The sequence below is a fragment of the Desulfoconvexum algidum genome (assembly GCF_055382125.1).
This window is the reverse complement of the sequence record NZ_AP042394.1, coordinates 3,496,787-3,611,806: the sequence shown is the minus strand read 5'-3', so window position 1 is coordinate 3,611,806 and position 115,020 is coordinate 3,496,787. Positions and strand designations below refer to the sequence as shown.

The 115,020-nt window shown below is 43.3% G+C and carries 115 protein-coding genes and 4 tRNA genes (2 of these 119 only partly in view); 75 read left to right on the top strand and 44 right to left on the bottom strand.

Annotation, left to right across the window (positions count from 1 at the left end; all coding sequences use genetic code 11):
* The 5 genes in view from murJ to ACZ45G_RS16570 are tightly spaced (at most 19 nt apart) and all read left to right on the top strand, a layout consistent with a single transcriptional unit that may run on beyond the window.
* On the top strand, nt 1–130 hold the 3' portion of the coding sequence (murJ, locus tag ACZ45G_RS16590) for a murein biosynthesis integral membrane protein MurJ (RefSeq protein WP_464171599.1). It extends 1,412 nt beyond the left edge of the window; the window shows 130 of its 1,542 coding nt (coding positions 1,413–1,542); the start codon falls outside the window, past its left edge; its stop codon occupies nt 128–130.
* Complete coding sequence (locus ACZ45G_RS16585) at nt 127–429, top strand: FtsB family cell division protein (RefSeq protein ID WP_464171598.1); 303 nt, start codon at nt 127–129, stop codon at nt 427–429. The genes murJ and ACZ45G_RS16585 overlap by 4 nt, the downstream gene beginning before the upstream one ends.
* On the top strand, nt 426–731 hold the full coding sequence (locus tag ACZ45G_RS16580; RefSeq protein ID WP_464171597.1) for a hypothetical protein: 306 nt from the start codon (nt 426–428) through the stop codon (nt 729–731). The genes ACZ45G_RS16585 and ACZ45G_RS16580 overlap by 4 nt, the downstream gene beginning before the upstream one ends.
* A 19-nt stretch (nt 732–750) precedes the next feature.
* Nucleotides 751–1,254, top strand: coding sequence for a rhodanese-like domain-containing protein (locus tag ACZ45G_RS16575; RefSeq protein WP_464171596.1), 504 nt, complete (start codon nt 751–753; stop codon nt 1,252–1,254).
* Nucleotides 1,229–1,705 carry a MauE/DoxX family redox-associated membrane protein gene (locus ACZ45G_RS16570; protein ID WP_464171595.1) on the top strand — a complete coding sequence of 159 codons (477 nt, stop codon included), beginning with the start codon at nt 1,229–1,231 and terminating at the stop codon, nt 1,703–1,705. Before ACZ45G_RS16575 ends, ACZ45G_RS16570 begins: the two co-directional genes overlap by 26 nt.
* A gap of 53 nt (nt 1,706–1,758) precedes the next feature.
* Here the strand turns inward: ACZ45G_RS16570 and ACZ45G_RS16565 are convergent, their stop codons facing one another.
* Nucleotides 1,759–2,622 carry a formylglycine-generating enzyme family protein gene (locus tag ACZ45G_RS16565; protein WP_464171594.1) on the bottom strand — a complete coding sequence of 288 codons (864 nt, stop codon included), beginning with the start codon at nt 2,620–2,622 and terminating at the stop codon, nt 1,759–1,761.
* A gap of 187 nt (nt 2,623–2,809) precedes the next feature.
* Between ACZ45G_RS16565 and ACZ45G_RS16560 the strand changes: the two genes are divergently transcribed.
* A complete protein-coding gene (locus ACZ45G_RS16560; RefSeq protein WP_464171593.1) occupies nt 2,810–3,544 on the top strand; it encodes a LysM peptidoglycan-binding domain-containing protein in 735 nt (244 codons plus the stop codon).
* Between the two features lie 102 nt (nt 3,545–3,646).
* Here the strand turns inward: ACZ45G_RS16560 and ACZ45G_RS16555 are convergent, their stop codons facing one another.
* Nucleotides 3,647–4,216 carry a hypothetical protein gene (locus ACZ45G_RS16555; RefSeq protein WP_464171592.1) on the bottom strand — a complete coding sequence of 190 codons (570 nt, stop codon included), beginning with the start codon at nt 4,214–4,216 and terminating at the stop codon, nt 3,647–3,649.
* Nucleotides 4,217–4,528: 312 nt separating this feature from the next.
* Here ACZ45G_RS16555 and ACZ45G_RS16550 point away from each other — a divergent pair, with 312 nt between their 5' ends.
* Both ACZ45G_RS16550 and ACZ45G_RS16545 read left to right on the top strand, forming a co-directional pair.
* The gene (locus ACZ45G_RS16550; protein ID WP_464171591.1) at nt 4,529–4,672 is read left to right on the top strand and encodes a hypothetical protein; all 144 of its coding nucleotides are present in this window, start codon (nt 4,529–4,531) and stop codon (nt 4,670–4,672) included.
* 82 nt (nt 4,673–4,754) lie between these two features.
* Nucleotides 4,755–4,961 (top strand): hypothetical protein, encoded by a 207-nt coding sequence (locus ACZ45G_RS16545; protein WP_464171590.1) that lies wholly within the window; start codon nt 4,755–4,757, stop codon nt 4,959–4,961.
* Between the two features lie 189 nt (nt 4,962–5,150).
* Here the strand turns inward: ACZ45G_RS16545 and ACZ45G_RS16540 are convergent, their stop codons facing one another.
* Nucleotides 5,151–5,939: an MBL fold metallo-hydrolase gene (locus ACZ45G_RS16540; protein WP_464171589.1), complete on the bottom strand. Its 789-nt coding sequence runs from the start codon at nt 5,937–5,939 to the stop codon at nt 5,151–5,153.
* A gap of 643 nt (nt 5,940–6,582) precedes the next feature.
* On the opposite strand from ACZ45G_RS16540, the gene ACZ45G_RS16535 reads away from it, so the two are divergent.
* The gene (locus tag ACZ45G_RS16535; RefSeq protein WP_464171588.1) at nt 6,583–7,227 is read left to right on the top strand and encodes a DUF2799 domain-containing protein; all 645 of its coding nucleotides are present in this window, start codon (nt 6,583–6,585) and stop codon (nt 7,225–7,227) included.
* A 38-nt stretch (nt 7,228–7,265) separates the two neighbouring features.
* On the opposite strand, the gene ACZ45G_RS16530 is transcribed toward ACZ45G_RS16535, so the two are convergent.
* From ACZ45G_RS16530 to ACZ45G_RS16510, 5 genes are read right to left on the bottom strand one after another with little or no spacing between them, the layout of a single operon-like run.
* Nucleotides 7,266–7,922, bottom strand: coding sequence for a phosphoribosylanthranilate isomerase (locus ACZ45G_RS16530; protein WP_464171587.1), 657 nt, complete (start codon nt 7,920–7,922; stop codon nt 7,266–7,268).
* Between the two features lie 17 nt (nt 7,923–7,939).
* Nucleotides 7,940–8,746 (bottom strand): indole-3-glycerol phosphate synthase TrpC, encoded by an 807-nt coding sequence (locus ACZ45G_RS16525; protein WP_464171586.1) that lies wholly within the window; start codon nt 8,744–8,746, stop codon nt 7,940–7,942.
* A complete protein-coding gene (trpD, locus tag ACZ45G_RS16520) occupies nt 8,747–9,766 on the bottom strand; it encodes an anthranilate phosphoribosyltransferase (protein WP_464171585.1) in 1,020 nt (339 codons plus the stop codon).
* A gap of 1 nt (nt 9,767) precedes the next feature.
* The gene (locus ACZ45G_RS16515; RefSeq protein ID WP_464171584.1) at nt 9,768–10,337 is read right to left on the bottom strand and encodes an anthranilate synthase component II; all 570 of its coding nucleotides are present in this window, start codon (nt 10,335–10,337) and stop codon (nt 9,768–9,770) included.
* Complete coding sequence (locus ACZ45G_RS16510; protein ID WP_464171583.1) at nt 10,338–11,861, bottom strand: anthranilate synthase component I family protein; 1,524 nt, start codon at nt 11,859–11,861, stop codon at nt 10,338–10,340. It abuts the gene before it with no gap.
* 458 nt (nt 11,862–12,319) lie between these two features.
* Here ACZ45G_RS16510 and ACZ45G_RS16505 point away from each other — a divergent pair, with 458 nt between their 5' ends.
* Together ACZ45G_RS16505 and ACZ45G_RS16500 are read left to right on the top strand one after the other, a co-directional pair.
* On the top strand, nt 12,320–13,882 hold the full coding sequence (locus ACZ45G_RS16505) for a B12-binding domain-containing radical SAM protein (RefSeq protein ID WP_464171582.1): 1,563 nt from the start codon (nt 12,320–12,322) through the stop codon (nt 13,880–13,882).
* A complete protein-coding gene (locus ACZ45G_RS16500) occupies nt 13,854–15,110 on the top strand; it encodes a competence/damage-inducible protein A (RefSeq protein ID WP_464171581.1) in 1,257 nt (418 codons plus the stop codon). The genes ACZ45G_RS16505 and ACZ45G_RS16500 overlap by 29 nt, the downstream gene beginning before the upstream one ends.
* Nucleotides 15,111–15,174: 64 nt before the next feature.
* Here the strand turns inward: ACZ45G_RS16500 and ACZ45G_RS16495 are convergent, their stop codons facing one another.
* Nucleotides 15,175–15,960 (bottom strand): alpha/beta hydrolase, encoded by a 786-nt coding sequence (locus ACZ45G_RS16495; RefSeq protein WP_464171580.1) that lies wholly within the window; start codon nt 15,958–15,960, stop codon nt 15,175–15,177.
* An 86-nt stretch (nt 15,961–16,046) separates the two neighbouring features.
* On the opposite strand from ACZ45G_RS16495, the gene rlmD reads away from it, so the two are divergent.
* Complete coding sequence (rlmD, locus tag ACZ45G_RS16490) at nt 16,047–17,438, top strand: 23S rRNA (uracil(1939)-C(5))-methyltransferase RlmD (RefSeq protein WP_464171579.1); 1,392 nt, start codon at nt 16,047–16,049, stop codon at nt 17,436–17,438.
* Nucleotides 17,439–17,451: 13 nt separating this feature from the next.
* Here the strand turns inward: rlmD and ACZ45G_RS16485 are convergent, their stop codons facing one another.
* The gene (locus ACZ45G_RS16485; protein WP_464171578.1) at nt 17,452–19,365 is read right to left on the bottom strand and encodes a GNAT family N-acetyltransferase; all 1,914 of its coding nucleotides are present in this window, start codon (nt 19,363–19,365) and stop codon (nt 17,452–17,454) included.
* Between the two features lie 258 nt (nt 19,366–19,623).
* Here ACZ45G_RS16485 and ACZ45G_RS16480 point away from each other — a divergent pair, with 258 nt between their 5' ends.
* A complete protein-coding gene (locus tag ACZ45G_RS16480; RefSeq protein ID WP_464171577.1) occupies nt 19,624–20,253 on the top strand; it encodes a TetR/AcrR family transcriptional regulator in 630 nt (209 codons plus the stop codon).
* 2 nt (nt 20,254–20,255) lie between these two features.
* On the opposite strand, the gene ACZ45G_RS16475 is transcribed toward ACZ45G_RS16480, so the two are convergent.
* Nucleotides 20,256–20,801, bottom strand: coding sequence for a hypothetical protein (locus ACZ45G_RS16475; protein ID WP_464171576.1), 546 nt, complete (start codon nt 20,799–20,801; stop codon nt 20,256–20,258).
* A gap of 419 nt (nt 20,802–21,220) precedes the next feature.
* Between ACZ45G_RS16475 and ACZ45G_RS16470 the strand changes: the two genes are divergently transcribed.
* From ACZ45G_RS16470 to ACZ45G_RS16390, 17 genes are all read left to right on the top strand, one after another.
* The gene (locus ACZ45G_RS16470; protein ID WP_464171575.1) at nt 21,221–21,730 is read left to right on the top strand and encodes a hypothetical protein; all 510 of its coding nucleotides are present in this window, start codon (nt 21,221–21,223) and stop codon (nt 21,728–21,730) included.
* Nucleotides 21,730–22,929, top strand: coding sequence for a bifunctional phosphopantothenoylcysteine decarboxylase/phosphopantothenate--cysteine ligase CoaBC (gene coaBC / locus ACZ45G_RS16465; RefSeq protein ID WP_464171574.1), 1,200 nt, complete (start codon nt 21,730–21,732; stop codon nt 22,927–22,929). The genes ACZ45G_RS16470 and coaBC overlap by 1 nt, the downstream gene beginning before the upstream one ends.
* Before the next feature lie 4 nt (nt 22,930–22,933).
* Entirely contained in the window at nt 22,934–23,509 is a 576-nt protein-coding gene (locus ACZ45G_RS16460; RefSeq protein WP_464171573.1) for a uracil-DNA glycosylase, read from the top strand.
* Entirely contained in the window at nt 23,506–24,447 is a 942-nt protein-coding gene (gene xerA, locus ACZ45G_RS16455; RefSeq protein WP_464171572.1) for a site-specific tyrosine recombinase/integron integrase, read from the top strand. The genes ACZ45G_RS16460 and xerA overlap by 4 nt, the downstream gene beginning before the upstream one ends.
* A gap of 6 nt (nt 24,448–24,453) precedes the next feature.
* Nucleotides 24,454–25,011, top strand: coding sequence for an ATP-dependent protease subunit HslV (hslV, locus tag ACZ45G_RS16450; protein ID WP_464171571.1), 558 nt, complete (start codon nt 24,454–24,456; stop codon nt 25,009–25,011).
* The gene (gene hslU / locus ACZ45G_RS16445) at nt 25,008–26,420 is read left to right on the top strand and encodes an ATP-dependent protease ATPase subunit HslU (RefSeq protein WP_464171570.1); all 1,413 of its coding nucleotides are present in this window, start codon (nt 25,008–25,010) and stop codon (nt 26,418–26,420) included. Before hslV ends, hslU begins: the two co-directional genes overlap by 4 nt.
* Nucleotides 26,417–27,295, top strand: a complete 879-nt coding sequence (gene argB / locus ACZ45G_RS16440; RefSeq protein WP_464171569.1) for an acetylglutamate kinase — start codon at nt 26,417–26,419, stop codon at nt 27,293–27,295. Before hslU ends, argB begins: the two co-directional genes overlap by 4 nt.
* Nucleotides 27,296–27,342: 47 nt before the next feature.
* Nucleotides 27,343–28,575, top strand: coding sequence for an acetylornithine/succinylornithine family transaminase (locus ACZ45G_RS16435; RefSeq protein ID WP_464171568.1), 1,233 nt, complete (start codon nt 27,343–27,345; stop codon nt 28,573–28,575).
* Nucleotides 28,576–28,595: 20 nt separating this feature from the next.
* Nucleotides 28,596–29,510, top strand: coding sequence for an ornithine carbamoyltransferase (gene argF / locus ACZ45G_RS16430; protein ID WP_464171567.1), 915 nt, complete (start codon nt 28,596–28,598; stop codon nt 29,508–29,510).
* A gap of 52 nt (nt 29,511–29,562) precedes the next feature.
* The gene (gene argH, locus ACZ45G_RS16425) at nt 29,563–30,945 is read left to right on the top strand and encodes an argininosuccinate lyase (RefSeq protein WP_464171566.1); all 1,383 of its coding nucleotides are present in this window, start codon (nt 29,563–29,565) and stop codon (nt 30,943–30,945) included.
* Nucleotides 30,942–31,418, top strand: a complete 477-nt coding sequence (locus tag ACZ45G_RS16420; RefSeq protein WP_464171565.1) for a fibronectin type III domain-containing protein — start codon at nt 30,942–30,944, stop codon at nt 31,416–31,418. The genes argH and ACZ45G_RS16420 overlap by 4 nt, the downstream gene beginning before the upstream one ends.
* On the top strand, nt 31,415–31,921 hold the full coding sequence (folK, locus tag ACZ45G_RS16415; protein ID WP_464171564.1) for a 2-amino-4-hydroxy-6-hydroxymethyldihydropteridine diphosphokinase: 507 nt from the start codon (nt 31,415–31,417) through the stop codon (nt 31,919–31,921). Before ACZ45G_RS16420 ends, folK begins: the two co-directional genes overlap by 4 nt.
* 10 nt (nt 31,922–31,931) lie before the next feature.
* Nucleotides 31,932–32,576, top strand: a complete 645-nt coding sequence (gene fsa, locus ACZ45G_RS16410; protein ID WP_464171563.1) for a fructose-6-phosphate aldolase — start codon at nt 31,932–31,934, stop codon at nt 32,574–32,576.
* Nucleotides 32,577–32,583: 7 nt separating this feature from the next.
* Nucleotides 32,584–33,144, top strand: a complete 561-nt coding sequence (pgsA, locus tag ACZ45G_RS16405) for a CDP-diacylglycerol--glycerol-3-phosphate 3-phosphatidyltransferase (RefSeq protein ID WP_464171562.1) — start codon at nt 32,584–32,586, stop codon at nt 33,142–33,144.
* Between the two features lie 57 nt (nt 33,145–33,201).
* Nucleotides 33,202–33,276: transfer RNA gene (locus ACZ45G_RS16400), tRNA-Gly, on the top strand.
* A gap of 6 nt (nt 33,277–33,282) precedes the next feature.
* Nucleotides 33,283–33,357, top strand: a tRNA-Cys gene (locus ACZ45G_RS16395).
* Between the two features lie 803 nt (nt 33,358–34,160).
* Entirely contained in the window at nt 34,161–35,342 is a 1,182-nt protein-coding gene (locus tag ACZ45G_RS16390; RefSeq protein ID WP_464171561.1) for a pyridoxal phosphate-dependent aminotransferase, read from the top strand.
* 188 nt (nt 35,343–35,530) lie between these two features.
* Here ACZ45G_RS16390 and ACZ45G_RS16385 read toward each other — a convergent pair whose 3' ends face one another.
* From ACZ45G_RS16385 to ftsY, 4 genes are all read right to left on the bottom strand, one after another.
* The gene (locus tag ACZ45G_RS16385) at nt 35,531–35,947 is read right to left on the bottom strand and encodes a nuclear transport factor 2 family protein (protein ID WP_464171560.1); all 417 of its coding nucleotides are present in this window, start codon (nt 35,945–35,947) and stop codon (nt 35,531–35,533) included.
* Between the two features lie 261 nt (nt 35,948–36,208).
* Nucleotides 36,209–37,681 (bottom strand): sensor domain-containing diguanylate cyclase, encoded by a 1,473-nt coding sequence (locus ACZ45G_RS16380; protein ID WP_464171559.1) that lies wholly within the window; start codon nt 37,679–37,681, stop codon nt 36,209–36,211.
* A gap of 126 nt (nt 37,682–37,807) precedes the next feature.
* Entirely contained in the window at nt 37,808–38,440 is a 633-nt protein-coding gene (locus ACZ45G_RS16375) for a LysE family translocator (protein WP_464171558.1), read from the bottom strand.
* A 75-nt stretch (nt 38,441–38,515) separates the two neighbouring features.
* The gene (gene ftsY, locus ACZ45G_RS16370) at nt 38,516–39,475 is read right to left on the bottom strand and encodes a signal recognition particle-docking protein FtsY (RefSeq protein WP_464171557.1); all 960 of its coding nucleotides are present in this window, start codon (nt 39,473–39,475) and stop codon (nt 38,516–38,518) included.
* Between the two features lie 240 nt (nt 39,476–39,715).
* Here ftsY and ACZ45G_RS16365 point away from each other — a divergent pair, with 240 nt between their 5' ends.
* The gene (locus ACZ45G_RS16365; protein ID WP_464171556.1) at nt 39,716–41,128 is read left to right on the top strand and encodes a GGDEF domain-containing protein; all 1,413 of its coding nucleotides are present in this window, start codon (nt 39,716–39,718) and stop codon (nt 41,126–41,128) included.
* Nucleotides 41,129–41,179: 51 nt separating this feature from the next.
* Complete coding sequence (locus tag ACZ45G_RS16360; protein WP_464171555.1) at nt 41,180–43,261, top strand: 6-phosphofructokinase; 2,082 nt, start codon at nt 41,180–41,182, stop codon at nt 43,259–43,261.
* Between the two features lie 106 nt (nt 43,262–43,367).
* On the opposite strand, the gene ahbD is transcribed toward ACZ45G_RS16360, so the two are convergent.
* The 18 genes from ahbD to kdsA all read right to left on the bottom strand — a co-directional run bounded on the left by ahbD (nt 43,368) and on the right by kdsA (nt 58,198).
* Entirely contained in the window at nt 43,368–44,498 is a 1,131-nt protein-coding gene (gene ahbD, locus ACZ45G_RS16355; protein ID WP_464171554.1) for a heme b synthase, read from the bottom strand.
* Complete coding sequence (gene hemB, locus ACZ45G_RS16350; protein WP_464171553.1) at nt 44,498–45,472, bottom strand: porphobilinogen synthase; 975 nt, start codon at nt 45,470–45,472, stop codon at nt 44,498–44,500. Before hemB ends, ahbD begins: the two co-directional genes overlap by 1 nt.
* On the bottom strand, nt 45,472–46,707 hold the full coding sequence (ahbC, locus tag ACZ45G_RS16345) for a 12,18-didecarboxysiroheme deacetylase (protein ID WP_464171552.1): 1,236 nt from the start codon (nt 46,705–46,707) through the stop codon (nt 45,472–45,474). Before ahbC ends, hemB begins: the two co-directional genes overlap by 1 nt.
* Nucleotides 46,704–48,464 carry an AAA family ATPase gene (locus ACZ45G_RS16340; RefSeq protein WP_464171551.1) on the bottom strand — a complete coding sequence of 587 codons (1,761 nt, stop codon included), beginning with the start codon at nt 48,462–48,464 and terminating at the stop codon, nt 46,704–46,706. Before ACZ45G_RS16340 ends, ahbC begins: the two co-directional genes overlap by 4 nt.
* 300 nt (nt 48,465–48,764) lie before the next feature.
* Nucleotides 48,765–48,849 (bottom strand) — tRNA-Leu (locus ACZ45G_RS16335).
* Nucleotides 48,850–48,872: 23 nt separating this feature from the next.
* Nucleotides 48,873–49,160, bottom strand: coding sequence for a preprotein translocase subunit SecG (secG, locus tag ACZ45G_RS16330; RefSeq protein WP_464171550.1), 288 nt, complete (start codon nt 49,158–49,160; stop codon nt 48,873–48,875).
* 16 nt (nt 49,161–49,176) lie between these two features.
* Entirely contained in the window at nt 49,177–49,935 is a 759-nt protein-coding gene (gene tpiA, locus ACZ45G_RS16325) for a triose-phosphate isomerase (protein ID WP_464171549.1), read from the bottom strand.
* A 49-nt stretch (nt 49,936–49,984) separates the two neighbouring features.
* Nucleotides 49,985–50,992: a type I glyceraldehyde-3-phosphate dehydrogenase gene (gene gap, locus ACZ45G_RS16320; RefSeq protein ID WP_464171548.1), complete on the bottom strand. Its 1,008-nt coding sequence runs from the start codon at nt 50,990–50,992 to the stop codon at nt 49,985–49,987.
* 58 nt (nt 50,993–51,050) lie between these two features.
* Nucleotides 51,051–51,464, bottom strand: coding sequence for a PTS sugar transporter subunit IIA (locus tag ACZ45G_RS16315; protein ID WP_464171547.1), 414 nt, complete (start codon nt 51,462–51,464; stop codon nt 51,051–51,053).
* Complete coding sequence (gene rapZ / locus ACZ45G_RS16310) at nt 51,461–52,342, bottom strand: RNase adapter RapZ (protein WP_464171546.1); 882 nt, start codon at nt 52,340–52,342, stop codon at nt 51,461–51,463. Before rapZ ends, ACZ45G_RS16315 begins: the two co-directional genes overlap by 4 nt.
* A complete protein-coding gene (locus ACZ45G_RS16305) occupies nt 52,343–52,801 on the bottom strand; it encodes a PTS sugar transporter subunit IIA (RefSeq protein ID WP_464171545.1) in 459 nt (152 codons plus the stop codon).
* Nucleotides 52,802–52,809: 8 nt separating this feature from the next.
* A complete protein-coding gene (gene hpf / locus ACZ45G_RS16300; protein WP_464171544.1) occupies nt 52,810–53,355 on the bottom strand; it encodes a ribosome hibernation-promoting factor, HPF/YfiA family in 546 nt (181 codons plus the stop codon).
* An 11-nt stretch (nt 53,356–53,366) separates the two neighbouring features.
* Nucleotides 53,367–54,809 (bottom strand): RNA polymerase factor sigma-54, encoded by a 1,443-nt coding sequence (rpoN, locus tag ACZ45G_RS16295; protein ID WP_464171543.1) that lies wholly within the window; start codon nt 54,807–54,809, stop codon nt 53,367–53,369.
* 1 nt (nt 54,810) lies between these two features.
* Nucleotides 54,811–55,533, bottom strand: coding sequence for an LPS export ABC transporter ATP-binding protein (gene lptB, locus ACZ45G_RS16290; protein WP_464171542.1), 723 nt, complete (start codon nt 55,531–55,533; stop codon nt 54,811–54,813).
* Complete coding sequence (gene lptA / locus ACZ45G_RS16285) at nt 55,534–56,211, bottom strand: lipopolysaccharide transport periplasmic protein LptA (RefSeq protein ID WP_464171541.1); 678 nt, start codon at nt 56,209–56,211, stop codon at nt 55,534–55,536.
* A complete protein-coding gene (lptC, locus tag ACZ45G_RS16280) occupies nt 56,189–56,797 on the bottom strand; it encodes an LPS export ABC transporter periplasmic protein LptC (protein WP_464171540.1) in 609 nt (202 codons plus the stop codon). The genes lptA and lptC overlap by 23 nt, the downstream gene beginning before the upstream one ends.
* Nucleotides 56,764–57,336 (bottom strand): KdsC family phosphatase, encoded by a 573-nt coding sequence (locus tag ACZ45G_RS16275; RefSeq protein ID WP_464171539.1) that lies wholly within the window; start codon nt 57,334–57,336, stop codon nt 56,764–56,766. Before ACZ45G_RS16275 ends, lptC begins: the two co-directional genes overlap by 34 nt.
* A gap of 4 nt (nt 57,337–57,340) precedes the next feature.
* A complete protein-coding gene (kdsA, locus tag ACZ45G_RS16270) occupies nt 57,341–58,198 on the bottom strand; it encodes a 3-deoxy-8-phosphooctulonate synthase (protein ID WP_464171538.1) in 858 nt (285 codons plus the stop codon).
* Nucleotides 58,199–58,459: 261 nt separating this feature from the next.
* On the opposite strand from kdsA, the gene ACZ45G_RS16265 reads away from it, so the two are divergent.
* Genes ACZ45G_RS16265 through ACZ45G_RS16240 form a run of 6 tightly spaced genes read left to right on the top strand, consistent with a single transcriptional unit; the run spans nt 58,460 to nt 65,313 of the window.
* Nucleotides 58,460–59,734: a M23 family metallopeptidase gene (locus tag ACZ45G_RS16265; protein ID WP_464171537.1), complete on the top strand. Its 1,275-nt coding sequence runs from the start codon at nt 58,460–58,462 to the stop codon at nt 59,732–59,734.
* A 43-nt stretch (nt 59,735–59,777) separates the two neighbouring features.
* Complete coding sequence (locus tag ACZ45G_RS16260; RefSeq protein WP_464171536.1) at nt 59,778–60,941, top strand: homocysteine biosynthesis protein; 1,164 nt, start codon at nt 59,778–59,780, stop codon at nt 60,939–60,941.
* A 23-nt stretch (nt 60,942–60,964) separates the two neighbouring features.
* Nucleotides 60,965–61,630: a signal peptidase I gene (lepB, locus tag ACZ45G_RS16255; RefSeq protein WP_464171535.1), complete on the top strand. Its 666-nt coding sequence runs from the start codon at nt 60,965–60,967 to the stop codon at nt 61,628–61,630.
* Between the two features lie 25 nt (nt 61,631–61,655).
* A complete protein-coding gene (locus tag ACZ45G_RS16250; RefSeq protein ID WP_464171534.1) occupies nt 61,656–62,594 on the top strand; it encodes an aspartate carbamoyltransferase catalytic subunit in 939 nt (312 codons plus the stop codon).
* Nucleotides 62,578–63,900, top strand: a complete 1,323-nt coding sequence (locus ACZ45G_RS16245) for a dihydroorotase (RefSeq protein ID WP_464171533.1) — start codon at nt 62,578–62,580, stop codon at nt 63,898–63,900. Before ACZ45G_RS16250 ends, ACZ45G_RS16245 begins: the two co-directional genes overlap by 17 nt.
* Before the next feature lie 24 nt (nt 63,901–63,924).
* Nucleotides 63,925–65,313 carry a sigma-54-dependent transcriptional regulator gene (locus ACZ45G_RS16240; RefSeq protein ID WP_464171532.1) on the top strand — a complete coding sequence of 463 codons (1,389 nt, stop codon included), beginning with the start codon at nt 63,925–63,927 and terminating at the stop codon, nt 65,311–65,313.
* 3 nt (nt 65,314–65,316) lie between these two features.
* Here ACZ45G_RS16240 and ACZ45G_RS16235 read toward each other — a convergent pair whose 3' ends face one another.
* Nucleotides 65,317–67,023 carry an ArnT family glycosyltransferase gene (locus tag ACZ45G_RS16235; RefSeq protein ID WP_464171531.1) on the bottom strand — a complete coding sequence of 569 codons (1,707 nt, stop codon included), beginning with the start codon at nt 67,021–67,023 and terminating at the stop codon, nt 65,317–65,319.
* A gap of 188 nt (nt 67,024–67,211) precedes the next feature.
* On the opposite strand from ACZ45G_RS16235, the gene ACZ45G_RS16230 reads away from it, so the two are divergent.
* The 12 genes from ACZ45G_RS16230 (at nt 67,212) to ACZ45G_RS16175 (ending at nt 80,027) form a co-directional block, all read left to right on the top strand.
* A complete protein-coding gene (locus ACZ45G_RS16230; protein WP_464171530.1) occupies nt 67,212–67,511 on the top strand; it encodes a type IV pilin protein in 300 nt (99 codons plus the stop codon).
* A gap of 224 nt (nt 67,512–67,735) precedes the next feature.
* The gene (locus tag ACZ45G_RS16225) at nt 67,736–68,086 is read left to right on the top strand and encodes a prepilin-type N-terminal cleavage/methylation domain-containing protein (protein WP_464171529.1); all 351 of its coding nucleotides are present in this window, start codon (nt 67,736–67,738) and stop codon (nt 68,084–68,086) included.
* Nucleotides 68,087–68,174: 88 nt separating this feature from the next.
* Nucleotides 68,175–70,106 (top strand): tetratricopeptide repeat protein, encoded by a 1,932-nt coding sequence (locus tag ACZ45G_RS16220; RefSeq protein WP_464171527.1) that lies wholly within the window; start codon nt 68,175–68,177, stop codon nt 70,104–70,106.
* Between the two features lie 12 nt (nt 70,107–70,118).
* Nucleotides 70,119–71,297, top strand: a complete 1,179-nt coding sequence (locus tag ACZ45G_RS16215) for a vitamin K epoxide reductase/DsbA family protein (protein ID WP_464171525.1) — start codon at nt 70,119–70,121, stop codon at nt 71,295–71,297.
* 11 nt (nt 71,298–71,308) lie between these two features.
* Nucleotides 71,309–71,857 carry a hypothetical protein gene (locus ACZ45G_RS16210; RefSeq protein WP_464171523.1) on the top strand — a complete coding sequence of 183 codons (549 nt, stop codon included), beginning with the start codon at nt 71,309–71,311 and terminating at the stop codon, nt 71,855–71,857.
* 402 nt (nt 71,858–72,259) lie between these two features.
* Nucleotides 72,260–73,108: a glycosyltransferase gene (locus ACZ45G_RS16205; RefSeq protein ID WP_464171521.1), complete on the top strand. Its 849-nt coding sequence runs from the start codon at nt 72,260–72,262 to the stop codon at nt 73,106–73,108.
* A gap of 14 nt (nt 73,109–73,122) precedes the next feature.
* Nucleotides 73,123–74,559, top strand: coding sequence for an oligosaccharide flippase family protein (locus ACZ45G_RS16200; RefSeq protein ID WP_464171519.1), 1,437 nt, complete (start codon nt 73,123–73,125; stop codon nt 74,557–74,559).
* Between the two features lie 28 nt (nt 74,560–74,587).
* Nucleotides 74,588–75,868 carry a glycosyltransferase family protein gene (locus tag ACZ45G_RS16195; RefSeq protein WP_464171517.1) on the top strand — a complete coding sequence of 427 codons (1,281 nt, stop codon included), beginning with the start codon at nt 74,588–74,590 and terminating at the stop codon, nt 75,866–75,868.
* Between the two features lie 70 nt (nt 75,869–75,938).
* A complete protein-coding gene (locus tag ACZ45G_RS16190) occupies nt 75,939–76,874 on the top strand; it encodes a glycosyltransferase family 2 protein (protein ID WP_464171514.1) in 936 nt (311 codons plus the stop codon).
* A 111-nt stretch (nt 76,875–76,985) separates the two neighbouring features.
* Nucleotides 76,986–78,062: a glycosyltransferase gene (locus ACZ45G_RS16185; RefSeq protein WP_464171512.1), complete on the top strand. Its 1,077-nt coding sequence runs from the start codon at nt 76,986–76,988 to the stop codon at nt 78,060–78,062.
* The gene (locus tag ACZ45G_RS16180; protein WP_464171510.1) at nt 78,062–79,003 is read left to right on the top strand and encodes an NAD-dependent epimerase/dehydratase family protein; all 942 of its coding nucleotides are present in this window, start codon (nt 78,062–78,064) and stop codon (nt 79,001–79,003) included. Before ACZ45G_RS16185 ends, ACZ45G_RS16180 begins: the two co-directional genes overlap by 1 nt.
* Nucleotides 78,984–80,027, top strand: a complete 1,044-nt coding sequence (locus ACZ45G_RS16175) for a glycosyltransferase family 2 protein (protein ID WP_464171508.1) — start codon at nt 78,984–78,986, stop codon at nt 80,025–80,027. The genes ACZ45G_RS16180 and ACZ45G_RS16175 overlap by 20 nt, the downstream gene beginning before the upstream one ends.
* An 8-nt stretch (nt 80,028–80,035) precedes the next feature.
* Here the strand turns inward: ACZ45G_RS16175 and ACZ45G_RS16170 are convergent, their stop codons facing one another.
* Nucleotides 80,036–80,995, bottom strand: coding sequence for a glycosyltransferase family 2 protein (locus ACZ45G_RS16170; protein ID WP_464171506.1), 960 nt, complete (start codon nt 80,993–80,995; stop codon nt 80,036–80,038).
* Between the two features lie 455 nt (nt 80,996–81,450).
* Here ACZ45G_RS16170 and ACZ45G_RS16165 point away from each other — a divergent pair, with 455 nt between their 5' ends.
* The 5 genes from ACZ45G_RS16165 to ACZ45G_RS16145 all read left to right on the top strand — a co-directional run bounded on the left by ACZ45G_RS16165 (nt 81,451) and on the right by ACZ45G_RS16145 (nt 83,830).
* Entirely contained in the window at nt 81,451–81,666 is a 216-nt protein-coding gene (locus ACZ45G_RS16165) for a hypothetical protein (protein WP_464171504.1), read from the top strand.
* 137 nt (nt 81,667–81,803) lie between these two features.
* The gene (locus tag ACZ45G_RS16160) at nt 81,804–81,971 is read left to right on the top strand and encodes a HipA N-terminal domain-containing protein (protein ID WP_464171502.1); all 168 of its coding nucleotides are present in this window, start codon (nt 81,804–81,806) and stop codon (nt 81,969–81,971) included.
* Nucleotides 81,913–82,074 (top strand): HipA domain-containing protein, encoded by a 162-nt coding sequence (locus ACZ45G_RS16155; RefSeq protein ID WP_464179964.1) that lies wholly within the window; start codon nt 81,913–81,915, stop codon nt 82,072–82,074. The genes ACZ45G_RS16160 and ACZ45G_RS16155 overlap by 59 nt, the downstream gene beginning before the upstream one ends.
* A 177-nt stretch (nt 82,075–82,251) precedes the next feature.
* A complete protein-coding gene (locus tag ACZ45G_RS16150) occupies nt 82,252–83,535 on the top strand; it encodes an IS4 family transposase (protein WP_464171500.1) in 1,284 nt (427 codons plus the stop codon).
* A 4-nt stretch (nt 83,536–83,539) separates the two neighbouring features.
* Nucleotides 83,540–83,830 carry a HipA domain-containing protein gene (locus ACZ45G_RS16145; protein ID WP_464171498.1) on the top strand — a complete coding sequence of 97 codons (291 nt, stop codon included), beginning with the start codon at nt 83,540–83,542 and terminating at the stop codon, nt 83,828–83,830.
* Between the two features lie 381 nt (nt 83,831–84,211).
* Here the strand turns inward: ACZ45G_RS16145 and ACZ45G_RS16140 are convergent.
* The 3 genes from ACZ45G_RS16140 to ACZ45G_RS16130 form a co-directional block, all read right to left on the bottom strand.
* A tRNA-Phe gene (locus ACZ45G_RS16140) sits at nt 84,212–84,287 on the bottom strand.
* Between the two features lie 73 nt (nt 84,288–84,360).
* A complete protein-coding gene (locus tag ACZ45G_RS16135; RefSeq protein WP_464171496.1) occupies nt 84,361–85,092 on the bottom strand; it encodes an RsmE family RNA methyltransferase in 732 nt (243 codons plus the stop codon).
* 53 nt (nt 85,093–85,145) lie between these two features.
* Nucleotides 85,146–85,616 carry a DegT/DnrJ/EryC1/StrS family aminotransferase gene (locus ACZ45G_RS16130; RefSeq protein ID WP_464171494.1) on the bottom strand — a complete coding sequence of 157 codons (471 nt, stop codon included), beginning with the start codon at nt 85,614–85,616 and terminating at the stop codon, nt 85,146–85,148.
* A gap of 290 nt (nt 85,617–85,906) precedes the next feature.
* Between ACZ45G_RS16130 and ACZ45G_RS16125 the strand changes: the two genes are divergently transcribed.
* The 3 genes from ACZ45G_RS16125 to nadC all read left to right on the top strand — a co-directional run bounded on the left by ACZ45G_RS16125 (nt 85,907) and on the right by nadC (nt 90,021).
* Complete coding sequence (locus tag ACZ45G_RS16125; protein ID WP_464171492.1) at nt 85,907–86,437, top strand: hypothetical protein; 531 nt, start codon at nt 85,907–85,909, stop codon at nt 86,435–86,437.
* 87 nt (nt 86,438–86,524) lie between these two features.
* On the top strand, nt 86,525–89,185 hold the full coding sequence (locus ACZ45G_RS16120; protein WP_464171490.1) for a valine--tRNA ligase: 2,661 nt from the start codon (nt 86,525–86,527) through the stop codon (nt 89,183–89,185).
* Nucleotides 89,186–89,190: 5 nt separating this feature from the next.
* Entirely contained in the window at nt 89,191–90,021 is an 831-nt protein-coding gene (nadC, locus tag ACZ45G_RS16115) for a carboxylating nicotinate-nucleotide diphosphorylase (protein ID WP_464171488.1), read from the top strand.
* A 7-nt stretch (nt 90,022–90,028) separates the two neighbouring features.
* On the opposite strand, the gene ACZ45G_RS16110 is transcribed toward nadC, so the two are convergent.
* A complete protein-coding gene (locus ACZ45G_RS16110; RefSeq protein WP_464171485.1) occupies nt 90,029–90,925 on the bottom strand; it encodes a GGDEF domain-containing protein in 897 nt (298 codons plus the stop codon).
* 132 nt (nt 90,926–91,057) lie between these two features.
* Here ACZ45G_RS16110 and lepA point away from each other — a divergent pair, with 132 nt between their 5' ends.
* On the top strand, nt 91,058–92,860 hold the full coding sequence (gene lepA / locus ACZ45G_RS16105) for a translation elongation factor 4 (protein WP_464171484.1): 1,803 nt from the start codon (nt 91,058–91,060) through the stop codon (nt 92,858–92,860).
* Nucleotides 92,861–92,911: 51 nt separating this feature from the next.
* Here lepA and ACZ45G_RS16100 read toward each other — a convergent pair whose 3' ends face one another.
* The 4 genes from ACZ45G_RS16100 to ugpB form a co-directional block, all read right to left on the bottom strand.
* Nucleotides 92,912–93,700, bottom strand: a complete 789-nt coding sequence (locus ACZ45G_RS16100) for an HAD-IIB family hydrolase (protein ID WP_464171482.1) — start codon at nt 93,698–93,700, stop codon at nt 92,912–92,914.
* Between the two features lies 1 nt (nt 93,701).
* Entirely contained in the window at nt 93,702–94,622 is a 921-nt protein-coding gene (locus tag ACZ45G_RS16095; protein ID WP_464171480.1) for an ABC transporter permease subunit, read from the bottom strand.
* Between the two features lie 5 nt (nt 94,623–94,627).
* The gene (locus tag ACZ45G_RS16090) at nt 94,628–95,518 is read right to left on the bottom strand and encodes an ABC transporter permease subunit (RefSeq protein ID WP_464171479.1); all 891 of its coding nucleotides are present in this window, start codon (nt 95,516–95,518) and stop codon (nt 94,628–94,630) included.
* Between the two features lie 100 nt (nt 95,519–95,618).
* The gene (ugpB, locus tag ACZ45G_RS16085; protein ID WP_464171478.1) at nt 95,619–96,947 is read right to left on the bottom strand and encodes a sn-glycerol-3-phosphate ABC transporter substrate-binding protein UgpB; all 1,329 of its coding nucleotides are present in this window, start codon (nt 96,945–96,947) and stop codon (nt 95,619–95,621) included.
* Nucleotides 96,948–97,189: 242 nt separating this feature from the next.
* Between ugpB and ACZ45G_RS16080 the strand changes: the two genes are divergently transcribed.
* Nucleotides 97,190–98,287: an ABC transporter ATP-binding protein gene (locus tag ACZ45G_RS16080; RefSeq protein ID WP_464171476.1), complete on the top strand. Its 1,098-nt coding sequence runs from the start codon at nt 97,190–97,192 to the stop codon at nt 98,285–98,287.
* Nucleotides 98,288–98,325: 38 nt separating this feature from the next.
* On the opposite strand, the gene ACZ45G_RS16075 is transcribed toward ACZ45G_RS16080, so the two are convergent.
* Complete coding sequence (locus ACZ45G_RS16075) at nt 98,326–99,543, bottom strand: M20 family metallopeptidase (protein ID WP_464171474.1); 1,218 nt, start codon at nt 99,541–99,543, stop codon at nt 98,326–98,328.
* Between the two features lie 583 nt (nt 99,544–100,126).
* Between ACZ45G_RS16075 and ACZ45G_RS16070 the strand changes: the two genes are divergently transcribed.
* From ACZ45G_RS16070 to ACZ45G_RS16000, 15 genes are all read left to right on the top strand, one after another.
* The gene (locus ACZ45G_RS16070) at nt 100,127–101,104 is read left to right on the top strand and encodes a TAXI family TRAP transporter solute-binding subunit (protein WP_464171472.1); all 978 of its coding nucleotides are present in this window, start codon (nt 100,127–100,129) and stop codon (nt 101,102–101,104) included.
* A 128-nt stretch (nt 101,105–101,232) separates the two neighbouring features.
* On the top strand, nt 101,233–103,809 hold the full coding sequence (locus ACZ45G_RS16065; protein WP_464171470.1) for a TRAP transporter permease: 2,577 nt from the start codon (nt 101,233–101,235) through the stop codon (nt 103,807–103,809).
* Between the two features lie 23 nt (nt 103,810–103,832).
* Nucleotides 103,833–104,273, top strand: a complete 441-nt coding sequence (locus ACZ45G_RS16060; protein WP_464171468.1) for a universal stress protein — start codon at nt 103,833–103,835, stop codon at nt 104,271–104,273.
* Nucleotides 104,274–104,427: 154 nt separating this feature from the next.
* Complete coding sequence (locus ACZ45G_RS16055; protein ID WP_464171466.1) at nt 104,428–106,119, top strand: bifunctional sulfate adenylyltransferase/adenylylsulfate kinase; 1,692 nt, start codon at nt 104,428–104,430, stop codon at nt 106,117–106,119.
* 84 nt (nt 106,120–106,203) lie between these two features.
* Nucleotides 106,204–106,473 (top strand): type II toxin-antitoxin system Phd/YefM family antitoxin, encoded by a 270-nt coding sequence (locus tag ACZ45G_RS16050; protein WP_464171464.1) that lies wholly within the window; start codon nt 106,204–106,206, stop codon nt 106,471–106,473.
* Nucleotides 106,470–106,754 carry a type II toxin-antitoxin system RelE family toxin gene (locus tag ACZ45G_RS16045; RefSeq protein ID WP_464171462.1) on the top strand — a complete coding sequence of 95 codons (285 nt, stop codon included), beginning with the start codon at nt 106,470–106,472 and terminating at the stop codon, nt 106,752–106,754. The genes ACZ45G_RS16050 and ACZ45G_RS16045 overlap by 4 nt, the downstream gene beginning before the upstream one ends.
* Nucleotides 106,755–106,774: 20 nt before the next feature.
* Entirely contained in the window at nt 106,775–107,839 is a 1,065-nt protein-coding gene (gene rfbB / locus ACZ45G_RS16040; protein ID WP_464171460.1) for a dTDP-glucose 4,6-dehydratase, read from the top strand.
* Between the two features lie 32 nt (nt 107,840–107,871).
* Entirely contained in the window at nt 107,872–108,054 is a 183-nt protein-coding gene (locus tag ACZ45G_RS16035) for a transposase (protein WP_464171458.1), read from the top strand.
* 445 nt (nt 108,055–108,499) lie between these two features.
* Nucleotides 108,500–109,369, top strand: a complete 870-nt coding sequence (rfbA, locus tag ACZ45G_RS16030; RefSeq protein ID WP_464171457.1) for a glucose-1-phosphate thymidylyltransferase RfbA — start codon at nt 108,500–108,502, stop codon at nt 109,367–109,369.
* 8 nt (nt 109,370–109,377) lie between these two features.
* Entirely contained in the window at nt 109,378–109,926 is a 549-nt protein-coding gene (gene rfbC, locus ACZ45G_RS16025) for a dTDP-4-dehydrorhamnose 3,5-epimerase (protein WP_464171456.1), read from the top strand.
* Nucleotides 109,923–110,816, top strand: coding sequence for a dTDP-4-dehydrorhamnose reductase (rfbD, locus tag ACZ45G_RS16020; RefSeq protein ID WP_464171454.1), 894 nt, complete (start codon nt 109,923–109,925; stop codon nt 110,814–110,816). The genes rfbC and rfbD overlap by 4 nt, the downstream gene beginning before the upstream one ends.
* Nucleotides 110,817–110,953: 137 nt before the next feature.
* Nucleotides 110,954–112,252 (top strand): hypothetical protein, encoded by a 1,299-nt coding sequence (locus ACZ45G_RS16015; RefSeq protein ID WP_464171452.1) that lies wholly within the window; start codon nt 110,954–110,956, stop codon nt 112,250–112,252.
* Nucleotides 112,233–113,582 (top strand): O-antigen polymerase, encoded by a 1,350-nt coding sequence (locus ACZ45G_RS16010; protein WP_464171450.1) that lies wholly within the window; start codon nt 112,233–112,235, stop codon nt 113,580–113,582. The genes ACZ45G_RS16015 and ACZ45G_RS16010 overlap by 20 nt, the downstream gene beginning before the upstream one ends.
* A complete protein-coding gene (locus tag ACZ45G_RS16005) occupies nt 113,582–114,793 on the top strand; it encodes a glycosyltransferase family 4 protein (RefSeq protein WP_464171448.1) in 1,212 nt (403 codons plus the stop codon). The genes ACZ45G_RS16010 and ACZ45G_RS16005 overlap by 1 nt, the downstream gene beginning before the upstream one ends.
* Nucleotides 114,790–115,020: the 5' portion of an NAD-dependent epimerase/dehydratase family protein gene (locus ACZ45G_RS16000; RefSeq protein ID WP_464171446.1), read on the top strand. 687 nt of this gene lie beyond the right edge of the window; the window shows 231 of its 918 coding nt (coding positions 1–231); it begins with the start codon at nt 114,790–114,792; its stop codon lies off the right edge, out of view. Before ACZ45G_RS16005 ends, ACZ45G_RS16000 begins: the two co-directional genes overlap by 4 nt.

Here is a 115,020-nt window from a genome sequence, read left to right as displayed (position 1 = left end):
AATGGGACTTGGCGCGGGGATATTTGCCTGCATCCTTTTGGGTGTGTTCTTTTTTTTAGTGGTCGGTATTTTCTTGGCATGCCCTGAAATTAAAATGATAAAACAGATGTTAAAAAAGAACCCCCAATGACGGTATTCGAAAAAACGGCTTTTTATATTGGTATCTTGCTGACCCTGGTGCTCTTGTCCCTGATTTTTTTTTCAAAGAATGGGGTGATGGAGTATGGCAAACTTAAACAACAAGAAGCTGACATTGCAGCCCAAACCGTTCAGGCGAAAAAGGAAAACCAGAAAATTGAACGAGAAATTAAAAGTTTGAAACATGATATTAATTATTTAAAGCACCTGGCCAAACACGAACATGAGATGGCAGAACCGGGTGAGCTTATTTTTAAGAATATGGCAGATAAAAAGGAAAAAACACCATGAGTCAGGAGTTTAATACCCTGGAACTTGCCAGGATTTATGAAAGCCAGGGGTATTTTCAGGATGCCTTTGACATGTACCAGGCACTTTTAACTGAAAGGGGTCAAATCGATGATCCGGCCAGGGGGCAGAAAATAAATGCCGGCCTTAAGCGGATGGAATCTGCCCTGGAAAATCAGCCAAGGCAGTCCTTGGCCCAAAACACCCTGGAAAAAAGGATTGATCTTCTTTGGGAACAATGGCTCACACTCCTTGTGTTACAAAAAAGAGTTGATTTGATGAAACCGCTAACACACCTATCCTAACGTTTTTGGAAAATATCCTATGATTAAAACAGAAAAATTTGGTGTCGTGTATCTTGTGATCCTTGCCGGTCTTCTTTCCTTTGGGGTGAATTTTTTTTCACCCGCAGGCATTGTGCTCAAGGGGCAGTGGGACAGATCCAAGGGAGTGGTAATGGCAGGTTCCAACCACGATATTGTTCATGTCGATATTGAGATCAACAACCCTTTGCGGGTTCGCCAGATGATTAAAGACACAAAAGTTGTCCTTATGGATGTCCGTCCAAAAGAGCTCTATGACATGGGGCATCTTCCCGGTGCCTTTTCCTTTCCTTTGGCGGCGTTTGATGAGGTTCTTGACAGGCTTTTGACCCTTGTAAAAAAGGATTCCACCATCCTGGTGTATTGCTCCGGGGTTGAATGCACGGACAGTCATACAGTTGCGGCACAGCTGATCTCTTTGAATTTCAAACAGGTTCAAGTTTATGCAGGCGGTTTCAGGGAATGGCAGGAAATGGGATATGAGACAGAAAAAAATGAAAGCTGATCAACTTAAATCGGGATGGCCTCTTTTGCTTCTCTGGATACTCAGACTTATTCTCGGACTGACCTTTATTTGGGCAAGCTGGCCTAAGATGGCGGCTCCCGGAGAATTTGCCAAAATTATTTACGGGTATGGGGTGTTTCCGGGGGTTTTGATTAATCCCATTGCTATTTTTCTTCCCTATCTTGAAGCGTTGGCGGGTGTCTGCCTGGTCATAGGAATTTTGCCAAAATCCTCCCTGTTGATTATTAATGGGCTGCTGACAGCATTTATTGTGTTGATTGGATTTAATTTATTCCGGGGTCATGTCTTTGACTGCGGTTGCTTTTCTGTCTCAGGAACCCATCCCGCGGCATCTGCATGGTTTCTGTTAATCAGGGATTTTTTCCTGCTTGCCGCCGGTATCTTTCTATGGGCTCTGTTTACACGCCGGACCTTGATTTACAGGGATTGATCGGGGAAATTTTTTTCACTCCAGTTGATTTCAAGCACAGGGTTGGCGTTTAACTATTTCATGCGGACAATGCGCAAGCCCAGGCTGTTTCTCTTGGCAATGGGTTTATAATAACTGCGATAGGCACTTCTCTGGTACTTGGCTGTCTGGTACCAGCCCCCACCCCGGATGATCCGGTGAGCGCCTTTTTTTTCCAGGGGATCAACAATATTGTCCGTATAGGTATCTGTAATTACCCCAACCTTGGCCTTCCAAATATTGCGCCAGCGGCAGGCATCCAAAACCCATTCCTGAACATTTCCGTGCATGTCGTAAAGCCCCCAGCGGTTGGGTTTTCTGGTTTTGACAGGGTGGGGTTTGAAATCCCGGGCCGGACCTTGAAGGCCTGAGGTATAACAATACCATGCCGTGTCCACCAGGGCGGGCTCCGGTTCATTGCAGGAGAAGGTGGTGACAGGACCTTTTGCAAATGCGGTGGTACTGCCGGCCCTGCAGGCATACTCCCATTCTGCTTCCGTGGGAAGCCGGTACCGGTTGGTTCCTTCCAATTTGTTTAGAAAAGAGATGAACTGCATGGCCTCATTCCATGAAATGGAATCCACGGGATAGGTGTCCCCTAATTTAAAGGAAGAAGGGTTGGGGGAGGCAAGCTTTTTCCATTGTCCCTGGGTGACTTCTGTTTCCCCAAGATAAAAATCTTTTGAGATGATAACCTTGTGCTGTGTTTCATTCCAGGCCCTGCCTTGTTCCGTTTCAGGACTGCCCATGATAAAACTGCCAGCGGGTACCAGGACAAACCGCATGCCCAGTTTGTTGGTGTAGATATCCTGGGCAGACCCTATTCCTGGTTGGGAAAAAAAAAGTGTGAGTCCCATAATAAGAAGATAAGAACATCTGAATTTTGAAAAATATTTCATAAAATTATCCTGACTTTAGATATCAGCGGTTTGCGTCTTGGGAACTTTAACACACTCATTGGTTTGTGTTCAATATTAGATTTATATAATATTTCCCCCTTACCAGTTGAAAAATTGTGTCCAGATGATATGAAGGGGTAGAGATTAATTATTTAGGCAGCATAAACTGCAAAACAGGAGTTATCGGATGAAACCAAAGGATAAACCAGGGTCAAAGATATCCACCCCCCCATCAAATACAAATCGGGCAAATACCAATCAAAAAAATTACAGCACGGATCCTGAATCAATGAATTTGGGTAGCTCCCTGTTGAAAAAAAATGAATTCACGCTGATTATTGCGGGTGCCCTGGTTGTCACGGTGATTGTTTTTTTTGTTTTTTTCAAGTCTTCGGGTCCCAAAACCAAAGGTTTGTCCGATGTGTCTTCGGCCGACACTGCCGGCGGATCTTTTATTGAGCTGGAAAAACGGATCGGCGACATTGAATCGGTTTTGGAAACCATCCGGGCTCAAGGAGCAGGAACTTTAGGTGAAACCACACCGGCTGAAATGGCTCCGCTTCAGCAAAAAGTCCAGCGCCTTGAAACCTCGGCTTCTTTGAAATTTGATTCCCTCATTGAGCGAATGGGAAATGTGGAAAAACAGATCCGTTCACTGAATCAAAAATTGAGTATTCAGCCAGCGCCGGTTAAAGCCCCTGCAATTGTGAAATCTCCCCAAAAAACGCCCAGTAAAAAAATAGTGAAAAAATCAACCAAAACGCCTGTGAAAAAAGCCGCCATCTTCCATACCATCCAAAAGGGTGAAACCCTCTGGAGCATTGCCAAAAAGTATAAAACCAGTGTGGCAAATCTGAGAAAACTGAACAATATGTCATCGAATGCCATAATTTATCCCGGGATCAATATCCTGGTTCGATAATTTTTTTTCTATAAAGGGTTACCCACAGTGATGTTGACCGCAAAAATACTTCGATGTGATAAAAGAGTGGCTTAACTGCGTGTCCAAAATATCGAGGGAGTATCACTTACTCGCAACGATAAATCCATATACAACAAAACAAAAGGACATACCTTGCTGAAACGCTAAAATTGGTTTGTTCTGAATTAGCATTAATGTTCCCATGCTTCCATTCATGAGCATAAAAAATAACCAACCATTCATATTGTTTTTTGCTAAAAGGTAAGTCCCAAGTAGAAATCCAAGCATCACACCAAACTCTAATAATTGAGATACTGAAACGATTCCACAATAATCATATAAACTGTACCCAGTTCCAAGTAGTATAGCGCCATAGGTGAAAAATGAGGTTATACGATTAAATGACTTATTTGGTTTTTTATGTTCCGTGTAGACATTATACAATCCCAAAAGCATCGCAGGGAAACCTCCCGCCTCAATTGATGCAGCAATCCAATCATGTTTAATAATAAGGATTGTAACCCAAGCAGGAATTCCTAAAATATAAATTAACCAGCCAAAAAGTTTTAAATTCTTGTTCCTATGATGGTTTTGTTTACCTTCAGATAGAGCAAAGCAAATTTTATTTATTAGATAAAAAGAACCTCCCCAAATTTGTAATATCAAATCCATATAGCGCATTGCCTGACATTTAATAGTGAACTTTTTGAATGCTACCTTTGATTATCAGACTTTATGCCTGGATAACAGAGAAAATTATTAGAAAGCCTTTGATAGGGATTTTCTTGATGCCTATGGCAGCTATGGTAACGCTATCAGAGAGTCCAGGTGTTTTGTGCTGATCTGGGTTCTCTCATATAAGTTAATCATAGTTATTGCCTATCATTAACTTATTATTATCACCCTATTGAAATTTTATTTGGCATGACTAACTTATATATGAATGCCAGACAAGGCTAACCCCAAATCCGAAAAGGTGACAAAATGACAAATAATAAAGTTGAAAATTATATCGAAAGCGACAAAGACAGAACCCAGGGACATGTAGACACCCGGCAGAAAAATTTTGAATGTGAGAATCCCGACACACACTTGGGATGTGATCTTGGAATTGATGTGGCTGGATAACATACAATTTGTATGAAAATGAAAAGCAGAGCATCTTTGAGGCTCTGCCATCTTTTATAAATGTTAAAAAAAGGAGACCGTCATGAAAGCAACAGAATGTGTCCCTCAAAAAATATCCAAATTTATCCTGGGTTCATTCCTGCTGGCTGCAGCCTCAGGCCTAATTATTATAGGGATCACCCTGCTTCCTGTTTTGGGGTTTATACTGGCCGTACCTGTCATCGCACTGGCAATTTATATTTTCCGGCTTCATTTAAGTGACCAGTGTGAGATTGATTTTCCTGAATAATAACGTTTTCGCTGCAAGATAGAAATAACGGGGTTTTTGAAAAAATGTTTCAGAAACCCTGTTGTTTATAACTCAATTGTTTGATGATAACGCATAAATGACCGGGTTGGATCGCACCGGATTCAAGCCGGTTTATATCAGTTGACAATTGATTTGATATCTTTGAGTATCCAATGATTTAAAAATCTCTTATGAAACCCTGAAGAATAGATGGTTTCCCATGAGTCTTGTCATCATTCCCTTTTTGCCAGTGCAGGGCCGGCGTTTTTTTAATGGAATCTCATCGGATTTCAGGAACATGTGCACTGGAAACAGATACCTGAAATCCATCTCTGCAAGGCGTTTTCCGGAACGGATTTGTTCTTTTCTGTCATGGAAGATGGGAACTATTCCCACAAGATTGGGCTCCAGCAATGATAGGGCGCATCCGGAAAAAAGGGACCCCGTTTCTCGGTGTAGATAGGCCATGTGGCCTGGTGTATGGCCTGGTGTGGGAATCGCCTTTATACCATACTTGCGGTCAAGTTTTGCATACCCGGCATTGTCAAGGGGGATTAGTAGGCCGTTGGAAGAGGAAGGCATCCGCCCGGGACGGTGGCATACGGGCAGATTTAGGAAGGGATGAAATCGCAATATCCGGGGCCGTTGGGCTGTTAATAGGGGCAGATCTGCCTGGCCAATGAAAATTTCTACCTTTGAGGCGGGTTCTATAAGCTCGGTGATTTCCGCAAGACTGCCTGCATGATCCCTGTGCCAATGGCTCAGGCAGATTGCCCTGATCGATCCTGGATCAAACTTTGCCTCTCTTAATGATTCCACGATCATTTTTCCGTTTCCCGGGCTTCCGGTATCAAAGAGGACAAGCCCGTTCTTTGTTTCCAGAATAAAAACATGGGTGGGGAGCAGTTGTGTTCTAAAAAGAAAAGTGGTTTTTATAGCTGAAACCGTTTCCGTGAGTCGTGTGAGATTGTTTTTCATTACAAAATCCTCTGAAAGATCAACCTATCTCTATCATTATAAAAATATGGATACCTCTGATTAGTCATTAAAATCCGGTTAACACCGTTACGGTTAACACAGGAATTTATATAAAACAAGGACCAAGCCTTGATGGGATATTTCATGGAAATTTTCTTATGCCGGGTAAGCCGCATACCCTTTTGAACGGATAGTTTCATGTCTCCTGCAAAGGATATTAATTCGTTGGAATTTGGACAATTTAGAGGTTAACGAAAAAATAAAAGACAGGTCTATCACAATCAAGGTCTATATCCGATCCGCATAGGTTAAGACCGCATTCATAAACAGGGGGAATAGGGAGCCCTGGTTGGGTTGCATTTTAAATACCCCTGAGGAAAATTCAATTCTGGCGAAATAGGCGCACAATCTTAAAAAAATTCTCCCAATTCGTTTTTGGATGGGCCTATAAAAAAATAGGCGGTGGATTTGGGTTTTTATTGTTTTGTTGACAAGAAGCCAAGTCCTATCTTATACACTTTTATTTTTATGCCCAATGTGGATTTGGATTGTGACCTTGTCCTGAAAAATTATTTTGTTCAATTTTTAGGTGAGGGTCAGGACATTATTATATAATGATCGTTTTGTATGGAATTGAAGAGATATGATTTCCAAATATAAATTTAAACAGGGCTGCAGGATTCTTCTTTTTTGGGTGATTATCCCCTTGCTTTTGAATTCATGCGCGACCTTGAAAAAAGAAGAATGCCTCACGGTTAACTGGTACAATATCGGGTATGAAGATGGCACAAAAGGGTATGAGAGCTCCCGGGTTGCTTTGCATCGAAAAGCGTGTTCAAAATATGGGGTTATTCCAGATTTGTCATTATATCAACAAGGACGGTCTGAAGGCCTGGTTGAATATTGCACACCGCATAGAGGATATTCGCAGGGTGTAAATGGGCTGACATATCGTGATGTGTGTCAGGGTAATTTAAAAGATCCGTTTCAACAGGCATATTACATGGGCCGTGATATTTATCTGTTTCAAAAACAAATTGAGCATGAACAACGATATCAGAACAGCCTGGCAAAGGAAATTGACAAAATGGTTCTTCTTATCAAAGGAAAAGAGGTCCAACTGAGCAAGGTATGTAAAATTCCTAAAAATTGCACCCAGGCGCTAAATCATATCAGGGGTCTGGACAGGAAAATGAGAAGGCTTAAATCTGAATTTCGATCTAAAGAGTATCAGATCCACGAGATGCAACTGAGGCTTGATGAGATGAAAAACCAGAACCGATTTTGAATTTTGATCTAATAATTTGTATTAATTTGTCCTTCCTGTCAGGCCGGTCTTGCCATGCGAATAAAGGCGGTCACTCGTTTTATATCCTTGAACCCGTGGGTTTTTTCCACCCCGGAAGAGACATCCACTGCTGCAGGGTTTGCAAGGCAGAGGGCTTGCCGGATGTTATCGCAGGAGAGCCCACCGGCCAGCATCAGGGGGACACGGGTATTCAGGTGGGCTGATACGCCGTAATCCCAGGCCTCGGCATTGCCCCCGGGAAGAATCCCCTTGCCGTACTCCACCAGACAAAAAGAAGCGCTTGTAAAAAGGGGCGCATCGGCGAGATCTGGTTTTTTGACGGCAAACAGGGCCTTGATCACCAATAGATTTTTTTTTGCCAGTTTTTCCACAAGTGCCGGGGGTTCCTGGCCATGGAGTTGAACCGCTGTGAGATGACAGCGTTCAGCCCGCTCCATGATAAAATCAAAGGATTCATTCACAAAGACCCCGCAGGTAAGGACATGTCCGGGCAGCACCCTTGTGATGGCCCGGGCATCGTCCATGGAGATGTTTCTTGGGCTTTTGTCAAAAAAAACAAGGCCAATGGCATCTGCCCCGGCACGGACACAGTCAAGAGCATTGGCAGGTTGGGTCAGGCCGCAGATTTTAATCAGGGGCCGGTGGGGAGGAAGGGTAAATTTTGTTGTTTGCATTTTTTTTGATGAATTGCTCAATTGGTCTCTGTTGGTTGGCAAAGGCTTTGGATAAAGGCTTTAGTATCTTCTGCCCTGACAATGCTTTCTCCCACCAGGAAATTAAAAATATTCTCCTCCAGCCCTTTTTCTATGTCCTGACGGCAAGATATGCCCGAGGCTTCCACGGGAATGATATCTTCGGGGAAAATTTTGGCCACTCGTTTGGCAATGGTGGGGTCGGTTTCAAGGGTTTGAAGGTTTCGATTGTTGATTCCCACCACCCTTGCCCCTGAGGTGTAGGCCTGTTCAAATTCCCACTCGGAGTTTATTTCCACTAGAGGTTCCATACCAAGATCCCGGACGAGGCTTGTGTAGTCTGCCTGCTGTCTGGGGGAGAGCAGGGTGGTGATGAGCAGTATGGCGGCTGCCCCGGCTTTCTTTGCTTCAAAGATCTGGTAATCATTGATGATAAAATCTTTTCTCAAGACGGGCAAATCCGTGGCCTTGCAGGCAAGTGTGAGGTCTGTGAGGCTGCCCTTGAAATAAACGGATTCCGTGAGCACTGAAATGGCACTGGCCCCGGCCGTGGTATATTTTTTCACATAGGCTTCCACATCCAGGTCCACTCGGATATCCCCCCGGGAAGGGGAGGCCTTTTTTATTTCTGCAATGATCCCGGCATGATCCCGGGTACTCTCTCGCATGGCGGACAAAAAACTGGCGGGTACCCTTGTCTGTTCCGCTTCCTTGCGAACACTTTTCAGAGGGGTGGCTGATCTGTGGCGGTCAATCTCTTCTTTTTTTATTGCCACCATTTCTTTTAAAAATCCTTCCACTTTCATCTAACCGTTCTCCTGGGTGTATTGGGCTAAAAGTTCAAGTTTTTCCAGGGCCTTGCCGGAGTCAATGGCCTCCCGGGCAAGAATGATCCCCTCTTCTATGGTGGCAGCAATATTTACTGCCACAAGACCCACCCCAGAATTTAGCAGTACAATGTCTTGTTTGGGACCTTTTTTGCCTTCCAGGATTGCCCGGGTGATGGCGGCATTTTCCTTAACGTCTCCGCCTAAAAGATCCTTGGGATCTGCATAGTCCTCAAAATAATTCAAGGGATCCAGGTCATAGGATTTAATGGCATTGTGCTTAAGTTCAGAAATCCGTGTCAGTGCGGTGGTGGTGATTTCGTCCATGCTGTCGTGTCCATGGACCACAAAGGCGCGTTCCACCCCGAGCAGTTTTAGGGCTCTTGCAAACATTTCGGTCAAGGCCGGGGCATAGACGCCCAGAACCTGGCAGGAGGCAGCCGCCGGATTGGTAAGGGGCCCCAGCATATTAAAGATGCTGCGGATGCCGCAGTCCTGACGGGCTTTGCCCGCATATTTCATGGACCCGTGGTAGAGGGGGGCAAACATGAAGCCAATGCCGATGTCGTTGATGGCCTCTTCCACAATTTCAGGGTCTGCATTCAAATTTACGCCCAGGGCTTCCAAAACATCAGCACTGCCGCATTTGCTTGAAATTTTTCTGTTGCCGTGTTTGGCAACTGTTGCACCGGCACCGGCAACAACAAAAGCGGTGGTGGTTGAAATATTAAATGATCCCGAGGCATCCCCGCCGGTGCCAACAATATCAATAACGTTTTTAGACAGGGCCTGGATTCGAATAGCCTTTTTGCGCATGGCACGTGCTGCACCGGCAAGTTCTTCAAAGGTTTCCCCCTTGGTGGCAAGAGCTGCCATAAAGGCGCCGATCTGGGCATCTTTTATTTCGCCTGAAAATATGTCGGTAAGCATGGACGCCATTTGATCCTGATCCAGGTCCTGGCCGCCAATGATGGTGTTAAGGTTTTTAGTGAAACTCATGTCATACTCCTTTGATAAAGTTGCGGATCAGCCGTTTTCCCACTGTGGTCATGAAGGATTCCGGGTGAAACTGCACGCCCTGGGTGGGATGGGACTTGTGGCGGATCCCCATGATTTCTCCGTCTTCGGTCCGGGCCGTTACCACAAGGCATTCGGGTAAATCTTGTTCCTGGACGGCCAGGGAATGGTATCGCATCACGGAAAAGGGGTTTTTCATCCCGGAAAAAATATGCTCTCCGTCGGCCTGGACCATGGAGGTTTTGCCGTGCATGATTTTTTTGGCATGGATGATGGTTCCCCCGAAACTCTGGGCAATGGTCTGGTGGCCCAGACATACCCCAAGAATGGGGATAATTCCGGACAACTGTTTGACAATATCCAGGGAAACCCCGGCATCTTCAGGTCTTCCGGGGCCGGGTGAAATCACGATGGCTTGCGGGTTTAGCTCTTTAAGTTCTTCCACACAGATCTTGTCATTTCTGAAAACTTCCACTTTGGCACCGGTGTGGAGAATATAGTGGACCAGATTAAAGGTAAAAGAATCATAGTTGTCAATAATGGCTACCTGCATTTATCTGCCTCCGTTTATGTTTGAAAGAGCAAGCTTTAAGGCCATTTCCACACTTTTTGCCTTGTTTTTGCACTCTTCAAGTTCTGTTTGAGGATCTGAGTCATAAACAATTCCGGCACCGGCCTGGACGGTGAGATTGCCCTTTTCCATGACAGCCGTTCGGATGGTAATGGCAAAATCCATGTTGCCGGTAAAGGAAATATATCCGGCCGCACCCCCATAAACTCCCCGGGGACGATTCTCAAGTTCCGAGATGATTTCCATGGCCCGTATTTTCGGGGCACCGGACAGGGTGCCGGCGGGAAATGTGGCCTTGAACAGATCAAAGGCGTCACAGTCTTGTTTTAAATCACAGGTGATATTGGAGACCAGGTGCATGACATGGGAATAGCGTTCAATGACCATGGTATCGGTTACCTGGACGGTACCGGCCTCGGCAATTCTGCCCAGGTCATTTCTGCCAAGATCAATGAGCATGATATGTTCTGCTCTTTCCTTTTCATCGTTCAGGAGTTCATCTGCCAGGTGACGATCCTGCTGTTCCGTGGCCCCCCGTGGCCTTGTACCGGCAATGGGCCGGAGGGTTGCAATTTCGTTTTCCAGACGCACCATGGTTTCAGGGGAGGATCCGGCAATCACGGTGTCAGAAAAATTCATGAAAAACATATAGGGGGAAGGGTTGATGTACCGCTGGGCCCGGTATATGAGGATGGGGTCTATGGAGGACTTGCAGGAGAAGGGCTGGGAATAAACCGCCTGGAAAATATCGCCCTCCACAATATGTTCTTTAATGGTCTCAACGCCTTTGAGGTATTGGGCCGCTGGTGTCTGGGGTGTAAAGCTGACATCGGGTACTCGTTCATAAACCGGTTTTTTAAAGGGCTGGCGAATGATTTCCACAAGGTCAGCAAGATCTTCTTTTGCGCCGTCATAGGCTTTGCCCGGATTATATGGATCAGATTTATCTGGATCAGATTCTCCCGATGTCCCGGGCAGGTAGCAGATTTTCACGCAGGTGAGGGTCTGCTGTACATTATCAAAAATGACCATACAATCTGGAATAATAAAATGCCCGTAGGGGGTGTCTTCGGGCAGGCTTACCGGGATATCTTCAAAAAAAGAGACCATTTCATAGGTAAAATATCCGGTGAGCCCGCTCCAGAACCTGGGAAGGTCAGGAATATCGGCAGGGGTATATCCATTGATCAGTTCGCGCATCACCCCTAAAGGATCATTTTTATGGGGGATTTTTTCCTGGTTGTTCCGGGTGGATATTTGTACATGATCTTTAAATATTTTGACGGTGCCAAAGGCAGAAACGCCTAGAAAGCTGTACCTGGCCCATCTTTCCCCGCCTTCCACACTTTCCAGTAAAAAACATTCTTTGTTTTTATCATAGCATTTTTGCAAAATGGAAACCGGGGTGTCTGTATCGGCCAGCACCCGGGTGCACACAGGAATGACATTCGCAGTTTTGGCAAGTTCGATGAATTTTTCTTTGTTGGGAAATTGTTCTAAAATCATGGTTTCGTTCCTAGGGGTCTTGTTCCTGGGCTAAAATAAAAAAAGGCATGCATCTTGTGTTTATATGCAGCCTTTTTGTGTGACTGCAACAGCTTTTTGGATCGGCTGCTGCAATGACAACTTTTTGTGGGATCAAAAAAAAGAGATCAAACAATTCAAAGCAGCAGCTTTAGCCAGATGGGCCAGAGCCGCCACTGGAAAAACTGTCTGGTTTTTGAAAAAAATTGTGTCATCTCATTTTTCCTTTTTGTGTAATGTTGAACGTTTTTAACTAATGGTAGCGAATATTTAAATGATTTGAGAGTGTTTGTCAATACAAATGTTTCTATTGGTAGAAACAAAAGGTCAGGGAAAAATGATTTTGTGTTGTGAGGTATTGGCAAAATTCCCAGTGTGGATTTAGTGCAAATATGATAGGTTCTAAGAAATTTTAACCAATTATTACGGATAAAGCCTTTATGCTGCTCATTTTTCCCCCTGTTGCAAAACCCTGTGAGCCACCGGCCGGAGTGGCCTTGTTGGCTGCTGCTTTAAAAACCCATGGACTGCCATGTACGGTTTATGATGCAAGTATCGAAGGGCTGTTGTACTTAATTCAATCAGACTTGGATGCCCGTGACTCCTGGTCTCGGCGGGCGTTGAAAAACAGGAACACCCTTTTGTCGGACCTGAAAACCCCTGGCTTATATAAAAATGTGGACCGGTATCACCAGCGAGTCTATGATTTGAACAAACTTTTGTCCATATCCGTGGATCAGAGCAGGTATAAGATCAGCCTGAGCGATTATTCTGATAACCAGCTTTCTTCTGTTGCAAGCCAGGACCTTTTGACAAGTGCGGCCGCCTTTGACCAAAACCCGTTTTTCCCGTTTTTTGAACAAGAGATCCGGCCCCAAATTCTTGCATCTGATTCCCCATATATGGGGATTTCCCTTTGTTATTTGAACCAGGCCCTTGTCAGTTTTGCCCTGGCCGGCTGGATAAAGGCAAATTTTAAGGACAAAAAAATAGTCATGGGCGGGGGGCTGGTCTCTTCTTGGATGAGCCGGCCGGATTTTGGTGACACCGTTTCCAATCCGTTTTCCGATTTGATAGATATAATGATCAAAGGGGAGGGGGAGCAACCCCTGCTGGCACTTCTCGGGGTGCCTGGCACCCGTAAAAAACATTATGTTCCAGACTATGGATTTGCAAAGAATCACGCCTACCTGGCGCCGGGAACCATTCTTCCCTTCAGGGCGTCCATCGGCTGCTATTGGAGCAAATGCCGATTTTGTCCTGAACGAGCAGAAACACGACCCTATTCAACCCAGCGGGCGGCAAAGACCCTGGAAGATTTAAAAAAAATGAACCAGCAATATTCCCCTGACACGGTCCATTTTATAGACAATGCCGTTACTCCGGCATTTTTAAGGGCATTGTCCAAAACCCAGCTGGGCTTTAAATGGTATGGGTTTGTGCGCTTTGAAAAGGAATTTTTAAACCTTGATTTTTGCCTATCCCTGAAAAAGAGCGGATGCGAAATGCTCAAGCTGGGCCTTGAATCCGGGGACCAGAAGGTGCTGGAACGAATGGACAAAGGGACGGATCTTGGGATGGCATCCATCACCTTGAAAAATCTTAAGCGAGCCGGGATTTTAACCTATGTTTATCTCTTGTTCGGCACAAGTTTTGAGGATGAAGCAGCTGCCCGGAAAACCCTTGATTATACGAAGCTTCACAAGGAGTATATCGATTATTTGAACCTGGCGGTGTTTAATCTGCCCAAATTCAGTGAAGATGCCCAAGGGCTTGAGACCCAGGAATTTTATCACGGAGATCTGTCCCTGTATTTGAATTTTGTTCATCCAAGCGGGTGGAATAGGAGAAAAGTGAAAAATTTTTTGGATAAGGAGTTTAAAAAAGAGCTGGCCATTGGATCAGAATTCAGGAAAAACCCCGCCTATTTTTCCTCCAACCATGCCATGTTCTTTAATCATCTGGAGGAAACAAATGATTGCACAAATATTATCCACCGGTGATGAAGTGCTCCTGGGGGATATCGTTGATACCAACAGCGGGTATTTATGTGAACGACTCAAAGAAATGGGGATTTTGGTTCAACAGATCACGGTTGTGGGAGATTCGGTAACAAGGATACGCCATGCCCTTGAACAAATTGCCCAAAGAGCAGATATTTGTCTGGTTACAGGCGGACTTGGCCCTACCCAGGATGACCTGACCGCAAAGGCCTGTGCCGGGGCTGCAAAAGAAGAGTTAGTGCTAAACTCCAAGGCCCTTGAAACCATGGTTGCCTATTTTGAGAAAAGGGGGTTTGACCTTACCCGGGACAATAAAAAACAGGCCATGCTGCCGGCATCGGCCGGGGTCCTGGTCAACCGGAACGGTACTGCTCCCGGATTTACCATGTTCATGGGTAAATGTACTTTTTATTTTATGCCTGGGGTCCCCTCTGAAATGAAGGCGATGTTTGAAGAGGAGGTCAAATCAAAACTGTCCGATATCTTTGGCTTTACGAGGGAAATTCTCATTGAGCGGCTTACGGTTTTTGGGTTGCCGGAATCTCGGGTGGGAGCACTTTTGGAAGGATTTGAGGCAAAATTCCCCGGGATGAACCTTGGATTCCGGGCAAATTTCCCCTTCATTGAAGTCAAGATCGTTTGCCCCATGGAGGAGGAGGGATGCCCAGATACCATAGGAAAGCAGATGGATGCTGCCCGGCAATGGGCCATCTCGCGCCTTGAAAACAAGGTGATTTCCCCCAGGGGCCTGGCGCTTGAACAAGAGGTGGGAAGGCTTTTAAAAGAAAAAAAATTCACCCTCGCCATTGCCGAATCCTGCACAGGCGGTCTGATTTCAAATCTTGTCACCGATGTTGCCGGCAGTTCAGACTATTTTCTTTTTTCAGCCATTACCTATTCCAATGATGCCAAAATGAATATCCTCAATGTCGCACACGCTACACTTGAGGCCCATGGTGCCGTCCATGAACAGACTGCCCTTGAAATGGCCCTGGGTGTAAAAAAAGCAGGCAATGCAGATTGGGGGATTTCAACCACCGGCATTGCAGGCCCTACAGGCGGCACCATTGATAAGCCCGTGGGAACGGTCTGTATCGGTATTGCAGGTCCCGGGGTTGAAACGGCAAGGCAATATATTTTTAATTTCGGGAACAGGGCAAGGAACAAAAAAATGTTTGCTGCCACTGCCCTGGAAGTGCTGAGGCGAAGGTTATTATCAATGCCTTAGGATCGTGAAATGATGGGAACCATTGATCTGTTTCCATGGCCTTGCGATGTCAACGGTATTTATCCTATTTGTGATCCTTGCATTGCAGGTGTTTGTTATCGGGGTTGAAAACAGATAGAAACCACTCCACCATTTTCCTGGCAAATTCTGCCTGGTGCTCTTTTGAAGTCATCTGGTGATCTCCGCCCCTGTGGATGATTTTTTGTTTGGGAGACTGCATGCAGGTGTATATATCATGGGCATTGGATACCGGTACCACTTCATCGGCATCCCCGTGGAAAATCAATACATGGTGGAGGGATTTTGTTTTTTCCAGGAGATTAAAGAGAAGGTTTTGTTCAAAAAAACTTAAGGGCAGGGCAGGCCTTTTCCCATTGGATTGAACGGGAATGTTTTCGATGGTCCGGCTTTGGACCGGGGCTGAACACAAGACTCCTCCGCAAGTTTTTACATCAAGGTGATCCAGCCTTTCCCAGGCATTGATGCAGGTGGCGCCGCCTATGCTGGATCCAAAGAGTCCAAGACGCTTGGATGTGAGGTTTAAATCCATAATATGCTGGACCGCCATCAGATAGTCCCGGGTTCTTTTTTCAAGGGAGGTGTCTGTTAAAAAATTGCCCTGGCTCTGGCCGCAGCCCCTATGGTCAAACCGGAAAAAGGCCACGCCGTTTTCCGGCAGGAGACGGGATAACACCATTTGCTTGGCAGAGGATTTGCTGCCTTCCAGGCCGTGGGACCCCACCACGATGGGGGGATTTAAAATTTTTGGAAGGTGCAGTACTCCTTTGAGGGTAAGCCCTTCTACCTGGAAATCAATTTCTTTTATCCATTTTTCATTCTTTGTTTTCATCCTTGTCTTTATGCCATTAAACCCGTATAATATCAAGTTTTTGAAAGCAGAATAACCCTAATAATTTTAAAAGAATGAAATTTTATATGTCTATAAGCAAACGAAAAACCTATGAACTTGAGATCATTGACCTTGCCTTTGGGGGCAAGGGGCTTGCAAAACCGGATGGATTTCCCGTGTTTATTGATCGGTGTGTGCCCGGTGATACCGTCTTTGTGAAAATAACCAAAAAGAAAAAATCCTGGGCCGAAGGGAAGTTGATCCAGATTTTGAAACCTTCTGAACTTCGACAAGAGGGCCGATGCCAATATTGTAATTTTTGCGGCGGGTGCAAATGGCAGGAGCTGCCCTATGATCTACAGCTTGAGTATAAAAAAAGACATGTAACCGAATCCATTGAGCATATTGGCAGGTTAAAAGGTGTTCCTGTCATGGATGTTATCCCTTCCGATCCGATATTCGGGTATCGGAACAAGATGGAATTTTCCTGTTCTTCCCAGCGTTGGCTCATGCCCGAAGAACTAGCCGATGAGACGATTAAAAAAGGATTTGGTATCGGGCTGCATGTGCCGGGCACCTTTGACAAAGTTATTGATATCAAGCAATGCGAGATCATGCCGGCCCTGGGAAATGAGATATTAGACGATGTGCGGACCTTTATCAAAGAATCCGGCCTGCCGGCCTATAATCTCAGAAGCCATGAAGGGTTCTGGCGTTTCCTCATGCTGCGCCATTCCGTGGCCCATGACCAGTGGATGGTGAATATTGTGACCCGGGATAAAAACCTTGAAGTGGTATCCGCTTTAGGGAAACTGCTGGCAGAAAAATACCCCAACATTCACTCCATTCTCAATAATATTACCGATTCTTTATCCGGGGTGGCTCGAGATAAAGAAGAGATCCTGATCCATGGGGAAAATTTTATTACGGAAAAGTTAGGGGATTTTAGTTTTAAGATATCGGCCAACTCCTTTTTTCAGACCAATACAAGAGCTTGTAAAAAACTCTATGCCAAGGTGGCTCAATATGCCGATCTTAAAGGTGATGAGACGGTTCTGGATCTTTATTCCGGAACCGGGACCATCCCCATCTGGCTGTCCCGGGATGCAAAACAGGTTTATGGCATTGAGATTGTTACCTCGGCTGTTATTGATGCCCGAAAGAATGCCCAATTGAATGGCATTGAAAATTGTGAGTTTTATGAAGGGGATATTAAGGATGTGCTGCCCAATCTCGCCCAGATACCGGATGTGATCATCATTGATCCGCCCCGGGTGGGAATGCACAAGGATGTGGTCAGTCAGGTACTGGCCCTTCATGCCCCAAAAATTGTTTATGTTTCTTGTAATCCCGCCACCCTGGCCCGTGACCTTGAAATGCTCGCGACCCGGTATGAGGTGGTGGAAATCACCCCTGTGGACATGTTTCCCCACACCTATCACATAGAATCTGTGGCCCTTTTGAAGCGAAAATTGTAGCGAAAATAAGCCATTAGCCCATGGAGGCCTCTGAATCCCTGGGCGCTTTATCCTTATCCGCCGGCTCTGTAAACAGACAATTGAGGATAATCATGTCATCATCCTTTTCAGAACTGATGCTATAGGGCAGCTTGTTAAAAAGTCGGATCATTCCCTTGTTCTGGGGGGAGGTATAGGCGATCAGGCCTTTGATGCCGTTATCTTTGGCTGCCATGGCAAGTTTAGCCTGGAGAATCTGGGCAATGCCCATGCCTTGATATTCCCGGGATACGGAAAAGGCAATTTCTGCCATATTAATGATGGTGTTTCTAAAATATTCTCCCACGGCAATAATTTTTTCAAACCCCATTTCTCCGATGGTGGCCACAATGGTCAGGTCATTGACATAGTCAATTTCATAGGTGGTTTCAATCTGATCGTGGACAAAGCTTTTCTTTTCGTGGAAAAACCGGGAGACAATATCCCCCCGGTTCATGGTGTAATAATGCTCCTGAACGCTTCTTTGATCCACGGGCTTGGCCGGTCGGAAGGTGATGGGAATTCCGTTGATTTCAATGGTTTGTTCATATTTAATGGGGTATACTCCCTTGGTTGCCTGTTTGAACTTTCGTTCTACATCAATGAGTTCCAGTTCCTTGGCCTTGGAAAACAATTCGTCCCTAAAATCGGGGTGAGCAATGCTGATAAGTGCCAGGGCTCTTTCCTGGAGGGTTTTTCCAAACAGGTTTACCACTCCATATTCTGTGGCAATAAACTGGACATCCCCCCGGGGAACCACCACCGCGTCTGTAAGACAAGGGACGATTCGGCTTTGCCTGCCATGGTCGGAGGTGGCGGTCATCATTAAAATAGATTTTCCATTTTCGGACATGGCTGCGCCCCTGGTAAAATCAAGCAACCCGTTTATTCCGGTATAATTATTATAGGGAAGGGCATCTGCTGCCACCTGGCCGGTAAGATCGATGGCCATTGCCGTATTTAAAGAGGTCATGGCATTGTGCCGACCGATAATGGCCGGATTATTGATATAATCGGAAGGGTGAAATTCTATGGAGGGGTTGTCATCGATGAATTCATAGAGCAGGTTGGAACCCACGGCACTTCCTGCCACAAGTTTTCCGTCATTAAATCCCTTTCGTTTGTTGGTGACAACCCCCAGGGAGAAAAGACGCATGATACTGTCGGTAAGATATTGAGAATGAATGCCGATATCGTTTTTTTCTGCCAGACAGACCATGGTGGCTTCATTGTTGACCCCAAGGCTTGTCTGGATGGTGGATCCGTCATCTATGAGCCTTGAAATATGCCGGGCAATGATATTGGCTGTTTCCAGTTCCGGCATGGGCTTGATGGTCAGCAGTTCCTCTTCGTGCTCGACAATATAGTCCACATCATTGACATGGATAAAACTTCTTCCCAACACCCGGGGCATGTTGGGGTTGACCTGGCAGATGACAATGTCTGCAGATTCACAGGCGGCCAGGGTTATATCCACGGAGACCCCAAGACTCATCCAGCCGAAGTCATCCGGGGGCGAGGCTTGAATCAGGGCTGCGTTCAGGGGCATGAGCCCTGATTTAAACAATCGGGGAATCTGGGACAGATTAATGGGGGTAATAAACCGTTGGTTTTTTTTGATGAGTTTTGGGGAGGCCGAGCCCAGATAAAAAGACCGGATATTAAATTGCTGGGAATGGGATTGGTTGGCAATAAGGGTCAAAGGACCGCTTTCAATACTGAGAAGCCGGACGATTTCAAGATCAGTGAACCTAGCAGAGACTTTGGACAGTTCACTGACCAGGTGCTGGGGCTCTCCGCAGGAGGACCCGATGAAGACCCGCTGACCTGGGCGTATACCTTTTAGGGCGTCCTTTGCGCTTGAAAGTTTTTCCACATAGCTGTCGGCCCAGTAAGTTGTTTTTGACATAATATCGTTCTCCGTTGATTCGAACGGTCAATTGTTTTTAAGGACTATCCTTTTTTAAGGACTTGCTTTGCAAGGACATGATAGTAAAAAAAACCACGAATGTGAATACTAAAAGGAAAAAAGCGTCATGAAACAAATCACAAATATGATTAAATTCATCTTTTTTGTATCTTTTCCTTGCGATTCTTTCCAGATTTTTGTATTTATCGGTGCGTTTATATAGTTTATGAATCATCTTCAAAGAATAAAGAGGTAAAAATGGGTATACATGAACGTAAGCAGCGGGAAAAAGAGAGAAGAAGAGAGGATATCATTGCTGCGGCCCGGAAGGTGTTCTCTGTAAAGGGGTTTAACAGTGCTACGATGGAAGAAATTGCGTCTGCGGCAGAATTGAGCCCGGGCACCCTGTATCTGTATTTTAAAAATAAAGAAGAGCTTCACACCTCTTTGTCCATCAATATTTTGAAACATTTGGGCACTGAGATAAAACAGGTGGTGCACCAGGACATCTCTGTGGAGGAAAAAATCGAGAAATTTCGGGATGTGTTTATTGATGTCTATAATTATGATGCAAATATTTTGATCAATTTGTTTCATCTTCAGTCCGGAGAAACTTTGCATAATCTTTCCGGTGAAGTCATGGAACAATTAAAAAAATATTCATCCCAGGCCCATGGTGCCATCATTGCGGTGGTAAAAGAAGGAATTGATACCGGTATTTTTATTGATGAACATCCTGCGGCCATGGCCGATGTTTTATGGGGCTCCTATGCAGGGGTTGTACTTTGGGTGGATTCCAAACGTCTGTTAAATGACCAGAAAGATTTTGTCAGGCCCACACTGAGAACCGCATTTAAAATAATAATTCAGGGCATGAAGGTGAAGTAAGTTTATTTACATAGCCTGTGGATTGTCTGGGCATGCCATTCTCCTTTGCCGGAAAAGGTTGGCATGCCTTTTTCTTTCAGGTAATCGGCAATGATGGAGAAGGTGGCTCCCTGGTCACGCATGTTCTGGATTATGGACAGGATGTCGTCTTTGGTGTAGTGGGTTCCGGATGCATAACTGGTGGTGACTTTCTGAGGATGGTCTTTGGACGTGTTGTTTTCAGTGTTTTCTGTTAGCATTTTGTTCAGGTTATTGAAAAAATCGGCAACGGCATTGTGTTGACGGATTTTTGATTGGGCTGTCAATTCGTTGGTGGCGGCTATTCTTTCTACTTGTTCTGCCAGGGTGGTCATATTTTCGAGGATTTCAGGCAGTGCATCCCCTAAGTGTTGAGCAAGGGTATCAACCGTGTCGAAATCAGTGACATTCCTTCTGTCATTGAGTGTCCTTCGTTCAGTCTTTGAATAAAAATTGCCATCAGGATTTTTCCTTGGCAGAGGGGCCTCCTTTTTATGGGAGCTTCTCAGGTTTCTTAAAAAATCACTCATGACACCTCCTTGTGATGGATTATTATGGGGTTAATATTCTGTTAAATATCCGGGTAAATATCCGGGTAAATATAATTTTTGCGATATTTATAATATAGAGATGAACAGGGAATAAATTTTAAAAAAATTGAACAGGATTTATATTATAATGCATGTTAATATAATTTTACTTTCCAAGTCAAGCACATGGGTAAATTATAAGCGTTTAAAATGATTTAATTAGTAAATTTTTTTAAATAATCGAATAATGATCCGAAATTTTTCATTCTTCCTTCCCTGTCTCGTTGACAGATTTTGTATGGGTTTTGCAAAAAAAAACGGACAATGGAATTGGGTGATGTTATTTGACTTTTTAGATAAATAGTTTTAGAAGAAACCCATATGAAATGTACAAAAAAAACCAAAGTATCGGAGGAAAAATGAAATTCAATCAACACCCAATACGCTTGATTTTACTTGGACTGGGATTTTTACTGGCCATGAGTGTTTATGGCTGTTTTGGAAATACAGATTCTGCAACACCAGAAACAGCTTCAACTTCTACACAAACATCGGAAAAACCAAAGGAAACAACGGCTGTTTACTATGATTTTGAAGATGTCTTGGTGCCATTGGAACTTAAGGTAAATAAAGATAGAACCATTGTGGTTTCCACTCCTGGCTTCAGATCCGGGATTCTTGCCTTAAAAGGAAGGGTAGATTCCTCCTCCCTGTTCAATTTTTTCAGCAACAACATGATTAAAGACAATTGGAGTGTGGTCAGCAAAATAAAATCACCGGGAATCATTATTATGGTGTTTGAAAAAACATCCCGGTGTGCCGTTATCACCATCAGGGATTCCCAGGTCTATACCTATGTTGAAATTGGGGTCGCTCCCACAATGGGAAATACAGGCACAGGAATGACCCAGACGGATTTATCCGAATAATGGTTCTAAAGAACGCCCATATTCTTCTCGGGGTTACCGGCGGTATTGCCGCTTACAAATCTGTGGAATTGTTACGCCTGCTCAAAAAAGCCGGGGCCAATGTCCATGTGGCAATGACCCGTGCAGCTCTGGAATTTGTCGGGAAAACCACTTTTGAGGTTTTGAGTGAAAATCCGGTGCTCACAGATTTGTGGAAGGGACCCCAGTCTTCTGTGACCCACATTGATATCGCCACAAGTGTTGATGCGGCCCTGGTGGCTCCGGCCACTGCCAATTTTATTGGAAAACTGGCCTCGGGCATTGCCGATGATGCGCTTTTAACGACCCTGCTGGCGGTCACAAGTCCCGTCATGATTTGTCCTTCCATGAATACGGACATGTACCAGAATATCCGGGTTCAACGTAACCTGGACATTTTGGAACAGGATGGCATCCATATCATTGATCCCGATGCCGGGGTATTGGCGTGTAAAACTGTTGGAACGGGTCGGTTGCCCGAACCCTGGTTTATTCTTGACAGGCTTTGCGCAGTGTTGACCCCAAAAGATCTTTTGGGGAAAAAGGTTCTTATAACCGCCGGTCCCACCCTAGAAGCCATCGATCCTGTCCGGTATGTCAGCAATCATTCTTCTGGTAAAATGGGGTATGCCATTGCCAGGGCTGCTGAAAAAAGGGGGGCTATTGTCACCCTGGTCTCAGGGCCTGTCAGCCTTGATCCACCGGTGGAGGTGGAATTTATCCCTGTTCAAAGTTGTGATGAAATGGCCCGGGCTGTCTTTTCACACCTTGATCTTGCCGACATCATCATCAAGGTGGCGGCTGTGGCAGATTATAAACCTGTGGCCCCCGGTGTTCTCAAAATTAAAAAGCGTCAAAACTCAAAGGAGTTGAGCATCTCCATGACAGAGAATATGGATATTCTCAAACAGGTTGGTAAGCTCAAAACCAAGGACCAGTTCTTGGTCGGATTTGCCGCAGAAACCAATGATCTTGAACAACATGCCTTGCTCAAAATGGAAAAAAAGAACCTGGATATGATCGCTGCCAACCTTGTGGGAACAGCTGATTCAGGATTTAAAACCGATACCAACAAGGTTACGCTCTTCTTAAAAGACGGAAGTTCAAAGGATATCCCCCTGATGGACAAGGAAAAGGTTGCCCACATTCTGTTGGATACCATTATTGAACAAACAGGATAGGTCCATGGGGAAAATCAATACCATTCAGTCTGTCGCTTCGGAGTTTATCAGAACCCTCCAGGATTTTTCCCAGTATATCGCCCATCAAGCCGCATTGGGCAATGCGAGTTTTACCCTTTCCCAAGTGAGTCAAGATACCATGGACAGGTGGGGCAGGCCAGGGAAAAAGGCCGCCCCGTTTTTGTTTCAGGGCCCGAAAAATCCAGACCTGTTTTTTGTTGACAGTGAGGGCTCTTTTTTTAACGGAAAAAGAGGGGAGCTGCTTGGCAAAATTTTAAATGCCATGCATTTGACACCTGAATCGGTGTTTATTTGCAACGCATCGGATGCGGTTTCCATCCATACAAAGATCGAACAAACTGCCCCCAAAATTTTGATTACCCTGGGGCCACAGGCCGGCCACCTATTGTTAAATATCACCTCCCCCATGGAACAATTCCAGGGAAAGCTTCATACCTATAATGGGATTTCCGTGATGCCCACTTTTCATCCGTCGGCCCTTTTAGCCCAGCCTGGTTTAAAACGAAAGGTGTGGGAAGACATGCAGCAGGTGATGCAGTTGATAGGGCTTTTTCCATGACTCCACACAAGAAATCTGATGGGATACTCGATTCTTTTATTGAGATTCTTGATGCGGAAAAAGGATATTCGCCCCATACCCTGAGGGCGTATCGGTCTGATATTCTTGGTTTTATCGGTTTCTTTCTGGATTACCAGGCGGACCCGAAAGATCCTGACGGTCTGGATACCCTGGAAAATCAGCACCTGTTTTTTTCCAGGATCCTGGAATTGGACAAAAGCTGGATCCGGAAATATTTGTCCTGCCAGGTACGGGCTAAAAAAAGTAAACGCACCCTATCCAGACGATTATCTTCTTTGAAATCTTTTTTTGATTTTCTTGTTAGGGCAGGCCATATAGGGCTGAATCCGGCCGAGACCATCCCCTTTCCCAAGCTTGAAAAAACCATTCCCAGGTTCTTGAACATTGATGACCTGTTTCGGTTATTGGATTCTATTAAAACGGATACCTGGCAGGATAAGCGAAATCTGGCCATGTTTGAAACCTTTTATTCCACCGGCATGAGAATTTCGGAAATACATGGTTTGGAAATGAATGATGTTGACTTTAAAAGCCAAATGATTAGAGTTTTTGGGAAGGGCAGCAAGGAGCGGGTGGTCCCTGTGGGGAAAAGGGCCCTTGATGCCATTTGTGCGTATCGGGCGCTGATCGATCAACCCGTTGCGCCGGTATTTTTGAACAAGCAGTATTTAAGGCTGAGCATTCGGTCCATAGGGCGTATACTGGCTAAAATTGTAAATGAATGCGGGTTGAATGTTCCTGTTTCCCCCCACACCCTGCGCCATTCTTTTGCAACCCATATGCTGGATTCCGGGGCTGATTTGCGGGGAATCCAGGAAATATTGGGCCATGCCAGCCTGTCAACCACCCAGGTGTATACCCATGTGAGTATGGACCGATTGATGCAGGTATATGACAAGGCACATCCAAGGAGTTAAAATAGTATGAGTATAGAAATATTTCATGGTACCACCATCCTGGCGTTACGCGTTAAGGATACCGTTGTTTTGGCCGGAGATGGCCAGGTGACCCTGGGCAATATTGTGACAAAGCACAAGGCCAAAAAGGTCCGGCGAATATATCACGATCAGATTATCACAGGTTTTGCCGGTGCCACCGCCGATGCCTTGACCCTTTCAGAAAAACTGGAAGAAAAACTGGAGAGGTATAACGGGAGTCTGACCCGTGCCTGTGTGGAATTGGCAAGGGACTGGCGAACCGATAAATATTTGCGCCGGCTTGAGGCCATGATGATTGCAGCTGACAAGGAAAATACCTATTTATTGTCCGGGAACGGGGATGTGATTGAACCCGATGACGGTGTCATCAGTATTGGGTCCGGCAGTACATCTGCCCAGTCAGCTGCCATTGCCTTGATGGAAAATACCAATTATTCTCCCCGAGAAATTGTTGAAAAGGCAATGAAAATAGCAGGGGACCTGTGTATATACACCAATCATCATGTTACTATTGAAGAAATTAAAAACGAGACCCCCATATGAAAGATTTAAAACCCAAAGAGATTGTCACGGAGCTGGATAAATATATCATCGGTCAGAAAGATGCCAAAAAATCGGTGGCCATTGCCCTTCGAAACAGGTGGAGAAGACGCCAGCTGGATAGAGATTTACAAGAAGAGATCGCCCCGAAAAATATTATTCTCATCGGGCCCACCGGGGTGGGTAAAACAGAAATTGCCCGGCGGTTGGCCAATTTAACTGATTCACCCTTTTATAAGGTAGAGGCCTCAAAATTTACCGAGGTTGGGTATGTGGGACGGGACGTTGAATCCATGATACGGGACATTGTGGAATTGACGGTGAATAATCTTCGGGTAAAGCAGCAGGATGCGGTCCAGGAAAAAGCAGCAAGGATGGCTGAAGAACGGGTTTTGGATATTTTGCTGCCGCCCTCTGCACCACCGTCTGCTTTTGCGGCTGATGGTGGTCTGACCGATGGTGGTCCGACCGATGGTTGTCCGATTGACGGCAGCCCAAGCTTGGCAGCGGGAGACGCTGATTTTGTTCCAGCGGCATCCACCCGGGAAAAGCTTCGAGCCATGCTTCACAAGGGAAAATTAGACAAAAGGAAGATTGATCTGGATGTTACGGCCCAATCCTCGCCCATGGTGGAAATTTTTTCCAACAGCGGTATTGAGGAGATGGGCATCAATGTCAAGGATATGCTGGGCAATCTCATGCCAAAAAATACCAAGCGTCGCAGGGTCAGCGTGCGGGAGGCCATGGGGATTCTTACCCAGGAAGAGGCCGCCCATCTTGTGGATATGGAAAAGGTAAAAACAGATGCAGTTCTTCTTGTGGAGCAGTCCGGCATTATTTTTATCGATGAAATTGATAAGATTGCGGGCAAGGGACAAAATCACGGTCCTGAGGTGTCCAAGGAGGGGGTGCAAAGAGACCTTTTACCCATTGTAGAGGGCAGTTCTGTCCCCACCAAATACGGCACGGTCAAAACTGATCATATCCTGTTTATCGCTTCCGGGGCCTTCCATGTGTCAAAGCCCTCGGACCTGATCCCCGAACTCCAGGGTCGGTTTCCCATCCGGGTGGAACTGCATTCTTTGGGTGCCGAAGAATTCACCCGGATTTTGACGGAACCCAAAAATGCCTTGATGCTCCAGTACATTGCCCTGCTAAGGACTGAGGGGGTGGTGATTTCCTTTACTCAGGATGCCGTGGAGAAAATTGCGGATATTGCCGTGGAAGTCAATTCCACCACGGAGAATATCGGGGCCAGAAGACTCCACACCCTCATGGAAAAATTGCTGGAAGAAATATTGTTTGAAGCACCGGACATGGATGAAAAAAATATTACCATTGATGCTGAATTTGTCACCAAACAGCTGATGGATATTGTTGAAGATCAGGATTTAAGCAGGTATATTCTATGACCCAGAATGTTGCAGACATCTTAATAGAGGCCCTTCCCTATATTCAAAAGTTTTCCACCAAGACCGTTGTGATAAAATACGGGGGGCATGCCATGGTGGACGAAGGCTTGAAACGAGATTTTGCAAATGATATTACCCTGTTGAAATATGTCGGTATAAATCCGGTTGTGGTCCATGGCGGGGGTCCTCAGATAAACAAAGTGCTTTTGGCCATGGGCATTACTTCAACCTTTATCCGGGGGATGCGCTACACCGATGATGCCACCATGGATGTGGTAGAAATGGTGCTGGGCGGAAAGGTGAACAAGGATATCGTGGCCAGGATCAACCGGGAAGGTGGGAGAGCTGTGGGGCTTACCGGAAAGGACGGGGGGCTTATCACGGCAGAAAAAATGAAAATTTACCTTCAAGAAGATGAAAACAAACCACCGGAAATCATCGATCCGGGCATGGTTGGCAGTGTGACAAAAGTGGATCCCCATATCATTCATACCCTGACAGCCCAAGGGTTTATTCCCATTATTGCGCCGGTGGGCCTAGGTAAAAATGGGGAAACCTATAATATCAATGCCGATGTGGTGGCGTCAAAAATTGCCTCGGCCCTGGGGGCCGAACGGCTTATCCTGGTCACCGATGTGGACGGGGTCCTGGATGGGGATCACCGGTTGATTTCTTCTATTACGGACAGGGAAATCGGCGAACAGATTGTCGATGGCCGTATCAAAGGGGGCATGATCCCCAAGGTGGAATGCGCTCTTGAGGCCCTGAAAAATGGGGTGAAAAAATCACATATCATCAATGGTAAAACACCCCATGCCGTGCTCCTGGAGTTGTTCACAGATTCAGGCATCGGAACCCAGGTGTTCACCGATTAAGGATAAATTTGTTTAAGGAAAATTTGGTTTAATAAAAAGGCGGATTAATGAATATAAAGAATGAAGATGATCCTATGAATCCCATCGAAAATACCAGTCAATTTGTGTTCCAAACCTATCTTCGTCAGGGAAAGGCCTTTGTCCGTGGGGAAGGGACCACCCTCATCGACGAAGATGGAAAGACCTATACTGATTTTCTGGCGGGCATTGCCGTGTGTAATCTGGGGCATTGTCATCCTATAATCACCCGGGCCATTGAACGTCAGGCCAGAACCCTGGTTCATGTTTCCAATCTTTTTTATACTGTTCCCCAGGCCAGCCTTGCTGCAGCGCTTGTGGAAAAATCTTTTGCGGATCGGGTCTTTTTTTCCAATTCAGGGGCAGAAGCCAATGAGGCCGCCATAAAACTTGCCCGGCGGTATTTTCAGTCAAAGGGGAATAAGAACCGGTACAAGATTATTACCATGGAACAATCCTTTCATGGAAGGACCATGGCCACATTGTCGGCAACGGGTCAGGACAAAATCAAAGAGGGGTTTTATCCCTTGCTGGAAGGATTTATCCATGTACCCTTTAATGATATTGATGCCCTGAAAGCCGCCATGGATGACACCGTGGCTGCCGTGATGCTCGAACCCATCCAGGGGGAGGGCGGGGTTATCCCTGCTGATCCTGACTACCTGGTTAAGGTCAGGACTCTTTGCAACGAAACCGGCACTTTGCTCATATTTGATGAAATCCAGACCGGTATGGGGCGGTGCGGCACCCTGTTTGCCCATGAAGGCTACAATATTACCCCGGATATAATGACCCTTGCAAAGGCCCTTGCCAATGGACTTCCCATTGGGGCCATGCTGGCCACACAAGAGGTGGCAAAGGGGTTTGATTTGGGCAGCCATGGCACCACCTTTGGGGGAAGCCCGATTGCTACTGCCGCAGCCCTGGAAGTGGTGAATATCATATCCGACGAAGCGTTCCTTTCCGGGGTGAATGAAAAGGGGGCGTATTTTCGTGGAAAACTGCTTGAACTTAAGGAAAAACACTCCCGGATTCTGGATGTCAGGGGCAAGGGACTGCTGGTGGGAATGGAAATTGACACGGGTACTGGGGGTGATGAAGATAAGGATGCCGGGTTCTTTGTGGCAAATAGTTTTGAACGAGGCTTTATTATTAACGGGATTCAGGGTAAGATTTTAAGATTTGCACCCCCTTTAATTATTGATAAAACTGAAATTGACAGGCTTGTGGCTGTTTTAGACAGTCTGTTTTCGGCCATTTAAGAAAATTTAGGAGATCACTATTGAAAAAAGATATATTATCGTTGCTGGACCTTGAACAAGAGGATTTTGAACATCTTTTCAAGCGGGCCATAAAACTTAAGGAACGGTATGAACAGGGCATTTTTGATTCCCTGTTGACCGGCAAAACTTTAGGATTAATTTTTGATAAAAAATCCACCCGAACCCGGATTTCCTTTGAAACCGCCATGATCCAGCTGGGGGGGCATCCCATTTATATGAGCACCCAAGATACCCAGATCTCAAGGAATGAGCCGGCAAAGGATACAGCCCGGGTCCTTTCCCGGTACATTGACTGTCTGGCCATGAGAACCTTTGACCATGAACTGGTTGAAGAGTTTGCCCAAAGCTCGAGCATTCCCGTGATCAATGCCCTGACCGATTCCTTTCATCCCTGCCAGATTTTAAGCGATCTCATGACCATTATCGAGCACAAGGGTGGATATGAACGGGTAAAAATTGCCTGGGTGGGGGATGGCAATAATGTGGCAAATTCCTGGGTGAATGCCGCAAGCGTGTTGGGTCTTGACCTGAAGCTTGCCTGTCCGGACAACCATGCTGTCCGTCAGGATATTATTGCAAGTGCCGGTGCCGATACCATGGACAATATTGTATTTACAAATGATCCAAGGGAAGCGGTTAAAAATGCCGATGTGGTTTACACCGATGTGTGGGCCAGCATGGGCGAGGAAGAACAGCTGGAAGGTAGGCTTGCAGCCTTTAAAGGCTTTCAGGTGAATGAAAACCTGTTGGCAGGTGCCAAGTCCGATGTCCTGGTTCTTCATTGCCTGCCAGCACACAGGGGAGAAGAAATTTCAGAACAGGTGCTTGAGGCCAAAGGTGCTGCTTTCTGGGATCAGGCAGAGAACAAACGGCATATGCACAAAGCCATCTTGGAAAGCTTAATCCTGGGGTAGATGTATCCTTTTTTATAATTTTCATTAAAATAGAAAGAAAGACAGGCATGATATGAATGAAAAACTTTGGGGGGGTCGGTTTTCCCAGGCCACGGACGAACTGGTTGAAAAATTTAATGCATCCATTGATGTGGATAAACGGCTTTATGACAGTGATATCCAAGGCAGTATTGCCCATTTGAAGATGATGGCAAATGAATCCATTATATCAAAGGATGAGGCCCAGACCCTTATAAAAGGGCTTGGCCAGGTTAAATCCAAGATGGATAACAATGAAATTGCTTTCACTGACAGCTTGGAAGATATCCACATGCATGTGGAAGATGCTCTGGGCAAAGAAAGCGGGGATGTGGCTAAAAAACTTCATACAGGGCGAAGCCGAAATGATCAGGTCGCCCTTGATGTCCGGATCTACCTGAAGGAAGAAACCCACCAGGTTATCCAGATGCTGACAGATTTTCAAAGGGCATTGGTGACCATGGCAAAAAAACACCTGAGGGTTATCATGCCGGGCTACACTCATATGCAGCGGGCCCAGCCCGTGCTGTTTGCCCATCATTTGATGGCCTATTATGAGATGATAAAGCGAGATGTACAGCGGTTTGATGATTCGCTTAAGCGGGTGGATGTCATGCCCCTTGGTGCTGCCGCCCTTGCCGGTACCACCTATCCTTTGAATCGGGAGTACACAAGACAGGTGCTCGGGTTTGGCAAAGTCTCTGAGAACAGCATGGATTCTGTATCAGACCGGGATTTTGTCATGGAATTTATCGCCCATGCCAGCATCTGCATGATTCATCTGTCAAGGCTTTCCGAGGAATTGATTCTCTGGTCATCTTCTGAATTCTCCTTTATCACGATTTCCGATGCCTTTACCACAGGTTCCAGTATCATGCCCCAGAAAAAAAACCCGGATGTGGCAGAACTTGTAAGGGGTAAAACAGGAAGGGTTGTGGGGAACCTTGTGGCCATTCTTACCACCATGAAATCTCTTCCCATGGCCTATAATAAGGACATGCAAGAAGACAAGGAACCGCTGTTTGATACTGTTGATACCTTGAAAATTTGTACGGCGGTTTACACCCGGATGCTGCCCAATATTGAGGTCCATGAAGCCAGGATGAAAACGGCCTGCAAAAAGGGATTTTTAAATGCCACTGATTTTGCAGATTATCTGGTCAACAGAGGAATGGCCTTTCGACAGGCCCACTCAGTGGCCGGAAAAGCCGTGGCCTATGGCTTGAGCCAGGACAAGGAACTGGATGAGTTAAGCCTGGAAGAATTACAATCCTTTAGTGAGTTGATTGAAAAAGATATCTATCATTTTATTTCCCTTGATCAAATGATCACTCGTCGCATATCATACGGAGGCACAAGCTTTGACAATGTGGCCCAGGCGGTGCAGCGAGCTCAAAAGGAGCTTGACCCGTCATGAAGCTGAAAAAAAAACATGGTTTCCCCCATTTTTTATCCAATTTTTTACACGTGGGAGGGGGACTTTCTCTGATGATCTTGTTTCTAACGGTCTTGTTTCTGGCGCCTTCCTGTGGCAAGAAAGGACCGCCCATACCCCCTGTCATTGAGGGAAATGTTCTGGCTGCACCTGATAATCTAACGGTATCTTTGGAAGAAAACCGGCTAACCTTGACATGGACCCATACCATTGACCCGAAAACGGCTAAAATAGCCCCCGAGGCATTTGAGGTTTATATGGCCACCAAGGATGCGGCTGCCTGTGAAGGCTGTCCCTTTGTTTTTAAATCAATGGGGGTGGTTTCCATGCCGGACATGGTCTATCACGGAACCTTGGTGCCGGGATTTCACTATTACTTCAGGGTGCAGGCCATTGGACGAGATGAGATGAAAAGTGGTTACTCCAAAACCAGTTATGTTGATTTTACAAAATGATGGAACAATTGTTTACTGCCTATCTGAGTATCGGCTCAAATAAAGGGGATAAGCGGGAGAATCTAAACCAGGCCATTGACTGCCTGGACCATCACAAACAGATCCGTGTGACAGGCGTCTCTTCTTTTTACAGGACACAACCCCAGAATTTTGAAGATCAGGATTGGTTTGTTAATGCCGCCTTAAAAGTTGAAACTTCTGCTGACCCCGGACAATTGCTGAACATTTTAAAACAGGTTGAAACTTCTCTGGATAGAGAGGGAAAAGCTTTTAGATTTGGACCCAGAATCATTGATCTGGATATTATTTTTTTTCAAGACATGGTTTTCAAAACAGATACGCTTGAAATCCCCCATCCCAGGATGCAGGAAAGATGTTTTGTCCTTAGACCCATGTGTGATATAGGTGGTGAAGCAATCCATCCGGTGTTAAAGAAAACGCCGAGGCAACTGTTAAAAAGAATAGAAAAACAAACGAGCCAGGAGGTCATTCTTCTGGACTAGGAGGTGTTAGGTGAAGTTTTTTATCGATACAGCCAATATTGATCAGATCAAAGATGCCAGCAACATGGGCATGGTGGATGGGGTTACGACCAACCCGTCCCTGATTGCCAGGGAAGAGGGGGAATTCAAGGAGATCATCGCCAATATATGCAAAGTTGTTGACGGCCCTGTCAGTGCCGAAGTCATCAGCCTTGAGTATGACGGCATGGTCACAGAAGCAAGGGAGCTTGCTCAAATTGCCGATAATATTACGGTTAAGATTCCCATGACCATTGAAGGACTCAAGGCGGTTAAAACACTGTCTTCCGAAGGGATAAAGACCAATGTTACCCTGGTTTTCTCTGCATTGCAGGCCCTGATGGCTGCAAAGGCGGGTGCCACATATGTATCCCCATTTGTGGGACGCATTGACGACCTGGCCCAGGAAGGCATGGATCTGATTGAAGAGATTGTTCAGATTTTTGACAATTATGATTTTGATACCCAGATTATTGTGGCCAGTGTGAGAAATCCCCTGCATGTCTTAAAGGCTGCTCTGATCGGTGCGGATGTCGCCACCATCCCCCATGGGGTCTTAAAAAAGCTTGCCGCCCACCATATGACTGATAAGGGGATTGAAGCATTCATGTCGGATTGGAATAAAAAAAAGGGGTAAGGTATAGATGGGGCTAGAAAAAATAAAAGCGGTGGTGCTGACCCCCAATTTTATGACGGTTTCCAGAATTGTAGCGGTTCCTATCATTGTGGTGCTCCTGATGTCAGACGCCAGGAGCACCACGTTTATCGCAGCCGCTCTTTTTTCCCTGGCCTCCATCACAGACTATTTTGACGGATATCTGGCAAGAACCCGGGGTCTTGAAACAAAATTGGGTAAAATACTAGATCCCCTTGCCGACAAACTATTGGTCTCTTCTTCTTTGGTGATGCTGGCATCCCTGGGGTTTATGCAAGGGTGGATTGCCTGTGTGATCATTGGCAGGGAATTGGCTGTCACCGGCTTGCGGTGTGTGCTCATTGAGAATGGTCAGGACGTGGCAGCCTCCTGGCTGGGAAAGTATAAGGTCGGGTTCCAGATAGCCGCCATTATCCCCTTGATGCTGCATTATTCGTATCTGGGGATCAATTTTAATGGTATCGGGGTATTCTTTCTCTGGGGTGCCGTGTTCTTTACGATCTGGTCTGGTTTTGATTATTTTATTAAGGCAAGAAAGTTTTTATTTTAAGCAATTTTTCATTGACAAAATAACGGCATCCGTATATAAATTCTTTCTGTTTGCTGAGCGGGAATAACTCAGTGGTAGAGTGCGACCTTGCCAAGGTCGAAGTCGCGGGTTCAACTCCCGTTTCCCGCTCCATACATTGGCGGCTTGGCCAAGTGGTAAGGCATCGGCCTGCAAAGCCGACATTCTCCAGTTCAAATCTGGAAGCCGCCTCCATTAATAAATTCAAGGGTCTTGGGAGTTTTTCTGAGGCCCTTTTTTTATAGCCAAAATTATTGCTCTCATACTATCCCCCACAAAATTGAATTTTTTTAAACCCATTGAACATTTCAAACCCTATCCGCAAAAATAGCAAAAGTATTCCCCCCAATAAACAATCCGGCCAAAATATAACCGGGCTTTGTTCATTGGGTGAGGTAGTGCACTTGCTTTAGCCAGCTGCAAAAAATTTAATATCGATGCCCCTCTATTTTCAATAACATCCCTTCAAATATATATATTTTCGAACCCATTCAAAATCACCGATGACCTCGAACTGTCTTTATTATTAATAAAATCAGCGGAGTCAAATGAAAAAATAAATCAAATATGTCCAATGGTTTATGAAGGGTCCAATTTTTAATCATTAGGATTTTTTCAACGACATGTGGCATCGGGCTAATGGGTGTTACTAGCATAAAAACTGTTGCAAAGATCAAAATTGAATACGGGAGTTTATCTAAAAAATTAAACATAGACCAATCCTTTTTAATTATTTGAATAGTGTTCCATTGTATACCTCAAATTTTCATCCAAGTCATCATTTCCATCCCCATCAATCCGGTGGCCAAATGGTGATAGGACTCAGGCTTGGCTCTTACTTGGTGTCTCAGGGTGACGAGTAGGTGATTGTCGACCAATGCAATCTTCTGGGCAATATCCTGGCAATAATTTCCGGTTTTTGAAAGGACTGTTTTCATCGTGGAAAATTTAAGGTATGGTAAACTCTATTTTAAACCCCGTTTCAGGAGGAAAAAAATATGCCCATAGCAGATAAAATGGTAAAAATGGTTGAATCCGCATCCATGATCCGAAAGATGTTCGAAGAAGGGGCCCGGCTCAGGGAAAGGTTCGGCCCTGATAATGTTTTTGATTTTTCCCTTGGAAATCCGGATGTTCCACCGCCGCCGGCTGTGAAAGAGATCCTGCTGGAACTGATCAACAATGAGAACACCACCCACGGATATATGTCCAATCCGGGGTATCCGCATGTGCGTCAGGCTGTGGCTGATTATTTGAACCAAGAATTCAATGTGGGGCTTACCCAAGATCTGGTGGTGATGACTGTGGGGGCTGCCGGGGCTTTGAATGATACCCTCAGGGCCTTGGTGAATCCCGGGGAAGATATTTTGGTACCGGCTCCCTATTTTGTCGGCTATAACCAATATGCCTTTGTGGCGGGGGCCAATTTGAAAACCGCTTCCACCCTTTCTGATTTTCACCTGGATTTAGAGGCTATTAAGGCAGCCATAACCCAAAATACCCGGGTTATGCTGATTAATTCCCCCAATAATCCCACCGGTGTTGTATATACAAAAGAAGAGTTGATGGGCCTTGGGACCTTGCTTGAAGAGGCCAGCCAGAAGTTTGGTAAACGCATTTATCTTATCTCTGACGAACCCTATCGGAAGATTGTTTACGGGGTTGAGGTGCCCTCGGTGTTTGATGTGTATCCCCATACCATTATGCTCACCTCCTATTCCAAGGAATTGTCGTTGGCAGGGGAGAGAATCGGATACCTTGCCATCCATCCAAAGGCCGAGGATGCTGCCATGATTGCCGGGGCAGCCGGGGTGACAAACACCATGATGTATGTGAATGCACCGGCGCTTTTCCAGCAGGTTGTGGGAAAGCTCCAGGGCGTTACTGTGGATATTGATATTTATAAAAAACGCCGGGATATGTTTTGTGAAGGGCTTCATGCGGCAGGGTATGAATTTGATGTGCCGGAAGGTGCGTTTTATCTCTTCCCCAAAAGTCCCATTAAAAATGATCTTGAGTTTGTGGGCCTTTTAAAAGAGCAGAATATTCTGGCGGTCCCGGGGACAGGGTTCAGTGGTCCGGGGTTTTTCAGGCTTTCCTATGCAGTGCCGGAAAAAACCATTACCGGCTCTCTTGGGGGATTTAAAAAAGCCTTTGATAAGGCAAAAGAAAAGGAATAAGGCGGTTTTATAATAAAAAAAATGGGAATTACCCTTGCAAAGGGCGCAGTTCCCATTTTTTTATGGAATAAAATATTCATCGTTATGCCAGCACCGCTGGCAACGGATTCACCGGAGACAGTTCCATAGAGGTTCCCAGGTAAGGGAACTAATTTTTTTTGTACCGTTGCATCGGAGCCATCTCATTGTTACAGGTGAAGACTATATCGCGTATTGTCAATTTCAAGGGTTGTTTTGGTATAGGTGAGTTTGTTAATAATTTTACCGTCCTTGAAATGGATCACGTCAACCCCTTTTCTTATTTCCGGCTTGTCTTCAAAATCAGGCTCCATCGAAGGCCATTCAAGCACCCAGCGATACAATACTTTTTGTACTTTCTCATCCACAAAGGTTTCTGCTTCTAAAAATCTGAAATTTCCATGGTTCTCAAACCAGGAAGCCCAGACCTTTCTAAGGTTTTTCTTTCCTTTCACATAGGCCCCTGTCCAGTTTTCAAAAAAAACATCTTCATGGAAGAGCTCCATCACCTTTTCAAGGTCGTGTTTATTCCAGGCCAGGTTCCATTCTTTGAGTTTCATTTTGATTTCATCGCGTGAAAGCCTCATGTACCCTCCTTTCCGGTAAAAGTTCATCCCTTCTTCATGAATCATTTACCAGGCGTTTGCTCAAGACCACCACTGGGTCATCCCCCAAATTTTTAATGGGGTGTTTCAATGGTCTGTTTCTTATATACTACCCTTGGATGACTTAAGCAATTTTTTTTCATGAAAATACTGAAGGGATCTTGGGTATAATTTTCAAAGGGGTGGTTCGGGTAACCCATGGCTTCATAGACTTTGGGGTGTTGACAGATATTTGCAAAACCGTCATGGATTGGTCTCCTCTTCAATACAATTTTTACCCCTTGCCTTGGCTTTGTAAAGTGCTGTGTCAGCTCGAAAAATCCAGTCTTTCAAGGTTTCTTTTTGCCTGTACCCGGCAATGCCGGAACTGATGGTAATGGACGGTGTCTTTACCATGACAGGAGCGGGGGAAGCATAAAAATCATGGGCCTGAATTGCCAGGCGCAGTCTTTGTGCGATTTGTCTTGTCTGCTCCATATTGCTGAAAATCAAGAGAACAAATTCATCCCCTCCCCAGCGAACCAGCAGGTCTTTTTCGCGGATGGTCCGGGCGGCTATTTGGGCCACCGCCTTGATTACGGTATCACCAAACAGGTGACCATGGGTATCATTGACCTGTTTTAAATGATCCATATCAAAGAGGATGATACACATCTCCACGGGTTCCCGCCGGTTAAGGTTGGTCATGTATTTGAAACGCCGTTCAAATTCATTTCGATTGTAGGCCTGGGTCAGTTTGTCAGTATTGGCCATGGTTTCCAATTGGCGTTGGAAATAGTTGATGACGATGATGGCAAAGACGATGGTGGCAAAGGTGATGATAAGGCTGATGAGAAAATTTTGGATAAAGGTGTTTTTAATGGATTGAAGGGCAAGTGTTTCATCCTGTTCCACTAAAAGATACCAGCCCAGTTCATGGATAAACCGGCTGGTGAGAAGAATGTGGGTCGTTTCAGAATCATATTCAAAAAAGGAGGGGGTATCTTTGGAATCAAGGATCTTTTTGGCAATGGCGGCGAGTCCAGTGACATCATAAATAGACTGGGTGGCTATTTTTGATTTATCGGTGTGGACCTGTATCATTCCGTCGGGGCTGACCATATAGACGTCTCGGTTGTATTTTTTTTTATAATAATCCATCAGGGTTGCCACCCGGTCAAAATCAAGCCCCACACCCACAACGCCTAAAAGCTGGTTGTCATAGTCAACCAGCCGATGATTGATAAAAATGGTCAAATGATTGAGCGCTGCCTCATTGGTATCCACGTTGAGATCGTAATCAACCTGTAAATTTTTAAAATTGTAATACCAGGCATCATGGCTGTTTTCGGGGCTGATTTTTTTTAAAGCCCCCTTGAAGTGGTAATAGGTTTGACTTTTGTCTGAGACAAAAAAGGAACTGAAAAAATGATATCTATTTTTTATTTCCAATAGATATTTCTGGATAAGGAGCGGATTCTTTTCTCCCCCGAGAACCCAGTCCTTTAAAAAGGTATCATTGGCCATGAGGGAAGAGACGAAGATGGGCCGGGTTAAATCCCTTTGAATTTCAGAATAGATATTGTCCCGGGCCAGGGGAAGACTGTTGTCAATAATACTTGTTTTGACTGATTTTTTCGAAGATTGGTATGAAATCACATTGGTCAGCAAAAAACCCGATAACAGGATAAGACTGAGGACAAGAATTAGTTTGGTACGGATTGTAAAAAATTTCATGACAGCCTTAATCTGGTAAAGGGTATTAAAATATCGGTTGATTGTGACCCAATGAGTTGTTCTATCCTATGCTAAATCGTGGCTTCGGGCAAAGAGAAAAGATGAAACGCTAACAGGTGTTATCGATTATTGTGAATCAAAGGCCAGCTTTAATCCAAATCCGATGAAAATCGTACCGGATAATTTTTGTAGGATGAGACCCACCCGGCGATTGTTTCTAAGGGTATGGGTCAGCCGGGCAGCGATTCCTGTCAAAACAATGCACCAGATACTGCCGGTAACAAGAAAGGTGGACCCAAGAACAAGGAAGGGCAGTGGGCCTTGAACCGCCTGGGCATTGATAAACTGGGGTAAAAAAGAGAGAAAAAAAAGGGCCACCTTTGGGTTCAATACATTGGTGATGACCCCCTGCCGAAAAATTTTAATCAGATCTTTTGGCACAAATTTAGTGTCAGCGGTTTCAAAGGCAGTTTGTTTTTCCATCAGGGTTCTTACTCCCAGAAAGATAAGATAAAAAGCGCCTGCCCATTTTACAAGGGTAAAGGCCGCGGCCGATGTTGACAAAATCAGGGAGAGACCAAATGCGGCACACAACACATGGACCACACAACCGGTCATGATGCCGACCACGGAAACAAGACCGGCACGCCTGCCCTGTGCGACACTTCGGGTCAGAATATACATGGTATCAACCCCCGGGGTCAGGTTGAGTATGATGGCGGCAATGATAAAGCCGGTATAGTTTTCAATTCCAAACATAAAAAGGGGTCCTTATATTCCATCTAAAAAAATATGCAAATGAATAGATAAAAAGAGGGTCTTTGGGTTAAATATTTAGTCAAACAGTGCATTGATAAAGTTTTGGGGATCAAACGCCTGGAGGTCATCAATGCCTTCCCCAACACCGATATAGGAGATGGGAAGGCCCATGGTACTGGCAATGGCAGCAACGATTCCACCCTTTGCGGTTCCGTCCAGTTTTGTCAATGCAATCTGGGTAATGCCAACGGCTTCATGGAAGATTTTTGCCTGGGAGATTGCATTTTGACCTGTGGTGGCATCCAGGACCATTAATACCTCATGGGGGGCTGTGATCAACTTTTTATTGATGGACCGTTTTATTTTTTTTAATTCTTCCATTAGATTTTTCTGGGTATGGAGCCGGCCGGCCGTATCAACGAGAACGATGTCAACTCCCCTGGCAATGGCAGCTTCCACGGCATCGTAGGCAACCGCCGCAGGATCTGCCCCTTCCTTGTGCCTGACAACCGCTGCCCCGGATCTGTCTGCCCAGACCTCCACCTGCTCAATGGCCGCAGCCCTGAAGGTATCTGCGGCTGCAATGAGCACCTTTTTTCCCTGGCGGGTATAGCGCATGGCAAGTTTGCCCAGTGTGGTGGTTTTCCCGGTTCCATTGACCCCGACTATCATGATGACCTGGGGGGGGGCAGGGACAGGTTTACTGGGCAGTGCCGGGGTATCAGGAAACAATGCCATAAGTTCTTCTTTTAAAACATGTTTAAGCTCATCAGCCGTTTTCAGCCGTTTGGATTTTTTGCGGATTCGGTCCATCATTTCCATGGTGATGTCCATGCCAAGGTCAGACGTGACCAGCAATTCTTCAAGTTCCTCAAACAGGTTTTCATCGATTTCTTTGGCCGCCACAAATAGTTCATTGATATCGGTATTCAATACGGCTCGGGTTTTGCTTAACCCGGTTTTTAACCGGGAAAACAGGCTGTCGGCTGGTTTCTTTGTTTCAATAGTCTTTTCCGGTTCATTTTTTGGTGGCATACTTTTTTTCTTGAAGATATTAAAAGCCAATGATTGTCTCCCTGGATCATAGGTTAGTTACTTATTGTTTAAGCGAGTATACTCTTTTACAATTTTTAGAAACCAGAATCAAGACAAGGCAAGGAAAATAACAACTGAATTTAACAAGATGAGGATAAATGAGAATGATACTTTACTTTCTGTGCACCAACCGATAAAAATAAACAAAAGATATTTTCAGATAATAAGGGAAGGTGACCCATGGTGAAGCCCTTGGATGAAAAAATAGTGGTGTTGAAGGAACAGGTTAAAAAATTGTTGTCTCAAAAAGACAGTCTTGTAAAAGAACTGGATGCTGTTGAAGAAAAATTTGAAAACCAGGACAGGCTCTATCGTAAATATTTTCCCGTCATCATAGATACAGTGGCGGCAGGGGATACCCATTTTGAAGGGGTTTGTAAAGACTTGAGTGGGGCTTTGAAAAAAGGGGCATCCTTTGTAAAAATTGAATATATTTTTGAGCAATTAAAAACAGCCATGATCAAAGAAGGGATAGGACCGCTTGCGCCAAAAAAGAAACGAGGGATATTTGCCTCTCTCATAAAATCTTCAACCCATAATTTTATTGATGATTTTAGGCAAAGCTATCAGGATATTTTAAATACCCTGAGGTCCACCCTTGATAAAAAATATATCACCCGCATGGACAATATAACGACCAGGATATTAAGCGCACAAGATATCCAAGATATCGCAGATATCCGGGAAAGTATTTTTGGCCTGGTTTTTGTCTACATTGCCGAAGCCAACCAGGACCGGGAAAAAATGAATTCTTTTGTCCAGGATATTGTGGGTAAGATCCTGGATATTGAAGCAAAATTTGCCTTTTCCCATGACCAAACCAATTCTCTGTTTTTATCCAATTCAGGGTTTGAGACGCTTTTAAGCACCGAATTGACAGGCCTGCAAACCACTTCTGAAATGGCAACCAGTCTGGATGATTTGAAACTTCAGATCACCCAAAGACTGGCCTCCATTGAGCAGGCATTGACCAAAAAACAATTAAAGGAAAAGGCCATTCAAGCCGCTTTCGAGAAGAACCGGAATATTTTTAAGACCGGGTTTGCTATATTAAAGCAGAAATTAAATGAAGCCACCCAACATTCTGAACAGCTTGAAGAAAAATTAAACCAGGATCAATTGACCGGCTCCTTTAACCGGCGGGCCTATGATAAAAAAATGGAAGATGAGATGGAGCGGTTTTTGCGGTATGGCACCCAATTTTCCCTGTTGTTGATTGATGCGGATAAATTCAAGAATATTAATGACCGATATGGGCATGCCATCGGAGACAAGTGTCTCCAGGAAATTATCAAAAGGTCTCTGCCCTTGCTGCGTAAAAATGATATGCTGGCCCGGTATGGGGGGGAAGAATTTGTGGTCATTATGCCTGAAACAGATGCTGTTGGTGCAAAAGAAGCCGCGGAAAAGATCCGGCAGACCATAGAAAAAATTGAATTTTTGTACAAACGAGAAACCGTAAGGGTTACGGTGAGTATAGGCGTTACCCAGGTACAAGAAAAGGACACAAGCCATCTGCAGGTTTTTGAGCGGGCAGATGTGGCAGTGTACAAGGCAAAAGCAAAGGGAAGGAACCAGGTATTTGTTCATTAGACTGGTGGAAAAAACAAGGAAATCCTAATTAAAATTGTTACAGGAGCGGGAATGGGATCTGAGATAGAACTCGATTATTTACTGAATCATCCAATTGCAAAAACGGCTACAGCAGACCTTAATAGTGAAGCACTCGCCAGGAGATCATTTTCACCGAAAAAGATCCGGATTTTTACCAAAAGGTATTCATTGCTGGAGGACCAGCCCCAATATCGGTTCACCAATGACAAGGAAGCCCAAAAGGTTCTTCCGGACATCATTTGCAACCCGGTTCAAAAAGTGACCCTAGGGGATGAGATTTCTGAGGTAAAGAAACAGGCGTTTTCAAAGAAACGAAATATCGGAGTGGTGTTTTCCGGGGGACCGGCTCCGGGTGGGCATAATGTGATTGCAGGCCTTTTTGATGAAGTCAAACGCTATAATCCGGAATCAAAGGTATTTGGATTTTTGATGGGAACAGAGGGGCTGATTGAATCCAGTTATATGGAGATAACCCGGGAACTTGTGGATGCCCACCGCAACATGGGCGGTTTTTCCATGATAAAAACAGGCAGAACAAAAATTGATTCAGACAAGAAAATGGATGATTCCTTAAAAACCTGCATGGATCTTGGGCTGGATGCATTGGTGGTCATCGGCGGAGATGATTCCAACACCAATGCCGCTTTTCTTGCCCAGCATTACAAAAAATTTGGTATCAAGGTCATTGGGGTTCCCAAAACCATTGATGGGGATATCCAGGTATCAACCGATGACGGAGATGTCCTTTGTGCCATTTCCTTTGGTTTTCACAGCGCTGCCAGGGCCTTCGCCCAGAACATCAGTAATCTGGCCACTGATTGTGAGTCCACTGTTAAATACTGGCACATCTGCAAAGTCATGGGCAGGGTGGCAAGTCATCTAACATTGGAAACTGCCCTCCAGACCCATGCCACCCTTTCCCTGATCGGAGAGGAGCTGGCCGATTATGTTGATCAAGAACGTCTTGCAAAGGCAAAGGCAAATAACACCATAGATTATAATGCCTTTGGCATTACCCTGCGGCATCTGTCGCGATTTATCTGCGATACTATTGTGAAGCGGGCAGCTGTCGGTAAAAATTACGGTATTATGATCATCCCGGAAGGGATACTGGAGTTTATCAATGAAATCCAGGTGTTTATCATAAAACTCAATAAAATAATTGCCGAGTACAACACCATTCATGATATTGATTTTCACAGGGCTTTCCCGGGACTGGCCGATAAATTGGAGTATTTAAGGTGGATCAGCCAGGGAATGATCGACAAGAGTCCCTTTCCCATCTGGAATCTTCGGGATGATGAATTGTTCAACCAATTGCCCCCTTTTTTCAGGGAAGGACTGATGGTGGAACGGGATCTTCACGGAAATTTTCAGTTTTCCCAGGTGAAGACAGAAAAGATGGTCATGGACATGGTCAAGGAGTATCTGGGGGTTTTAAAAGAACAAGGGGTCTATAAAATCGGGATAAAAGATACAGCGTACAAGGCCATTATGCTTGCCCACGGTCTGGACCCGAAGTTGTATGAAACGACTCTTTTTGGAAACCCCAAGGCCGACTATCTTTTGGTTAAAGAGACGATTATTTCCCAAAAAACCTTGAAGCAGGCACTTGTCAGCAATGAGCTCATGGCGGTTGAAGAGAGTATCCCTGAGCCCATTGTCCAGGTTTTTAAGAACTCCGAGCCTAATTTTAAAACCCAGACCCATTTTTATGGATATGACGGCAGGGGAACAGCTCCGAGTCATTTTGACTGCAATTATACCTATAACCTCGGGTTGACTGCATTTCATCTTATTGCCGGAAATGCCACCGGTCAGATGGCCGCCATCCGGAATCTTGAAATGGACTTTGATCAATGGGAACCCATTGGTATTCCCATTGCCAAACTCATGCATTTGGAAGAGAGAAAGGGTAAGCTGGAGCTGGTAATCGAAAAAAGTCTGGTGGACTTGAACTCAAATGGATTCAGGGTCTTTAAAGCCTTACGGGATAAATGGATGGCAGCAGATTCTGGAGAGGACCATTATCGTCAGCCGGGTCCTATCCGTTTTGCCGGTGACACTGAAGAGGACCGGCCTATTTCCCTGGTATTCAATTCCATTCAGTAACGGTGTTGATCGAAAAATTTTTAGGAACAAAACCGGCAGGTATAAAATTCCTGCCGGTTTTGTTATGACCTGCCGGTTGTTTATGATAGGATCAATAAAATAGGGGTTATTTTATTTTTTGGTCCGATCGTTTGGGCTGATAGGTACACAGGGGTTCTTCTGCAAGATAATTGCCCGTGGCTTCATAGGCCCGGGCGCGGCATCCCCCGCACACATTTTTGTATTCACATATTCCGCATTTACCTTCAAGGTTGTTAAACTCCCTGAGTTCATTAAATACGGTGGAGTTTTCCCATACATCCTTAAAGGTCTGCTGTGTGATGTCACCGCAGGTCACATCGAGAAATCCGCAGGTCTGAACCCGGCCCACATGGGAGATAAAACAAAACCCGGTACCGGCAAGACATCCCCGGGTCACTGCATCCAGTCCGTGGGTTTCAAAGGTGACTTTTTTACCGTCTGCCTTTGCCCGCTGGCGTAAAATTCGATAATAGTGGGGGGCACAGGTGGCCTTGAGCTGGAGGCTGGTTTTCTCCCGCTGGTCATAGAACCAGTTCAGGGTTTCTTCATATTCCTTGGCGTCGATGCCAGAGTCTGCAATATATTTTCCCCGGCCCGTGGGCACCAGAAGGAAAATATGGTGGGCAACGGCTCCCAAGGATTCTGCCAGGCTTAAAATTTTGGGAATTTCATCTAAGTTGGTTTTGGTGATAACGGTGTTGATTTGGAATTCAATCCCTGCGGCCTTGGCAATCTTTATGCCACGGATGGAATCATTAAAGGCATTTTTAAGACCCCTGAAATCATCATGACTTTGGGCGGTGGATCCGTCCAGGCTGACACTGATCCGTTTGATGCCGCTTTCCTTTATCCTTTCAGCTATCTTCGGGGTGATCAGGGTGCCATTGGGTGCCATGACCATGCGCAGGCCAATTTTGGTGCCATAGGAGGCGATATCAAATATATCCTCCCGGAGTAAGGGTTCACCACCGGTGAGGATGATGATCGGGGTCCCCACTTCCCTGATCTGGTCCAAAAGCCTGAATGAGGCCTGGGTATCCAATTCATTGTCATAGGGATGATTTTCTGCCCCGGCCCTGCAATGTTTACAATTTAAGTTGCAGCGTCGGGTAGTTTCCCAGGCAACCAGGCGAATGGTATTGGCATTACCGGGTTGACCTTTGCCATGGGCTTCGTGTCCACTGCTGGGCAGTCCTTGTGTATGAGGATGTGTCATTAGCGGTTCAACTCCCTTGCAACATCAATGGCGGAATAGGTCAATATGATATCAGCTCCGGCCCGTTTGATGGAAAGAAGGGTTTCCATGATCATGGCCTTGGCATCCACCCAGCCCATCATTTCTCCGGCTTTCATGATGCTGTATTCCCCGCTGACATTATAGGCGGCGATGGGAAGATCGATTTCTTGTTTGAGTCGATAGATAATATCCAGGTAGGACAAAGCGGGTTTTACCATGATGATGTCGGCCCCCTCTTCAATGTCCATGGTGGCTTCCCTGACGGCTTCAAGTGAATTGGCAGGATCCATCTGGTAGGTTTTTCTGTCGCCGAACTTTGGAGCGGAATCGGCAGCTTCTCTGAAGGGACCGTAAAAGGCAGAGCAGTATTTAACTGCATAGGACATGATGGGGATGTGGGAAAAATTTTCTTCGTCCAGGGTCTGGCGGATCTCACCCACCCGTCCGTCCATCATATCGGAAGGGGCCACCATATCGGCACCTGCCTGCACATGGGAAAGGGCGGTTTTAGCGAGAAGATCCAAAGAGGCATCGTTGTCGATGATGCCCTTGTCTACAACTCCGCAATGACCATGATCCATGTAGGCGCACAAACAGACATCGGTGATCACCGTGATGTCCGGTACCTTTTCCTTGACTGCAGCAACTGCTCGTTGGACAATGGCATCCGATGCATAGGCCCTTGTGGCAAGGGGGTCTTTTTTATCCGCAACCCCAAACAGGATAATGGCGGGCACGCCGGCTTCTTTGGCCTCTTGGGCTGTTTTGACAATATTATCACAGGAAAGGTGAAATTGACCGGGCATGGAGGCAATGGGTTTTTTAACAGACTTGCCGTCTATTGCAAACAGGGGCATGATCAAATCATCAACAGATATTTTGGTTTCCCGGATCATTCGCCTGAAATTATCGTTGGCCCGCAGTCTTCTGCCCCTGGCATCAGGAAACAACATTATTTTTCCTCCTTTTTGATCTCGTCCTTTCTAATTTCGTCTTTTTTTATTTCGTCTTTTTTTATTTCATCATCGGTCAGATAACATGCAGGATCTGAATCCCAGGGATCACCGTTCACAGATTCCGCCCTTGCCCTGAAATTGCCGGCACAGATATCCAGCCATTTGCACTGGGCGCATCTTCCCTTGACATGACGTTTCTTGTCCTTCATTTTCATCAAAAATTCATTTTCAGGATCCATCCAGATTTCGGAAAAGGGACGATCTTTAACATTACCCAGGACCTTTTCCCGCCAGAATTGATCCGGGTGGACCTGGCCGTCCCAGGAAATACAACCGATACCCCGTCCAGAGCTATTGCCTTCATTCATTTCAAGCAGCTCCAATACATCGGCTGCCCGTTCCGGGTTTTCCCCCAGGAGGCGCTGGTATAAATAGGGGCCGTCGGCATGGTTGTCCACGGTGAGAACTTCCTTGGGCAGGTTTCGATCGTGAAGATCCCGGGTTCTGTCCATGATCAGGTCCAATACCTTGCGTGTTTCTTCATGGGAAAGGTCTTCCTTGGCAATCTCAGATCCCCTGCCCGAGTAGACCAGGTGATAGAAACAGGCCCTGGGAATATTTTTTGCTTCAAGAAGATCAAAAATTCCTGGTATATCCTGGACATTTCGTTTGTTGATGGTAAACCTCACCCCCACTTTGATACCGACTTCCTGGCAGTTGTCAATGGCTGCCATGGCACGCTTGAAAGAGCCTTTGACGCCCCGAAACTTGTCATGTGTTGATTCCATACCATCCAGGCTGATGCCCACATAGGACAGACCGATATCTTTCAAGGCGCGAGCTTTTTCCTTGGTGATCAGGGTGCCGTTTGTGGAAATAACAGCTCTTATTCCTTTGCTGACGGCATATTGGGCATATTCCAGAAGCCGGGGATGGATCAGGGGCTCTCCGCCTGAAAACAGTATTACCGGCACCCCGAACTGGGCAAGATCATCAATCATGGCAAGGCTTTGTTCGTGGTTAAGCTCATTGTCATAGGAAATGTCTTCACTCCTGGCATAGCAGTGAACACATTTTAAATTACATCGGCGGGTCATGTTCCAGACCACCACTGGTTTTTTGTCAATTGAAAACTGCAACAGATGTGAAGGCAGTTGTCCAGAGTCCCTTGAGTATCTCAGGGTGTCCGAGGGTTCAACGGTTGCACAATAAAGTTTTGAAATTCCAATCATCTTATTTCTTTCCTGATAAGGTCATTAAGGTATGTTTCATGGTCCATGAGGGCTTCTTTGGAGAGGAAAAATCTGTTTTTCCCCGATTTTTCCCGGATCAGATTAAATCCGTCAAAAAAATCGTCATAGAGCTTTGATAAAATTTCTTCACTGGTGGCACTATGGTCGATGAATTGCTGGATGATGAAATCAATGGCATCTTCTTCAAAAACAATGTTTAAATCATAGCTTTTGGATACCTCAACTTCAATCTCCTTTACCGAATCATGGAAGCGTTTGATCTGCTTGACGGCATCCTCAACTTCCATAACATTTCCGGTATAGTACTGGGCAACCATTTTGCAGCGAATCTGAGAAAGGGTCAGTCCATGGCGAAGGGAAAAGACCTTCCAGTTTTTTTTGATATATTCGGTGATATAGCCTTTATATGCTTCTTTTGCCTGAAGGTATTCTTGTTTCATCTCTTTACAGCTGTTTCCGGAGATCAGACGTTTAAGTTGAAAATCTGGAGCATCCAGAACCTTTTGAGTGACGGTAAAGGTGGATATTTGGGTGGAGGGCAGTTTTTCTTCAAAGGCAAGTAATGATTCTTCCACCACACTGACAAGCCCCCGGGCACCGGTGTTTTCAATGGCAGCCTTCTTTGCAAGGGTCTTTAAGGCAGCGTCGGTGAAGACGATATCAATACCATAGGCCGCAAAATCCAGTTTTTTGCTTAAAATAACGGGGTTGTTGGGCATTTTAAGGATGGTATAGAGGTCGTTTTCACTCAGGGTGTCAAGGACACATCGTACCGGAATCCTGCCGATAAATTCAGATTCAAAACCAAATTCAACAAGGTCTTCTGTCCTAGTCTGTTTTAAAAGATCAATTTCTTCATGGGCTATTGTCAGTTGAGAACCAAAGCCGATGCTCTGTTTGCTCAATCGTTTTTTGATGACATCGGTGAGGCCTGAAAAGGCACCGCTTAAAATAAAAAGAATATTGGCGGTGTTGACCCTGCGCTGGTTTCTTTTGCCGGTTCTTTGAAACGCTTCAAGTTCCTGCATCATGGAAACCGGATCATGGGGGACCTTAAGATCCACTTCGGTTTCTTCCATGGGTTTTAAAAGCGCTCTTTGAACACCGGTCCTGGAAACCTGAGCTCCCATGACATTTGGGCTTGCCGCAATTTTATCAATTTCATCCACATAGACGATGCCGCACTCGGCAAGGTCAATATTATCATCGGCTTCCTTGACCAGATCCCGGATCAGATCTTCCACATCCCCGCCCACATATCCGGTTTCGGAAAATTTGGTGGCATCTGCTTTTACAAAGGGAACCCCTAATTTTTTTGCAATGAGTTTAATGAGATAGGTCTTGCCGATTCCAGTGGGGCCCAGCATCAAAATGTTTGACTTTATGTTGCCGGTAATTTTAAAAATTTCACCCCCGGAACTTTCCTGGTGCCGGATCCGGTTAAAATGCGTACAGATTTTGGTTGCTAAAACCGATTTTGCCTTGTCCTGTCTGACCACATATTGATCCAGATAGTCAATGAGGTCACTGGGTTTTAAATTAAAATTTATCAGCTCTTTTTTACCCTTGGGGGGCATCTTGCCGCTGATGGCTTCTTGCTGGGTTTGGATGGAAGGTGAGATAATCTTTACGCTTCCGCCAAATTTTTTGTTCAAAAACTCGCCCAGCTCTTTTTCTATTTTTCTGGGGTCTTGCCCCTGGGGGTCCTGCCCCTGAATGTGTATTTTATCAGTCATAATAGGGATAATATAAACAAGGTTTCGAATAATTCAAGACGGGTCGGGTTTTCTAATGGTTTTTTCTGAAAAAAGTTGACAGGGTTTTCCAGAGGATCGAAAGACTGTCATACTGGGCATCAGTTTTGATTTAAACCCCATGGCTTTGCACCCATTGGGATGCTGGGGGTCCCAAGTCACATAAAAGTAATTGCATTTATAACAATTTATTTTAGGATTGTTTTTGTTTTCATCGACCATACAAGACCTTTAATTCAAAGTAAAAAAGCTGCGAACTAATGTCCGCAGCTTTTTTTATTTTGGTGCCGAAGGGGAGATTTGAACTCCCACGGGTCGCCCCACACGCCCCTCAAGCGTGCGTGTCTACCAATTCCACCACTTCGGCATATTTTATTATAATGCGGTCTATTATTCTGAGGTTGTCTCCACTGGAGTTGTGTCGCCTGTCATCACACTGGACTGCGCCTGATGACCTGACAAATACGCCAGGGTCAGGGAGGTTACCATGAAAACAATGGCAACAACCGTGGTGATTTTTGTCAAAATATTGGCAGGACCTGCAGCGCCAAAAAATGTCTGGCTGCCGCCGCCGCCTATGGAGGCTCCCATTTCTGCCCCTTTACCGCTTTGGAGCAGAACAATCAGAATCAGAAGGATGCAAACACTAACATGTAAACCGACTATTATAGTTGTCATTGTTATCTATTATACCTTATTCGTTATATTTGATAATCTTAATAAACTTATCTGCATCAAGACTTGCTCCACCAACCAGAGCGCCGTCTACATCCTTGATACCCATGAGCTGTTTCACATTTTCAGGCTTGACTGAACCCCCGTACAATATCCTTGTTCTGTCAGCCAGATCCTTTGAAAACAAACGTTCAAGCAAGGATCTTAAATGTTCATGCACCTCGGCCACCTGCTCAATACTGGCTGTCTTTCCAGTGCCGATTGCCCACACCGGTTCATAGGCCAGGACAAGCTCGGATAATTCCCCAAGACCAAAGCCTTTTAACCCATCTGAGATCTGTTTGTCAAGAATAAAATAGGTTTTTCCTTCATCCCGTTGCGCTTCGGTTTCACCAATACACAAGACCGGTTTTAATCCTGATCCAAGGGCAGCCTTGATCTTTTGACAGACAGTGTCATCGGTTTCTCCAAAAAGTTGCCGCCGTTCAGAATGGCCGATGAGGCTATACTCGGCTCCGGCAGCTTTTATCATATCCGCTGACACCTCCCCGGTAAAGGCGCCTTCTTGTTCAAAATAAAGGTTCTGAGCCCCTAACTTTACGGCTGAACCCTTGACGGCCTGGGCGACCAGGGGTAACGACAGATGGGTGGGGGCAATCATTATTTCGGGGTCATTTACACCCGAACACAGCTTGGCAAGATAAATTGCTGTTTCTACTGCTTGAGGGCCGGTTTTATACATCTTCCAATTCCCGGCAATAAAGGGTCGTCTGCTCATATTTTCCCTCCGCTTAAGTTTGTTGGGACCCGTTTTATAGGGATCAAGTTTATAGGGATTGGCCCACCATGATGGCAAGGTCAATCATCCGGCTTGAATACCCTGTTTCATTGTCATACCAGGAATAAATTTTTACCATGTTTCCGTTGATCACATCTGTACAACCGGCATCTACAATGGATGACAAGGGGTTTGAATTATAGTCTATGGAAACCAGGGGCAGGTCGCTATACCCCAGGATACCGGCCAGGTTTTCTTTGGATGCGCGTTCAAGGGCCAAATTGACCTGTTCTTTTGTCAGATTCGTTTTTTCGGTAAGGACCACAAGATCCACCATGGAAACATTGGGGGTGGGGACCCGAACCGACATGCCATTGAGCTTGCCCGCAAGTTCCGGCAGAACCAGGGCAACCGCCTTGGCAGCCCCTGTGGTGGTCGGAATCATGGACAATCCTGCTGCCCGGGATCTTCTAAGATCTTTATGGGGAAAATCAAGGATCCGTTGATCTCCCGTATAGGCATGGATGGTGGTCATCATGCCGGATACAATTCCGAAATTTTCAAGTAATACCTTGGCAACCGGTGCCAGACAATTGGTGGTACAAGAGGCATTGGATATGATGTGATGATTTGCCGGATCATAGTCTTCATGGTTGACGCCCATGACAATGGTGATGTCCGGATTTGCGGCAGGGGCGGAGATCAATACTTTTTTTGCGCCGCCGTCCAAGTGTTTTGCGGCACTTTCCCTGTCCCTGAAAAATCCGGTGCATTCACAGACCACATCCACTTGTGCTGCTTGCCAGGGAATTTGTGCCGGATCTTTAAAACTAGTCACTTTTATTTCCCGCCCCTCTACCACAATAGCGCCTTCTTTTGCCGTAACGGTTTTATTAAAGCAGCCATGGACAGAATCATATTTAAGGAGGTGGGCAGTTGTTTGTGTGTCGGTCAGGTCGTTGATGGCGGTTATTTCGACTTCCGGCATATCAGCGGCAGCTCTGAAGATCATTCTACCGATTCTGCCAAATCCGTTTATTCCAATTTTTATGGTCATTTTTTTCTCCTTGTCTAAAATTACAAAATCTAAATTTATAAAATCTAAATTTACAAAATTATGATCGTTTTGTTCCTTTTAGGATACCGCTTGCAAGGGAAATGCTTCTTTTCCCATGTTCCACAAGCGATGTTGTTAAGGTTTCCATGTCCATTTTTTTCCGGGCAGTAACTGCTTTTAAAAGGAGGGGTAGATTGACCCCGGAAATGACCTCTACTTTTCCTTCTTCAAGAAAAGAATAGGCCAGATTGGAGGGGGTGCCGCCAAACATGTCAGTGAAGATAAGAACGCCTTCATCCGTCATTACTTTGGAAATTCCCTGTTTTATTTTTTTGCGCAGGCTCTCCGGGTCCTCTTTAATGTCAATGGAGATGGGCAACAGGTTCTCTTGTTCTTTTCCCATTATAAATTCAAGGGTTTCAATCAACGTGCTGGCAAGGTTTGCGTGGGTAACAACTAGTATACCTGTCATATTTCTTTTACATCCCTGTCAATATCCCTGTGGATAATGCCCGGGGTGAGCCCTTTTTTGTTAAGATGTTCAAAAATGGTTCGAGCAATGGCAACGCTACGATGCCTGCCGCCGGTACATCCGACGGCAATGGTTAAATAGGCTTTGTTTTCCCTTTTATACAAGGGGATTAAATAGTCAAGAAGACCGATGTATTTATCCAGAAAAATTTTGGTTTCTGGATTTGCCATGATAAAACCTTTCACAGCTGCAGATTCTCCGTCCAGAGCCTTTAATTCCGGTACAAAATAGGGGTTGGCCAGAAATCTTAAGTCCATGACCAGGTCGGCATCATTGGGGATGCCGTATTTAAAGCCAAAGGAAAGGATATTGAGCTTCATCAGACTGATGCTCTTTTTCCCGTCATGGATCAGATCCAAAATAACCGACTTTAACTGGTGAACGTTATAGGTGGTGGTATCAATAATGTGATGGGCCACTTGTTTGATGGACTGCATACTCTTTTTTTCTGAGCGTATGCTGTCCATCAGGCTTTTTTCATGGCCAACAGGATGGTGTCTTCGGGTTTGACTATATCGTTTTAACAGGGTGTCAACATCGGTATCAAGAAAAATAATCTCAGGAGAGAATCCCAGGTCCTCAATGGCAGAAATTCCGGATCCATAGTTTTGGATAAAGTTTTTTGACCGCATATCCATTACAAAAGCCGTCCCTTTTACCTTGGGTGTTTCCTTAAAGGGAAGCTCAAGGAATTTGGGGATCAATTCCATGGGCATGTTGTCAACGCAGTAAAAGGAGGCATCTTCAAATGCTTGAATCGCCGTACTTTTTCCGGACCCGGAAAGGCCGGTTATGATATAGACGCGTTGGTGTTCCATTTAAAACTCTTCATTTTCCTCCATGATAATGTCATGGATCTCATCCACAGAGGTGGCAGCCTGCAGTCCTTCTTTGAATTGGGTCTTTTTCAGGAGCTTGGATATCTGGGCCAGCACTTTTAAGTGACCGCCGGTGCTGTTTTCCGGTGTGAGCAGCAAAAAAAATATATGGACCAGTCGATTGTCAAGGGCATCGTATTCAACGCCTTGCCGGCTCAGGCCAAACCCGATTGTGACAGATTTTACAGAATTGAGTTTTCCGTGGGGTATGGCAATGCCGCCGCCAATCCCTGTACTGCCAAGCATTTCCCGTTCCATCAACACGGCAGCAATGTCGTCGGGGGAAGCATCGGTGGCCTTTGATACGGACCGGGCCAGTTCTTTGATAACCCCGTTTTTGTTGGTTGATGCAAGATCGGCAATAATGGAATCTTTGTTAAGAATCTCACTGATTTTCATTTAATTATTTATCCCCTGGGTTGAATGAGACCCAGTTTTCCATTTTGATGTTTGTACAGAACATTCAATTGTTCGGTCCTGGCATTATTGAAAACAAAAAAAGATTGGTTTGAGGAATTAAGTTCACTCACGGCATCGTCCACATCCATTGGCTTGTTGTCAATGGGTTCAATGATGATCTCCTCTGTCATTTGATCTGGCTTAATAGGCGTTTGGGTTGCGTTAAATTCAAGGGTATCATTTTTAAGGCTTTGTTTGTTTCCCGACATATGGCGTTTTATTTTTTCTTTGTGCTTTTTAATCTGTCCTCTTACCTTGTCCATGAGGGTGTCAATCGTTGAATACATGTTTTCGGATTCTTCTGTGGCATGGATATTGATTCGATCACAGGTGAGGGTCAGTTCTGCAATATGTCTGATTTTTTGGACGGATAATACCAAATGAACTTCACCTGGGTTGTCCAGCATTCTATCAAATTTATCTAGTTTTTTCTGGGCATAGGCTTTCAGGGAATCAGAGGAGTCCATTTTTTTAAACGTCACGCTTGTTTGCATAAAAAATCTCCTTAAAGTTGTTTTCGTTTATTGGATGGCAGAATATTAAGCACCTTCCTGTATTTTGCAACGGTTCTTCTGGCAATTTCAATGTCTGAGCGTTGAAGAATGGCGGCAATCCTGTCATCACTGAGGGGTGCATTGGGATCTTCATTTTCAATGAGCAGTCGGATTTTATCTTTAACGCTGGCAGAGGCCATGGACAGCCCGCCTGTCCTTCCAATTGAGCTGTTAAAGAAATATTTTAACTCAAAGAGTCCCTGGGGGGTATAGGCATACTTGTTGGTGGTTACCCGGCTTATGGTGGATTCATGCATTTCAATATCTTCTGCAATATCTTTTAAAATAAGGGGTCGCAGGTAGGCAATCCCTTTTTCAAAAAACTCGCGCTGAAATTTAATGATGCTTTCCATGACAAGGTAGATGGTTTTCTGGCGCTGGTGTATGCTTTTGATCAGCCAGGAGGCCGATTGCATTTTTTCGTTCAGATAGGTCTTGGTTTCCTTGGAAATTTTCCTGCCGTCTGCAATGGCGCTTCGATAGAACCGACTAATCCTCAGTTTGGGCAGCCCGTCGTCATTCATCACTATTTTAAACCCATCCTCCTCTTTGTAGACATAGATATCGGGTATGATATAGGTGGGTTCATCCGTGGTGAATTCTCGTCCGGGTTTGGGCTCCAGGTATTGGATGATTTTGACGGCGGCACGAACATCATCAACGGAAATCCGAAGGGCCTTTGCTATTTTTTTAGAGTTTCGGTTTTCAAGATTTTTCAGGTGATGGGTGATGATTTCGGTAATGATATGATTTTCAATCCCAAGCATTTTAACCTGGATCAACAGGGTCTCACATAGATTCCTTGCACATATTCCCGGGGGATCAAAGGATTGGAGTACCCCTAGAACCTTTTCAACGGTTTCTATTTCAACTTGCGAACCGATTGCTATTTCTTCGACGCTGGAGCAAAGATACCCGTCCCTGTTCAGGTTTCCAATGATAACATGGCCCAGACGTTCTTCAGCATCATCAAGTTCTGAGAGCATCAACTGCCATTTGAGATGATCCTCAAGGGTTTTTCTGTCCGGGGTAAAGGCTTCAAAATTAGGGGCTTCGGTATTTTCAGATTCTGTGTATACTCGACCAGTGGAATTATACTCATCAATGTAATTATCCCAGTCCATATCAGACGGGACCTTTTCTTCTATGGTAACTTCCTTGACAGGAGATTCTTTTTCCGGCGCAATTGTTTCACTTTCCTGGGCAGTGATATCTTTGTCGGATCTGTCTTCATTAAGTTCTTCTTCAAGGGCCGGGTTCTGTTCCATTTCCTGGGCAATGGTATCCGCCAGTTCCAGCCTTGACAATTGAAGTAGTTTTATGGCCTGCTGGAGCTGGGGGGTCATCACCAGCTGCTGGGTCAACGAGAGGTTTTGTTGTAGTCCAAGTTCCATATTAAAGTTTAAAATTATCTCCCAGATAGATTTTTTTGGCTATTTCACTTGAAATGATTCGTTCAGGCGGTCCTGATTCAATCACTTTCCCCTGACTCATAATATATGCATGGTCACAGACGCCCAGGGTTTCCCTGACATTGTGATCGGAAATTAAAACACCAATTCCCTTGTGGGTCAACTGGGAAATGATTTGTTGAATATCAATCACAGCCAAAGGGTCGATTCCGGCAAAGGGTTCATCCAGAAGAATGAACTTGGGATCTGTGGCCAGAACCCTGGCGATTTCTAAGCGCCGCCTTTCTCCCCCGGACAAAGAGGCTGCTTTTTGATGGGCGAGCCCGTCAATCCCCAATTCCGCCATGAGGCCGGCGGCTTTTCCTCGAATATCGATCCCATTTTTGGGCAACACCTCGAGTATGGCAGTTATATTTTCTGTCACTGTTAATTTCTTGAAAATAGACGCTTCCTGGGGCAGGTATCCAATTCCTTTTCTGGCCCGAATATACATGGGATGTGCCGTGATATCCTCCTGGTCCAGATAGACGATGCCCTTGTTCGGGCGTATCATTCCCACGGCCATGTAAAACGTAGTGGTTTTTCCGGCACCATTGGGACCCAGTAGCCCTGTAACCGTTCCCTGGCTCACGGTGAGGTTGATTTTATTCACCACGGTTTTGCCGTTGTAGATTTTTACTAAATTTTCAAGTACCAGTTCTGCCATTTATTGCGGTGTGCCCTTTTTCTGGCCTGTTGGTTTCTGGCCTGTTGGTTTCTGGTCTTCTGGATTAAAAACAGCCTGGACCCGGGTTTTCCCGTCACTTTCGACAATGGCCCTGTCTTCGTTTCTAAAGAGGGTAATTTTTTTTCCGGTAACATGGCTCGTCCCGGTAATCAACCGGGCAGTTTTTCCGGTCAAAATAAGGATTTCGTCCTGGGTGGTATATACTGCTTTATCTGCAAAAGCCTTTCTTTCCCCTGCGGTATATTCCACATTTCCCGTGGCAATGATTTGTTTTAAATCCGTCTGCCCTTCTTTTTTTGTCTCAGCGGTATGAATAAATATTTTTATGGAATCGGCAAAAATAACGGCGTCGTCCCGGGTGGCCTTGACATTGCCAATAAATTCCACCATGGAGGTATCCTTGTGGGCAATCATTTTATCCGAGGTTACATGGAGCGGTTTGTCCGCCGCTATCTTATCTTTGTTTACTTTTTTGTCAGGTGTTGTTTTTTTATCTGGTGCTATTTTCTTATCGGCTGTTATTTTCTTTTTAATGGAGGGGCTAGCGGTCTTGGTGTTCGTCTGGGCAAAACCGATTGGCGCACTGGAAAAAAACAGAGCACAAACCAGCAGGACAAAAAAGGCAAGAGCAGGGTTAGGGGATGTTAAACTTTTCACTGAATTTTCCTTTGACATGTCCTTTTAAAATGGTTTTGTTTTGATTCAATTGGGTCACCATGGAATCCGCCTCAATTATCGATTCCCTGTCCTCAAGGGTGACGTGCACATCGGAACGTATTATATGTGGTTTCTTATCATAATGCAACTGATCAGTTCTGAGGGTATAAGTTTCATGGCGGACAATAACATTTTTCAAAAAACTCATATCATGGGTTTGGGTATTGAGGATACCCTCGTCTGATGTCAGGTATATTTTTGTATTTTCCCGGGTATAGAAAATAACATCGACATCTTTTAGAATCGCTCGGTTTTCTTCCTTTAACAAAGTGGCAGAAGAGGCCTTTAATTTCCACTCGGTGATACCATTTTTTTTGGAAACCTGTTCCAGCAAATTTAGTTTTAGAGCCGCCCCGGAGTCCATGTCGATATCTCGTATGGTAAGGGGGGTGTTCAAAGTTGCGCTAATATAAAAATAAATTCCAACTCCTATGAGACTGCAGACGAGCGCTCCAATCAATGGATAAAGGACTTTTTTTTTATTGGAAATGCTCATGACAGGTAGCGGTTCAAAATTTTCCCCCATACCCCCTGGGCCTTGAGAATGATTTCGCAAATTTCCCTCACCGCACCATGGCCCCCTTTTGCCGAAGTGACCGCGTCTGCGTGGTATTTTACTTCCTTGGGGGCGTCTGGTACCGTAAAGGAAACGCCAGCCCGGATCATTGCCGGAAGATCTATGAGATCATCTCCGACAAAGGCAATATGCCGGGCGGGTATGCCGGTGAGTTCCATGATCTTATCAAAGGCTGCAGCCTTGTCTTGTATACCGTCAAAGACAAGGTCAATGCCAAGGTTTTGGAGCCGGTGTGCCAGGGCAGCCGATTTTCGGCCGGTGACAATGCCAACTTTGATGCCGTTATCCATGAGCAGCCGAAGTCCAAGGCCGTCCTTTGAACTAAACCCTTTGATCTGCTCGCCTGAATCGGTATAAATGATTTGACCGTCTGTCAAAACCCCATCCACATCCAGAAGAAGCAATTTAATCTGGTCCAATTTAATCTGGTCCAATTTAAGATCTGGTTTTTTGGGATCTATTTGCTTTTTGCCCGATTGTTTTTCCATGGTGTTATCCAACGACCTTTTTGATAGCCAAAAGGGTTTTGAGCAGGGGTTCCATATCCTCCAGGGGCATGGAATTGGGACCGTCACACAATGCTTTGTCAGGGTCCGGGTGGGTTTCGATGAACAGACCATGGGCACCCGCTGCAATGGCAGCCTTTGAAAGGGTGGGAACAAATTGGCGCTCTCCTGCAGATGAATTAGACGCCCCGCCCGGCAATTGTACGCTGTGGGTGGCGTCAAAGATGACCGGGACCCCCATATCATTGAGAATGTGGATGGATCTGAAATCCACCACAAGGTTATTATACCCGAAACAAGCGCCTCTCTCGGTAATACTGATATCATGGTTTCCAAAAGCGGTTGCTTTGGTAATAATGTTTTTGCACTCAAAGGGGGAGAGAAACTGTCCTTTCTTTATGTTCACAGGTTTGCCGGTTGCGCAGGCGGCCAGAATCAAATCTGTCTGTCTGCACAAGAAGGCTGGGATCTGGATGATATCAAGAACCTCGGCCGCTTTTTTTGCCTGGTCTGGAAGGTGGATATCCGAGATAACCGGAACCTTAAGCTTGTGTTTGATTTGGTTGAGAATTTCTAATCCTTGTTCAAACCCGGGGCCCCTGAAGGCATCCAGGGCGGTTCGGTTTGCTTTGTCAAAGGAGGCTTTGAATATAAAGGGGATTCCCAGTTTTTCCGTGGTTTCTTTTAGGCTTTGGGCAATGGAAAAACTGGTCTCATAGTTTTCAATCACACAAGGGCCTGCAATGAGGAAAAAAACAGGGGAGGTATCATCGATTAGATTGAAAAAGAAATTAGGCGTCAGTTTATTGTTTTCCAGGGTATTGTTCTCTAGGTTATTGTTCATAGGGTATTCCTTAAATTGAAGTGTATTTGGTTAAATTATATTTTGGGACCCCAAAAGTCAAGAATGTAAAATCCCTTGATAAGTTGGACCATTGCTGGTATTTTATGATGTTTTGTTTGTATGAATCCTAACCTCTTGAAAAAATAGGTATATTTGATGAAGAAAGTTGTTTTAATAATAGTTTTATTGGCAGTTGCAATTCCCCTCGCATGGATCCTTTTTTATAAATATGAAGGTTCCAGTCCCAGTGTGGAGGCAACATTGCCTTCCTTATATTTGAAAAAATCCTATGAGATGTCCCTTGCGGTGTCTGATAAAGGCACAGGTTTGAGAAAAATCGTGGTCTCCATCCTGCAGAAGGACAATGAGAAAGTTCTCCTCGAACGGGAATACAGCCCTTCTTCTATTGCAAGTCTTTTTTCTGATAAGCGGGTGAATAAAGATTCCTTTATCATTCCGGTTGAATCCCGTAAATATGGAATGAATGACGGAGAAGCTGTTATTCGCATCATGGTGGCGGATTATTCATGGAGAGGGTGGAATTCGGGGAATGTTTTTTACGTGGAAAAAAAAGTTATCATTGACACAAAGCCTCCCCGGGTTAAGGTGTTGAGCAGTAATCACAATATCGAAAGAGGTGGGAGCGGATTGGTTATCTACCAGCTGTTTGAGGAAAATGTCAAAAGCGGTATCATGGTGGGGGATAATTTTTTCCCGGGTCACCCGGGCATGTTTGACAACAAAGCAGTTTATGCGGCGTTTTTTGCCCTGGATTACACCCAGGGCCCGGGGACCCAGATGTTTGTTACTGCCCAGGATCTTGCCGGAAATTCAGTCAAAGGTGGATTCCATCATTATATAAGGGATAAGAAATTTAAAACCGATACCTTGAATATATCCGATAGATTCCTGGAATTTAAAATGCCGGATTTTGATTTGGATGAAATTGAAGACTCCTTTGCAAACAGCCAAAATCCGTTGCTTGCAAAGTTTTTATACATTAATAGAACGCTGCGGGAAAAAAATGTCACCACCATTTTAGATGTGCCCAAAGATACGGTGGGTGAGCAATTGTGGGAAGGAAAGTTTGGAAGACTTGCAGGTTCTGCAACCCGTTCTCATTGGGCGGATCATAGAATCTATAAACACAAGGGAAAGGAAATCGACCGTGCCGTTCATCTGGGAGTCGATCTTGCGTCCACTGCCAATGCAAAGATTCGGGCTGCCAATGGGGGCCGGGTGATTATGGCCAAGGCCGTGGGCATTTTTGGCAATTCCGTTATCATTGACCATGGGTTTGGCCTTGCCAGTCTCTACTCCCATTTAAGTGAAATCACGGTGAATAAAGGGGACGCGTTGTCCAAGGGGGATGTCATCGGTATGACTGGGCTCACCGGCCTTGCCGGAGGAGACCATTTGCATTTTTCGATGATTGTTCACAATACCTTTGTCAATCCCGTTGAATGGTGGGATGCTACCTGGATTAAAAATAATGTTACCTCAAAAATTGAAGCGGTTAAACTAATGGTAAAATGATCAGTGAAATGATCTATTCTAAAATAATCGGTAAAGGCAAATTATGAGTGAATACAAAGTAAATAAAACATATGAGCAGATAAATAAAAAAATTGCAGCGGGCGAGGCGGTTGTTGTTACGGCGGAAGAGATCATCGATATCGCCAAAAAGCACGGGGTGGTTGAAGCGGCAAAACAAGTGGATGTCGTTACCACGGGAACCTTTGCCCCCATGTGCTCTTCCGGGGCATTTATTAATATCGGCCAGTTCAAACCCCTTGTCAGAACCACCAAGACCTGGTTCAACAATGTACCGGCCTATTCAGGACTTGCGGCGGTTGACTGCTACCTGGGCGCCACCCAAACCTGTGACGATGACCCCTTGAACAAGTACCATCCCGGTGAATTTAACTATGGGGGGGGGCATGTGATCCAGGATCTTGTGGCGGGCAAAGAGGTGCATCTGCGGGCGGAGAGCTATGGGACCGACTGCTATCCCAACAAGAAAATTGAAAAAATGGTAAGGTTGAAAGATCTCCCCAACGCCATGCTGTGCAATCCGCGCAATGCCTACCAGAATTATAATTGTGCCATCAATAGGTCCAACAAAATAAAATATACCTATATGGGAACCTTGAAATCAAAAATGGGGAATGCCAATTATTCCACGGCAGGAGAATTGAGCCCTCTGTTCAATGATCCCTATTTGAAAACCATCGGTCTTGGCACCCGGATTTTTTTAGGCGGTGCCCAGGGGTATGTCACCTGGACCGGGACCCAGCATAAAAAGGATGTGGAAAGGGGGCTGAACGGTGTTCCGGTTACACCGGCTGGAACCCTGTCTGTCATGGGGGATTTAAAGGAAATGTCACCGGAATGGTTGGTCGGTCAGAGTATCAGGGGGTATGGGGTTTCCCTTTCCATTGGTCTTGGCATTCCCATTCCTATTTTAAACGAGGAAATGCTCAAATTCACAGCGGTTTCAGATGATGAAATTTTTACCCAGGTGGTGGATTACGGGTATGATTATCCCCAGGCAATTTCAAAATCCTACGGCCAGGTCAGTTATGCTGAGCTGAAAAGCGGCAGTATTATGTTAAAGGGCCAAAAAATTCCCACAGTACCCCTGTCCAGTATGGTAAAGGCAAGAAAGATTGCAGAGATACTGAAAACACAGATTCAGCGCTCTAAATTCTTTTTAGGCCATCCCCAGCACCTGTTCTGTTAATCCTCAAGTGAAATGAAAAATAAATGACAACTAAAAAATCAACGACTAAAAAATCAACTGCTGAAAAATTGACAACTAAAAAAAAGAGTGCCTGGCGAGAAAATATAGAAGCCATTGTGATTGCCATTGTGATTGCCATGTTTATCCGGACCTTTATTGTGCAGGCCTTTAAAATCCCGTCTGGATCCATGCTGGAAACCCTGCAGATTGGTGACCAGATTTTGGTCAATAAATTTATCTACGGGGTAAAAATACCCTTTACCAATGGGAAGACGCTGGTTTCGGTCAAGGATCCTGAACGGGAAGATATTGTGGTGTTTAAATACCCCGAGGACCCGTCCAAGGATTTTATCAAGCGGGTGATGGCTGTGGCGGGCGACACCCTTGAAATTATCGACAAACAGCTCTATATAAATGATAAACTTATTACCAAAGAACCCTATGCCATCCACAGGGATAACCGGATCATCCCAGGTAATTTCAGTACCCGGGATAATTTAAAGAAAATTACCATCCCCGATAATAAGCTGTTTGTCATGGGGGATAACAGGGATAACAGCCATGACAGCAGGTTCTGGGGATTTGTAGACCTCACCGAGGTCAAAGGGGAGGCCTTTATGATTTATTGGTCCTGGAACAAGGAAGCCTTTGGGGTTCGGTGGAGGAGACTGGGTAATTTATTATTTTAAGTGATTTATAACGAAGGTAGGTCATATGCGCTTTGAAAAAAAAGATATTCTTGATATCACGTCTCTGGATACCAAGGAAATCACCATGATTCTTGATACGGCCCAGGGGATGCGAGAGATTTCAGAACGGCCCGTTAAAAAGGTGCCCACCCTCAGGGGTAAAACCATTATTTTCTTTTTTCAGGAACCCTCCACCCGGACAAAGCTTTCCTTTGAAATAGCCGCCAAACGATTGTCCGCTGACACGGTGTCCATTGCCAAAAGTTCATCGAGTATTGTCAAAGGCGAAACCCTCATTGATACGGCTAAAAATCTTGAGGCCATGAATCCGGATGTCATTGTCATGCGTCACTCTTCCTCGGGGGCGGCCCATGTGATTTCAAAGCGGGTAAATTGCTCGGTTATCAATGCGGGAGACGGCACCCATGCACATCCTTCCCAGGCCCTTTTGGATATGATGAGTATCCGGGAAAAAAAAGGGACCTTAAAGGGACTTAATATTTCCATTGTGGGGGATATCTCCCATTCAAGGGTTGCCCGCTCCGACATCACCGGTTTATCCAAAATGGGATCCCATGTGACCATTTGTGCACCCCCCACCATGATTCCCAAGGGCATTGAAGCCTTGGGATGCCAGGTAGCAAAAAATATGGATTCCTGCGTGGAAGGGGCTGATGTGATAATGATGCTCAGGATTCAACGAGAAAGACAGGGAAATATTTTGTTCCCAACTGAGCGGGAGTATGCAAGTCTTTACGGGTTAAATCCCCATAGGGTAAAGCTTGCCCAAAAGGATGTAATTGTCATGCACCCGGGCCCCATGAACCGGGGGGTGGAAATTGCAAGTGAGGTGGCAAATTCCGATTGCTCCATGATTTTAGATCAGGTCACCAACGGGGTTGCATTGAGAATGGCGCTTTTTTATATCGTTGCAGGAGGTAGCAGACATGCAGATTCTGATTAAAGGGGCAAGGGTACTTGACCCGGGTAACCTGGATGGGAAACGAGATATTTTGGTAAAGGACGGTGTGATTGAGGCAATCTTAGATCCCGGTGATTCCACTGGCCCAGGAGATCCAATAGATCCCGGCCATTCACCCGATGTTCAGGTACCAGGTGTTCAGATAATTGACGCCTCAAACATGATTGTGGTCCCCGGCTTGATCGATATCCACGTCCACCTGCGGGAACCCGGACAAGAATACAAAGAAACCATTGAATCCGGATTAAAAGCCGCTGCAAAAGGCGGGTTTACGGCAGTTTGCTCCATGCCCAACACCATTCCGGTAAATGATAACAGCCAGGTAACCACTTTTATTATCAATCGAGGCAAGGCTGCCCGTGCCGCCAAGGTATATCCGGCTGGTGCCATTTCACAAGGGTCCCTCGGCACCTCCCTGGCGGAAATTTATGATATGCAGCAGGCAGGGATTCGAGCGGCCACCGATGACGGACTGCCGGTTGAAAATTCTCAGCTGATGAGACGGGCCCTTGAATATTGCAAGGGGCTTGATATGCCCATATTTGTCCATGCCGAAGATAAAAGTTTGGTAGACGGCGGTTCCATGAACGAAGGTCCCCCTGCCACGTTTTGGGGAATAAAAGGAATCCCCAATGCCGCTGAAAGCATTATGGTTGTAAGGGATATTGCTCTTTGTGAACTCACGGGTGCGGCGGTTCATTTTTGTCACATGAGTACGGCCCAGTCTATTGAAGCCATTCGCCTGGCCAAAAAGCGGGGGGCAAATGTGAGTTGTGAAACAGCCCCCCATTATTTTACCCTGACCGATGAAGCGGTTTTGGACTATGACACCAACTTTAAAATGAATCCGCCCCTGCGCTCTGAAGGTGACAGACGCGCCATCATTGAAGGGCTTGTGGACGGGACCATTGATATGATCGCCTCGGACCATGCACCCCACAGTGTAGATGAAAAAGAGGTTGAGTTTGACAGGGCGGCATTTGGCATTGTAGGCCTTGAAACTTCATTAGCACTGTCTTTAAAATTGGTCCAGGACAATATTTTGTCCATGGCAGACCTTGTTGTGAAAATGTCCAAGCAACCCGCTAAAATGCTCAGGATCGATAATGACATAAAACCGGGGAATCCTGCTGATTTGACCATCATTGATCCTGAGGCCGAATATAAAATTGATCCTGACACCTTTATATCCAAATGCAAAAACACGCCTTTTGCCGGCAGAAAGGTGCAGGGGGAGGCATTCTTAACCATGGTGGACGGCAGGATCGTCTATCAGAAAAACCAATAGAAATCCAATTTTCAGGGGATGGGTGTGACAAAAAAACAATACAAAATTCTTGTGGCCGATGATGAACTCAGCATGCGGGAGTTTCTGGAGGTTCTGTTATCCAAGGAAGGCTACAGGGTTTCCCTTGCAAAGAACGGCAAGCAGGCCGTCAAGCTGATTCAAAATAACGCGTATGATCTTGTCCTGACCGATATCCGGCTGGGAGATATCACAGGTCTCGATGTATTAAAAGAAGCTAAAAAACAGGATCCGGACACGGTTGTGATCATGATATCTGCCTATTCCACAACTGAGATTGCCGTGGCCGCCATGAACGAAGGGGCCTATGATTTTGTGCCCAAACCCTTTGACAACATGGAACTTAATACAACCATTGCCAAGGCCCTGGAACTTAGAACCCTTGACCATGAACGAGAAACGCGATCTTCAGAGCTCAAGGATCATCTGCATTTTAACCGGATTATCGGAAACAGCCCGGGGATGCAGGCCATCTATAAACGAATCGAACAAATCGGTCCCACCAAGACCAATGTGCTGGTGACCGGGGAAAGCGGTACTGGCAAAGAGCTTATTGCAAGGGCTATCCATGAAAATTCTGACCGCCGGGACAATCCCTTTGTTGTAGTGAACTGCGGCGGCATCACCGACACCTTGATGGAAAGTGAGTTTTTCGGCCATGTAAAGGGGTCGTTTACCGGGGCGATCAGCGATAAAAAAGGGTTGTTTGAAGCTGCCCACGGAGGGACTATTTTTCTGGATGAAATTGGGGAATTGTCCACCATGCTCCAGGTCAAACTGCTAAGAGCCGTTCAGGAAACCGCCTTTAATCCGGTTGGCGGTACCAAAGAAATTGATGTTGATGTCAGGATCATCTCCGCTACCAACAAAAAACTGGAGCAGGAGGTGATTGAGGGAAATTTTAGAGAAGACCTTTTTTTCAGGCTTAATGTCATTCCCATCAAAGTGCCGCCGCTTAGGGACAGGAAAGGGGATATTGAGCTTTTGTCCGCCCATTTTGCCAAAAAATATTCAGACAAAATGAAAAAGGACATTGTTAAACTGTCCTCCTATGCCATCGATTTTTTAAATAAATACAGTTTTCCCGGTAACGTCCGTGAACTTGAAAACCTCATCGAACGAAGCGTTGCTCTTTCTTCCACCAACATCATCCTGCCCGAAAGCCTGACCATTTCCATGCACAAAAAACGCCGCTGGATTGAAGGGATCAAGGGGAGTCGCTTTGACCTTGAAGATGTGGAGCAGGGGGTTGATCTGGATGAAATTCTTTCCACCATTGAAAATGCTTACTTGAAAAAGGCCATGGAGCTGTCTGGCGGCAATAAAAGCAAGGCTGCAGATTATTTGAACCTTAGTTTAAGATCCATCCGCTATCGCCTGGATAAAAGTACCTGATAATTATTTTATAAGTTGATAAAGTCCGTGGTTGCTTTTTGAAAACAATTCGGTTGTGTTTTGACTAAAAAAAGCATGGATTCTTTTCTTTTCAGTGGGGGTGAAGTTTAGATCGATCCAGGAATTTAATTTTGTATAATTAACGATTAAATTTGTATAATTTTGACTTTTCAAACCAAAAAAAATATCGTCTGCAGTTTTTGAATCTTGGACCAATTTTTTGAAAAAAAGATGATTAAAACTGATGTCATGCATTGAATAATACCTTCGGTTGCCAAGGAAGAAGGCAAGAAGTTTAATATCTCCTTTAAGGTGGTGGTTGGCAAATTGTAAAGCCGTGTATTCTGGTCTGAATTTTTCAATATATTCGGATCGTGTAACTTGATGGGTGATATATGTTTGTGGAGCGATTTTTTTAAACAATTGGTATATGTAAACTGCATTAAGGCTTGCCATGGAAAATATCATAATAAAAAGAATCAATCTTATGATCCGAAATATATCTGATCTGTTTTTTTGTACCAGCGTTTTTTCAGGTGTAAATAGTTGAAATATGTTTTTTAGCCCATAGGCTGATAATATGACCAGGGGGGGGATTGCAGGTCCCATCCATCGGATGCGCATATCCTGCTGAAAAAACACTATCAGTATATACAATATGGAGAAAAACAGCAGTATTCTTTTTTGAACAGAATCTTCGGCTGATTTCTTTTTGGGAGAGATAAATGCAAATAATGGTAAAATAAAAAGGAGTGGATTTAACCTGCCATCAAAATATTTTGGATTGTCATCTTCCCCCTGGAAAAAGATTCTCAATGGGATGCTGGCAGTTTCAAGCCAGGATTCTTTAAAAACATGTTTGCGGACCAAAAAATGAGTCATGGCCGGTTTTGATTTGGGGCTGGATAAAATAACGGCTGGTTTAGGATTAAAATAATTATTATAAAGTGGGTAAACAGGATTTTTAGTCCAAATATAGTTTTTTATCATCCATGGCGAAAAAACGGCCAGGCAAATACACAAAAAACACAATCCATACCCCGCAGCTTTTATTTGTAGAAATTTTTTTTGATTCGGTACTTTATTCCCTCGTGTTAGGTTTTTTTTACACAGCGCGATTTTTTTGGCGCTTAAATAAATTAAGGGGGTAAATGCGGTTAAAATAAAACAGGTTACCAGGCCATTGTATTTTGAGCTTAAGGCAAGGCCACAACAGAGGGCAGAAATAAATAAATATCTGAATTTTAATTTTTTTTCATGCCACCGGAGTAAATTGATTAAGGATGCTGTTGAAAAAAAAATAAGTCCCAGGTCGACATACACGGTTACAGATAATTTTACGATAACCGGCAGGGATAGGAAGAAAAGAGTCCCCAGAATTCCATAAAAATTGTTCAGCCTTCGTCTCAGGTAAAAAAAAATTATCAATGCCGTGAGCAGGGCAAATGCAAAATGAATATATTTGGGGACAATATCATTGCCGAAGATCATGGGAATACAATAAATATAATCGATCAATTGCGGGTAGTAGGAAAAACTAATATGTGGCAGTTCATGAATACCTCCGTCCTGAACATAGAGCTTTGGAACCGCAAGGTGGTGGGTTAATGCGTCCCTGCTGACCGGCGGAACAGAACCCATCATGAAAATGGTCGCAATCAAGATAAGAAGCAGGACGGCTGGAATGTGTTTTTTAAATGCCATGTTCATTATATTTCCAGTTGTTATTGTGATAGTACCTTATGATCTATTCCCTTTTTTTTTTCAATGTTTTTTAGTATCAATCTTGCAATAGGTTTTCGCTATAGTTGGTTGATGCCATTTTTTTTATCGTTTTTTTTAATGCTAAGGAGGCTGTAAAAATAAAAAATAAAAAAGGGTTTTCTCTTATTGAAATAATGATTGTAATCACAATCATTGGCCTTCTTGCAGCTATCGCAATTCCCAATTATATTTCTTATAGGGAAAAAGCCTATTGCAGTGCTATGGATATAGATATTGAGGTGGTGATGGGCGCCATTGCAGATTATTTTTCCGATCCGACTCATATAACGGTTTCTACCAATGCGATAAATGTAACATTGGGAAATAATAATCCTTTTAGTATTACACCCATGACTTTAAACAGGTATAAAATCATCCTCATGGATGGAACTGGCAGATGTCCACGGGGGAGTACCACTCGGGTCATGTTTTAAAAAGTGATTTTGTGACAAGAAAAGTCAAACCATGACAAAAAATGATATTTTAACAAGACGGATCGAACTTTTAGCACATGTGTTTTTTGTGTAAAATAAAAAATAAGCATGATTATAGATAGTTATAAGAAATAAATTATTTTAAGAAGTTTGGTATCAAGATTGCAATAACACAAAATAAGAACGTTGAAAGGTGTGTTAATTAAAATTTAAGGAGAATTATTATGTTGAAAAACAAAAAAGGTTTTACATTAATTGAGTTGATGATCGTTATTGCTATCATTGGTATTCTTGCTGCAATTGCTATTCCAAATTTCATTTCTTACAGGGATAAAGCGTATTGTTCTGCTGCAGAATCTGATGCTCAAACCGTCATGGGCGCTATTGCAGACTATTTTTCTAATCCGGCCAATACATCTGTATCTGTAGACTCTGATGGACTGCCTACGTCTGGAACAGATCTTAGTAATGCTAATACTTATACAATAACGCCTGATGGTGATGGTTATACTGTTTCAGTAGTTGATAAGACCGGAAGATGCCCAAGATTCAATACCTATGATGTGTCACTTTAAAATTTTTTCCTAAAGCATTTTATTAGGTGGCAAGGCTTGCTCTGCCACCTAATAATTTTTTTAAAAATGAGCGGCTTGATTTAAAATCATGAAAATAAAATTAATTGTTGTTTCACTTTTATTTTTTATTATATCGTTCCTTTTATATTCCAATACCCTCTATGCCCCATTTGTTTTTGATGATATTCCCAATATTGTTGAAAATCAACATATCAAAGCGCTCAGCCCTGGGCATTTTTTTCGTTTTAAAAATTTAGATTCCAGGCCGATCTCTTATCTGAGCTTTATGCTAGACTATAAAATAAATGGTTTCTATCCTGTTGGTTTCCATCTGATTAATATTTTGATACATGCTCTGGTGGGAATACTATTATACCATCTTTTGTCTTTGCTTTATCAAACTGGCAAGGCTTTTAAAGCACTTGATTCCAATAGATATATATTTTTCTTTCTTATTTCCATTCTTTGGCTGGTAAATCCGGTGCATGTCCAGTCTGTCACCTATATTGTTCAGCGAATGAACAGCCTTGCTGCCTTCTTTGTTCTGCTGTCATTGATTTGTTATGTTAAAGGGCGTTTGCTGCAAAAGACAGGTAACAAAACGCACAAGACCCTGCTCTATTTTGCAGGTTCCATCATTTCATTCTTTTTGGCTTTGGGAAGCAAGCAGATGGCTATAACATTGCCTGTAAATATTTTATTAATTGAATTCATCTTCATTCAAGAGTCGCCCTGGAATTTTTTTAAAAAAAACATTTTCTTTTTTTTGATTGCCAGTATCGCATTGGTAACTATCTGTTTTTTCATGACAAATAATGATCCTGTAAGGCTGATTTTATCCAGTTATGCCAAAAGAGATTTTACTCTGGAGCAACGATTATTCACACAACTCAGAGTAGTTCTATTTTATATTACTTTATTTGTATATCCTAACCCATCACGTTTAAACCTGGAACATGATTTTTCTTTGTCAAACGGTCTTTTTGACCCCATAACCACAGTTGTGTCTTTATTAATAATTTTATCCCTTCTGGGCATTGCCGTTTTAAAACATAAAAAAAAACCTGTACTTTCCTTTTCTATCTTCTTTTATTTTTGTAACTTGATAGTTGAGTCTTCATTTATCGGATTGGAAATTATTTTTGAACACAGACTTTATTTACCTTCAATGTTTTTAGTTACCTGTGCAATATATTATTTGTTCAAATATTTTAATTCTAAGCTCTGTTATACTATTTGTGTGATTTTAATATGCTTGTCTTCTTACTGGACATTTCAACGGAATCAGGTCTGGTCAAGCGAACAAAGTTTACTGGAAGACTGCACGCAAAAGTCCCCGAACAAATATCGGCCTCATTATAATCTGGGTATCGTTTACGCAGAGAAAGGTAATTCACAAGGTGCAATCAAATCATTTAAAAGAGCTATCCAACTAAACCCTGATTATGCATCAATCCACACCAACCTTGCCATAGAATTGATGAAAATAAAAGATTATGAGAATGCTGAATTATATCTACTTAAGTCATTGGAAATAAAACAGGACTACTCATACACACTCAACGCAATAGCAAAGTTGTATTTTAAGACAGGTAAAAATGAATTAGCTTTGAAATATTTCAAAAAAAATATAATACTAAATCCTTCAAGCTATGAAGCAAATAAAGAATATGGAGATTTCTTATTCCACACAGGAGAAATTGATAAAGCCTTTTCATATTACAAAGTCGCATTGGGAATAAAAGAAAATGTAGATATATTGAACAATTTAAGCATGGCATTAGCTGCTGCTGGCGATGAAAAAAAAGCCATTCCCTATCTTTTAAGAGCCATGAAAATAGACCCGGAAAATAAATTGCTTAAGAAAAATTTAATGGCCGTGCTGTCAAATAGAAAAAAAAATATTGAACTTCAAATTGAAAAATATTCAAAAAAGCAAAATTTATTAAAAGAATATGATGAAATTACCAGGGAAAAAAGGCAAGTTGATAAGTTATTAAATATGTTATATTCACTATAAAAATGAGTTGATATGGAAAAAAAATCCAAAAAACCATTACATTTCGGGTATTATTTCGGGCCAGTCCTTTTTTTTGTCTTGGTGGGGTTGATTGATTCTATCTATCTGTCTTTTTCCCACTATAAAATTTATACCGATATCTGGTATCAAAGCTTTTGTGCTATCACAAAAGCAATCAATTGTGATACGGTTTCTTTAAGCAATTTTGCTATTTTCGCCAATGTACCTGTTCCTGTCTGGGGTGTCTTGGGATACGCCTTTGTTTTAATCCTCATTATTTCAGGTTTTCCCAAAATTGGACAAAAACCAAGATTGTGGTCCCTGATATTTTTAATTTCAATTTTATTTTGTCTGTACAGTGTGATCCTTGCTTTGATTTCAAACTATTACCTTCACAGTTATTGTATCCTTTGTATTTTGAGTTATATTGTTAATTTTTTTCTTTGCTTCTATTGTTTTATAATTTTAAGAAGATTTTATAATCAAAATTATTTTAAAATTTTGGTAGAGGATTTGCGCTATGCGTACCGAAAGAAAACAGCCAGTCTTTTAATTGTTGCTGCCACTATAATAATTATTTCATGCCTGTTGATCAATTTTCCTCGGTATTGGAATTTTGAAATAAAAAAATCTACTGTCGATTTATCAGAGGGGGTCACTGAGCAGGGGTATCCATGGATTGGCGCCGTAGATCCTGAAATTGAAATTATTATGTTTTCAGATTATCAGTGTTTTCAGTGTAAAAAAATTCATTTTTTCCTGCGTAATATGTTAAATGAATTCCCTGAAAAACTTAGATTGATCCATGTAAATTTCCCCATAGATCACAAGGTCAACCCAATTGTCAAAGATCAATTTCATGTGGGATCAGGAGCCTTGGCCTTAATGACCAAGTATGCCATCGAACAAAATCTATTTTGGGAGATGAATGATTATTTTTTCCATATGAAAAAAAACAACAATACTATTAATATTAAAGAAGTTGCCATTCATTTGGGGTTGGATGCAAAGGGGCTTGCTGGATCAATTCATAACAAAGCGTATTTGCTATCGTTAAAAAATGAGATACGCTATGCCATTGGCAGGTCCGTAATCGGCACCCCCTCTTTTTTAGTCAACAATGAGCTGTATGCTTCAACACTGCCAAAAGAGGTATTCATTTTTTTGCAAAAAACAACAAAAGGGAAATGATGAATTTTCAAATGCTTAAAAAAGAAACAGATTTTCTTTTTGTTGTCATTTTTATTTTCATTTCTTTTTTTTTACGTTTGAAAGTGATTGATGAAACCATTATTATTGCCCCTCTCCAGAAGGATGCAAGAGGGTATTATCTTTACGCAGTGAATTTAAAAAAGCATGGCATTTATTCCCGTGATAATTTTCATGTTCAAAAACCGGCACCCGATGCCTTTTGTTCGCCGGGATATCCACTGAGTAATATTCCATTTGTTGAATTCCCTCCAACGGGGAAAATGATTTGGAATATTCAGCGAATGCAAGTGATTTTAGGGTGTATCATAGTGGCTCTTGTTTTTTTTCTTGCTCAATCCCTGATCATGGGGCTTGCTGATTTTATGAAGGGGAATCGGTTTTGGAGCCCAAAGACATTGACAGGAATGCGGGTGGTCAGGCTCATTGAGAATGGGGCTCTTTCTTTTTTAAGTAAAATTTCCATAGGTTTTTGGAGAGTGATGGATCCGAATAATGTTTTTTTTGTATTCATGCCTGTGTTGCAAAAGAGCTCAATTTAAATAAACTATATCAAGGATATTTTTTCGAACCAAACCTGCTTTTTCTGTTAAATACGATTCAGGCCACGGGGGGGACATACATACGGCTTCTTTTTATGAGGATGAAAAAAGCAATCTAAGTCCATTCAGAAGCATATTTTAATTTTTGTTCAAACATATGCGCAACACGGCTAAGAGGATTGTATATAATTACCATGTAAGAGATTTCAATGTTGCCAGTGTGCAAATGGTCCTGGTACGGTTCTTCTTATATTTCGGTACTGTTTATGGCGGTGTTAAATGGATTTATCTATCAGCTCAAGGTATATATGCCAGCAGTGGTACTGTTTTGAACAAAATTATAAAATAATATGATATGTCTATTGAAAATAATAGATAATATTTTTTGAGGATTTGTTATCAATGAACTATAAGTTTTTAAAATATATTAGCATTAAAATTCTCAGAAAGCCTATATTGATTTTTGAGGGAATGAAATTGTTTTTTTTTGAAGGGATTCTTGGGTTAAAAAGAAGGATCAAACTGGAACAATCTAAAGATGCTTCAAAAAATGATCGATTCCAAATTAATAATGATGTAGAATCAAATTATTTTTATAACCGAACCCTTAACAAGCAAATAAATTATGACACAAAAAAATTACCAATTAGTGTTATTATAACAAGTATTCAATCAAGAAACAGGTTTTTAAATGAATTCGTACTTCCATCGGTTAAAGCAAATAATCCTGCTGAAATAATCATAATTAGTGATATGAATTTGAATGTGCAGGAAAAACGGAATAAAGGAGCTAGTACAGCCAAACAGCCTTATCTTTTCTTTTGTGATGATGACATTATTTTACCTAAAAACCATCTTAAAATATTGTATTTTTATTTGAATAAAAGAAGTGATATAGGATATGTTTATACGGACTATTATTCAATTGTCATTGATTTTATAAATCATTACAAAAAATACAATTATTATCATAAATCTAAAAATTTTAATGCGGATTCCTTAAAAAATAATAATTATATTTCTACGATGGCATTGATAAGAAGTGAATCCTTTTGCGCATTTGACCCTAAAATTAATAGGTTTCAGGACTGGGATTTATGGCTTTCACTGCTTAGAAAAGGGATAAAGGGTCAATATATAGAGGACACAGGTTTTTTTGCTTTTTATCTGGATAATGGAATAACATCACAAAAAGATACCATAAAAGAAGCTAAAAATATAATTTTAAGAAAACATAATATTAAAACCTAAAGATTAAAATAGTATTGAAATTACATAAAAACATAATTAATAAAACAACTAATCGTTCTTTTGTAAAAGACTCTTTTAATTATTTGGTAGGTCAAATTCTAACAATGGGTATTTCGTTTCTTTCTATACCCATTTTTACAAATTTATTATCTGAAGGTGACTATGGCAAAGTTGCTATCGTTTTTTCAACAACAGCAATAATTTCTCCACTACTAATGATGGGCTTTCATGGAAGCATTGTAAATAAATATGTAAAAACGCCGGAAGAGTGTGCCAGTTATTTAGGAACTATTTTACTATTCTTGCTATTTTCCATTTCATTTATTGTTATCTGTTTGACATTTGTTGGGTCGAATATTGCGTCATATTTTTCAATCGATGAAAAAGTATTCTGGGCTAGTGTGATATCCAGCATATTAATGGTTCCTATTTTGCTTTACAATTCATATATGGTGGCAATAAAACGTAGCAAAGAGTTTGTATTTTTAAGTTTTTTGACAAAAGCGCTGGCGTTTTTATTAAGCGTGGGGTTGATTTTATATTTCTTAAACGATCATAGATTTTGGGGCAGAATATTTGGACAAATCGGTGGTCTTTTTATTGTGGCCACTTGGTCAATTTTTAAATTGATTAAAAATTCGGAATTTAAATTTATTAAAAAACACCTTGTTTTTGGGCTCCAATTTGGTTTGCCACTTATTCCTCATAGCCTTTCTGGTGTGATTTTAGCCGATTTTGATAAAATTATTATTAATGATTTAACTGGCGATAGAAATACTGGAATCTATTCTATAGGCTATAATATTGGAACTATTATGTTCATTATTGTATCATCTTTGAATCAAGCATGGGTTCCTCGATTTTATGAAAATATGAAAAAAAAATCTGTTATAGCTATAGAAAAGATGGCAATACAATATTCATTGGTGGTATCTTTATTTGCAGTTTTCCTCATATTTTTTTCCAGGGAAATTCTATTGATTTTGGTGAATGAAAGATTTTATTCAGCGATTTCTATTGTTCCAATTATTGTCTTAAGTGGTTATGAGGTATTTTTATATACGCTATATGTAAATTATGCTTTTTATAAAGCCAATACAAAATTAATTGCATTGAATACCATCATTGCAGTCTGCGTAAATCTAAGACTAAACTATTCGTTAATACCAATCTATGGTTATGAGGTGGCCGCTATCACAACTTTAATTTCATATTTTGTGTTGTTTCTATTGCATTTTATTAACGCTAAATATGTTTTGAAAATGGATGTGGTTAAGTTAATAAAATTGGTTCCCGCGACCCTGTTGCTAATATCTTTCACCATATTATTTTATTTTTTAGAATTCTTATCTTTTTCTTTTGGAGTCAACCTGTTTATTAAAATTTTGATTATTGGGAGTATGACGGGATTCGTTGCTAAGGCTTTATTTAAAAGTAAAAAATCCATCTGAATAAAAAATTAACAAAAGATACTAAATTATGTTTAATGTGAATTTTAATATATATAAAGATATCCTTCATATATTTCTAAATGGGGAAATAGAAAAAACCCCGTATCGATATCATAAAATTTTTTATCCCAAGGGATTATTTTTCATAAAAACTATTGCCAATATCGTTGCTAATATTATTGTTAATAGCGTATTCGGTTTATTTACAATGGATACATCGAGTAATTGCGTTTTAAAGAATAACTTATGGTTTTTTACATGTTCAAAGAATAACTATGATGCTTTAAAGGATGTAGTTGAAAAAATTGATCCAAGTATTTTTGTGTGGAATCGTCAAAATATTATAAAAAATAATGAAGCAAGAACCTTTTTAAACATTGATTACCATCGCTTAAAGTATATATGGAAGTTGCCAATAATTGTTTTTTTGCTTTATAAAGAGGGGGTTGGCTTTGCTAAAAATATTGTAATCGCTTTAAGAGTGGTGGGCGTTTTTGAGGCATATATAGAAATTTTAAATAAATTAACACCTAAAGGAATTGTGTTTGCTAATGATCATAGCATAGAGCCTCGAGCTCTGTTACTTGCCGCTAAATCACTATATATCCCAACTATATATATACAGCATGCAAATGTGAATGAGAACTTTCCACCAATACGTTTCGATCTGTCTCTTCTTGAGGGAGAAGATTCGTTGTATAAATATAAAAAGTGTACAAAAAATACATTTGTGTATAAGTTTATTGGGATGCCAAAATTTGATAAACATGTGTTGAAACGTAAAAAAAATATTAAATTCAACACAATGGGTATTGCATTAAATGCATTGGATTCTTTTGATAAAGTTTTATCGTTTGTTAAATTAATCAAAAAAATATTTCCAAATTTATCTATAATAATTCGTCTCCATCCTGCCGATGATAGAGACGGTACTGTCTTTAAAAAAAAATATGTTTTATCCGATCCTAAAAAAACAAGTGTGTTTAAATATTTAAATGAAATTGATATTAATATTGCTGCTGAAACGAGTTTGCATTTGGAAGCAACTATGCTTAATGTTCCAAGTATTTATTATAATTTTACAGAAAAAGAAGAAAAAGATGTTTATGGTTTTCAAAAAAATGGTTTGACATTTAAAGCTACTAAGAATTTAGATGTGATTCAATTGTTAGAAGAAATTTTTCAAAGAAAAGAAGATGTTTATAAAAGAGCTAAATATTATAATGCTTTTATCGGGACTGATAAAGAAGGAAAAAGCGCTATAATTGCGAAAGTTTATATATTAGATTTCATACATCACGGTGTTTGAAATTAAATGGTTGTATTTGTCTATATTGGATTATAAAAAAACAGTTTGATCCCAGTTTGTGAGATTTATAATGAAAAACTTTTCTGTAGATATCGTTCTTGCCGCTTATAATGGTGTGGCCTATATAGATGTATTAATAGAATCGATATTGTCTCAGAATTTTTTGCCTATAAAAATTTATGCAAGAGATGATGATTCCAGCGATTGTACCCCAGAAAAGCTTTATTATTACGAAAAGAATTCCAATCGATTCCATGTGATAAAGCTGGATAAAAATATCGGTGTTATTAAAAATTTTGAACTCCTTTTGCAGAATACAAACAGTGATTATATAATGCTTGCAGACCAGGATGATTTCTGGTTTCCTGATAAGATATCCCGGTCAGTTGAGGGCATAAGAAAAATTGAGTCTGAAGTCGGTTCAGGTGAACCCCTGGTTTTTTTTACGAATTTACAGGTGGTTGACCAGAACTTAAAAAAAATATCAAATTCATTTTGGGAGTATGAAAATCTCAAGCCGGAGATATCACAATTTCTGCAAAAGTTGATAGTGCGAAATGTGAGTCCCGGATGTTCCATGATTGTTAATCGTGCTCTTTTGAAGAGAGCCCTGCCGTTTCCAAAGGGAATTGTAATGCATGACTGGTGGTTGATTTTAACAGCACTGGTTCTTGGAAAGGTGGGGTATAGTGAAAAAACGACAATGAATTACCGGCAACATGATGAAAATGTTAAAGGTGCAAAAAAACAATCAATCAGTAAAAAGGTATTTGATGTACTATTTAAATATCAGGATATTAAACATGCAATAAATCAGACTCAAGACCAGGCAAAGCTTCTTTTGGATCGATTTGGCGATGAGATGAAAGAAAACGATTTAGAAATTCTTAAAGCGTATTCCAACAGCAGAAAAGAAAACAAAATGATACATAAATATCGTTGTTATAAAAATGGGATTTCTTCCAATGGGCTGTTGAGTAATATAGGTTTGTATCTTTTGATATGAAACTGATATGATGCCTGATTATATAGCAGGTGCGAGGCTGCTTAAAAATTTAGGAGAAAAAAAATAGAGAAAAAAAAAATAGATGTAATGTATGTGGCCACATCGTATCCTATGGATGAAAATGACTGGCGAGGAAGATTTATAGCCAATATCATTGATGCGTTTAGTTTCAATAATGGCATCGGTCTCAGAGTGTGGATTCCTCCTGGAAGACTCCCGAATGATGTTTGCACCCTTGCAACCGAGGCTGAGTCAAAATGGTTAGAGCAGTTGATGCAAGCAGGAGGAATCGCACATATTATAAGAACAAAAAAAATGTGTGCCATTGGCTCGATTGTCAAATTGCTACTTTTTTTAAGAAACCTGTATCGAAGGGAAGGCAATGTCGATATTGTACATATTAACTGGATTCAAAATGTCATTCCCCTTTGGAGAATAAAAACACCTGCTGTTATTTCGGTTTTGGGAAGTGATTTTGGCTTGTTAAAACTGCCTGGAATGAAATTTTTAATCCGGTCTGTTGTTCGTCAAAGAAAATGTGTTTTTGCCCCCAATGCAGACTGGATGGTACCGGCACTTGAAAATGCATTCGGAGACATTGCCGGTATAGAGTCTATTCCCTTTGGTGTAGATGATAAATGGTTTGATTTGAAAAGAGATCTGCGGCTTGATAGTCCTTTAAAGTGGATTGCGGTTACCCGGCTGACCAAGGCCAAGCTTGGCCCTTTATTTGAATGGGGTGAACCGTTTTTTGGTCCAGGGAATGAACTTCATTTGTTTGGTCCGATGCAGGAAACAATAAAATTACCCGGCTGGATTCATTACCATGGTCCCGCCAGCCCGGAAGAACTTCAAAACAGATGGTTTCCAATCGCTTCGGGATTGATAACGTTAAGCCAGCATGATGAAGGAAGGCCCCAGGTAATGCTGGAAGCCATGGCTTCGGGTCTTCCCATAATCGCTTCATATCTGAAAGCCCATACAGATATGATTCAACATAACAAAACAGGGTGCATTGTAACTTCTCGGGCAGAATTCATTGAAGCCCTGTCTTTTTTATCAGATTATGATACCAATGTGAATGTCGGAACCGTAGCTAAATCATGGATTATTGATAATATTGGAACCTGGTCTGATTGTGCGGACCGGTATATTAAAATCTATAAAAACTTACTGAATAAAAAATAATGAAGGTTGGAAAAACAGTTTTGTTATTGGGGGGGGGCTTTCTAAGCCAGGCAACTGCAAAGTATTTTGCAAAGAAAAGATATATTGTTCACATTATAACTCCCGGGAAAATCGAGTTAAGAGATGACAATATTTTTATTCATCAAGGCAGCCTTGATGATGAGTCTATTTTAAATGAAACGCTTCCACTTTGCAGCACTGTTATTCATCTGGCCTCAAAAACAATTCCGGGTGATTCAATAAAAAATCCGGTATTTGAAATAGAAAATAATATTTATCCAACTCTTCGGTTCCTTGAATTCTTTCAGCAATTTAAAAATATAGAAAAACTAATTTATGTTTCTTCAGGAGGGGCACTGTATTCGCCACATTCAAATAGGGCTGTCCCTGAAACCCAATCGTCACATCCAATTTCCTATTATGGTGCTGGCAAAGTTGCAATTGAGGCATTCTTGGATGCCTTTGCCAATATTCATAACAGAAATGTGATCATACTTCGTCCTTCAAATCTGTATGGTCCTGAACAGTCTTTGCGTGCAGGTTTTGGATTGATTAGGACGATGCTGGATAAAATTTTGCAGAACTCAATATTCGAAATTTGGGGTGATGGAGAAATTGTACGGGATTACCTTTATATCAGTGACATGACAAATCTTATGGAATCTTTGCTTCATTTTAAAGAGTTTTCAGGGGTTTTTAATGTAGGATCAAATAGAGGGTACTCTATAAAACAGGTGAAGGATATCGTTGAAAAAGTGACTGGTAATCGTTTGCAAGTTCAATACAAACCGCAGCGGAATATTGACATGGAAAAGGTTGTACTGGATTGTAATAAGTTAAGAATTCAAGCGGGTTGGGAACCTGCGGTTGATCTTGACCAGGGAATTTTTCATACGTGGTCTTGGCTGAAAAGAAATGTTCATGACAAAAACGCCAGCTAAAAAAAATAAAGGTATTGTTTGTTCAATTTGTATTGCCAATTTCAATGGTATAAACTTCATTGATCAATGCATAAACTCTGTTTTAATCCAGAAGGGAAATTTGAACTTTGAAATAATTTTACATGATGATGCTTCTACGGATAAGTCTGTGGAGCATATTCGCAAAAAATTTCCCTCGGTTAGACTCATTGAAAGTAAAAAAAATGTCGGATTTTGTGTGAGTAACAATAGAATGGTTGAGTTGGCAAGGGGCGACTACATCCTTTTGCTTAACAATGATGCTGTGTTGTTTGAGAATGCATTGGAAACTTTTTATATGCATTCGCAACAAAAAAATCAAACTCAGTCAATTTTAGGCCTTTCCCAATACGATGCGGCAACAGGTGAGCTCATAGATATCGGAAGTAATTTGGATCCATTTTTAAATGCAGTCCCAAACTTAAATGATAAACACACTGATGTTGGAATGATAATCGGAGCCTGTTTATGGATTCCCAAGTCACTTTGGCATGAATTGGGGGGCTTCCCGGAGTGGTTTCATACTTTAGCGGAAGATATGCACCTGTGCTGTCTTGCCCGGTTGAAGGGATACTCAGTTAAGGCTATTTCTGCTTCCGGTTTTTTCCATTGGGTTGGGAAAAGTATTGGGGGGGGGAAGATTATAAAGAAGCGTCTTTCCAGTTCAATGAACAGAAGGAAATTAAGTGAACTGAACAAAACATATGTGATGATTTTATGTTTTCCAAAACCTGTATTTCAATTGATTTTTCCGCTTCATATTTTGTTGCTCATATTTGAAGGTATTGCTATTTCGTTAATAAAAAAAGATATAAATATTTTTAACACCATATATCTTAATTTGTTAAAATCATTATGGAAAAACAAAAAAAAGTTAGCTGCAGCAAGGAAAAAATGTCAATCTGCCGAAAATATACGGATATCAAAGTTCTTCAATGCATTTGTGTTTATGCCATACAAGTTGAAGATGTTGACAAAATTTGGAATACCGAAACTGTCCGATTGAATTGAAATTCAATCAGACGAAGGTTTCAGGTGTTTGTTTGCTTCCATGTCAAACCACATTGCAAATAACGAAAATTGAGCGGCCCCCAAAAAAGATGAAAATGCAGCCAAGGCATTAATGGCCGGAATATGTGTGATTACAATCCAAATATAAAATACACGAAAGAATAACAATGAGGACAGGCAAAACAAAAAGATACCGAGGCCATAAAAAAAGACAAGGGGATGAAAATCTCTGATGATGTATTTTTCTTTGAGGCGCCAGAAGAAACGCTTAATTAACAGCCAGCCTAAGGTAAAAATAATTTTTTTGATCTTGATACCTGAGACTTCTCCCACCTGATAAATGGGGTCAACCGGTACATCTGCCACTTTGAAGTCATGGACATTCAACAAAATAAGCTGATCATTGGGTTGTCCATATCGTTTATACATTTTTGTCCAATCTATGGCAGCAAGCGCTTTTTTACTGATTGCGGTAAAACCGGACTGGAAATCTGATAAATGCCAATAGCCTGAAACTATTTTTGTTAAAAGAGATAAGAAGGCTGTTCCAAAAAACCTTATTTTGGGCATTATTTGGTAAGCTTTTCCTGAAAAAAAACGGTTTCCTTTTGAATAATCTGCTTTTCCTTGAACAATTGGGTCTAACAGGGCCTCAAGATCATCGGGATTCATCTGACCATCTCCATCCATTCGGACGATGATATCATAAGCATTCTTTTCAGCCCATTTGTACCCGCTGACCAAGGCACCGCCGCATCCCTGATTAGTCGGATGTTCTATCAAAAAAAGGGCCTCTATTTTTTGTTGGTATTTTTTTACCACATTAATAGTTTCATCTGCACTGGCATCATCAACTACCATAATGGCATCGACAAAGGCGGGCATGGTTTCAATGACGCCTCCGATCTGAGTTGCCTCATTATATGCTGGAACAATTACACAAATAGTTTGATTTTTATACACAATCGCCTCTACTTTTGAGCATTATTTCTTGTCTCCATAGTCGATGCAACATATGTGTTAGGGAACGCTTACGCATCATAGTTTAAATACGCGCTTAGGTCGTTGTTTGTCAACCTGCTTTTCTTTATTCGTCAGGCAATTATACAGTTTTGTGTGACCTGCTATTTTTTTGTTGGCACAAAATAGGTCAGCCCTGTCAAAATTTAAAATTGCTCGGATTTTGTAGTATGATATTCTGTGGTACTCCATAACCGGACGTTTAAGCATGCTGTTGTACGCATTTATTTAACCGTTCGGATATGTTTTCTCGACAAACCCATTTTTTCACCGTACGGTAAAAATAAAGGAGCTTATCGTGTGTCTGAAATACAATATCTCTATCGTGTACACCTGCCCAAATATATGGGAAAAGCAATCAAATATGTCCAAAAAAAAGTCAAGTGACCCAGGAAAATTTGGCTGATATGACAGGGACAAGTATTAAATTTATTACCGATGTTGAGTGGGGCAAAGAAACTGTGCAAATGGCGAAAGTCTTTGATCTAATCCTATTATTTGGTTTTCAGATTTATTTAACAACAAAAACAATACCGACTATTGATCAAAGCTATGGGACGGGTTTTTATCAAAGAATCAGAGGAAATGAGTGCGATTTATCAGGTTTTTTTTGATGGTTCACCATTTAGAGGAGGGTGGGGGGCAATTGGAAAAAATAAATGAACAGGCTATTGGTTTATTGGAACAAGCAAATTGTTGGTATGCTGAGTCTCCATAGAAGAGGAAGGGTTTAATTTCAATATTCTGAAAATTGGTTCGAAAAATTGGGCACTCAATATCTGTCTCATTGCCTTGCCGGAAAGAAAAACAGTACCCCGGGGTCAGCACTGTATTTTTTGAAAATCTTCTTCCGGAAAGCGATGCTCGTTCTATCCTGGCATTCAATCATCGATTTGATAAAAAAGATATTTGCCATTGAACGATATGATAGAAAGAAAGTTAATAATACTATCATTCGAGTTCATCAAGAAGATTTTTGTCAGGCTATGGGCGTTCCAGTTAATAGGAAATCAATGTCATAAAGTTAAGATCGCTTCCTATGGAGTTCAATAAGAATTTGATTTTATTACTTTTTATGGTATAATATGCAAATACTATTGGAGAATCTAACATCATAAAATAAGGAGAAAAAATGTCAAAAAAATTAAAAGAAAAAACAATGTTTGGCATGGGACATGCATTTCAAGACATGTGCCGAGTTGATCGAATTTCTTAAAAAAATTCTCTATTCTCAAGATTTTGTTAATCGACACAAAAGATCTCCAAAAGACTTTATACGCAAACGACTGCTCACCTTTCAAATACTTTTTCTTTATTTCATAAACTTGCCGAAAGGATCATATCAAGATGAGTTAGACCATTTTTTTAAGGCCTTGTTTAAATTAGATGTCGCTGTTGCAGTGGTCTCCAAAATGGCATTATGTCTTGCACGTAAGAAGCTTGAATATTCTGCTTTTGTTGAATTGAACCAGCACCTATCCGAATTTTTCTACAAACATTTCAAAAGTGTCAAAACATGGCACGGATTCAATCTTTTCGGGATAGATGGTTCGACTCTCAAATTATTTAAATATAACGATATAAGAGATCATTTTGGTGTGATGCAACCAAATAAGGGCTCCGAGGTTCCTATGGCACGCGTATCACAAATGTTTGATGTTCTAAATAGAATATCTGTTGATGCTATTATCAGCCCCTACCATGTCGGTGAAAGAGAATTATTACACCAACACATGCTTAATTTGATGCCAAACGATTTGTTACTCTTGGATCGGGGATATCCTGCATATTGGATTTTTAATCTGATAATATCGCGTGGTGGAAATTTTTGTGCCAGGATTTCCAAACAATGGAAAATAGTACAAAGCTTTATCGAATCGGGATCAAACGAAACTATTGTAAATCTACATGCTTCGAATCAATCAAAAAAAGAATGCCTGGAGATGGGGCTTGATATATTGCCTTTACGCTTACGTCTCATCCGTGTTGAGCTTGAAACCGGCCAAATTGAAGTTCTTATCACATCACTAACCGATGAAAAAAAATTTCCGCAAGAAATATTCAAAGATTTATACCATCTACGCTGGCCGGTAGAAGTTGATTATTTGTTTATGAAGGAGCGCATTCAAGTCGGAAACTTCTCAGGGGAATCTTCACTATCGGTTTATCAAGATTTCCATTCGAAGGTCTTCACTAAAAATCTTATTTGGGTTCTTGCTTCACCAGCCCAAGAAACTCTTAAACAAACAAGGGAAGAGGACAAGCAGGAACAACAATTAAATATGACTCAAGCCATTTCAAAGTCCAAAGATACGCTATTTTTACTTTTCAAAAGACCTGCTGAAAAAATAGCGCAGTTAATTCAACAAATTTATGCGGTTTTCATATATGCGACTGAACCCATCCGGCCAGGACGGAAATTCGAACGAAACCACAAGGTGAACAAGCGCGAACATTACATGAATTATAAACCTTGCCGTTAAGTTTATGACATTGAATAGGAAATATCAGGAAAAAGGAGGCCCTGGTTTTGCTCAATGCCGAGAATTAGTTGATAAATATTTATCGGATCAAGGTTTTGATATTCGAAAAAACTTTGTCTTGATCATGGCATTCAATTATCTAATCGGTAACCATGCTGCTCATGGGAAAAATTTTTTAATTATCCATGCGCAGGAGATTGAAATGGTACCTTTTTATGATCTTGTTTCTACACAAGTATACCCCCTAACCTGCAAGCCAAATTTGCCATGGCAATCGACAAACATTCAGGTATGACCGAATCAAAGAGCACTCTTTTATTTTGTTTGCCAAAGATTTGAAAATACGGCCAAGAAAACTGGGGAAATTAATGGGTGGAATGGTTGAATCGGTCTCAACCGCATATAAGCCAATCCTTTCAACCCACGAAAAGGGATATGGGCCCTTAACAATTTATCAGGATCTATGTAGGGCTATACAAGCCAACCTTGAACAATTGGATGTTTTGATAGATAGTGCTTGGGGGAAATGGGCAGGAGTCAATACTGGAAGTGGTTGAGCTGAGTTTAAGGAGTTGAAAATTTAAAAGAGAATCTTTGTTTTGTACAAGGTTTGTACAAAACTTGGGTCCAACAAAAAAGGGCTTTCAGTGAATATCACTGAAAGCCCTTTTTAATTTGGTGCCCAGGAACAGAATTGAACTGCTGACACGGGGATTTTCAGTCCCCTGCTCTACCGACTGAGCTACCTGGGCTCAAACAACACGGGCTTTATATGTTTTTTAAAAAATTATGTCAAGGGGAAAATGGGTTTCTCTGTTAAAATTTTTATATATCTCCCAAAAGGTGCTGAATTAAAGTGGTGGCACAAATAGCAGCGGTTTCAGCCCTCAGGATTCTGGGCCCCAGGGAATAGGCTTTAAACCCTTTTCTCCGGGCAAGGCTTATTTCCGTGTCTGTGAATCCGCCTTCCGGTCCAATGAGAATGATAACCCGGCTGTCTGAGGGGGCAGGGGGGAGTTGGGTGAGGGGATGGTTTGATTTTTCCCAGAAGGCAATTTTTTGCTGGAAGCTGTCCGATAGTTCAAGAACATCCTGGAACTTTTTAGGTTCAGAAATGGAGACAAGACAGCTCCGTCTGCATTGTTTAATGGATTCTTTGGCAATGGTATGCCAGCGGTCTGACCTTTTCAGGAGCCGGTTTGAATCAGGCGTTGGAATGGAACGTTCACAGAAAAAGGGGATCCATTCCACAATGCCAAGCTGGGTTAAGTGTTTGATCACCAGATCCATTTTTTTATCCTTGAGCATGCCGCAGCAGACTGTCAGGCGGAGACTGGACTCGGTTGTGGAGGGGTGTTCTTCTGTCAGGCACACTTCGACCTTTCCTGGGCCTATGGTTAGAACATGGGCGTCATAGTCCGTCCCTTTTCCATTGGTCAGGTGGATAGGGTCCTTGGGCTTGAGTCTGAGAACCTTGTAAATATGCTTGGCGTCTTGGCCAGTAATAACCGCTGTTTGGTTGTCAATGCACTCTGGTGGGAGTATGAACTTTTGCATTATTTATAGCCTTTATGGTATGTCAGCCGTTTAAGGGTAAAGATCCTGGAGGGTTATAAATTTTCCAATACCGCTTCAATGACCCTTTGGACCTGGGCATCGTTCATGGCGGGGTATAGGGGCAGGCGCGTGAGCTGGGACAGTGCCAGTGCACATTGGAAATCAGTGTGGCGATAGTTGTAGCCCAGGGTTTCCATCTCATAGTACCAGGGCTCATCACTGGCATGGGCCGCATCTTCAATGATGGCAAAACCATATTTTTTGGAAAGGGGTTTGAACCGGGGAAGATCTGCGGCAAGACCTGAAAAGTCAACGGGAATTACCACCCGGGGCACTGCCTTTTCCCGGCAATAGATTTCAAGTTTGTCCGGTGACATGCAAAGGCTTGCCGTATCAATATCAATAAAATCGGTTTTCCCGCCGCAAAATTCGATACAATTGGCAGATGAAAGGAGTTTACAAACCGTGTCAATATCATCCTGGGTCACCCATTGTTTGGCATAGGGTATGGTTTGTTGGGTCATGATTGTTTCCTTGGCGTAAGTATTTTTTGATAAAATACGGGATTCCACAGGAAAATACAATGGATATCCCACGTGTCTGTGTCCTTTGGTTTAAAGGATATAGAAGGTATGCACCCTGCGTGACCATGGCCCAAATTATGGTCGGGCAACAAATATATGTTCACAGTGTTCCTCGTAAACCATTTTTTCCTTAGGTTTTAATTTGTTGACACTTTCTTTACTCTTTGATAGTTTTTTACCGCCATGGATAATGGGTATGATATGCTTATCAGGATAACAGCGGGGGATTTATGGTAGATAGCACAGGACAAGATGATGGGATTATCGAACTGACACAGGTGGTTGAAGAAGATTTTTCCGATGCGCCAGGCCAGGAGGTGATTGAACTCACTGATATTGATACCCAAGTTGAGGGGACCAGAGAAGATTATCTGGACCTGGATTTTGATACCGATCCGGCCAAAACAGACAACAATGGTCTGTTCGACGACGGGGACCTGGATTTTGATCTTGATCTGGATGAAACCATTGCAAAGGTTTCAAAACAGGACAATGAGATATCAGAACCGATTCTGCCAATTGTGCCTGTCTCTGATGAATCCGTTTCCGGGCCACTTGTCTCAGGGGCACCTGTGACTGATATTGAACCCACCGTCACCCAGGAGCAGGTGGATGCTGCCCTTGAGCGGGTGATTGAAAAGAAATTTGCAAAGATAATTGAAAAGAGTCTTCTTGAAGTTATGGAAAAAGTTCTTGAACGAGAGATTGTGGACATTCGAAAACGGCTGCAAAACGATCTTGACGAGATATCTATTTCCTGAGTTTACATAGGATATAAATTAAATAAGGTCTTGGGGATTCATAACAGAGTCCCCTTTTTCATTAATATGGGTTTGAGGAGTTAAAATATGGGTTCGGATTCTCTGAATAAAGGATATGAGCCAAAGGGCATCGAAGAAAAATGGTATACATACTGGCTTGATAACGGATTTTTCAAGGCAGAAGATACGAGCGATAAGCCAGCATTTTCAATCGTTATACCGCCGCCCAATGTTACGGGTGTCCTGCACATGGGCCATGCGTTAAACAATGTGATCCAGGATATCATGTGCCGCTACCGGCGGCTTTTGGGATACAATGTTCTTTGGATGCCGGGAACAGATCATGCCGGTATTGCCACCCAGAATGTGGTTGAAAGGGATTTGGCTGCCCGTGGCAAGACCCGGGATCAGCTGGGCCGGGAAGAATTTATTGAAGAGGTCTGGCGCTGGCGTGAAAAATCAGGCGGCGCTATTATCAATCAGCTTAAACGCCTTGGGGCTTCCTGTGATTGGGACCGGGAACGGTTTACCATGGATGCAGGCCTTTCCGATGCCGTCCGCAAGGTGTTTGTCCGGCTTTATAAGGAAGGGTTGATTTACCAAGGCCAGTATATCATCAATTGGTGCCCCCGGTGTCGCACGGCTCTTGCCGATCTTGAAGTGGAATACGAGGACAAGGACTCGTATATGTATTATATCCGCTATCCCTTCAAGGATCAAAAAAAGGGACTCACCGTTGCTACCACCCGGCCTGAAACCATGTTTGGCGACACGGCGGTTGCCGTAAATCCTAATGACCCGAGGTTTGCAGATCTCACAGAGACCCATGTGATGCTGCCCCTGACCAACCGGATGATTCCCATTATCCGGGATGAGTATGTGGACACCCAGGTGGGCACCGGCGCTCTTAAGGTTACTCCGGCCCATGATCCCAACGACTTTAACCTGGGGGAAAAGCACGGGCTTGAAAAACTAAAGGTCATTGATGATGGCGGGTGCATGTTGCCCCCGGCCGGTAAATTTGAAGGATTGGACCGGTTTGAATGCCGGAAGCAGGCCGTGGAAGCCCTGGCTGAACTGGGACTGCTGGAGAAAAAAGAACCCATAAAACACAGTGTGGGCAATTGCTATCGGTGCCATACCGATGTGGAGCCCTCTATCTCAAAGCAATGGTTTGTAAAGGTGGCACCGCTTGCTGAAAAAGCGTCTGAAGCTGTCCGCAGCGGTCGGACCCGAATCATTCCCGAGACCTGGAACAAAACCTATTTTGACTGGATGGACAACATTCGGGACTGGTGTATTTCCCGCCAGATCTGGTGGGGGCATCGAATTCCGGTGTGGAAGTGTCCTGATTGCAAGGCCGTCATTGTCGAAGAAATCGATCCCACTGCCTGCCCCACCTGCGGTTCAAAGGAAATTGTTCAGGAAACAGATGTGTTGGATACCTGGTTTTCCAGTGCACTCTGGCCTTTTTCCACCATGGGATGGCCCCAAAATACAGAACTGTTAAAAACATTTTATCCCACCAATGTGTTGGTGACAGGCTTTGATATCCTCTTTTTCTGGGTGGCAAGGATGATGATGATGGGCATCCATTTCATGGATGACGAGATCCCCTTTGAAGATGTCTATATCCATGCCCTGGTCAGGGATGAACATGGAAAGAAAATGAGCAAGTCCAAGGGCAATGTCATTGATCCTTTGAAGGTGATTGATGAATACGGAGCAGATGCCTTTAGATTCACCCTGGCCGCTTTTGCTGCCCAGGGGCGGGACGTGAAGATGTCCGCAGACAGGGTGGAAGGATACCGCAACTTTGTGAACAAGCTTTGGAATGCCTCCCGGTTTGCCCTCATGCATATTACCGAGAAAAATATTGTCATTGATCCTGACAAACTGTCGCTGCCTGAACGCTGGATACTTTCCCGGTCTGCCGCCACTGCCCTTGCCGTAAAGCAGGGCATTGAAAATTATAAATTTAATGAAGCGGCATCTGCTGCTTACCAATTTGTATGGCATGAATTCTGCGACAGGTTTATTGAAACGGCAAAGCCCGCGCTTTATGAAAAAGAGGGTGTTCAACGAAGGGATACGGTCAGAGCCGTATTGTCAAAGGTTTTGGAAGACATCCTGGTGATGCTGCATCCGTTTATGCCCTTTGTGACCGAGGAGATTTACAGCATTTTGCCGGCCACTACCGGGTCCATCATGAAGGCCTCTTTCCCCTATGACCAGGCTATCTATGACGCCACACGCAATGAGACCGTTGAACAACAGATGAGCTTTGTATTCGGGCTTATTTCCGATATCCGAAATATCAGAAGTGAAATGAACATCCAGCCCTCCATGAAGATCAAGGTGCTTGCCAACACGGAAGATGAACAGGAAAAGATTGTCATTGCGGAAAATAAATCCGTGATTGTCAACCTGGCCACTCTGGAAAGCTTTTATTTCAGTGATTCTGCCAGTATTCCCTCTTCTTGTGCCACCTGCGTGACCGGCAATACCACCTGCTTTGTTTCTTTGGAAGGGGTGATTGATTTTGAAAAGGAAATTAAGCGCCTGGAAAAAGAGCTGGAAAAAAATACCAAGGAACTGCTGGGGGTCCAAAAACGATTGAACAACGAGAGCTTTCTTGATAAAGCACCCGATGAGGTCATTGCCAAGGTAAAGACCGTGCACGCAGGCCTTGAGGAAAAAAATGAAAAAATTGCGGCCAACCTTGAACGAATTAAAAAAATGAAGTGATCATCATGGACATGACAGAACAGATTATCCAATTGGCCCTGTTTGAAGATTCAGGGCTCGGGGATATTACCACCGAGAGTATTTTACCTAGCCCCCGCAATGGGAAAGGGGTGATTATTGCCAAAGAATCCCTGGTCCTTGCGGGAATTGGGGTTGCCGTAAAGGTCTTTGCCCTGCTCAATCCTTCCATTGTCTGTACCAGCGCTTTCAAGGACGGGGAGGTGGTTCAAAAAGGCGAGGTTATTTTTGAGGCTGATGGGGATCTTCTGTGTCTGCTCAAGGGGGAGCGGGTGGCCCTGAACTTTTTGCAGCGGCTTTCCGGCATTGCCACCCTGACCCGAACCTTTGTTGAAACGCTTTCAAACCCAAAGGTCAGGCTCACGGATACGAGAAAGACCACCCCGGGGTTTCGCATTCTTGAAAAGGAAGCGGTGAGAGCCGGGGGGGGATTCAACCATCGTTACTCCCTCTACGACGGTATCTTGATCAAGGACAATCACATTGCCGTGGCCGGCGGGATTGAAAATGCGGTACGGGCAGTAAGGGCCAGAGCCTCCCATTTGATGAAAATAGAGGTGGAGGTTTCCAACATGGAAGAGGTGAGGAAAGCCATTGCCGCCGATGCCGAGGTGATCATGCTGGATAATATGGACCTTGATGCCATGAAAGCTGCTGTGGTCTATATAGGGGGCAGGGCAATTGTGGAAGCCTCGGGAAATGTGAGCCTGTCTACACTCAATGCCATTGCCGCCACGGGAGTGGATGTTATTTCCTGTGGCGCCTTAACCCACCAGGCCCGGTCCGTTGACCTGAGCATGCGGATCAATCCGGTATAGATCCGATTCAGGAATAGGTTAGTTTATTTCGTCCGGTTTGCTTGGATTTGTACATGGCCTTGTCCGTGCGTTTTATAAACGCTGTGAAATCTTCCCCGTCCACAAGTTCGCTGGCCCCGATGCTCACCGTCACTGACTGGGTTTCCCCCGGTTCCGGCCGAAAGATTTCAGTTGCAATTTTATCTTTTATCCTGGCCCCGACCACGCAGGCCATTTTAAGATCGGTTTCCGGCAGGAGAATGGCAAATTCTTCTCCGCCGTAGCGATAGGCCGTATCCATGGACCGCATACAGGCGTTAATAATACTGCCGATACGCATCAAGACCTTGTCCCCTTCCAGGTGGCCCCAGGTATCGTTGTAGTGTTTGAAAAAATCAATGTCCAGGATCATCATGGAGAGTGCTCGAGAATACCGGTCATAGCGTTTTATTTCCTGTTTGATCTGATGGAAAAACTGCCGGGAATTATAGAGTCCTGTCAGGCCATCGGTGATGGCAAGTTGTTCCATTTCCTTGAGCAGGAGGGATCGTTCTTTTCTAAATTCAGCCTCCCGCAGCACCCGCTTGATTCTTAAGTCCAGTTCTTCAAACCGGAAGGGTTTAAAAATAAAATCGCTGGCACCTGCCTGTACCGCTTCTTCATAGGAATAGTCGGCGCTGTAACCGGTCATCACCATGACATCAACATCAAATTTTGCCTTGATCTTTTTGGTCAGTTCAAGTCCATCCATACCCTGCATCATGATATCGGTGAGCACCATATCGGCATGAAATGTTTCCAGGAGGGTCAATGCGCTCTTGGCATTGTGTGCGCTTTTAACCTCATAGGAGAGTATTTTAAGGTATTCTTCTACCGATTCTTTGATGGCAATATCATCATCCACTATCAGAATAGCGTAGGTCATGGCTTTTTTCTCCTGGAAATGATTAGACACAAGCGAGCTTATCTTGACACTTTTGGCCTCACTTGATAAAAGTATAAGAATAAAATTTAGCGAGATAGATGTAATTTGTCAACTCTTAAGTGCGGAGCCCAATTGAAGTTAGATAAAAAAAATATTAGAAATTTTAGTATTATTGCCCACATTGACCATGGTAAGTCCACCCTGTCCGACCGGATGATCCAGTTGTCCGGAATTATTTCCGACAGGGATATGAAAGAGCAGATTTTAGATTCCATGGATATTGAGCGGGAACGGGGGATCACCATCAAGTCCCAGACCGTCTCCCTTCCCTATACCTCCCCCGACGGTACCCAGTATTTGCTGAACCTCATTGATACCCCGGGCCATGTGGATTTTTCCTATGAGGTTTCGCGTGCCCTTGCTGCCTGTGAGGGCGCCTTGATTATCGTGGATGCCACCCAGGGAGTTGAGGCCCAGACCCTTGCCAACTTATATCTTGCCATGGAGCATGACCTTAAGATTATTCCCATTATTAATAAGATTGATCTGCCATCAGCTCAGATCGAGTGGGCCAGGGATCAGATAGAAGAAGACCTGGGATTGGATCCCGATGAAGCCCTCCCGGTATCGGCCAAGACCGGTATTGGTGTGGACAAAATTTTCCAGGCGGTTGTGGAGGGAATTCCCGCCCCTGTTTCAGAAGGTACCGGCAACTTTAAGGCCCTGATCTTTGATTCCCACTACGATGCCTTCAGGGGTACTGTTGTTCATTTCAGGATCTTTGACGGCACCATCAAAAAGGGTGACAAAATCCGGTTCATGTCCAACAACTCCGAGTACAAGGTGGAAGAGGTGGGAATATCTCAGATCAAAAGAATTCCCCAGGATCACCTCATGGCAGGGCAGGTGGGATATTTTATTGCCGGTATTAAAAATATCAGCGATGTAAAGATCGGTGACACCGTGACCATGCCCAACCTTCCCTGTGACAAGGCCATGGGCGGATTCAGAGAGCCCACCCCCGTGGTATTCTCTTCCATGTATCCTGTAGCCGCAGACGATTATGAAGAACTCACCGCAGCCCTGGAAAAACTTAAACTCAATGATGCCTCCCTGATTTATCAAAAAGACAGTTCCGCGGCCTTGGGGTTTGGCTATCGCTGCGGCTTTCTGGGACTGCTGCATTTGGAGGTCGTTCAGGAACGGCTGGAACGTGAATATGACGTTTCCCTGATCTTAACCTCGCCTTCGGTTCAGTATGAGATCACTTATACCAGCGGAGAGGTCAAAATAATTGACAACCCAACGGCCTATCCGGATCCCGCTGAGATTACCAGAACCCGTGAACCCTTTATCAATGCCTCCATCATTGTCCCGGACAAATACATGGGCAACGTGATGCAGGTGTGCCATGAGTTCCGAGGGGTCAGTAAAAATTACCAATACCTGACCTCCAACCGTCTGGAAATGAAATTTGAACTCCCCCTGGCCGAAGTGGTGTACGAATTTTATGACCGGCTCAAGAGTGTCACCCAGGGGTACGGGTCCTTTGACTATGAGATTGCTGGATACCAGGACACTGATCTTGTCAAGCTTGATTTCCTCATCAATAGTGAACGGGTGGATGCACTCTCCCAACTCATTCACAGAGACAAGGCGGAAGCAAGGGGCAGGACTGCCTGCAAAAAACTAAGGGAGGAAATCCCGCGGCAGCAGTTTAAAATTCCTATTCAGGCGGCCATTGGCGGCAAAATTGTTGCCAGGGAAACCATTTCCGCCTTTAGAAAGGATGTGACGGCCAAGTGCTACGGCGGGGATATCTCCAGAAAACGAAAGCTTTTGGAAAAACAGAAAAAAGGGAAAAAACGCATGAAAATGGTGGGATCGGTTGAGATTCCCCAGTCGGCTTTTTTGTCTGTCTTAAAAACCGATTAGGCGTGGGAACCGAACTCTGATGGGAGGAAAGGCTGATGGGAGGAAAGGAGCTTAGGGAACAAGGCAGTTTGCAAGTTCCGAAAATCCAAGTCCTCCCTTTGACGTTGTGATCCAGGCAGGTTTGAAAACAAGCTTGTCACAGCAATCTTGCACATTGGCAACCCCTACGGCATTGGGGAAATATTCAAACATGGGTTCGTCATTGAGAGAGTCTCCCACAAAAACAACCTTTTCCTTGATGGTATCCAGATCTGTTTTAAATATTTCTTTGAACAAAAGTTTTGTCATGGTCAGTTTATCATAGGCCCCGAACCAGCCGTTTACATGGATTGAGCTGATCTTGGCCGTTGCATTGTGTCGTTCAAAAATATCCACAATGGCCTTAATATCATTCTGGTGAAGAGACGGGACATCTTCGGCAAAATCAATAGCAAGGTCTGCTTCCCTATAAGCCTGGTCCGCCGAGATAACACAACCGGGAACGGCGGTGAGAATTTTTTGTCCCAGGGCGGTCAGTTTTATTTGATCCGCTTGCCTTTCCAGATCTGTTTTAAAATACCTGCGGATCATTCGTTTATTTACGGCGTCATAGACAAAATAAAATGCCCCGTTTTCACCCACAACTCCGTGAATCGGCCACATTCTGGCAATATGATCGCACCATCCGCCGGGCCGGCCCGTAACGGGAATAACGCAGATCCCGGCATTTTTAAGGGTTTCCATGGCCTGGAAAGCCACTGCCGGTATTCGGCCTTCAAGGGTAATGGTATCATCTATGTCCGTGAGTACATAGGCTATGGCAGACCGTTTTTCTTTGGGGAATTCTTCCAGGGGTTTCATTCTATTTTTCTTTTTCTATCAGGCCTTTTACAAACCATCTTTGCATGAACAGGACCACCAGAACAGGGGGCAGCATGACAAGGAGGGCAGCTCCCAGGGCAATATTCCATTCGGGAAGATCGTCAGCCTGGGGGATGAGATTTTGAAGACCAATAACAGCCGTTGTCATTTTGGGATTAGTCGTCACCAACAGGGGCCAGAGGTATTGGTTATACCCATATACAAATTCAATGACCACAAGGGCGGCAATATTGGTTTTTGACAAGGGCAAAAGAATTTTCCTGAAAAACATCATGGGGGAGGCCCCGTCTAATTTTGCTGCCTCACACAGTTCTTCGGGAATAGTCAGGAAAAATTGACGGAATAAAAAAGTGCAGGTTGCCGATGCAACCAGGGGAAGGACAAGGCCTGTATAACTGTCGAGCAGGCTCCAGTTTAAACTGACCACGATGTCATGGCCGCTGACCCAGGATGCAAGGCCGTTCAAGTGCAGAAGATCCCACAGAGCCTGGAGGGGGGCAAGCACATTTGCCGCCATCTCGTAGGTGGGAAGTATTCTGACCTCCACCGGGAGCATCAATGTGCAGAAAACCGATGCAAAGGCAAACACCCTGAATTTATAATCAAAATAAACAATGGAAAAGGCCCCGATCATGGACACGGCAATTTTGCCCAGGGTGATACCCGATGCCATGATAAAGGAATTTAAGATCTGGGTTCCCAGATGTCCCCTTGTCCAGGCTTCGTGCATATTGACAAAAAACTGGTCTCCCGGGATCATAGGCATGGGGACCCTGGATACCTCTTCCAGGGGCAGGGTCGCTGCGATCAGGCTATAAAGAATGGGGAATCCTACAATGAATATTCCCAGTATTAAAAATGTATAAGTAAAAAAATCAAGTAAGGGGGTTTTTTCAACCATAAGTCTTATCCACCATATTGTACCTTTTTTTCAACAAACCTGAATTGAAGAAAGGTGATAACAATGATCAGGGTCATGAGCACAACGGACTGGGCTGCTGAAGATCCTAGATTTAAGCCCACAAATCCATCCTGGTAAACCTTGTAGACCAGAATATTAGTGGAACCGCCGGGTCCTCCCTGGGTCACGGTGTGAATAATACCAAATGTTTCAAAAAAAGAATAAATAATATTCATCACCGTTAAAAAAAAGAAGGTCGGAGACAACAAAGGGAATGTAATGAACCAGAATCGTTTCAAGGGGCTGGCGCCGTCAATGGCGGCAGCTTCTATCAAGGACTTGGGAACAGCCTGGAGTCCTGCCATGAAAAATACAAAATTATAACTGATCTGCTTCCAGGCACTGGCCATGACGATCATTACCATGGCATCATTTCCGTAAAGAACCGGATTCCAGTCAATCCCCATCCAGTTTTTAATGCCTAAAGCAACAACCCCATAGGAAGGATGGAGCAAAAAAAGCCACATGATACCCGAGATGGCCGGTGCAACCGCATAGGGCCAAATAAGCAGGGTTCTTATCAATGCCGTTGCTTTCAGTGCCCTGTTGGCCATGGTGGCAATGAAAAGTCCCAGGGATAGGGAGACAGCGGCAACAGCAATGCTGAAGGTACAGGTGATGAAAATTGATTTCAGATAGAGGGGGTCTGTAAACAATTCACGATAATTATAAAACCATACAAAGGTGGATTTTCTTCCAAAGGGATCACTGAGAAGAAAAGACTGGATAATACCTTGGATGGCCGGCCAATAGAAAAAAGTCAGGGTCACGACCATCTGGGGTAAAATCAGCAGATAGGGCAAATATTTTGATTTAAAGAAAGACCGTTTTATCATGGGCTCAGTGTTTGTTTATCCGGATGTTATGTAGGGCATGACTAAAAAAGGAGCCGGGTAAAAAGATCAGACAAATTACCCGACTCCCTGCACATCTTATTTATTCATAGGTTTTTTCAAAGGTTCTCAACTGGATGTTGCTTCTGGCGGCAGCACTATCCATTGCTTCCTGGGGAGATTTTTTTCCATTCCAGACCTGCTCGAGTTCCTCATTGATAATGTTTCTGATCTGAACAAAGTAACCCAGGCGCAGTCCCCTTGATATTTTGGTAGGGATGGCACGGTTGAGCTGATGGATGCCCACTTCCTGGAGGGGGTTTTTATCATAATAGCCCTTGGATTTCAAACTTTCATAGGCGTCAATGGTGATGGGGAAATATCCGGTTTCCTTGTGCCAGTATTCTTGCATCTTATTACTGGATAGGAATTTTAAGAAAGTGGCAACTCCCTTATATTCAGCATCTGAATGTCCATTGAGGACCCATATGGAGGCACCGCCAATGATAGAGTTCTGTAATTTTTTGGTGTTTGCCTCAACCGGAAGCGGAGCCGCATCCCATTTAAAATCCTTGACCGCTTTTTTGAGTTTGGCAATTCCGCTGATGGAATCAATGTAAACCGCTACATTCTGGGCGATAAATTCGGATTTTGGACCCTGGTATTTTTGTCCGCCATACATGAAGCGATTGTCATCAGCCCAGGATTTAAGCCGGGTGATATGATTTACCACCATGGGGTTATTAATTTCAAGCTCGCAGTCAAGGCCTTCATATCCATTGGCTTTACTGGCAAAGGGAATGTTATGAATGGCGCTGTAATTTTCAATTTGGGTCCAGGACTGCCAGGCTGTAACCATACCGGCCGAAGCTATGTTGGCACTGACAATTTTCTTTGTGATTTCACCCAGTTCATCCCAGGTGATGGGTTCTGTTTTTGACAGAGGGGCAATGCCGGCTTTTTTAAACATATCCACGTTGTAATACATAATCGGTGTGGAAGAATTAAAGGGCATGGACATGAGATTCCCGTCGGCATTCATATAATAGGAAAGGACCGCCTGGAGATACCGGGACCAGTCCACGTCAAATCCTGAGTCCTTCATCAGTTTGTAAACAGGATAAACGGCTCCGGACATCATCATGGTCTGGGTCCCCACTTCAAAAACCTGGAGCATATGGGGTTGTTTTTTTGCCCTGAACGCTGCAACTCCCGCATTCATTGTTTCATCATAGTTGCCTTTGTTGGTGCCGACAACTTTGTATTCTGACTGGGAGGCATTAAACTCCTGGATCATTGTTTCAACGATTTCACCCCGGGCGCTTCTCATGGCATGCCACCAGTTAATCGTAATGGGTTTAGCAAATACCGATGCGGGCAATGCAAGACATAGGGCAATGATTAAAAATACAAAGGATTTCGTGAGTTTCATTTAATATTTCTCCTTATAAAATTGTTAGGGCTTTTTCTATCGAACAGTCCAAATTAAAAGTGTCAATATATCAGTCATACCATGTTAACTCAGATTTATTCGGATATCGGCCAAGAGTCAAGGTTAAACTGAACTTTTATCCTCTTTTTTAAGTTGATTTTGAAAAGGGTTTGCATAATAGTAATAATTGTTGTTTTATGGGCATAAAATTATTAAAAAACAATAGGAATCAGGATATTGACATGGCTGAGCTTAAATTAAAAAATATTATCAAAAAGTATGGCAAAACACAGGTGATCCACGGCATTAATCTGGATGTAAAGGACAAGGAGTTCATTGTTCTTGTGGGCCCCTCAGGATGTGGTAAATCTACCGTTCTTCGGATGATTGCGGGACTTGAAACAATATCCGAGGGCACGATTTCAATCGATAATACCATCGTCAATGATATTGCACCAAAGGATCGGGGCCTTGCCATGGTGTTTCAGAACTATGCCCTGTACCCCCATATGAATGTATTTGGTAATATGTCTTTTGGGTTAAAGCTGAACAAAACACCCAAGCAAGAAATTCGGCAGCGGGTCGAAGAGGTCGCCACTATTCTCGGGCTTGAAGATTTCCTGCTCAGAAAACCCCATGAACTTTCCGGGGGACAGCGCCAGCGGGTTGCCATGGGACGAGCCATGGTCAGGAAACCCTCAATTTTTCTCTTTGATGAACCCTTGTCAAACCTGGATGCCAAGCTTCGTATTCAGATGAGAGCCGAAATTAAATTGCTGCACCAACGGGTTGATTCCACCATGATTTATGTGACCCATGACCAGGTAGAAGCCATGACCCTGGCGGATCGGATTGTGGTTCTCAAGGATGGATACATCGAACAGGTGGGAACCCCCCTTGAACTTTTTTCGCATCCTGCAAATACCTTTGTTGCAGGATTCATCGGCACGCCTCCCATGAACCTTGTTGACGGTAAAATTTTTAAACAAGAGAACCTTACCTTTGTTTTGTTTGAAACAGGTCTCAAGATTCCCGTTCCGGATAAAGAGGGCACAAGTTTGACCCATGATCAGGCGGTTGTGTTTGGCCTTCGCGCCGAAGAGATCACGCCGGCGGATACCCAACCCAATCTTCCTGAAGAATGGAAATTTCCCGGGATCGTCATGGTGGTTGAACCCCTGGGCAATGAAACCCATCTTCATGTGGATATCAATGGAATAAGACTCATGTCCAGGAGTGAAGGAAGACAGATGTTAAGGTCGAACGAGGATATAACCCTGGGCCTTAACCTCAACGAAATGCATTTGTTTGATGCCAAAACCACCCGGGTTATTTACTAATTTCGTTTCGGTCGCGTCTATCCTCCCTATTGTTCCGGCTATTCAATGCAGGCAAGTATATTGCCAAAGAGGATGGCCCTTTCAGCAAGACTTGATTTCTGGATGTACTCATCTTCACTGTGGTCCTTTGCACCGATGGGCCCCAATCCGTCAATCACGGGGATTCCTGCCAGGGCAATAATATTGGCATCGGAGACCCCTTGTCTCAGCTCAGGTTTCACCGTAATTTTCAGTTCATCGGCCATCATTTTTATTCGGTTGAAAAACTCTGTGTTGGCGGGGTTCTGGGGCATGGCCGGACGGCCGCTGGTAACGGTCATCTGGGAACGGGTTCCGGGAATGGTTTGGCAGGCAACAATTTTTTCAAGTTTTGCTTTTAAAATTTCATCTTCTCCAGCGGATAAAAATCTGAAATCAATGGCGGCCTTTGCGTGCTGGGCAATGGTGTTGGGACCCAGGCCCCCTTCAACGGTTCCAACGTTGGCACTTATCCCTCGTTCCGGGTCATTGAGCTTTTCAATGGCAATGGTTTTATGGGCCAGCTCCAGAATGGCGCTGGCTTTGTCTTTGCCGGCAAAGGCAGCATGGCCTGCTTCGCCTTCCACCCCAAGGCGGATGGACATATTTCCCTTGCGGCCGGTAACAATTTCGCCTGCAAGGCCGCCGGCTTCAAGCACATAGGCGAAGCGGCTTTTGTCAGCTTCCCTTTTGATGAGGGCCCGGGAAGAAGGGGAACCAATTTCCTCGTCGGAATTAAAAATAAAAGTGATGGGGTTTTTGTGCATCAGATTCGCGTGGCACAAGGCTTTGAGGGCAAAGATACCCACCACAAGACCACCTTTCATATCGGCAACCCCCGGCCCAAAACAGCTGTTTTTATCTTCCATATAAAAATTAAAGGCGGTATCCACTGGGAATACCGTGTCCATGTGCCCTGTGATCAGGATTTGCCGTTTTTCTTGATTTGTTTTTTGGTCATTGCCTGTACCTTGGGGGCCATTTTTTTTGAGGCCAGATTTGTTTGGGCCCGATTTATTTGGGTCGGGACTTCTGGCAATGAGGTGGTTGCCGTATTTTGTCTCTTTTTGAAATTCACAGGAAAATCCCATGGCTTCCATTTCAGTCGCAATTCGTTCTCCGACCTGGTCTATGCCCTTTTTGTTCAAAGATCCGCTCTGGATACAGACCAGTTCTTTGAGCAGGTCAAACATCTGGGGGTGATTATCGTTTATATAGGCTTTGATAACGGGGTTCATAGAGGTCCTTGGAAAAATGTAGGGATGACATTCTTCAAATTCTGACAGGTTTTTGGTTAAACAAATGAACCTGAGTCTAAACAAAGGTTTGGTAATTTTTAACGCCGCCCATGGGCGAATTTAACAATGGCTTGTTATTTACCATAAGAACTTTGAGCAAATAAGGCAAAAAAAAAATTATTTTAAGGGAAAAACAACCGGGGAAATTCTATAAAATAAATAGGTTTACAAAAAAAGGCGAAAAGGGTAGGTTTTGTGTTGATTCTAACCCAAAAATATGCTCAGATGGAATTGATGAAATCCTCAAAATTGAGCAAATGATCAAATTGACGCAACCACCATACCCATTCAACAGGGGGTGGGTATTTGTCAGGTTGCAGGGTATGGGCATTGGGACCATACGGCCATGAAATTGGTGTCGAAATAAAGAATGTTCTAAATTTGATGGAAAGATATATGTAATTTTAATTCGTATGTTTTTTTAATATATGGGAAAAAAGGGAGGGCCAGGCGTAAGAGCGCTTTTTAATATTTTATATGGCGGTCGACACTTTTTAATATTTAATTTTTTGGAGGTTTTAGGATGAGAAAGTTATTGGTTATTGCTATTGCAGCAGTTTTTGGAATGGGTCTTTTTTTGGCAACAGCACCTGTGCAGGCATCTGATCAGATCTTTGCCACCATCGGCACCGGCGGTGTGACCGGTGTATATTATCCCACGGGCGGCGCCATCGCACGGCTTGTGAACAAAGGCCGAAAAGAACATGGTATCCGCTGCTCCGTAGAAAGTACCGGTGGATCTGTTTATAACCTCAATGCCATTGCAGCCGGCGAACTGGACATGGGGGTTGCCCAGTCAGACTGGCAATACCATGCCTATCACGGCACCAGCAAGTTTTCAGAAAAAGGACCCAACAAAGACTTAAGATCCATTTTTTCAGTTCATCCCGAGCCCTTTACCGTAGTCGCAAGAGCGGATTCCGGCATTAAAAATTTCATGGACCTTAAAGGCAAACGGGTCAACATCGGTAACCCCGGTTCTGGACAACGCGGTACTATGGAAATCGTCATGAAGGGCATGGGCTGGACCAAGGATGATTTCAAACTGGCCTCCGAGCTCAAATCTGCGGAACAGTCAACAGCCCTTTGCGACAATAAAATAGATGCCATTGTATTCACGGTAGGTCATCCGTCAGGATCCATCAAAGAAGCCACAACTTCCTGTGACTCTGTCATGGTTACGGTGGACGGTCCTGTGATTGATAAACTGGTGAGTGACAATGACTATTACAGAATGGCAACTATCCCCGGCGGCATGTATCGCGGAACAGATACCGATACCAAAACTTTTGGTGTGGGCGCTACCTTTGTTACCTCTGCCAAGGTTTCCAATGATATCATTTACCAGGTGACAAAAGCGGTTTTTGAAAATTTTGACCAGTTCAAAAAACTGCATCCTGCCTTTGCAAACCTGAAAAAAGAAGAAATGATCAAAGATGGTCTGTCAGCTCCCCTCCATGACGGTGCCGTTAAATATTACAAAGAAGCCGGACTGATGTAAGACCTGTCCGATGTAAGCGCTTAAAAGTGTGCGGCTATTCTGGCCGCACACTTTTATCGGTTTTTATGGTGAAATACTTGCATTGTCCGTACTAAAGTTACCCTTTCCCCCATGGAGGAATCGTCACAATGACCCAAGCAAATACAGCACCCGCATCTCCGGATGACCTGCAGGAGATGATTGCCGAGGCGGATACAGGCGCACGAAATCCCGTCGGCACGATTCCTAAACGAGTCCTTTTCTTTGTTCCCCTGGCCTGGACCTTGTTCCAGCTATGGTATGCATCTCCCCTGCCTTTTATATTCAATATCTTTGTTCTCAATGCTACGGAAGCCAGGGCCATCCATCTGGCGTTTGCCATGTTTTTATCCTATACGGCCTACCCCTCGTTCAAATCTTCTCCCAGGGACTATATCCCACTTCAGGACTGGTTTTTAGCTTTTGTGGCCGCCTTTTGTGCATCCTATTTGTATATATTCTATGCGCAGCTGTCTGACCGTCCCGGAGATCCCACCACCCTGGATCTGGTGGTGGCTGTGATCGGACTTGTGCTCCTGCTGGAATCCACCAGAAGGGCCCTTGGGCCTCCGCTCATGGTGGTGGCCTGTGTGTTTATCATTTATACCTTTGGCGGGCCCCATATGCCCGATGTCATTGCCCACAAAGGAGCAAGCCTTGCCAAGGGCATGTACCATTATTGGCTGTCCACTGAAGGGGTTTACGGGGTGGCCCTGGGGGTTTCCACGGGCATGGTTTTCATGTTTGTCCTGTTTGGATCCCTCCTGGAATCCGCCGGGGCTGGCAACTATTTTATTCGGACGGCCTATGCAGGCTTGGGCCATATGAAGGGAGGGCCTGCCAAGGCAGCCGTCGTTTCCTCCGGTCTGACAGGTCTTGTGTCAGGATCTTCCATCGCCAATGTGGTGACCACGGGAACCTTTACCATCCCATTGATGAAAAAGGTCGGGTTTTCGGCTGAAAAAGCGGGCGCCGTTGAGGTTGCCGCGTCCACCAATGGTCAATTGACCCCGCCGGTCATGGGGGCGGCCGCCTTTCTCATGGTGGAATATGTGGGTATCTCCTATGTGGAGGTAATCAAACATGCTTTTTTGCCGGCCATTATCTCCTATATCGCCCTGGTTTATATCGTTCACCTTGAAGCCTGTAAAATGGGGCTTGAGGGCATGCCGCGCCGGGTGAACAAAACCCTGGCCCAGAAACTGCTCTCCTTTGTCATGACCATTCTGACCATTATCATCATCGGCGGGGCAACCTATTACGGCCTTGGCTGGATAAAAACCGTTGCAGGATCCGCCACCATCTATGCGGTATCAGGGCTTTTGGCAGTCTCCTATTTTGTTTTGCTCTGGGTTGCCTGTAAGGTCCCGGAACTGCCGGTCACCCATGACATCAATGAGTTGCCGGATCTTGGATCCACGGCCCAGGCAGGATTTTATTTTTTACTCCCCATTGTGGTGCTCATGTGGTGTTTGACCGTTGAACGGCTTTCCCCCTCCTTGTCCGCCTATTGGGCCACCATGCTGCTCATTGTCATTGTGCTGACCCAGCGGCCCTTGAAAGGGTTTATCCGCAAGGTTGGCGGAGAAGAATTTTCTTTCAAACGCGGCTTTGATGAGTTTGTGACCGGCCTTGTTTCCGGCGGCCGAAACATGATCGGCATCGGGGTTGCCACGGCTGCCGCAGGTATTGTGGTGGGAACCGTTACCCTCACGGGCATTGGTCTTGTCATGACCGAATTTGTGGAGTTTATTTCGGGCGGTAACCTGATGCTCATCCTGTTTTTCACTGCCATAATAAGTCTGATCCTCGGCATGGGCCTTCCCACCACGGCCAATTATATTGTGGTGTCCACCCTGATGGCACCGGTAATTGTGGATCTGGGGGCCCAGAACGGGCTCATCGTTCCTCTGATTGCGGTTCATTTGTTTGTGTTCTATTTCGGGATTCTGGCGGACGATACGCCGCCTGTGGGGTTGGCAGCATTTGCCGCTGCCGGCATCTCCGGTGGGGACCCCATCCGGACCGGGATCCAGGGGTTTACCTATGATATCAGAACTGCCATCCTGCCCTTTATGTTTATTTTTAACACAGAGCTTCTGATGATCGGTATCGGCACCTGGTACCACTTGGTGATTGTCGTTGTTACAGCTGTCATTGCGATGCTGGCATTTGCTGCTGCCACCCAGGGTTATTTCCTGGTGAAGAGCCGGTTCTATGAAACCATTGCCCTGCTGCTGGTGACCTTTATCCTGTTCCGACCCGGATATTTCTGGGATAAGTTTTATGCACCCTTTGTGGAAAAACCCGGGGTTGAACTGGTGCAGATGGTTGAAACCATGGAGCCGGGCTCCTTGCTTCGTCTGAGAATCAAGGGGGAAAATATGAGGGGGAAAGAATACACCAAATCCATGATGTTGACGGTTGGTAATGGTCAAACCGGGGTTGAACGGCTGGATGAAATCGGGTTTGAGGTTCGAACCGAAGAGGGAAAGGTTTGGGTGGACAATGTGGTGTTTGGCAGCAAGGCTGAAAAGATGGGGGTGGATTTTGACCAGGAGGTTTTATTGGTGAAAATACCCGCAGACAGACCTCCCAAGCAGCTAATGTTTATTCCCGGTCTGGGGCTCCTGGCCCTGATTTATTGGCTCCAAAAACGGCGCAGGAATCGACTTGCAATAGTTTAAATCAACCCCATAGGAGAGAGCTCATGTTTAATAAAATACTGGTTCCCATAGACATCGATTATCCGAGGACCTCCAAGGCTGTCTATGACAATGCAGCGGAACTTGCCTCGCTGAGCGGTGCCGAGATCAAGATTGTCAGTGTGATGCCGGGTTTTACCATGCCCATCGTCGCATCCTATGTCACCGAAGAGATAAAAACCGAAGCCAGGAATCATTTTAAAGCGTCCCTGGAAAAATTTATTGAAGAAAACTGCCAGGGGGCCACAAAGGTTACCCACAAGGTGATGGTGGGAAAACATTATGAAGAGATTTTGAAGATGGCCGAGAAATGGGGCGCAGACCTGATTGTGGTTTACCACAACCATCGGCGCAGGATTAATGAGGCATTTTCACAAAATTGTGCCCAGAAGATCGTTAAAAATGCAGAGTGTTCGGTATTGAGATTGCGCAATGTTTTAAACTGATTTAAACCCTTCTTTTTAAAGCCTGCTATTGACAGACACAAAGGCTTTGGCTAACATCCCGCGGTGTATGGTCAAAGCCTTTGTGCTTTTCGGTATACTGTCATTTGTAACCGAAGGGGCGGAGCTATCTTTATGGAATGTATATGGGGGAAAAATGAAATCCGATCAATTGGTTAATCTTCTTGTTTCTGAAGAACAGCAACCTGTTCTTAAAAAACTTTCGTCTTCCATGTTGGATGTGATTTTAAATGATCGGCAGATTTGTGATTTTGAACTGCTGGCCACCGGTGTATTTTCGCCATTAAAAGGGTTCATGAAACAGATTGATTACGAATCTGTCCTGGACCGCATGCGCCTTGAATCCGGAGAACTCTGGCCGGTTCCCATTTGTCTTGATATCCCGGAAAACCTTGCTGCCACTCTTGAAACTGGCCAATCGGTCACCCTGAGAGATCAGGAAGGCTTCCTTCTGGGCATCATGACCATCGAGGATATCTGGCCCCTTGATATAGAAAAAGAAGCACAAGGCCTTTATAATACCCTGGACAAAACCCATCCCGGTGTTGACTACCTGTACAATAAATCCGGTAAATATTATATCGGTGGTGAAATCCAGGCCCTGAGCCTTCCCATCCACTCTGATTTTAAGCAGATCCGGAAAACCCCGGCTGAAGTGCAAGAGACCTTTTCAAAGCTTGGCTGGAAGAAGATTGTGGGGTTCCAGACCCGTCAGCCCATTCACCGGCCCCAGTTTGAAATGACCATCCAGGCCATGCAAAAAGCTCATGCAAATCTTTTGATTCTCCCAATCGCAGGGGTCACAAAACCGGGAGATTTTGATCATTTTACCCGCATGCGCTGTTACCAGAAAGTTGCGGCCCATTACCCTCCGGACTCCTATGTGCTCAACCTGCTGCCCCTGGCCATGCGAATGGCAGGTCCCAGGGAAGCCATTCTCCATATGATCATTGGGAAAAATTTTGGCTGCACCCATTTTGTAATAGGCCATGACCATGCCTCCCCCGGCAATAATATTGATAACAAACCCTTCTATAAATATGATGAGGCAACTCAACTTGCCTGCAATGCCACAAAGGAACTGGGGGTTGAGACCATCACCTTTGAAGAGATGGTCTATCTTCCCTTTGAAGATGAATATAAGATTGCAAGCCAGGTCCCCAAAAAAATAGACACCATTTCTTTTACCGGAACCGACATCCAGAAAAGAATCCGGGCGGGCAAAAAAGTTCCGGATTGGGCCACCTTTCCAGAAGTGATCCATGAACTTCAAAAATCCTATCCTCCACCGTTAAACCAGGGGCTGACCATATTTTGCACCGGGCTTTCAGGTGCGGGTAAATCCACCATCGCCAAGGTTCTTTACTCAAGGTTTCTTGAAATCGGAACAAGGCCTGTTACCCTCCTTGACGGAGACATCGTCCGAAGAAATCTGTCTTCAGAACTCAATTTTTCCAAGGAACACAGGGATATCAATGTAAAAAGAATCGGATTTGTGGCCTCGGAAATTACCAAAAACCGCGGCATCGCCATCTGCGCCCCCATCGCCCCCTATGAAAAAACAAGGCATCAGATCAGGGAATCCATCGAAGCCCATGGCGGATTTTTTGAAGTCCACGTGTCCACCCCCATCGCAGAATGTGAAAAAAGAGACCGAAAAGGGATGTACGCCAAGGCAAGGGCAGGGCTGTTAAAAGGCTTTACCGGCATTGACGACCCCTATGAAGACCCTTCCAATCCGGAATTGAGAATCAACACAACCGACTTGACCCCGGACGAAGCCGCACAGGAAGTTTTGCTCTACATCAGCCAGAAAGGGTTCATCTGATCTTTTTGGGTGGATAAGTAATTTGACATAGAGAATAATAAGGATTATTATTGGTATAATTATAACCATAATAAGGATAATATTATGCGGATAAAAAACTATTTGTCTTCTACCCAGCTTTCAAAAAAAACGGCAGCCACACTTAATTCCATTGAAAATGGGGAGATTGATAAATTGATCATCCTGAAGAATAATTCTCCCAAAGCAATCCTTATGTCATTTGAATCCTATGAAGCAATGGAAGAAGAGATAGAAGATCTTCGGCTGACATCCCTTGCGCTGTCCAGAATTCAAAATTTCAATCCTGAAGAAACCATCTCTCATAAAGAGATGATGGCTAAATATGTAAAATGAGCTGGGAAATCATTTATCATAAAGATGTGGATGATGACCTGAAAAGCGTGGGACCCTCTGCCGCAAAAAGGATCGTGCAGACAATTGATGAAAAGCTCACCCGGGCGCCCGAACAATTTGGAGCCCCGTTATCAAATAATCTTAGAAATTTTCGAAAACTAAGAATCGGAGATTTTAGAGTTGTTTATCAGGTGTTTCATAAACGAGTAATTATTTTTGTTTTAGCCGTAGGCCCAAGAAGAGACAAAGAAATATATCAATCCGCTTCAAAACGGATTTAATGCCAACAAAGATTTAAATTATGAAAAATATCTTAGTAACAGGCGGAGCAGGATTCATAGGCACTAATTTTGTCTATTACTGGCTCAATAAATACCCCCAGGATCGCATTGTCGTTTTAGACGCATTGACCTATGCCGGTAACAGGGGAAATTTATCAGCGGCTGAAAAAAATCCCAAGTTTAAATTTGTCCACGGCAATATCCTGGACCAGCCCCTTGTGGAATCTCTGCTGACAGACCACAAAATTGATACCCTGGTCCATTTTGCCGCCGAGTCCCACGTGGATAGATCTATCCATGGTCCTGACGAATTTATCAACACCAATATTGTGGGCACCCACACCCTGCTCAAAGCGGCCAAAAAGATCTGGCTGGATGAAAATCCCAGGCCCCATCGTTTTCACCACATTTCAACAGATGAAGTATATGGATCTTTAAAATCCGATGATCCCCCTTTTACCGAAAATACCCCCTATGCCCCCAATTCGCCCTATGCTGCCAGCAAGGCCGCATCGGATCATCTGGTTCGGGCCTATCACGAAACCTACGGTTTGCAAACAACCATCAGCAACTGCTCCAATAACTACGGGCCATACCAGTTCCCTGAAAAACTGATCCCGTTGGTGATAATAAATATCCTCAACAAAAAACCTTTACCGGTATACGGTGATGGAAAACAGATCCGGGACTGGCTCCATGTGGATGATCACAACCTGGGGGTTGATCTGATCCTTAATAAAGGAAAAATTGGCGCCACCTATAACATAGGTGGAAACAACGAATGGACCAATATCGATATTGTCAAAACCATCTGTAATTTAATCCATGAAAGGTATCCAAACGGCACATCAGCCCATGGCAATCATCCCCAAACCCTTATCACCCATGTGAAGGACAGATTAGGCCATGACCGCCGCTATGCCATTAATGCTGAAATGATTTCTTCTGCGCTGGGTTACTCACCCACAGAGTCTTTTGAAACCGGTATCAGAAAAACTATTGAATGGTTTTTGGACAATGAAGACTGGTGGAGGCGAATCATGGATGGGTCATACAGAAGCTGGATAGCTGTCAACTACGATTAGCATTCAGTGGCAAGGACATAATTTCCCAAAGCATGCAGCTGTTATCCGGCAGAACGGGGCAGGCGTACAACACCCGAAAAAATCGAAAGGGTGCTTTCTGGGAAGATCGTTTTTATACCACGGCCATTGAAAACGGGGTTCACCTGTTGAGATGCGTGGCATATATTGAGTTGAATATGTTACGGGCCAGCGCGGTGACGCACCCGAAGGACTGAGAATTTTGTGGATATAGTGAAACTTTAAACCCACCCAGGCGGTACTGATTGCTTGATCGGGAAGCATTGCTTCATTGTTCTGGAATTTCAGATCCAGATGAGTTTAGGTCGTATTATGAGGATTTGGTGGCGTAAACGTTTTAGCATGGCAGTTTAAAGCGGGAAAGCATATGGACAAATAATCTGGTTGTAGGAAGTCGCGAGTATATCGAATAGAACCTGGATAAATTTGGAAAGTGATATAAGCATAAAAATGCTTGCAATGCTGTTTTGACCCCGAAAAAGTAGGTTTTAAGAGGTGAAAATACAATTTTTTGGAGCAATTTTGTCCAACAACAAAGACTTAGCGGGGTCAGACCCTTTAATCTGTAATGTCAGACCCTGTAATGCTGTAATATTAATGCTGTAATTTGTAATAATTTTTTTTGGAAATGGAAAACCAATCATGCGTAAAGGAATCATATTGGCCGGCGGATCAGGAACAAGGCTTTATCCTCTGACCTATTCAGTCAGCAAACAGCTCATGCCGGTGTATGACAAGCCCATGATCTACTATCCTCTGTCAACATTGATGCTTTCAGGGATTACACAGATACTGGTCATCACCACCCCCCAGGATATCGCAGGTTTCAAAAATCTACTGGGTGACGGGTCTCAATGGGGTATTTCCCTTACCTATGCAATCCAGCCTTCCCCGGACGGACTTGCCCAGGCATTTATCATTGGAGAGGCGTTTATAAAAAATGATCCTGTCACCTTAATCCTTGGGGATAACATTTTCTATGGCGAAGGGCTGTCAGACCGCCTCCAAGTGATAGCAAAAAAAGACACGGGAGCCACCATTTTTGGATATTATGTTAAAGATCCCCATCGGTACGGTGTGGTAGGATTTGACAGCAAGGGCAGTGTTGTCAGTCTGGAGGAAAAACCCGATGTCCCAAAGTCCAAGTATGCGGTTACGGGACTTTATTATTACGATAATGATGTGATCCAGATTGCCAAAGAGATCAAACCCTCGGCCAGGGGAGAACTTGAAATAACAGATGTAAACAAAGCATACCTGGACCAGGGCAATTTAAATGTGGAACTTTTCAGTCGGGGAACGGCCTGGCTTGATACCGGGACTCACGAGTCCCTTCTGGATGCAGCTACTTTTATTAAGGTTGTGGAAGACCGCCAGGGACTCAAAATCGCCTGCCTGGAAGAGATTGCCTTTAGAATGAAACGCATCGATGCAGGCCAATTGGAAAAACTGGCAGAACCCATGAAGAAAAACGGTTATGGCCAATACCTGTTAGAACTCATAAACAAATAGAATCAAAAATGAAATATACGCAACTGAACATACCGGATATTGTTTTAATTGAACCCCAGGTCTTTGGAGACCACCGGGGATTCTTCATGGAAATCTTTCGGGAGGATGAATTTAAAAAAAATGTTGTCCCTGCAGCCTTTGTTCAGGACAACCACAGCAAATCTACCCAAAACATTCTGAGAGGGCTCCATTACCAGATCAAACATCCTCAGGGTAAATTGGTCCGGGTGATTTCAGGCGAAGTGTTTGACGTGGCCGTTGACCTGAGAAAATCTTCCCCCTTCTTTGGAAAATGGACCGGTGCAATTCTTTCAGCAGAAAATAAAAAAATGCTCTGGGTTCCGCCAGGCTTTGCCCACGGCTTTTATGTATTAAGTCATGAAGCAGAATTTACCTATAAATGTACAGACTATTATGCCCCTGAACACGAACGCTGCATCCTGTGGAATGATCCGTCCATTGCCATTGAATGGCTTATTAATCCTGACGCCTACCCCATATTGTCACAAAAGGATGAAGAGGGAATACCCCTGGAAAAGGCAGAGGTGTTTGCATGAAAGTTCTTCTCCTCGGATCCAACGGCCAGCTGGGGTGGGAGCTTATGCGCTCATGTCCGGCCAATTTTTCCCTGACTACCTGCGATTTCCCAAAAGTGGATTTTTTAAGCACATCCAGCATCAGCAATTGCATCAGTTCTGCCGGGCCAGACGTAATTATCAATGCAGCTGCTTACACTGCCGTGGATAAAGCGGAACAGGAAAAGGATCTGGCATTCAGAATAAACCATGAAGCTGTCCGTGAAATAGCAGAAATCTGCAGACAAAACACCATTTCCCTGGTTCATATCTCCACGGATTTTATTTTTAACGGCCAGAACTTCAAACCCTATCAGCCCGATGATGCCCCAAACCCTGTATCAGTCTATGGAGAATCAAAACTCAAAGGAGAGCAGGCAGTTCGCACTATCCTGGGTGATAAGGCATTGATCATCCGAACAGCCTGGCTCTACTCTTCCCATGGGAACAATTTTGTAAAAACCATGTTAAGCCTCATGACAGAAAAATCAAGATTGAATGTCATAGACGAACAGATCGGAACCCCCACCTGGGGCCTTGGCCTGGCCCAGGCCATATGGACTTCCCTTGAAAAAAATATAAAGGGAAGCTTTCACTGGACCGACGCCGGTGTCGCTACCTGGTATGATTTTGCTATGGCCATCCAGGAAGAAGGGCTTAGGACCGGCCTGCTGGATAAAGCCATCCCCATTTTACCTGTCCCGTCTCACCAGTTTCCAACACCTGCAAAAAGGCCCATGTACAGCGTTCTTGACAAAACATCCTTTTGTCAGGCAACAGAAATAACCCTCATCCACTGGCGTGTTCAACTTCGATCCATGTTAAAGGAGCGTAAGCAAATTTCAGAAGAAGAACGTGGATCTTTAAAATGAAATCTTTGGTCACGTTTAATAACAAACCATCTGAGTGCATCTGAACAAGTCTGTATCCCATAAAACTATTCTAATCAAATTTAAAACGGGCTAATTTTTTACTTGATTTAACTTTCTAACCGCTGATGACATCTTTTATGAAATATATTACTGTAATAATTGAAAAGTTATTTTTTTTTGCAGCATTAAACACCTCAATGATTAAAAAATATCTTTCAATTTCAATCATTACTGGTGGAGGGATGGTGTTGTCCATTTTTTCTGATCTTTCGATTGGAAAACTTACTCCACAAAACGATATAGATAAGTTAGTGATCTCATTAACGCTCATCGTAGCATATGATATTTTATCAAGAGAGAGTTTAAGGTTTAGTTTGCTTCATGTCTTTTCTGAAACAAATAATATTGGACATAAAAGCGAGAGATATTGTGATTTAATTGCTGTATCTAAAAGTATTGGAATCGGAGTTTCTTGCTGTTTCTCTTGTCTTTATATATTTCTAACAAAAAATTATCTTGGTTCATTATTCTACTTAACAATATTTTTTTTATTTTATTTTATTTTTTTATCATCAGTATGTCAGCTAATCCTAAATATTAATGGTTTTTTTAAGGTAACATCCTCTAGAATATTTATTCTTCCAATGAGCATAATTATTTGGCTTTATTCCGGACTAAATATTCGATTGGAATTATCTATGCTATCCGTATTTGTCAGTTATTTAATTTTCACCAATTATTTTTTAAACAATGCCCTAATAAAAACGAATCTTTCTTTTGACATTAAAACTATAAAACGATTTTGTATTCCAGTTTTGTCGCCAATTGCAAATTATTCATCACTACAGACTTCTAGGTATATCGAACGTGATTTAGGGGCTTCTATTTTACCTGGGAGTGCATATACCTTATATTTTTCCTCTAAAATCTACGCTTCAATAATATCGCTAATTAGCATGCCAATGTCGACAATCTTATCAAAAAAGTTAGTTGAAATTGGAACAGAGAAATACAATGTATCTTCACTCATGGTTAAATTGACTTTTATAATCTTAGCAGTATGGATTATTGTTGTATTGACAGTCTTGACGATAATTTCAATACCTGAATTTAAGGAATTCTTCCCACTTATCTCGGACAATCATTTTAGAGACATTCTACTCATATATCTATTTGCATCTTTATTTGGCTGTTTTAATGTCCCAGCACAGGCAATTCTATATAGAATGAGATTACATAAAAGTATATCTAAGATAATTATATTATTAAATATAATTTATATATCTGCTTTGTGTATAATAACATCTTTTGGAGACAAAGTTGATTATTCAATGGTTGTTTATTTTGGATTATGTTTTTTAATTTACACAGCAAGCGAACTTGTATCATATCTTTATATTCTCAGGAAACATGCTCATGGTTTCTATCTCAAATAGTTTTTATATAATCCTAATTATTTCTTTGATAATAAGTTGTGCGTTTAATTTTGACAATGGCTGGAGAATGGGTGCTATTTTTATAGGGCTTAATCCAATAATATGCTATTTTTGTCTTTCCAAAAAAGGTAAAGCATATTTTGACGCTTTTTCTCCTTTGTGGATTTTCCCTTCTGTTTTAGGATTAGTCTATGGGTTCGGGGCATTAGAATTTATGAATGAAAACCCAATCTACGTGGCTAGGTTGGTTGGATTCCCCTTTGTCGGTTTATTATTTTATTATTGTTTTATGCTATTTGTTGTGACTCAAACTATAAAGGAGGAATCTCATATTAAAGTTGCTTCTAATAATTTAGATATATCGAGAATATTGTTTTGGATATTGTTGCTAATAGCTAGTGTTGCAGCTTTGATTATGGTGATAAAGGTTGGTATGCCTTTTCTTTATGAGGATAAACTGGATGATAGATTAAATGCAAGAGCAATAGTTTCTTCTAACATTATCTATTTAATTAGAATATCTTTTATAGGGTTTTACATTTATTTAGCCTCTATATTCCATTCGAATAGTAATTTACTAAAAATTGAAAAATTGTGGATTATCTTAATATTTTCATACATTACTTTTATAAATATTATCCCAGGATGGCGAGGACCGATTTTTATTTTTCTTTTTAACTCATTGGCGATATATCACTATAAGTACAAGAAGTTAAATATGAAAAAAACTGTTGGTTACGGAATCCTTTTTATGGTTTTATTGTTGGGATGGGGATTTGCACGTATCTATTTTCAGCCTGGTGGTTCATTTTGGATATATCATGCACAGAAATATTCAGATTCAATTTTTGTTGTCTTTTTGTATTGGTCTGTTTATCAATTTTCAGTGTACTCGTTAGGTTTTTTAACGATATTAAAATTGTTTTTAAATGGCGGTTATTTATTTGGCGGTGTTTTTGGATTAACATTGGCTACTTTAGCACCGGGGAAACAGGAGACGCTTGGTGAAATAATTAAAAATAAAGCAGGATTTACTTTTGCTGGTGCTGGTCTAAATCCAACAATTATGGGTGATGCATATGCCGATGGCGGTCTTTTAGGCATAATGATATATATGTCTACTATTGGAATTATTATGGGTATTACTTTTTCAAAAATGAAAGCAAATCCATCAGTTTTCAATGTAGTTTTGTATTCATATTTGACGACATGTATTGTGCTTGGAACGATGACAGGGCTTTTGTCTCAAGCGTCATATGCCTTCCATTTGTTAGTCCTTTTAAGTTCTTTTGGATTTATAGAAATATCAAAATCAATAAAGAGGCGATAATGCGTGTTATTCTTGCTCATAAGTTTTTTCGATTAACAGGTGGAGCGGAACTTTTTTTTCTTGAGACAGGCCGAGTACTTGCGGAGAATGGACATGATGTTGCATATTTCTCAACGACTCATCCTGAAAATATACCAACACCATGGAACAAGTATTTTATTGATCCACCTGCTTATGATTCGCAATCATTGGTATCAAGGCTGGATAGTATGAGACATATTATCTATTCGCAAAAGGCTAAATTGTCTTTTGCGAAGCTTATAAGAGACTTTAAGCCTGATGTGATTCATGCTTTTGGAATATTTACACACTTAACTCCTTCAATTCTTGAAGCTGCCCATGATGCTGATGTACCTGTAGTAATGTCATGTAATGATTACAAACATATTTGCCCAAATTATAAAATTTATGATGGTCAGCGCTTATGCGAAGATTGTAAAGGAGGTCGTTTTTATAAGGCTACTTTGAAAAGGTGCTGTAAGGGGTCGTTTTCTTTTAGTTTAGCATCAACTCTTGAGGCATATATTCATGAAAAAAAACAAGTGTACGATACATTAGTTGATCTCTATTTATTTGCAAGTGAGTTTATGCTCGAAAAAACAAAGGAATTTTGGCCAACAAAGAATGTCCAATATGAGATTTTGAAAAATCCTTTTAATGCAAAACAGTATCAGCCTGTTTACCAAGGAAATTATGCTCTTTATTTTGGACGAATTATTTGTGAGAAAGGGGTTGATCATATTATTTCAGCAGCAAAAGATATCTCTATTCCTATAAAGATCGTTGGAGATGGACCTGACTTTCAAAAATTGTATGACGAAGTTGTAAGGCATAATCTTTCTCATATTGAATTCCTTGGACCATTGTGGGGTGAGGATATGAATCAAATACTTTACGGTTCACGATTCGTAATAGTACCTTCAATATGGCATGAAAATTTTCCTTACGTTATTTTTCAGGCCTTTGCTGCAGGCAAACCAGTGGTCGGCTCATTTCGTGGAGGAATACCTGAACTTGTAGGTACTGATCGGGGGCTTCTTTTTGAACCAAATAATGATGGTGAGCTTGCTGGACAACTGAAAAGTATGTGGCACGATGTTGATGGTTGTCGAAGAATGGGAAAGTTGGCTCGTGATTATGTCGTTACACAATTTTCAGATAAAATTTTCTATAAATCTCTTCTGTCAAAGTATAAGGCGGTAATAGTTTGAATATATTAGTCCTAGGAGGCCATGGATTTATTGGTTCTCATATAGTTGAAAATTTGATTGTTGCAGGGCATACATTGAGGGTGTTTGCTCGCAGGTCTCCAGAATTCTCATATAATGCAGAATGGTTTCCTGGCGATTTTCATGATAAGGGTAAACTTTCGGAAGCCCTTGTTGGTATTGATGTGGTTGTTCATTGTATTAGTACAACTGTTCCTTCGACAAGCGCT

What these genes read in the sequence shown, in the direction of transcription:
- ACZ45G_RS16145 (WP_464171498.1), top strand. Translation starts at nt 83,540, where the DNA reads ATGACATTGAATAGGAAATATCAGGAAAAAGGAGGCCCTGGTTTTGCT.
- ACZ45G_RS16225 (WP_464171529.1), top strand. Translation starts at nt 67,736, where the DNA reads ATGTTGAAAAACAAAAAAGGTTTTACATTAATTGAGTTGATGATCGTT.
- ACZ45G_RS16385 (WP_464171560.1), bottom strand. Translation starts at nt 35,947, where the DNA reads ATGAGGCTTTCACGCGATGAAATCAAAATGAAACTCAAAGAATGGAAC.
- ACZ45G_RS16015 (WP_464171452.1), top strand. Translation starts at nt 110,954, where the DNA reads ATGAAATATATTACTGTAATAATTGAAAAGTTATTTTTTTTTGCAGCA.
- ACZ45G_RS16260 (WP_464171536.1), top strand. Translation starts at nt 59,778, where the DNA reads ATGAGTGAATACAAAGTAAATAAAACATATGAGCAGATAAATAAAAAA.
- ACZ45G_RS16175 (WP_464171508.1), top strand. Translation starts at nt 78,984, where the DNA reads ATGACAAAAACGCCAGCTAAAAAAAATAAAGGTATTGTTTGTTCAATT.
- ACZ45G_RS16070 (WP_464171472.1), top strand. Translation starts at nt 100,127, where the DNA reads ATGAGAAAGTTATTGGTTATTGCTATTGCAGCAGTTTTTGGAATGGGT.
- ACZ45G_RS16560 (WP_464171593.1), top strand. Translation starts at nt 2,810, where the DNA reads ATGAAACCAAAGGATAAACCAGGGTCAAAGATATCCACCCCCCCATCA.
- lptB (WP_464171542.1), bottom strand. Translation starts at nt 55,533, where the DNA reads ATGGCAGAACTGGTACTTGAAAATTTAGTAAAAATCTACAACGGCAAA.
- argH (WP_464171566.1), top strand. Translation starts at nt 29,563, where the DNA reads ATGAATGAAAAACTTTGGGGGGGTCGGTTTTCCCAGGCCACGGACGAA.
- coaBC (WP_464171574.1), top strand. Translation starts at nt 21,730, where the DNA reads ATGGTTCTAAAGAACGCCCATATTCTTCTCGGGGTTACCGGCGGTATT.
- ACZ45G_RS16510 (WP_464171583.1), bottom strand. Translation starts at nt 11,861, where the DNA reads ATGATTTTAGAACAATTTCCCAACAAAGAAAAATTCATCGAACTTGCC.
- ACZ45G_RS16340 (WP_464171551.1), bottom strand. Translation starts at nt 48,464, where the DNA reads ATGACTGATAAAATACACATTCAGGGGCAGGACCCCCAGGGGCAAGAC.
- rfbC (WP_464171456.1), top strand. Translation starts at nt 109,378, where the DNA reads ATGAAATATACGCAACTGAACATACCGGATATTGTTTTAATTGAACCC.
- ftsY (WP_464171557.1), bottom strand. Translation starts at nt 39,475, where the DNA reads ATGCCACCAAAAAATGAACCGGAAAAGACTATTGAAACAAAGAAACCA.
- ACZ45G_RS16075 (WP_464171474.1), bottom strand. Translation starts at nt 99,543, where the DNA reads ATGAACCCCGTTATCAAAGCCTATATAAACGATAATCACCCCCAGATG.
- ACZ45G_RS16090 (WP_464171479.1), bottom strand. Translation starts at nt 95,518, where the DNA reads ATGATAAAACGGTCTTTCTTTAAATCAAAATATTTGCCCTATCTGCTG.
- ACZ45G_RS16360 (WP_464171555.1), top strand. Translation starts at nt 41,180, where the DNA reads ATGGGATCTGAGATAGAACTCGATTATTTACTGAATCATCCAATTGCA.
- trpD (WP_464171585.1), bottom strand. Translation starts at nt 9,766, where the DNA reads ATGAGTTTCACTAAAAACCTTAACACCATCATTGGCGGCCAGGACCTG.
- ACZ45G_RS16475 (WP_464171576.1), bottom strand. Translation starts at nt 20,801, where the DNA reads ATGAGTGATTTTTTAAGAAACCTGAGAAGCTCCCATAAAAAGGAGGCC.
- ACZ45G_RS16420 (WP_464171565.1), top strand. Translation starts at nt 30,942, where the DNA reads ATGAAGCTGAAAAAAAAACATGGTTTCCCCCATTTTTTATCCAATTTT.
- ugpB (WP_464171478.1), bottom strand. Translation starts at nt 96,947, where the DNA reads ATGAAACTCACGAAATCCTTTGTATTTTTAATCATTGCCCTATGTCTT.
- ACZ45G_RS16230 (WP_464171530.1), top strand. Translation starts at nt 67,212, where the DNA reads ATGATTGTAATCACAATCATTGGCCTTCTTGCAGCTATCGCAATTCCC.
- gap (WP_464171548.1), bottom strand. Translation starts at nt 50,992, where the DNA reads ATGACCATAAAAATTGGAATAAACGGATTTGGCAGAATCGGTAGAATG.
- ACZ45G_RS16485 (WP_464171578.1), bottom strand. Translation starts at nt 19,365, where the DNA reads ATGTCAAAAACAACTTACTGGGCCGACAGCTATGTGGAAAAACTTTCA.
- folK (WP_464171564.1), top strand. Translation starts at nt 31,415, where the DNA reads ATGATGGAACAATTGTTTACTGCCTATCTGAGTATCGGCTCAAATAAA.
- ACZ45G_RS16495 (WP_464171580.1), bottom strand. Translation starts at nt 15,960, where the DNA reads ATGAAAACAAAGAATGAAAAATGGATAAAAGAAATTGATTTCCAGGTA.
- lptC (WP_464171540.1), bottom strand. Translation starts at nt 56,797, where the DNA reads ATGGGGGAAAATTTTGAACCGCTACCTGTCATGAGCATTTCCAATAAA.
- ACZ45G_RS16155 (WP_464179964.1), top strand. Translation starts at nt 81,913, where the DNA reads ATGCTCGTTCTATCCTGGCATTCAATCATCGATTTGATAAAAAAGATA.
- ACZ45G_RS16135 (WP_464171496.1), bottom strand. Translation starts at nt 85,092, where the DNA reads ATGCAAAAGTTCATACTCCCACCAGAGTGCATTGACAACCAAACAGCG.
- ACZ45G_RS16185 (WP_464171512.1), top strand. Translation starts at nt 76,986, where the DNA reads ATGGATGAAAATGACTGGCGAGGAAGATTTATAGCCAATATCATTGAT.
- ACZ45G_RS16365 (WP_464171556.1), top strand. Translation starts at nt 39,716, where the DNA reads ATGGTGAAGCCCTTGGATGAAAAAATAGTGGTGTTGAAGGAACAGGTT.
- ACZ45G_RS16210 (WP_464171523.1), top strand. Translation starts at nt 71,309, where the DNA reads ATGCTTAAAAAAGAAACAGATTTTCTTTTTGTTGTCATTTTTATTTTC.
- ACZ45G_RS16100 (WP_464171482.1), bottom strand. Translation starts at nt 93,700, where the DNA reads ATGAAACCCCTGGAAGAATTCCCCAAAGAAAAACGGTCTGCCATAGCC.
- rfbB (WP_464171460.1), top strand. Translation starts at nt 106,775, where the DNA reads ATGAAAAATATCTTAGTAACAGGCGGAGCAGGATTCATAGGCACTAAT.
- ACZ45G_RS16220 (WP_464171527.1), top strand. Translation starts at nt 68,175, where the DNA reads ATGAAAATAAAATTAATTGTTGTTTCACTTTTATTTTTTATTATATCG.
- ACZ45G_RS16205 (WP_464171521.1), top strand. Translation starts at nt 72,260, where the DNA reads ATGAACTATAAGTTTTTAAAATATATTAGCATTAAAATTCTCAGAAAG.
- lepB (WP_464171535.1), top strand. Translation starts at nt 60,965, where the DNA reads ATGACAACTAAAAAATCAACGACTAAAAAATCAACTGCTGAAAAATTG.
- hemB (WP_464171553.1), bottom strand. Translation starts at nt 45,472, where the DNA reads ATGTTGTTTCCTGATGCCAGGGGCAGAAGACTGCGGGCCAACGATAAT.
- ACZ45G_RS16500 (WP_464171581.1), top strand. Translation starts at nt 13,854, where the DNA reads ATGATTGCACAAATATTATCCACCGGTGATGAAGTGCTCCTGGGGGAT.
- ACZ45G_RS16190 (WP_464171514.1), top strand. Translation starts at nt 75,939, where the DNA reads ATGAAAAACTTTTCTGTAGATATCGTTCTTGCCGCTTATAATGGTGTG.
- ACZ45G_RS16235 (WP_464171531.1), bottom strand. Translation starts at nt 67,023, where the DNA reads ATGAACATGGCATTTAAAAAACACATTCCAGCCGTCCTGCTTCTTATC.
- ACZ45G_RS16545 (WP_464171590.1), top strand. Translation starts at nt 4,755, where the DNA reads ATGAAAGCAACAGAATGTGTCCCTCAAAAAATATCCAAATTTATCCTG.
- ACZ45G_RS16535 (WP_464171588.1), top strand. Translation starts at nt 6,583, where the DNA reads ATGATTTCCAAATATAAATTTAAACAGGGCTGCAGGATTCTTCTTTTT.
- ACZ45G_RS16555 (WP_464171592.1), bottom strand. Translation starts at nt 4,216, where the DNA reads ATGGATTTGATATTACAAATTTGGGGAGGTTCTTTTTATCTAATAAAT.
- ACZ45G_RS16120 (WP_464171490.1), top strand. Translation starts at nt 86,525, where the DNA reads ATGGGTTCGGATTCTCTGAATAAAGGATATGAGCCAAAGGGCATCGAA.
- ACZ45G_RS16250 (WP_464171534.1), top strand. Translation starts at nt 61,656, where the DNA reads ATGCGCTTTGAAAAAAAAGATATTCTTGATATCACGTCTCTGGATACC.
- ACZ45G_RS16050 (WP_464171464.1), top strand. Translation starts at nt 106,204, where the DNA reads ATGCGGATAAAAAACTATTTGTCTTCTACCCAGCTTTCAAAAAAAACG.
- ACZ45G_RS16060 (WP_464171468.1), top strand. Translation starts at nt 103,833, where the DNA reads ATGTTTAATAAAATACTGGTTCCCATAGACATCGATTATCCGAGGACC.
- ACZ45G_RS16125 (WP_464171492.1), top strand. Translation starts at nt 85,907, where the DNA reads ATGGTAGATAGCACAGGACAAGATGATGGGATTATCGAACTGACACAG.
- rlmD (WP_464171579.1), top strand. Translation starts at nt 16,047, where the DNA reads ATGTCTATAAGCAAACGAAAAACCTATGAACTTGAGATCATTGACCTT.
- pgsA (WP_464171562.1), top strand. Translation starts at nt 32,584, where the DNA reads ATGGGGCTAGAAAAAATAAAAGCGGTGGTGCTGACCCCCAATTTTATG.
- rapZ (WP_464171546.1), bottom strand. Translation starts at nt 52,342, where the DNA reads ATGGAACACCAACGCGTCTATATCATAACCGGCCTTTCCGGGTCCGGA.
- rpoN (WP_464171543.1), bottom strand. Translation starts at nt 54,809, where the DNA reads ATGGAACTTGGACTACAACAAAACCTCTCGTTGACCCAGCAGCTGGTG.
- ACZ45G_RS16480 (WP_464171577.1), top strand. Translation starts at nt 19,624, where the DNA reads ATGGGTATACATGAACGTAAGCAGCGGGAAAAAGAGAGAAGAAGAGAG.
- ACZ45G_RS16035 (WP_464171458.1), top strand. Translation starts at nt 107,872, where the DNA reads ATGCAGCTGTTATCCGGCAGAACGGGGCAGGCGTACAACACCCGAAAA.
- kdsA (WP_464171538.1), bottom strand. Translation starts at nt 58,198, where the DNA reads ATGAACAATAACCTAGAGAACAATACCCTGGAAAACAATAAACTGACG.
- secG (WP_464171550.1), bottom strand. Translation starts at nt 49,160, where the DNA reads ATGACAACTATAATAGTCGGTTTACATGTTAGTGTTTGCATCCTTCTG.
- ACZ45G_RS16570 (WP_464171595.1), top strand. Translation starts at nt 1,229, where the DNA reads ATGAGACAGAAAAAAATGAAAGCTGATCAACTTAAATCGGGATGGCCT.
- ACZ45G_RS16195 (WP_464171517.1), top strand. Translation starts at nt 74,588, where the DNA reads ATGTTTAATGTGAATTTTAATATATATAAAGATATCCTTCATATATTT.
- ACZ45G_RS16065 (WP_464171470.1), top strand. Translation starts at nt 101,233, where the DNA reads ATGACCCAAGCAAATACAGCACCCGCATCTCCGGATGACCTGCAGGAG.
- argB (WP_464171569.1), top strand. Translation starts at nt 26,417, where the DNA reads ATGACCCAGAATGTTGCAGACATCTTAATAGAGGCCCTTCCCTATATT.
- nadC (WP_464171488.1), top strand. Translation starts at nt 89,191, where the DNA reads ATGGACATGACAGAACAGATTATCCAATTGGCCCTGTTTGAAGATTCA.
- ACZ45G_RS16045 (WP_464171462.1), top strand. Translation starts at nt 106,470, where the DNA reads ATGAGCTGGGAAATCATTTATCATAAAGATGTGGATGATGACCTGAAA.
- ACZ45G_RS16380 (WP_464171559.1), bottom strand. Translation starts at nt 37,681, where the DNA reads ATGAAATTTTTTACAATCCGTACCAAACTAATTCTTGTCCTCAGTCTT.
- ACZ45G_RS16180 (WP_464171510.1), top strand. Translation starts at nt 78,062, where the DNA reads ATGAAGGTTGGAAAAACAGTTTTGTTATTGGGGGGGGGCTTTCTAAGC.
- ACZ45G_RS16005 (WP_464171448.1), top strand. Translation starts at nt 113,582, where the DNA reads ATGCGTGTTATTCTTGCTCATAAGTTTTTTCGATTAACAGGTGGAGCG.
- ACZ45G_RS16275 (WP_464171539.1), bottom strand. Translation starts at nt 57,336, where the DNA reads ATGGAAAAACAATCGGGCAAAAAGCAAATAGATCCCAAAAAACCAGAT.
- ACZ45G_RS16095 (WP_464171480.1), bottom strand. Translation starts at nt 94,622, where the DNA reads ATGGTTGAAAAAACCCCCTTACTTGATTTTTTTACTTATACATTTTTA.
- ACZ45G_RS16390 (WP_464171561.1), top strand. Translation starts at nt 34,161, where the DNA reads ATGCCCATAGCAGATAAAATGGTAAAAATGGTTGAATCCGCATCCATG.
- ACZ45G_RS16585 (WP_464171598.1), top strand. Translation starts at nt 127, where the DNA reads ATGACGGTATTCGAAAAAACGGCTTTTTATATTGGTATCTTGCTGACC.
- ACZ45G_RS16130 (WP_464171494.1), bottom strand. Translation starts at nt 85,616, where the DNA reads ATGACCCAACAAACCATACCCTATGCCAAACAATGGGTGACCCAGGAT.
- ACZ45G_RS16080 (WP_464171476.1), top strand. Translation starts at nt 97,190, where the DNA reads ATGGCTGAGCTTAAATTAAAAAATATTATCAAAAAGTATGGCAAAACA.
- ACZ45G_RS16245 (WP_464171533.1), top strand. Translation starts at nt 62,578, where the DNA reads ATGCAGATTCTGATTAAAGGGGCAAGGGTACTTGACCCGGGTAACCTG.
- hpf (WP_464171544.1), bottom strand. Translation starts at nt 53,355, where the DNA reads ATGCAAACAAGCGTGACGTTTAAAAAAATGGACTCCTCTGATTCCCTG.
- ACZ45G_RS16470 (WP_464171575.1), top strand. Translation starts at nt 21,221, where the DNA reads ATGAAATTCAATCAACACCCAATACGCTTGATTTTACTTGGACTGGGA.
- ACZ45G_RS16565 (WP_464171594.1), bottom strand. Translation starts at nt 2,622, where the DNA reads ATGAAATATTTTTCAAAATTCAGATGTTCTTATCTTCTTATTATGGGA.
- ACZ45G_RS16460 (WP_464171573.1), top strand. Translation starts at nt 22,934, where the DNA reads ATGGGGAAAATCAATACCATTCAGTCTGTCGCTTCGGAGTTTATCAGA.
- ACZ45G_RS16515 (WP_464171584.1), bottom strand. Translation starts at nt 10,337, where the DNA reads ATGCAGGTAGCCATTATTGACAACTATGATTCTTTTACCTTTAATCTG.
- rfbA (WP_464171457.1), top strand. Translation starts at nt 108,500, where the DNA reads ATGCGTAAAGGAATCATATTGGCCGGCGGATCAGGAACAAGGCTTTAT.
- rfbD (WP_464171454.1), top strand. Translation starts at nt 109,923, where the DNA reads ATGAAAGTTCTTCTCCTCGGATCCAACGGCCAGCTGGGGTGGGAGCTT.
- tpiA (WP_464171549.1), bottom strand. Translation starts at nt 49,935, where the DNA reads ATGAGCAGACGACCCTTTATTGCCGGGAATTGGAAGATGTATAAAACC.
- ACZ45G_RS16435 (WP_464171568.1), top strand. Translation starts at nt 27,343, where the DNA reads ATGAATATAAAGAATGAAGATGATCCTATGAATCCCATCGAAAATACC.
- ACZ45G_RS16010 (WP_464171450.1), top strand. Translation starts at nt 112,233, where the DNA reads ATGGTTTCTATCTCAAATAGTTTTTATATAATCCTAATTATTTCTTTG.
- ACZ45G_RS16550 (WP_464171591.1), top strand. Translation starts at nt 4,529, where the DNA reads ATGACAAATAATAAAGTTGAAAATTATATCGAAAGCGACAAAGACAGA.
- ACZ45G_RS16530 (WP_464171587.1), bottom strand. Translation starts at nt 7,922, where the DNA reads ATGCAAACAACAAAATTTACCCTTCCTCCCCACCGGCCCCTGATTAAA.
- ACZ45G_RS16505 (WP_464171582.1), top strand. Translation starts at nt 12,320, where the DNA reads ATGCTGCTCATTTTTCCCCCTGTTGCAAAACCCTGTGAGCCACCGGCC.
- ACZ45G_RS16055 (WP_464171466.1), top strand. Translation starts at nt 104,428, where the DNA reads ATGAAATCCGATCAATTGGTTAATCTTCTTGTTTCTGAAGAACAGCAA.
- ACZ45G_RS16215 (WP_464171525.1), top strand. Translation starts at nt 70,119, where the DNA reads ATGGAAAAAAAATCCAAAAAACCATTACATTTCGGGTATTATTTCGGG.
- ACZ45G_RS16580 (WP_464171597.1), top strand. Translation starts at nt 426, where the DNA reads ATGAGTCAGGAGTTTAATACCCTGGAACTTGCCAGGATTTATGAAAGC.
- ACZ45G_RS16375 (WP_464171558.1), bottom strand. Translation starts at nt 38,440, where the DNA reads ATGTTTGGAATTGAAAACTATACCGGCTTTATCATTGCCGCCATCATA.
- ACZ45G_RS16110 (WP_464171485.1), bottom strand. Translation starts at nt 90,925, where the DNA reads ATGACCTACGCTATTCTGATAGTGGATGATGATATTGCCATCAAAGAA.
- ahbD (WP_464171554.1), bottom strand. Translation starts at nt 44,498, where the DNA reads ATGACACATCCTCATACACAAGGACTGCCCAGCAGTGGACACGAAGCC.
- ahbC (WP_464171552.1), bottom strand. Translation starts at nt 46,707, where the DNA reads ATGATTGGAATTTCAAAACTTTATTGTGCAACCGTTGAACCCTCGGAC.
- xerA (WP_464171572.1), top strand. Translation starts at nt 23,506, where the DNA reads ATGACTCCACACAAGAAATCTGATGGGATACTCGATTCTTTTATTGAG.
- hslU (WP_464171570.1), top strand. Translation starts at nt 25,008, where the DNA reads ATGAAAGATTTAAAACCCAAAGAGATTGTCACGGAGCTGGATAAATAT.
- ACZ45G_RS16525 (WP_464171586.1), bottom strand. Translation starts at nt 8,746, where the DNA reads ATGAAAGTGGAAGGATTTTTAAAAGAAATGGTGGCAATAAAAAAAGAA.
- ACZ45G_RS16305 (WP_464171545.1), bottom strand. Translation starts at nt 52,801, where the DNA reads ATGAAAATCAGTGAGATTCTTAACAAAGATTCCATTATTGCCGATCTT.
- hslV (WP_464171571.1), top strand. Translation starts at nt 24,454, where the DNA reads ATGAGTATAGAAATATTTCATGGTACCACCATCCTGGCGTTACGCGTT.
- ACZ45G_RS16315 (WP_464171547.1), bottom strand. Translation starts at nt 51,464, where the DNA reads ATGACAGGTATACTAGTTGTTACCCACGCAAACCTTGCCAGCACGTTG.
- ACZ45G_RS16540 (WP_464171589.1), bottom strand. Translation starts at nt 5,939, where the DNA reads ATGAAAAACAATCTCACACGACTCACGGAAACGGTTTCAGCTATAAAA.
- ACZ45G_RS16575 (WP_464171596.1), top strand. Translation starts at nt 751, where the DNA reads ATGATTAAAACAGAAAAATTTGGTGTCGTGTATCTTGTGATCCTTGCC.